This window comes from Nocardiopsis coralliicola, assembly GCF_054779695.1.
On record NZ_BAAGXT010000024.1, the window covers coordinates 1 to 87,791 of the forward strand.

Below are 87,791 nucleotides of genomic sequence, written 5' to 3' on the forward strand. Positions count from 1 at the left end.
GGCCGCGGCGGTCGCCGCCGGGGTCGCCCCGCCGGTGAGCGGCGGCAGCCTCGCAGCGCTGGCGCTGGCCGCGGTGCCGGGCGCGATCGCCGCGCAGACGGCGGCCCCCCTGCTGCTGCTCGCCGCGTCCGGGCTGACGGCGGCGGTGGCACCGGGCCGGTGGAGCGTCGGATCGCTCACTCTGCGCCGACCGGGGCGCAGCGCGGGAGCCCCGGGCAGCAGCTCAGCGCCGCGCTCCGGGGAGTGCGGCCGCGAGCCGAATCCGCGTCGGCCTGAGGAAGCGCCGCCGCTCCCCTATTCTGAGGGGCGGGCCGCCGCACCGCGGCCCCGCAGCACCCTCTGACGCAGCTCCCGGCGGCCCCGGCGGGAGGGGCGTCTCCACACACTCACGGGGAGAATCGCACTCCATGACCGCCTCGGCTCCCACGCCTCCGACGGGCGGCGCCGAACCGGCCCCCGGCGCATCCGCGGACACCGCCGCCGGACAGGACCCGGTCGCCCCGCTTCTGCAGATCGCCCACCGGCCGACACTGACCAGCCGCCTGGTGTCGTGGGCATCGCGCCCGCCGGGACGGCTCTACCTGCCCGCCTGCGCGGCCGTCGGCGCCGTGCTGATGTATGAGGACAGCGTGCCCGGCGGCGACCTGGCCGCGTTCGTCGTCGGAATGGGCGGCGGCGCTCTGCTCGCCGCGATGGGCGCGCTGCGCCTGGGCATCGCGCTGGCGGTGGCCCGCCCGATGGTGCGCCGCAACTGGCTGCGCTGGGCGGGCGCGCCGGTGATCGCGGCACTGGCGATCGCGCTGTCGGTCGCCGACATCCCGCTGCAGGGCCGGGTGGCCGCCTCCGCCGACCAGCTGCTCGAGGTGCGCGACACCGCGAACCGGTCCACCACGATCCCGATGAACGGCGAGATGGCCGGGCTGTACCCGCTCAAGTCGGTCACCGCGCTGGAGGGCACCACGCTCTACACCGTCCAGGGCGCGGGCCTGCTCGACACCTCCGGGCTGGCCTACAGCCCGGAGCCGCTGCAGACCGACGTCTTCATCGCGGGCCACGGCAGCCGCGTCTACGAGCACATCGCCGACAACTGGTACTCCTGGACCGAATACTGATCCGGCGGTACCGGGAGTCCCGGTACCGGGACTCCCGGTACCGGCCGGCCCGCGCCCGGGTCCGTGACGTGGTTCACCCCGCACTTTTCCCCGGGCAGCACCCGCCTCTCACCCTGCTTTTATCCGGCGGCGGTAGAAATGCGTGCGAGAAGCGAACAGCATGCATGTCCTGGGAGGGACGGGCCAGTTCCGATGAACGAATTCATGACCACCCTGCACCTGCGCATCTACGATGCGACTCGGGCGCTCCGCCGCGCGGACGCGCGCGGCGACGAGGCTGTCAGCCAGGCCCAGGCCGGCGAGATCGCCGACCTGGTGGAGATCGCGGCCCGGCACGGCGTGGACATCGGCAGCGGCTACCGGCCGATGGTCGAAGCGGCCTGAGCCCGGAGCGGAGCCGCCGCGGAAAGGCACGGCGCTGCGGGACCACCGGGTCGAACGGCCCGCGGCGCCCCGGCGGCTCAGGCCGGACCGGGCCCGCAGGAGGACCCGGAGGTACAGCGGAGAGGGGCGGGCGGCCGTTCGGCCGCCCGCCCCTTGCGCGTGCACCGGCCCGCCGCTCCGTGCGGGGCGGCGGGCCGGTGCGGCTCAGCGGTCCGCAGGTCAGCGACGGGACTTTCCGCCGCCGTAGCCCTCGCCGCGCTCGTGCTGCTCGCGCATGGCCCGCTGCTGGTCCTGGGCGAACTGCTCGGCCATCTGCTGCTGGCGCTCCGCGGCCGCGGACACGGCGCCCCGGGCGTCGTCGAAGGCCGCGGCGGACGGCGCGCCCGCTGCGGCGGAGCCGCCGGACGGCCGGGACCACCCGCCGCCCTTGGTCAGCTCCGGCAGGACCTGCGCCATCAGCAGGGTGGACAGCGCCGAGGACTCGCCGCCCTCGCCGTCGGTGCGCACCACGATCGGGGTGGGCGCCTGCTCGGCGAGCCGGGCGCCGACGTCGAGCCGGCGGCGCGCCAGCTCATAGCGGAGCACCGCCCGGTTGTCCCGGTAGGACGTGGCGAGCCGGTGCTGCGCCTTCGCCTCGTTCTGCGCGGCGACCAGGTCGGAGCGGCCGCGCGTCTCGATCTCGTAGCGGACCCGCTGGGCCTCGGTCTCCTGCTCCTCCAGCATCTGCGCGACGTCCTTGCGCGCCTTGTTCAGCGCCGCGTTGACCTCGACGATCTTGGCGTCGCGGGTCTTCTTGGACCGCTCGATGTCCATCAGCAGGGTGTCGATCCGCCGCTTGCGGGTGAGCTCCCACTCCTGCTCGTAGGCGACCAGCTCCTTGGCGACCCGCTCCCGGGTGGCCAGGTGCTGCTGGTACTGGTTGGGCAGCTGCACGTCGGGGATGTTGCAGCCGCGGATCTCCACCCCGTACCGGCGCAGCTGCCGGTTGAGCAGCTGCTGCATGTCGGCCACGTCCGAGCCGCGCAGGTCGAGGGCGCTCTCGGTGAGCACCTGCCGGCTGCGCTGCCGGATCGCGTCCTGCACGGCGCTGGACAGCACCAGGTCGAAGTTTGATGCGCCGATCGTGCGGACGAACGCCACCGCGTCGACGATGCGGAACTTGAGGAAGAACTCGATCGACTTGAGCGGCACGTTCTCGTTGGTCGGGCAGGCGAGGACGGGCGCGGTGTAGGGGATCTCGGTGGAGGTGTCGACCACGAAGTCCACCCGCGACCACGGATGCCACAGGTAGTGGCGGCCGGGCGGCAGCTGGCCGACGACGGCGCCGTACTTGGTCAGCAGGCCGACGGTGCCCTGCTCGATCTCCACGATGGAGGAGCGCCACCACCACAGCCCGCCGGCGATCAGCGCGCCGAGGGCGACGGCGAAGAAGGCCCCGGTCATCCAGGCGATCCACGGGTTGCCGGAGAGCGCGACGACGAGCGCGCTGAACAGCAGGTACAGCGCGAGCCAGACGAGCCAGGTCCAGGACAGCCCCCGGCTGTCCCGCGGGATGACGACCGGCACCAGCGCGCCGTTGTCGCCGCCGCGCAGCAGCCGGGCGATGTCGCCCCAGGACGCCAGCGCTTCCTTGATGTGCGAGCCGTCCCGGACCGGGCCGGCGGGTGCGGGCTGGTTCATCTAGCGGCCTCCCTGCTCGAAGCCCGGGCCGGGCGCTGGCGGGGCGTCCTGGTGCGGGTCGGCGACCGAAGCGCGGATCTCCTCCATGCGCTCCTCGCCGGGGATTTCCTGGTCCTCGGGGGCGGGGGCGGAGACGGTCTCCGGCTCCTCGGTGAGCAGCGCCTCGATCTCGGCCTCGCGCTCGGCGATACGGCTGGAGATCTCGGCGAGCCGGGAGCGGATCGCCGCCATGTCCTCCTGGTTGAACAGCTCGGCCTCGGCCTCGCCGATGATGCCCTGGGCCACCCGGAGGAAGTTGACGCTCTCGGCGTCGCCGCCGATGTTGAGCACCCGCGGCAGGCTGCCGGCGACCGCCTCCAGCTTGTCCAGCAGGTCCTGCTGGTAGCGGTAGTTGAGGATCTCCGGTGCCTCGGCCGCGCTGACCGCGCGGATGTCGAGCGCCTGCGCCTCCAGCAGTGCCGCGTTGGCGTTGGCGGTGGACTCGGCCTCAACGAAGCGCTGCCGCGCCTGGGCCCGGGCCTTGTTGGTCTCCCGCTCCAGGGCGGTGTCCATCTGCGCCTGGTACTGGGCGATGTCGGCCTGGATCGCCGAGAGGGTCTCGTTGAGCGAGGCGAGCTCCCGGTTGAGGTCGCCCTCGTTCTGCTCCTTCTTCAGCTGGAGCTCGTACTGGTAGGTGTAGGCCTCCTTGGCGACCCGCACCATCTCGGTCGCCGCCAGGTCCATCCGGTACTCCTGGCTGGACGGCTCGGCGTGGGTGATGTTGGCGTTGGTGAGCCGCACCGCGGGCAGGAACTGGCGGTTGAGCTGCTCCAGCAGCGCGGCCGTGTTCTCACCGACGAGGTCGTAGATGTCGGCGGCCTGCTGCTCGTAGATGAGGCTGCGGGTGGTCTCGCTGATGGCGTTGTTCAGCTTCTCCTGGAAGCCCTGGACCGCGCCGAGCACGAAGATGAACTGCTCGGGGTCTTCGATCCGGAACTGGACGAAGAGGTCGATGGAGGCCTTGACGCCGCTCTTCGTCGGGGCTTCCCGGATGGGCGCGTTGAAGGGGTACTCCCGCGTCGTGTTGACGATGTAGGAGACCCGCTTCCACGGGTTGAACAGGGTCACCCGGCCGGGGCCGACGATCTGCTCGAGCTTGCCGAACTTGGTGATGAGGGCGTGGCTGCCGTCGGGCACCATCACCATGCCCTGGCGCCACCACATGAAGGCGGTGAACAGCACCAGGACGAGCCAGAAGTGCGGCCCGAAGAAGGGGTTGAGGAGGAAGCCGAAGCCGACCGAGGACGCGCCGAGGCCGACCAGTCCGACGACGGCCAGCGCGATCGACGGCAGCATCGCCGTGAAGGTGCGGCCGCGGGGGATGACCATGGGGCAGATGACGTTGACCGGTCCGTCATGGCTGCGTTCGAACGTCGACCGGTTGAGCGCCTCGCCGGCGTTGTTCAGCGACGTGGTCTTCTGCTCGATGCGGGTGCCCGGCGAGGCGCCCTGCTCCCGGGCAGCCAGAAAGTCGCCCGGGTCGAGTCCGAATCCCTCCGCCCCCTCACTCAGCGCGTCGGAGACCGCGGCCCGGGGGTCGCCCGACTGGGCGACCGCCGAGGCGGCCCCGCGCACCGTCTGTGCGAAGGACATACCTGAAGACTCCTCGGTTTTCCGTGGTGTACATGGGTGAACGTGCGGATGAGACGCCCGCGTTGCGGGCGCGGTTCCGCTGCAGTCCGCGCATCGTCCCACTCCACACGCCGAGCGGAGCCGCTCAGGGGGTTTTGGGGGACGCACGGGCCGCCGATGACCGAAACCGGCCGCGTCCCCGGTCCCGCCCCTCTCCCCCGGAGCCCGCGCCGGCGCACCCCCGCGGCCGGGACCGCCGCGGCCGGGACCGCCGCGGGCGCTGCCGGGTGCGGCGCTACGGTTAGAGGCGTCCCCCGCGGCCGGCGGCGCAGGCGCCCGCCCACCCCGCCGGCCGCGGACCGCCGTACTGCGAGGAGCGCCCATGCCTGCCGTCCCGACCCCCGTCCTCACCTCAGCCGGCCTGATCGGCGGCTACGCGGCCGCGCGCGCCACCGGGATCCGCCCCCTGGGCGGCGCCGTGCTGGCCGCGTGCGGGGCCGCCGCGTTCCGGTCCTGGCAGCAGCAGGCGGGCACACCGGCGGCGGCCGCCCTGACCGGCCTCTACACGGCCGCGTTCGGCCTCTCCCACCCGCTGGCCAAGAAGATCGGCGCCTGGCCGTCGGTGCTCGCCGTGACCGCGGCGACCGGCGCGGCCGCTTGGGCGTTCGGCGAGCGCCCCGGCTCCTGAGCGGGCAGCGGAGCGGCGGCTGCGGCGCGCTGGCTGGGGGCCGGCGTGCGGCGGGCGAGGAGGCCGGCCGGGCCCGCCTTTCGGCTCGGCCGCCGGCTGATGGAGAACACCGCGAGAGGCGGACCCCGCCGCAGGGCAGCGGTCCACCAGCCGCGCCCCCAGGGCGTGTCGGGTGGATGGCGTTCACCGCGAGCGGTGTCGGCGGTGCTCCCGCCGCACGGCCGACGAGGGAGTCGGGGCGGGTTCTCCTCTTCGATTGAGGAGAACGCAGCGAGGGGCGTGCCAGGGCGCCGCGCAGCAGGACAGGCGTCCACCCACCACGCCCTAGCCCTGGGTGATGTAGGCCTCGAGCTGTTCGCGGTCGTGTTCGAGCCGGCGGATGCGGCTCTTGACCACGTCGCCGATGCTGACGATGCCCACCAGGGCGCCCGCGGTGAGCACGGGGACGTGCCGCACCCGGTTCTCGGTCATGACGACGGTGAGCGCCTCGACCGTGTCCCGCGGCGAGCAGGTGATGACCGGCGCGGTCATCAGAGCGCTCACCGGCTGGTCCAGCAGGCCGGCGCCGTGCTCGGGCAGGCCGCGGACGACGTCGCGTTCGGAGGCGATGCCCGCCACCGCGCCCCGGTCGACGACCACCGCGGCACCGACGTTGTGCCGCGCGAGCCGCTCGAGCAGGCGGTCGACACGGGTCTCGGGACGAACGGTGACCACGTCAGCGCCCTTGTCGTGCAGCAGGTCAGCGATGCGCACGGTGCCCTCCTCACGCAGCCGGTGACCGAGAGTTACCCTGCGCGCCGCACCGCATAACCGGTTTCCTCCCGATCGGGGGCCCGCGTGGACAATGTCCGGTTCCGCCGGAGCGGGCCGCCGGATTCGGGCTCCGCAGGAACAAGCGGCGGGGGCCGCCCGGAACGGGCGGCCCCCGCCGCTTGTCGCACCGCCGGCTGCGCTGGTGCGCCCTACCGCTGCTCCGGCCGCCGCGGCGGCCGGAGCAGCGGCGCCGGTCAGCTGCAGCCGCTGGTCGAGCCGCAGCCCTCGCAGACGTAGCAGGTGCCGGACGGGCGCATCTTCGTCCCGCAGGTGACGCAGAGCGGGGCGTCGGCGACGAAGCCCGTGGTGGCCTCCAGGGCACCCGAGGTGGGCGCCTGCCCGGAGGCCGGGGCCGGTTCCTCGGCGGCCGGGGCGGCCGGCGCCGCGGGCGCGGCCGGAGCCGCGGACTGGGCGTAGGACTCGACCTCGGCCGCCACCTGCGCCGGGTCCTCGCCTGCGGCCTGGGCGCGCCGCTCCTCTGCGGTGAGCACGCCGAGGTCGGCGCGCTCCTCGAAGGAGAGGTGGTCCAGCGCGAGGCGGCGGAAGATGTAGTCCACCACCGACTGGGCCATCCGGATGTCGGGGTCGTCGGTCATGCCGGCCGGCTCGAACCGCATGTTGGTGAACTTCTCCACGTAGGTCTCCAGCGGGACCCCGTACTGCAGGGCGATGGAGATCGCGATGGAGAAGGCGTCCATGACGCCGGCCAGGGTCGATCCCTGCTTGCCGAGCTTCATGAAGACCTCGCCGAGGCCGTCGTCGGGGTAGGACCCGGCGGTGATGTAGCCCTCGGCGCCGCCCACGGTGAACGACACCGTCTGGCTGGGCCGCTTCTTCGGCAGCCGGCGGCGGACCGGGCGCTCGACGATCTGCACCTCGGGCTGCGGCGCGGCGGCCGCCTCGGCGTCCGCGGCGGAGCCCTTCGACTCGGAGCTGCCGGTGGACAGCGGCTGCCCCACCTTGCAGTTGTCCCGGTAGACCGCGAGCGCCTTCAGGCCGAGCTTCCAGCCCTGGTAGTAGATGTGCTCGAAGTCCTCGACGGTGGCCTCCTCGGGCACGTTCACCGTCTTGGAGATCGCGCCGGAGAGGAACGGCTGCACCGCGGCCATCATCTCCACGTGGCCCATCGGCTTGATGTAGCGCCGGCCCATCGCGCAGTCGAACACCTCGTAGTGCTCGGGGCGCAGGCCGGGCGCGTCGACGACGTGGCCGTTCTCCGAGATGTACTCGACGATCGCCTCGATCTGCTCCTGCTGGTAGCCGAGGGTGTCCAGCGCGCGCGGGATGGCCTGGTTGACGATCTGCATCGAGCCGCCGCCGACCAGCTTCTTGAACTTGACCAGCGAGAAGTCCGGCTCGATGCCGGTGGTGTCGCAGTCCATCATGAAGCCGATGGTGCCGGTGGGCGCCAGCAGGCTGGCCTGGGCGTTGCGCCAGCCCGCCTTCTCGCCCGTCTTGAGGCAGTCCTGCCACGCCTCGGTGGCGGCCGCGGCGATCGCCGTGTCCATCGCGCCGACGGTGCGCAGGTCGTCGTTTGCGGCAGCGTGCTTGCGCATGACCCGCTTGTGCGCCGCGGCGTTCTTGGCGTAGCCCTCGTAGGGGCCGACGACGCCGGCCAGCTCGGCGCTGCGCTTGTAGGCGGTGCCGGTCATCAGCGAGGTGATGGCGGCGGCGACGGCGCGCCCGCCGTCGGAGTCGTAGGCGTGGCCGGTGGCCATCAGCAGGGCGCCGAGGTTGGCGTAGCCGATGCCCAGCTGGCGGAAGGCGCGGGTGGTCTCGCCGATCTTCTCGGTCGGGAAGTCGGCGAAGGTGATGGAGATGTCCATCGCCGTGATCACCAGCTCGGTGAGCTTGGCGAACCGCTCGATGTCGAACGTGCCGTCCTCGCCCAGGAAGCGCAGCAGGTTGATCGAGGCCAGGTTGCACGAGGAGTTGTCCAGGTGGACGTACTCCGAACACGGGTTGCTGGCGGAGATCCGGCCGCTCTCCGGAGCGGTGTGCCAGTCGTTGATCGTGTCGTCGTACTGCACGCCCGGGTCGGCGCACTCCCAGGCGGCGGTGGCCATGGAGCGGAACAGGGACTTCGCGTCGACCGTGTCGACGGTGTCACCGGTGGTGCGCGAGACCAGGCCGAAGTCGGTGGCGCCCTCGACCGAGCGCATGAACGCGTCGGAGACGCGGACCGAGTTGTTGGCGTTCTGGTACTGCACGCTGAACATGTCGGCGCCGCCCAGGTCGACGTCGAAGCCGGAGTCGCGCAGCGCGCGGATCTTGTGCTCCTCGCGCGCCTTGGTCTGGACGAACTCCTCGATGTCGGGGTGGTCGACGTCGAGCACGACCATCTTGGCGGCCCGGCGGGTCGCGCCGCCCGACTTGATGGTGCCGGCCGAGGCGTCGGCGCCGCGCATGAAGGAGACCGGCCCGGAGGCGGTGCCCCCGGAGGACAGCAGCTCCTTGCTGGAGCGGATCCGGGACAGGTTGACCCCGGCGCCGGAGCCGCCCTTGAAGATGATCCCCTCTTCCTTGTACCAGTCGAGGATCGACTCCATGGTGTCGTCCACCGAGAGGATGAAGCAGGCCGAGACCTGCTGCGCCGAGGAGGTGCCGACGTTGAACCACACCGGCGAGTTGAAGCTGAACAGCTGGTGCACGAGCGCGTACTTGAGCTCGTGGTCGAACACCTCGGCGTCGGCGTCGGAGGCGAAGTAGCCCTCGGCGCGGCCGGTCTCGGTGTAGCGTCCGACGACCCGGTCGACCAGCTGCTTGAGGCTCCACTCGCGCTCGGGGGTGCCCACCGCGCCGCGGAAGTACTTGCTCGCCACGATCTGGGTGGCGTTCATCGACCAGTCGGCGGGGAACTCCACACCGCGCTGCTCGAAGTTGACGGTGCCGTCCCGCCAGTTGGTCATGGTGACGTCGCGCCGCTCCCAGGCGACCTCGTCGTAGGGGTGGACCCCCGGCGTGGTGAAGACCCGCTGGACCTTCAGGCCCCTGCGCTTGCCGCCGCCCTTGCGCGCTGTGGCGCCGGTCGTCTCCGTCATGCTCTCCCCCTGCTCTGCTCCTGCTGGTCGGGCGGCCGCCGACCGCCCCGCCCGATGCCCTGACTGTGTTCCTGTTGCGGCCGCTGCCGCGCCGTCTGCTCCGCCGGCGCCGCGCGTCCGCTACCGCGTGTGCTGTGCTGGTCCCGCCGGCCGGCTACTCGCCCAGTTCGGCGGTGCGCCTCTCGGAGCGCAGCCGCTCGATCTCCTGCTCGAAGTCGGCGAGGGACTCGAAACCCCGGTAGACGGAGGCGAACTGCATGTAGGCGACCTCGTCCAGCTCCTGGAGGGGGCCGAGGATCGCCAGGCCGATCTCGTGGGCTCGGATCTCGGCGACCCCGCGGCAGCGGATCTCCTCCTCCACCCGCTGTCCGAGGGCCGCGAGCGCGTCCTCGGTGACGGGGCGGCCCTGGCAGGCCCGCCGCACCCCGGCCACGATCTTGCTCCGGGAGAACGGCTCGGTGACGCCCGACCGCTTCTGCACCATGAGCAGGACCGTCTCCTGCGTGGTGAACCGCCGCTCGCACTCGGGGCACGAGCGCCGGCGCCGGATGGCGGTGCCGTCGTCGGTCGACCGGCTGTCGATCACCCGGCTGTCCGGATGGCGGCAGAACGGGCAGTGCATGCCGGTACGCCTCCCTGCTGACCCTGAACCTGCTCCGGCCCGGACGCATCCGGACCCGCACGGCACTCCTGCGCGCGGAGCCTCTGTGCGCCGCGAACCCCTCACCCACTAAAGCACAACTTCTGGGCGGATTCTTCCGCGAACAGCACTAGATCTAGTGGTCAAACCTAGGGGCGCACGGAGGCGGGTGCAAGCCCGCCGCACCCTCTTCGGCGGGGCCCGGGACGGAGACCGCAGGTCAGCCCCGCGCGCATCGCCTTCCACCCCCGCCCCAGCCGCGGGCGTGTCGCCGAGGCCGCGGGCGGCGGGGTGGCAATCGCCACGGCTCCGGCGCCGGAGCCGGAGCCTCGGGCATGGGGAAGGGATCGCGCTGACGGGCGCCTGAGGAACATACCCCCAGGTGGGGACCTCTGGGAACGGGCCTACTGCGGGCCGCGGGCCCGAACCGGGCAGCATCCGGGGAACCGCCGCAGCACAGCGCCGCCGGCGCGCCCGCGGCCGCCGCTCGCGCGCAGGCCGCATGCGGCCGCACCCTACGCCCGCAGGGGCGCGGGGCGCCGGATGCCCGGAAACCCGGGGGCGTCGCCGGGCCGGCTCCGGGGGCCGCAGCGGCCCGCGGCGGCGGCCTCGGCAGCCGGCGCGGCGGGCGGGGGCGCTCAGTGCCTGGGGACGCGCAGGATCTGGCCGGGCTCGAGCTCGGTGCCGGCCAGGCTGTTGAGTTCGACGATGGAGTGCACGGTACGGCGGGTGTCCTCTGCGGGGGCGACGCGCTCGGCGATGAGCCAGAGGCTGTCGCCCTCCTGGACCACCACGGTCGGGGACACCGAGCCGCTGAAGAACGACGCAACCGGAGCGGCGGAGGCGGAGCCGGCCGAGGCGGACGCCGCAAACAGCAGCGAGACCGCTCCGGTGGCCAGTGCGCAGAGCAGCGCCACGAGGACGGCGCGGCCGCGGAGGGTGAGCCGCATCCGGACGGCCGGGGGCGCACCGAACTCGGGCAGGCCGGATACGGCGGGCGGCGGCGTCCACTCGGGGACGTCGACGGCCCAGTCGTAGGGGGCCGCGGGACGCCGGTGCCCGGGCCGGGATTCGGGGCGGTGCGGCCGCGCCCCGGCGGACGGCTCGGACGCCCCGCGCTGGCGCGGGACGACCGGCGCGGCGCCGGACGGGCCGGGCGGCGCGGAATCGACCATGATCGCTCCCTTCGAACGCCCGTTCGTTGGAACATGCGTTCGACTAATACCGCATCCAGCCGTTTTTTTCATCACCATCTCGAACGTTTGTTTGATCTCACTGTGTGCAGGCACTACCGTTGGACACGCTTGACTTCCGGCTCCGGCGCGCGCGGTTGAACGCGGGGCGCACGGTTCCGGGACCGCCGTGACGCGGGGATCGTCGCCCGACAGAGCCCCGCGCGTCCCGCCGCAGCACTGACCCACCACCCACACGCGACGACCGCGAGATCACCGCCGAGGAGGCCGGCCGTGCCGGAGGAGAACCACGGAGCGCAGGAACCTCGCGCGGCCGGAGCGGGTCCCACCGCGCTCCGGCCCGTTCCCCCGCCGGAGCACGCCCCTGCAGAGGCGGACGGCGAAGCCGCCGCATCGGCGCAGGATGGTGCCCCCCGGCTCACCGCGCGCCAGCAGAGCGTCCTGAACTGCATTCACCGCTATGTGCGGCAGCGCGGCTATCCGCCGTCCATCCGGGAGATCGGGGACGCCGTTGGCCTGTCGAGCCCGTCCAGTGTCGCGCACCAACTGAAGGTCTTGCAACGCAAGGGGTACCTCCGGCGCGACCAGAACCGCCCGCGGGCGGTCGAGATTCGCATTCCGGGCCAAGCGCCGGTGCGCTCCTGGGACGAGCTCGAGGCCGACCCCCAGGGCGACCAGTCCCGAGCTGCGCATGTGCCGGTCGTGGGCCGGATCGCGGCGGGCGGGCCGATCCTCGCGGAGGAGTCGATCGAGGACGTCCTCACGCTGCCCAAGCAGATCGTCGGCGAGGGCCGCCTGTTCATGCTCACCGTGGTCGGCGACTCGATGACCGACGCCGCCATTACCGATGGTGACCTGGTCGTTGTCCGCCAGCAGCCGGAGGCCAACAACGGCGACATCGTGGCCGCACTGCTGGGCGACGAGGCCACCGTGAAGGTGTTCAAGCGGGAGCAGGACCACGTGTGGCTGCTGCCGCGCAACGACGCCTACGCACCGATCAACGGCGACGAGGCCACCATCCTGGGCAAAGTCGTCGCCGTGATGCGCCGGATGTGACCCCCCGCGCCACCCGCGTAACGAATCAGCCTCCTTTCGGATCGGCCCCGTGACCTTCACCTGAAGTCACGGGGCCGTTGCCGATTCGGAACGCATCGGAGACCCCTGGTGGCGGGCTTCCGGCACCCCCGGCCGCCGGGCGTCCGACCGGGGCGGCGGCGCGCCAGGGACCTTCGTCCCGAACCGGGGCGGCCTCCATCACCCGCGCTGCCCGCCCCGACCGGCGGAGGCCGCGGTGCTGCCGGGGCAGCGGGCGGCCGGGCGCCGTACGGTAGGGCCATGCCCGTCTCTCCCCTCCCCCTCCGGCGGCTCCCGCTGTGGCGGCACTGCCTGCGCACCGCCGCGGCCGTCGGCACCGCCGCCGCCCTCGCCGCGGGCTGCTCCCCTGCGGCGCCGCCCACCGCGGAGCTGCCCGGCGCCGATCCGGTCGAGCACGAAGTGGAGTTCGACGGCGGCTCCGGAACCGTGCCCGGCACTCTTGCCCTGCCGGCGGAGGCCGGAGAACCGGTGCCGGCCGCACTGATCGTGTCCGGGAGCGGGCCGACCGACCGGGACGGCAATTCTCCGGGGCGCCCCGACGCCGGGACCAACCTGAACCTGGCGCGGGTGCTCGCCGGCTCCGGCGTGGCGTCGCTGCGCTACGACAAGTACGGCAGCGGGGACCGCCCGGTGCCGGAGTCCGGCGAGGACGGCGCGGAGGCCTCCTACGGGCTGTTCGAAGAGGAGATGGCCGCCGCCTACGCGGAACTCGCGGCGCGGCCCGAGGTCGACCCCGAGCGCATCGCCGTGCTCGGCCACTCCGAGGGCGCCCTGTTCGCGCTGGGTGCCCCGGAGGCCGTCGAGGGCCCGCCGCCGGCCGGCCTGGTGCTGGTGGCCCCGCCGGGCGAGGTGTACCTCGACCTGATCGACCGGCAGATCACCGAGCAGGTGCGCTCGGCGGAGGCCGCCGGCAGCATGGACGCGGCCGGCGCCGCCGACCTGCTGACGGGCACCCGCACCGCGATCGCCCGGGTCCGCGCCGGAGAGCCGCTGCCGCAGGACCTTCCCGAGCAGATCGGGGGCATCTTCGCGCCGGAGACGGCCGGGTTCCTCCGCGAGATCGACGCACTGGACCCGGCGGAACTGGCCGCGGACCTCCCCCCGGGCATGCCGACCCTGGTCCTGCGCGGCACCGAGGACGCACAGGTGACCGCCGGCGAAGTGGACCGCCTGGCTGCGGCCCTCGGCACCGAGCAGATCGGCCTGGACGGCGCCGACCATGTCCTGCGCACCCGCCCCGGCGGCCCGGGCTCGGCGGCCGCCCCCGACGACCAGCGCCCCTTCACCCCGGATGCGGACGGCCCTCTCGCCGCATTCTTCGCCGACCTCCCGCCGGCCCGCGCCTAGGGCCTGCCAGGGCGCCGCGCAGCAGGGCAGGTGTCCACCCAACACACCCCCTGGGCAGCGGCCCGATCCCGCACCGAGGCCGCGCCGGCCTGCCGCCGGCCCGCACCAGGGCGCCCCGGCCAGCCCGGAGGGCCCGGCGGACCCCGCGGCTCCGGCCGATGCCGGTCGCTGCGCGCACCGTTCGGCCCCGGCCAGCGCCGCGGCGCGGTCAGGCGCCGCACGAGTACGCCCGGCCCTCCGCGCCCGTTCCGGGCTACCGGCCTCCCCCGGCCTCTGACCGCCGGCGGACCGCCGGCCGCCCCGCTGCGCCCGCGGTACGCGCGCGCTCCCCCGCCGTCGAGCAGGCGGCGGCCTGCGGGCGGGCTCGGCCCGATCGGGCATCGGCCGCAGGCCCCGGTCGGCGGAGCCAGCAGGACGGGGCGGCGCCGCTCGGCGTGTCCGCCGCAGGCCGAGAGCCTCGGCGGGCAGGAGTCCCCCAGTCAGTTGCGCCTACCGCGCCCGCGAACGCGCGGCGGCCCGGCTTCCGGTGCGGCCGGCGCCCGCCGGGCGCTTCGGGATGCGGACGGACACCGCCGCGGTCGGCCGCCCAGAGCGGGCCCGAGCGGGTTGCTTCTGCCGCTCGCGCCTCTGGCGCGGGAGGAATGCCCCGCCAGACGCGGGCTGCCCCGTTGCCGCTCAGGCGCGGAGCGCACGCGGCGGACCGCCCCGCGCGGCTGGCACTGCTGCGCTGCGGCGGTGCGGCGCCCCCGGTCAGTCGCGGCCTGCTTCGGCGGAGGCGAGAACGGAGTGGGCGAGGCGCTTGGCGCCGTCGACCATGTCGGCGTCGGGGATGGGGCGGGTGCCGGCGAAGTCGCCGGCCGCGGAGTAGCAGGACTCGACGAACAGGTTGGCCGTGGTGAACGCGACGCAGCCCCAGCCCAGCGGCCGGACCTCGCCGTCGTACCAGGAGTAGGCGCTGTCGCCGAGTCCGGAGAGCGCCGTCCGCTCGTGCCGCTGGGATGCTCCGGCGAGCAGCTCGGCCGCGCCGCCGGCACCGCGCCCGGCATCGTCGCCGGTGACCACCATGACGACCCGGGCGGCCGCCGGTGTGCGGCGCGCGTCCTCGGTCGTGGCCCACCGGCACTGGACTCCGGTGCGCCCGCTGCCATTCAGCGAGTCGAGCGGACTGGACACGTCGGCTCGGGCGTCGGGCACGAGCTCGGTGAGGACCTCGCCTTCGGCGGCCGCGCAGCCGGGCGGCTCGCGGTACCCCTCGGGGGCGGCCGCGATCCGGCCGATCGCCCAGACCCCGATGCCCAGTAGAACCACCGCGACCAGCGCGATGGCGACGACGGCCGCCGCTGCGCACCCCCGGCTCGCCCGCGGCCCGTCCCCGGGAGCGCTCTCCTCCCGCGGAGCCCCGCCCGTCTGCCCCGGTCCGCCGGCGGAGGTACCGCCCGCGCCGGGGGCGTGCGCACCGCTTCCGAGCCCGCCGACAGACGCACCGGCCTGCCCTGCCGCTCCGGGAGCGCCCGAGGGCACGCCGGCGCCGGGGCCGGCCGTACCCTGCGGCTGCCCATCGGGGGCGGCGGCGCCGGCCGGCCCGGCCCCGGCCGGACCCGCAGCCCGCTCCGATCCCGGCGCGGAAGCCGCTGACACGCCGTCTCCGGGCGCCGGTGAACGAGGGCCGACCGCGGGCGCGCCGACCTCGGAACCGCCACCGGGCAGGCCCTCTGCTCCCGCTGGGACGCCGCCTCCTCCGCCCTCCAGCGTCCCGCTTCCCGGAACGGGCCCGGGCGCCGGGTTCCCCCTGGGGCCGCCCGCTGCAGAACCGGCCGTCTCAGCGGGGCCGCTGGCGGGTCTGCCGCCTTCCGGCCCTCGACCGCTCGCGGGGGCGTCCGCGGGCGGCACCGGATCGGCGGCGCGGCGGCCGGGAACCGGGTGGTCGGGCGCGGGGCCCTCCGGCGGGTCCGCCGGGGGCTCACCGGGACCGGGCGGGCGGGGCATGGCGGCCTCCTCCGTCTCCCGCTCCGCGTCCTGGGCGGGGCGGCTGGTTCGGGCTGCGTGGACGGCGGTCCGGTCCGTCCGGTCTATCCGGTCCGTGCGGGGCCCAGGCGGTCACAACTCGTCGGCGACGGCGCCGGCGACGTCCAGCGCAGCCGAGCGCGCGTCACCGTAGGAGATCGGCGCGCCGTCCGGACCGTCCGCGCCACCGTAGGCGATCCGCACGATCAGGTTGTCGTGGCGGAAGACCGCCTCGGCTGCCGACCCGTCAGCGGTGGGGCGCCAGGTCTGCCCGGTGCCGCCCAGCTCCGGCGCAGGCGCGGCGCCGCGGTGGGCCTGCTCCAGGGCCGCGAGGTCGCGGGCCGCGGCCTGCGCCCCCGCCACCTCGCCTGCGGAGTCGGTGAACAGGGCCTGGAAGTCGGCGCGCAGGAACCGCGGCTCCGCGTCGCCGCCGGCGGAGCCGATCGATGTCCAGGTGCACACCGACCCGTCGGATTCCTCCAGCGGGCCGCGGTGCGCACCGTCCAGGCGCGGCTCCTCCAGGACCTCCGCGACGGCCTCGGACGGCACTGCGGAGCAATCCGGCGCGGCCTGGTGCAGGTCGGCCTCTGCGGGCGCGTCCGCCGGGCCCGAGCGGTCGATGAGCGCGGCCGTGCCGAGGCCGGCCGCGACCAGCACGGCGGCCGCGCCGCCCGCCGCCGCTGCGCGGCGCGGGTGGCGGCGCACCGCCGAGACGATGCCGAACGGGTCCGGCCGCTGCGCGGGATCAGCGCTGGACACGGCGTCAGCCCGCCACGATGTTGACCAGCTTCGGCGCGCGCACGATGACCTTGCGCACCGCCTTGCCCGCCAGGAACCCCTGGGCCTTCTCCGAGGCCAGCGCACGGCGCTCCAGCTCCGCGTCGCTGATGTCGGGCGGGACCTGGAGCTTGTCCCGGACCTTGCTGTTGACCTGGACCACGGCGGTGACCTCTTCCTCGACGAGCAGTGCCGGATCGGGCGTACGCCAGTTGCCGATCGCGACCGGCCCGGAGTGCCCGAGGCGCTCCCAGCCTTCCGCGGCGACATAGGGCGCGACCAGGGAGAGGGTGACGGCGATGGCCTCGGCCGCCTCGCGCACCGCCGGGTCGGCGGCGCCGGGGCCGGATTCGATCGCCTTGCGGGCTGCGGTGACCAGCTCCATGATGCGCGCGACGCCCACGTTGAACCGGTGGCTCTCCACCGCGGTGGCGATCTTGTCCAGCGCGCGGTGGGTGGCCTTGCGCAGCTCGGGGTCGCCGGCGGCGGGGTCGGTACCGGGGGCGGAGGCCTCGCCGGCCTGCACCATGACGCGGAATGCGCGGCCGAGGAACTTCAGCGACGCGCCGGGCGACACGTCGGCCCAGTCCACGTCGTCCTCCGGGGGGCCGGAGAAGATCATGGTGAGCCGGACCGCGTCCACGCCGTAGGCGTCGATCTCGGTGCCCAGGTCCACGCCGTTGCCGAGCGACTTGGACATGGCCCGGCCCTCGTTGATGACCTGGCCCTGGTTGAGCAGCCGGGCGAAGGGCTCGGTGAAGCCGATCAGGCCCATGTCGTACAGCGCCTTGGTGAAGAAGCGCGCGTACATCAGGTGCAGGGTCGCGTGCTCCTTGCCGCCGATGTACTGGTCGACCTGGCCCCAGCGGGCGATGTCCTCGGGGGCGAACGGCCGGTTCTCGTCGTGCGGCGACAGGTAGCGCAGCGGGTACCAGGACGAGTCGACGAAGGTGTCCATCGTGTCGGTGTCCCGCTTGGCGGGGCCGCCGCAGCCGGGGCACTCGGTGGTGACCCAGTCCTCGGCGGCGGCCAGCGGCGAGATCCCCTTGGGCGCCAGGTCGGTGCCGCGCAGGTCGGGCAGCTGCACGGGCAGCTGGTCCTCGGGGACGCCGACCTCGCCGCAGGAGGGGCAGTGCACGATCGGGATGGGGGTGCCCCAGAAGCGCTGCCGGGACAGCAGCCAGTCGCGCAGCCGGTAGTTGACGGCGCGCTGCCCGGTGCCGCGCTCGGCCATCAGCTCGATGATCCGCGGGATCGCCTCGGACTTGGCCAGGCCGTCCAGCGGCCCGGAGTTGACCAGGGTGCCCTCGCCGGCGGTGGCGGTGCCGGTCTCGGCCGGGTCGGGGTCGCCGGTGTCGACGACGGTGCGCACCGGCAGGTCGAAGGTGCGGGCGAAGTCGAGGTCGCGCTGGTCGTGGGCGGGCACCGCCATGATGGCGCCGTGGCCGTAGTCAGCCAGCACGTAGTCGGCCGCCCAGACCGGGATGCGCTCTCCGTTGACCGGGTTGACGGCGTAGCGCCCGAGGAAGACACCGGTCTTCTCCCGCTCGGTGGACTGCCGCTCGATGTCGGACAGCTTGGCGACCTCGCTGCGGTACGCCTCGAACGCCTCCCGCTGCTCGGGGGCGCACAGCTCCTCGGCGAGGTCGGCATCCGCGGCGACGACGAAGAACGTGGCGCCGTAGAGCGTGTCCGGCCGGGTGGTGTAGACGGTGACCGGCTCGCTGCGGCCCTCGATCGCGAACTGGACGTCGGCACCCTCGGAGCGCCCGATCCAGTTGCGCTGCATGGTGAGGACTTCCTCGGGCCAGCGCCCGCCGTCCAGCTGGTCCATGTCGGACAGCAGCCGGTCGGCGTAGTCGGTGATCCGGAAGTACCACTGGTTGAGGCTGCGCCGCACGACCTCGGTGCCGCACCGCTCGCAGCGCCCGTTGACGACCTGCTCGTTGGCGAGCACCGTCTGGTCCTTGGGGCACCAGTTGACCAGGCCCTCCTTGCGGTAGGCGAGGCCCTGCTCGAAGAACTTCAGGAAGAACCACTGGTTCCACCGGTAGTACTCCGGGTCGCTGGTGTGGATGCGCCGCGACCAGTCGACCGAGATGCCGTACCGGCGGAACGACTCGGCCTGGGTCTCGATGTTGGCGTAGGTCCACTCGGCGGGGTGGGTGCCGTTGCGGATCGCGGCGTTCTCGGCGGGCAGGCCGAAGGAGTCCCAGCCGATCGGGTGGAGGACGTTCTCCCCGCGCTGGAAGTGGTAGCGGGCGATGACGTCGCCGATGGCGTACACCTCGGCGTGGCCCATGTGGAGGTCGCCCGAGGGGTAGGCGAACATGTCCACGACGTAGCGGCGGGGGCGCGTGTCGCCGTCGTCGTCGGACGCGGCGAACGGGTTCTCCTCCGCCCAGCGTGCCCGCCACTTGTCCTGGAGGGCGCGCGCGTCGTAGACGTCGCTCGCGACCTGGTCTCCCTCTACCGCTGTCATCTCTTCTGTCCCTCTACCGGTTCGCACTGGGGGAGCGCCGCCTGGACCGGGCGTGGAGCCGGCGCGCTCTGCGGCTCCCGGACAGGGCGCCGCGCGCCGGCCGTCCGGGGCATATCGAGTCTCCAGGTTAGCGCGGAGCGGGCCCGCGGCGTGCTCGGTCGCCGCGCGCCGCCGGATCGCCTGCCGCGGCAGCCGCCTCCCGGCGCGCCGCGCGGCAGCGCTGCGGGTACCGCCGGCGCCCGGACGGCCCGGCGGGCGCCGCCGCGGACGGCCACGTCACGGCAGCGTCTCGGCTCGGTACCTACGGATCACGCCCGCATCTCGTCCTGCGACACAGATTCCGCCGTTTCCGGGTTGGCGACGCGTCCGCTGCGCGGCGGTGCGAGAATGCACGCCGGGCGGGACCCCCGTGGCCGCCCTTTCCGGCGCTCCGGGGCCTCCGGGCGGCGCCGGCGCTCGACGAACAAGTGGAGAACGCCGCCCATGACGCCCAACCGTGCCGCCCGCGCCCTCATCGCCGCCGCTGCCAGCGCGGCCCTTGCGTTCGGCGCCGGAGCCTGCGGCGGGGACGCCGAGACCGAGACCGCGTCCGCCGACTCCCCCGCCCCCGACTTCGGGCAGCGCCTGGAACGGGTGCGCCTCACCGAGGGCACGGCCTACACGATGGAGCTGTCCACGGGAAGCACCGCGGCGGTGCGGATGACCGGCCACTCCGCGGGCGACGAGCCCTCGGTGGCGATCGACGTCACTCCGGAGGGCGGGGATGCGGCGACGCACACGCTCGGCCTCGGCGAGTCCCTCGACGTGGAGGGCGACCGGTGGCGCGTCTCGGAGATCGGCATGAGCGGCACCGCCGGCCAGCCCAGCAGTGTCACGCTGACCCGCGGCGAGGACGGCAGCGGCTCCCCCAGCCCGTCCGCGGCACCCGGCGCCCCGATGTCCGAGCCGGGCACCGCCTCCGCCGAGCGCGGCGCAGCCGGCGACACGCCGTCCGGAGCCTGATCCGCCCGCACCCCCGACCCCGCGAAGCGCCGCTGCCCCTGGCACGCGGCGCTTTTCCGTCTCCCCTGGCTGCAGCGGCGGCGGCGCGCAGCGTGATCGGGGACACGTGGACCGCCCCCTCGCGTCACATTTTTCCTACTGTGCGGTAGAAAGTGATCACCACCACTCATCCCACCCTGGGGGAGACGCGATGCTGAACCTTTCCGTGCTGCTCGAAGACGGTGCCCGGGCCACTCCGGAGCGCGACTGCGTCGTCTTCGGCGATCTCCGGCTCAATTACGCGCTGGTCGACATGATCGCCAGCCAGGTCGCGAACCTCCTGGTGGAACGGGGGATCGAGCCGGGCGACAAGGTCGCTCTGGCCTCGCCGAACACCCCCTACTTCCCGTTCGTCTACTTCGGCGCGCTGAAGGCCGGCGCCGTCGTGGTGCCGCTGAACGTGCTGCTCACGCCGCGGGAGATCGCCTACCACCTGACCGACTCCGGCGCGAAGGCCCTGTTCGCCTTCACCGGAACACCGGACCTGCCGCTGGGCGAGTCCGCGTTCACCGCGTTCAACGAGGTCGCTACCTGTACGACCTACATCGACCTGCCCGCGTCGCCCGGCGCGACGGAGTCGGCGATCGACGGGGCGGAGACGATCTGGGCTGCGCTCGACGGCAAGCCCGGGACCTTCGAGCCGGCGCGGACCGGCGCCGACGACACCGCGGTGATCATCTACACCAGCGGCACCACCGGAACGCCGAAGGGCGCCGAGCTCAGCCACGCCAACCTGCTGTTCAACGCGGTGGCGTCGTCCGGCCTGTTCGGCGAGGCCGAGCACGACGTGTTCCTCGCGGTACTGCCCCTGTTCCACATCTTCGGCCAGACGACAGCGATGAACGTGGCCCTGTACCGGCACGCGACGATGGTGCTGCAGCCCCGGTTCGACGGCGACGAGGCGCTCTCCCTGATGGAGAAGGAGGGCGTCACCGTGTTCGGCGGCGTGCCGACCATGTACTGGGGGCTGCTCGGCGCCAAGGGCGAGCACGACCTGCCGGCGATCGCGGCGAAGCTGCACACCGCGGTCTCCGGCGGAGCTGCGCTGCCCGGCGAGCTCGCCAAGAACGTCCAGGAGAAGCTCGGGGTGCAGATCCTGGAGGGCTACGGCCTCTCCGAGACCTCGCCGGTGGTCTCCTTCAACAACCCCAAGGTCAAGGCGAAGCAGGGCTCGATCGGCCTGCCGATCTGGGGCGTGGAGATGAAGCTGGTCGACGCGGGGTTCGCCGACGTCGAGGGCGAGGGGCCGGGCGAGATCGCGGTGCGCGGCCACTGCGTGATGAAGGGCTACTACAACCGGCCCGATGCCAACGCGCAGGTGCTCAAGGACGGCTGGTTCCGCACCGGCGACATCGCGCGCCGCGACGAGGAGGGCTTCTACTTCATCGTCGACCGGTCCAAGGACATGATCCTGCGCGGCGGCTACAACGTGTACCCGCGCGAGCTGGAGGAGGTCCTGCTGACCCACCCCGCGGTGAGCCTGGTCGCCGTCGTGGGCGTCCCGCACGAGACGCACGGCGAGGAGGTCAAGGCGTTCGTGGTGCGCGAAGAGGGCGCTGAGCTGTCCGAGCAGGAGCTCATCGGCTGGGCCAAGGAGCGGCTGGCGGCCTACAAGTACCCGCGCCAGGTGGAGTTCCGCGACGCGCTGCCGATGACCGCCACCGGCAAGATCCTCAAGCGCGAACTGCGCTGACCCCTCCCCTCCCCTGCCCGGCCGCTGCGGGCCCTGCCGGGGCCCGCAGCGGCCGGCGGCTGCCGTCGGCGGCATCCGGGGCGGGCGTCAGGGAAGCGGGTGCCAGCGCTCTCCGCACTCGGTGCAGCGGTACTCGATCCGCCGCCCGCACGCGGCGCAGCGCGGCCCCGTTCCGTTGCTGTCCAGGTGGGGGGCGTGCTGGTCGGCGAACCGGCGCGGGACGCCGCACCGGTGGCAGCGGATCTCGACGCCGCTCGGGCTCTTCGGCCACGGCGGCTCGGGCTCGATCGGATGGTTCTCCGGCATGCTCGCTCCCCGCACCGGCGTGCGCGCCACCGCGGCGGCGGCAGCGTTCCGCTCCCCGCGCCGGCCAGCGGCACCGGGCCCGCCAACCGTACCGGCTCGGCGCACACTGCTCGTGCTGATCACTGTGTTCCCTGCTCCGGCGCACGGGCCTGCGGGGCCGCGCGCCGCCCTGCCAGTGTCGCAACCCGCGCTGACGCCTCGCGCAGCCGCGCGGGCCGGATCAGCCCTTCGGCGACGGCAGCGGCGATCCGCTCCACCGAGCGGGTGTAGGCCTCCTCGCCGGTCCCGCCCGCGGTGGCGGGGTTGCCCAGGCACAGCAGGTCGGCGCCTGCTGCGATCGCGGCCGCTGCGCCGCGCGCCACCCCTTCGACCGGGTCTTCGGCGCCGGTGTGCGCGGCCAGGCCGCGCATGTCGAGCGCGTCGGTGACCGCCGCTCCGGTGAAGCCGCGGCGGCGCAGCAGCGCGTACCACGCCGGCGAGACGCTGGCGGGGGCGGCGGAGTCGACGGCCGGCACCAGGATGTGGCCGACCATCACCATGTCGGCGCCGGCCCGCACTGCGGCGTCGAACGGGGCGATGTCGCGCTCGTCGAGCAGCGCGGTGCCGGCGGTCACGACGGGCAGCGCCTCGTGCGAGTCCGTGCGGGTGTCGCCGTGCCCGGGGAAGTGCTTGGCAGCGGCGAGGCGGCCCGCGTCATGCAGCCCGGCGACGAACGCGGCGCCGTGCCGGGCGACTCCGTCGGCGCGGTCGCCGAAGGCGCGCCGCCCGATGACCGGGTTGAGCGGGTCGGAGTTGACGTCGACGACGGGCGCGAGCGCCGCGTCCACACCGACGCCGGCGAGCTCCTCGCCGAGCGCGCGGGCGGTGGCCCTGGTGTGCGCGGGGTCGTCGGCCGCGCCCAGTTCGGCGTGCGTCGGGTAGCGGGGCGGACCGCCGGCGTGCAGCCGGCTGACCGCTCCGCCCTCCTCGTCCGAGGCCGTGACCAGGTCGGGGGCGAGCGCGTGCAGGTCGGCGGAGAGGCGCGCGGCCGCCGCAGGACCGGCGGCGAAGTTCTGGCCGAAGTAGCAGGCGCTGCGCAGCCCGCCGCGGACCGCCGCGGCCAGCCAGTCGGGGACTGCGGTCCCGAGGAAGCCCGGCATGAGCACCGAGGCGGCGAGCCGCCGGACCTCGGGGCCGCTCAGCTCGGCATCCTGTGCCGCGTCGCCCCGCACTGCGCTGCGCTGCCCTGTACCGCCCATGTCTGCGCCGCTCACCCCTTCACTGCGCCCTGGACCAGTCCGGATACCAGGCCGCGCTGCACGATCAGGAAGAAGACCATCACCGGCACGGTGACGATGGTGGAGGCCGCCATCATCGCGCCCCAGTCGGTGGTGTTGAGTCCGGCGAACTGCCGGAGGCCGACCGAGACCGTGTAGAACTGCTCCTGGTCCAGGAAGGCGTAGGCGATGAGGAACTCGTTCCAGGCGGTGATGAAGGAGAAGATGCCGGTGGCGACCAGTCCGGGCGCCACCAGCGGGAACAGCACCGACCAGAACATCCGCCCCCAGGACGCGCCGTCGATATAGGCGGCCTCCTCCACCTCGGCCGGTACCGCTGCGGTGAATCCGCGCAGCATCCAGATCGCGAACGGCAGGCTCAGCGCGATGTAGACGACGGACAGGCCCAGCAGCGAGTTGAGCATGTTCAGCGAGGACGCCTGCAGGAACAGCGGGATGACCAGCGCTTCCAGCGGCACCATCTGCACAGCCAGGATCATCACCAGCACCGTGGTGCGGAACCGGAAGCGGAACCGGGAGACGGCGACCGCGGCGAGCAGCGCCAGCAGTGCGCTGCCGAGCACCGCGATCACGGCGATGAACAGCGAGTTGCCGAGGTAGCGGAGGAACCCGGCCTCGGTCAGCACGTAGCTGAAGTTGTCGAGGGTGACGTCGCTCGGAAAGAGGACTTCGGTGCCGGCGATGCTGCGCGACGGCGCCAGCGCGCTGGCCACCATGTAGTAGGCCGGGAACAGGGTGAACAGCAGCAGTCCGGTCACGGCGAGCGCGCGGCCGGCGGTTCCGCGCAGGGTACGGCGTCCGGTGAGGGTGCTCATCGCAGCTCGTCCTCTCGGAACAGGGCGCGCAGGTAGACGATGGTCACCGCGAGCAGCATCAGGGTGAGCAGGACGGCGATGGCGGCGCCGGTCCCGTAGGCGCTCTGCACGATGCCCTGCCGGTAGGACCAGACGCCGAAGTTGAGCATCTGCGGATTGGAGTCTCCGCCGGGCATCAGGAAGACCTGGGCGAACACCTTGAAGTCCCAGATCGTGGAGAGGATCGTGACGACCGCGAAGACCGGCTTGAGCACCGGAAGCGTCACGTGCCGGAACCGCTGCCAGGCGCCGGCGCCGTCGATGACCGCCGCCTCGTAGAGCTCGCGGGGCACGGTGAGCAGGCCGGCGAGCACGGTGACCGCGACGAATGGGAAGCCGTGGTGCACGATATTGAGGGTGACGATCGCGTAGAACGAGAGCCGCTCGGCGAACCAGTTGAAGCCCTCCGGGCCGAGCAGCCCGATGGTTTCGAGGACCTGGCGGACGATGCCGCGGTCGACGTCGAAGATCCAGATCCACACGTAGGTGCCGGAGACCGCGGGCATCGCCCATGCGACCATGATGCAGCTGACCACGATGGTCCGGGCGATCGGGCGCAGCGCGGCCAGCAGCAGCGCGACGAGGGTGCCGAAGACGACGGTGCCGCCGACCGCCACCACCGCGAACACCACGGTGTTGGGCAGGGCGACCTGCCACAGGTAGGGGTCGGCGAGCAGGTCGGTGTAGTTGTCCAGCCCGACGTAGTTCGACTCGCCGCGGAACAGCTCACCGAGGCCGTAGTCCTGGATGGACAGCCACAGCACGCGGCCGATCGGGTAGAGCAGCAGCCCGCCGACGACGAGCAGTCCGGGCGCGAGCAGCGCCCAGGGCAGCGCCCTGCGGCGCGCCGCGAAGGAGAGGCCGCGCCGGCGTGCCGGGGCGGGCGGCGGGGCGGCCGCTTCCGGCCGCCCCGCGGTCTGGGTGGTGCTCAACGGTCAGGAGCCTTCGTTCAGCGTTTCGTCAAGCTCGGTGTCGGCGGTCTCGGTGGCCTCTTCGAGGGTGGCGTCACCGTTGAGGATCGACTGGACCATGGCCGGGATGGTCTTCTTGCCCTCCACCTCGCCCCAGTTGGGCGAGACCGGCATCGAGGCGCCGGCTTCCAGGGCCTGCTGGGCGAAGGGCTGCACGAGCGGGTCGTCGGACTCGGCGAGCGCCTCGAGCTGCTCCTGGCGGCCGGGGAAGTAGGTGCTCTCCTCGGTCCACCGCTCGGCGTAGGTGTCGCCGGTGAGCATCTCGATGTAGTCCCAGGCGGCGTCCTGCTTCTCCTCGGGGGCGAAGACGCCCAGGTGCGAGCCGCCCATGAAGGACGGGCTGAGGCCGCCGTCGGGGCCGGGGATGGGGAAGGCGCCGAGGTTCTCGGCGAGTTCCGGGTCGGCCTCCTCGATGGCGGCCGGGGTCCAGCTGCCCGAGATGGCCATGGCGACGTTGCCGTCGATGAAGTTGTCCTGGACGTCGACCTCGTTCCAGGTCGCGGCGCCGGTGGTGGAGACGTTGTCCTCCATGGCGAGTCCGGTGTAGAACTCCAGGCCCTCGCGGGCTTCGTCGCTGGAGAGCGCGGGTGTCCAGGAGCCGCCGTCCTGCTCTGCGACGTCGCCGCCGGCGCCCCAGACGAACGGCATGGCGGAGTTGACGGCGTCTCCGGGGACGGGGAAGGCGACCATGCCGTCCTCGCCCTCCTCGCTGATGGTGACGGCCGCTTCGCGCAGTTCGTCCCAGTTCTCCGGGACATCCAGGTCGAGGTCTTCGAACACGTCGGTGCGGTAGATGACCGACCGGACGCCGGCGTACCAGGGCATGCCGTAGACGCTGCCCTCGTACGTGCCGGCCTCGGCCAGCGCCTCGTTGTAGGCGCCGGTGTCGCCGATCCGGTCGGTGAGGTCGACCAGGGCGCCGACCTCGGCGAACTCCGGGGTGAAGGTGGTGCCGAGCTCGGCGACGTCGGGCAGCGTGCCGCCGGCCATGCCCTTGGTGAAGCGGTCGTGGGCATCGGCCCAGGGCACGTACTCGACCTTCACGGACATGCCGTGCTCGTCCTGGAAGTCCTTGCTCAGCGCGTCGAAGTACTCGGTGGCGTCGGGGTTGGTGCCCTCCATGATCCAGACGGTGAGCACGTTGCCGTCCTCACCGCTGCCGCCGCCGCAGGCGGTGGCAGCCAGCACCAGCGCCGCGCCGACCGCTCCGGTGCCGAGCACCCGGCCGCGCGGCGTGCGCCGCCCGCGTTCCCTCGTGTCCATCGCCGTCCTCCCATCCTCCGACCGTCCCCGCGCCTGCGGGGCGTTTCCGGCCCCCGGGGGATCTTGTAGAAAAACTACGCACACCGGGGAAGGCTGTGAAGACAAGTAACGCGGATGTTATGCCGCTCCGCCCAACCGCGCCTGCCGGTGCGCGACAGGTTACCGACGGTGGCTCCGGCGGAGCGCGCCAGGCCCGGCGCGGCGCGCATCCGCCGGGTCCGGGCGGCGGCCCGGGTGCTCCTCCCGGGCCCCGCAGCCCGCCCCGCTAGAAGGCGCAGGGCAGGGCCTTGACGCCGTTCACGAAAGACGAGAGCAGCCGCTCCGGCGGGGCCGTCGCGTGGATGTCGGGCACGCGGTTGCGCAGTTCCCGGAGCATCACCGTGATCTCCCGGCGCGCCAGGTGCGCGCCCAGGCAGAAGTGCGGCCCGGGGCCGCCGAAGCCGACGTGCGGGTTGGGCGAGCGGGTGATGTCGAACGCGTCCGGGGCGTCGAACACCGCGGCGTCCCGGTTGGCGGAGGAGTAGAAGAGCAGCACCTTGTCGCCGGCTGCCAGCGGCGTGCCGTTCAGCTCCGTGGCGCGGGTGACGGTGCGCCGCATCCAGGTGACCGGGCTCGCGTACCGGACCACCTCCTCGACCGCGGTGCCGGCGTAGCCCTCGAAGTCGGACCACCACAGCTCCCGCTGGTCCGGGTGGCGGGTCAGCAGGTCCAGGGCGTGGCTGATGCCGTTGCGGGTGGTCTCGTTGCCGGCGACCGCGAGCAGGATGAAGAACGAGCCGAGTTCGGTGTCGTCGAGCTTCTCGCCGTCCACGTTGGCGTGCACCAGCGCGGAGGTGAGGTCGTCGGTGGGCGCCGCGCGGCGCTCCGCTGCCAGTTCGGCCAGGAGTGCGGACAGCTCCGCCCCGGCGGTGAGCAGCCGGTGCACCGCGGTGTCGGTGTCCTCGCCGAGGTAGTCCGGGTCGTTGCCGGCGAGCACCACGTTGGAGTGGGCGAAGACCTGCTCCCGGCGGTCTTCGGGGATGCCCATCATCGAGCAGATGATGGCCAGCGGCAGCCGGGCTGCGACGCGGGAGACGAAGTCGCCGGGGCCGCCCTCGACGAGCTCGTCGACGATGCGGCCGGCCTCCTCCTGCACGTCGCCGTCGAGCTTGGCGAGCATCCGCGGGGTGAAGCCGCGCGAGACGATGCGGCGCAGCCGGGCGTGGCGCGGGTCGTCCATGTTGATCATGGAGCCGAAGTACTCGGCGAACTCGCGCGGCATGTCCGGGATGGAGATGGCGCTGGGCTCGGAGGCGAACACCGACGGCGTGCGGCTCGCCTCGGCGACGTCGGCGTGGCGCACGAGAGCGTAGTAGCCCGGACCGGCCGGAACGGGCCCGCCCTCGGGCTCGGGGAAGAACACGGGCGGGTGTGCGCGCAGCCGCGCGAAGTCGGCGTGGCGCTCCTCGGGCGGCCGCTTCCAGAACCGCATCCGGGACAGTTCGATGTCGGCCACGTCCGGCGGGGTCGTGAACAGCATTGGGGGGCCTTTCGACGGGCACGTCGCCCTGCCGCCCGCCCCGCCCGCACGGGCGGGAGCGGGCACCCCGGGCAACGGCGGCCGGGTCACTCTCGCCCCCACTCTTTACACGAAGGATCTTCGTGTCAAGTGCAGTGGCGGGGCGGCGCCCGGGTCACGCGCACGGAGGCCTCCGCTGCGGGCGGCGCCCTCCCGCCGGCGGAGGGGAGGCGGCGCCCGCGGCAGACGCCCTAGCCGCCGTCCTCGCCGGGCGGCCCGTCCTCGGCGACCCCCGAAGCGATGCGCAGCGTCGAGATGAGCTCGGCCGGCCGGTAGACGGCGCGGCCGACGGCGGCGCAGAACGCGGCGAACATGTGCACCGGGACCAGCGGGTCCCCGTTGGCCAGGCGCTCGGCCGCTTCGTCTTCGCCGACCGAGTGCGCCTCCCATGCGGTGACCACGGCGAACTCGACTTCGGGGGGCAGCAGGTCGGCGACTGCCGAGGCCACCGCCTCGCGCGAGTCGGACGGCTTGTAGACGACGCCGGTCTCCTGCACCCGCCGGGTGAGGAACGCCGTGAAGACCCGCAGCTCCGAGGCGACCAGTTCGATTTCCGCGGGGCCCTCGGCCTCGATGGCGGCGACCGCGGCGGCCAGGGCCTCCCGGTCGGTGCGGACGTAGGCGTCGATCGTCGCGATGGCGAGCTCTGCGGCGTGCCGCCGCTCGTCGGTCGATTCCTCCATGGCCCCATGATCGCGCACCGCCCGCTCCCGCGGTACGGGGGCGGGCGGTGCGGCGCGGCGCTGTCCGGCGCGGAGGCCGGCCCGGCCCCGCGGCAGGCGTCCGGGCGGCGCCGCCGAGCGGCTCCGTCCGGACGCCGTGCTCAGGCGTAGTCCGGGCGCAGCGGCATGTGCGCGTCGGTGCCGTCCAGCTTGACCCCGAGGATCTGGTGCAGCTGCACGACGTCCATCTCGAAGCCGAGCACGCAGCCGGCCATGTAAACCCGCCACACGCGCGCCGTGCCCTCGCCGACCTCGCGCACCGCGGCGTCCCAGTTGCGTTCGAGGTTGGCGCCCCAGTCGCGCAGAGTCAGCGCGTAGTGCTCGCGCAGGTTCTCCTGGTGCCGGATCTCGAACCCGGCGTCGTTCATCTGCGACTGCAGCCAGCCGGGCCCCTCCAGCTCGCCGTCGGGGAACACGTAGCGGTTGATCACCCCGCCCGGCTTCATCGCCGGCAGGTCGTTGCGCGGCCGGGTGATGCAGTGGTTGAGCAGCCGGCCGCCCGGCACGAGCTTGGCGTGCAGGCCGGCGAAGTAGTCCGGCACGTTCTTCTTGCCGACGTGCTCGGTCAGCCCGATCGAGCTGACCCGGTCGTAGACGCCGTCCGGCAGGTCCCGGTAGTCCATGTGGCGGACTTCGGCGAGACCGCCCAGGCCCTCTTGGGCGATCCGCTTGTTCGCCCACTCCGCCTGCTCCTTGGAGAGGGTGACTCCCAGCGCCCGCACCCCGTACTCCTTGGCGGCGTGCACGACCATGCCGCCCCAGCCGCAGCCGACGTCGAGCAGGCGCTGGCCCGGCTCCAGGCCGAGCTTGCGGGAGACCAGGTCGTACTTGGCGGCCTGGGCCTCCTCCAGGGTCGACTCCGGCGCCGGGTAGACCGCGCAGGTGTAGGTCATCGTCGGCCCGAGCACCAGCTCGTAGAAGGTGTTGGACACGTCGTAGTGGTGGTGGATGGCCTCGGCGTCGCGGCCCCGGCTGTGCCGCGTCCCCAGGCCGGACAGCCGCGAGCTGCGGACCTCCTGGGGCGGCGGCGCCACCCGGTTGACGAACTTGACCCAGCCGATGCTGCGCGCGATCCGCGCCAGGTCCAGCGGCGACACCGGCGGCCGGTCGGCGAACACCACTTCGCTCATCTGCCGCAGCGCGGTGTACATGTCGCCTTCGACGTCGATGTGCCCGGCCACGTAGGCGCGGGTCAGGCCGAGCGCGTTCGGCGACTGGGCCAGGTAGTTGAGCGCCACCGGCGTGCGGACCACGATCGCCGTGTCGCTGCCCTGGTCGCCCGCAGTACTGCCGTCATAGGCGCGGAACGCCACCGGCGCATCGCCGGCGACGCGTTCGAAGATCTCCGCAAGCTGCATGCCCATCGTTCCCTTCGTCCCGCACACGGGCCCCGCCCCGGGCCGGTCCCGCGTGCCAGCTCGCTCGTCCGCACACGGCGCCGCTCCGCACCCCCCGGTGCGGAGCGGCGCCGCGCGCCGGCCGCGGTGCCGCCCGCACGGGCGGGCGGCGCTGCGTCACCGGTTGCCGACGCACTTGTCGTAGAGGTCGAGCAGGCGCCCGCCGGGGTCGTAGGCCTCCTTGAGCTCCCGGTAGGCGTCGCCGTTGTAGAGCCGCCAGAACTCGTCCCGGCCGTAGAAGGCGTCGGAGTAGAGGGACTTGTGCCCCTCCAGCCGGGCGACCTCCTCCTCGACGAGCCGGTTGTGGTGGTCCCGGCGCTGCCCCGGCTCCAGGTCGACCATCCCCCAGAAGCCGAAGTTCACGTAGAGGCGGTCCGCCTCCAGCGGGTAGAGCGGCCAGGTCTGCGCCGCTGGCCCGCCGCGCAGCCGCAGCGGGCACATCCACACCGGGCTCATGCCGACCCGGTCGTGGAAGAAGTCGAGGAACTCCGCGCCGCGCTCCACCGCGACCTCGACGTCCTGGATGAGGGGCTCCTGCTGGGGCCGGCCGCGGTAGTGGTTGAGCAGCCGGGAGAAGTCGGTGCGCCGGTCCAGCGCGATGAGCTTGCGGTACACGTCGGAGCGGCGCAGCGACCGCGGCCAGAGCCGCCGGACGGCCGGGTTCTGCACGCCGAACGCGCGGGAGCACCAGAACCAGTCGGTGTCCCACCGCCACAGGTAGTCCTCGGTGGTGAGGTAGTCGCCGGGCCCGCTGCCGGCGTAGCGCGGAATGGACTGGTAGTAGACCTCCTGGCCGGCGTAGTCGCTGGTCCAGGGCGCCGCGTCGGTGAACGAGCCCAGGGTCAGGTAGAGCTCGTCGGGGCCGAAGGCGACACCGTCGAGGAAGTCGGTGCGCTCACCGCCGTGCTCGCCGTCGGCGGCGATCCGCGCGAACGCCTCCATGGCCTCCTTCGCCGACCCGAACCGCAGGTGGCGCAGGTGGACGAAGGGGGCGACCGGCTCCAGCTCGATGCGCAGCCGCAGGCTGTAGCCGAGCGTGCCGTAGGAGTTGGGGAAGCCGCGGAACAGGGCAGCGTGCTCGTTGTCCGGCCGGGCGGCGACGACGTCCCCGGTGGGGGTGAGGATCTCCATCTCCTGCACCGACTCGTGCGGCAGGCCGTTCCGGAAGGAGCTGGACTCGATACCGAGGCCGGTGACGGCGCCGCCGAGCGTGATGGTGCGCAGCTGCGGCACGACGAGCGGCATCAGGCCGTACGGCAGGGTGGCCGCGACGAGGTCCTCGTAGGTGGTCATGCCGCCGACTTCGGCGGTGCGGCGGTCCGGATCGACCGCGATGACCGAGGAGAAGGCCGAGGCGTCCAGCCGGGGGCCGGCGGCCTGCTCGCGGAACCGGAAGAGGTTGGAGGACGGCTTGGCCAGCCGGATCGGCGCATCCTCGGGGAGCGCGGCGAAGTCGCGGCGGATCCGGTGGACGGCCGCGATGTGGCCGCTCAGGTCCTGCCGGCGGGCCCGCGGCGCTGTGCGGCCCTGCTGCCGAGACTGACGTTGCACCCTGTCTCACCCTCCTCGGCGCTCCTCGGCGCCCTCGGCGACGGACGGCCTCGCTCAGCCTACGCCTACTGGTCGGTAGGTACAGGCCCCCGCGGTGTCGGGCGCGCCACGCCCGCGGCACCGGCCGCGCAGGCGCTGCGCCCGCTGCCGCCCGCAGCGGCGGGCCGTGCCTCCGCCGCGCGGCGGAGCCGCAGCGGCGCCGTCGGACCGATCGTCGTCCGCCCGGCGCCCGAAGTCCAGGACGCGCGGCCGTTGCGGACGGCTGGCCGGTTCCGGTCCGGCCGCCGCCACTCCCGCCCCGTCCGACGCGCCCGGCACGCGGCCTCCCGCGCCCGCCCTCCGGCGCGGGAGGACCGGAGTCCGCCGAAGCGGCCATAAGATCGGATGACGTGCGCATCGCCCTCGTCGACTCCGGTATCGGCATGCTGTCCACCGCCGCCGCGCTCCGCGCGGCCCGGCCGGACGCCGACCTCATCCTGTCCATGGACCCCGACCACATGCCGTGGGGGCCCCGCACGTCCGCGCAGATCATCGAGCGGGCGCTGGCCGGAGCCCGGGCGGCGGCCGGCTACGGCCCGCCGGACGCCGTCGTCGTACCGTGCAACACCGCTTCGGTGCACAGCCTGGAGGCGCTGCGGGCCGAGTGGGAACCGCGGATCCCGGTCATCGGCACGGTGCCGCCGATCAAGCCGGCCGCCGAGCACGGCCCGCCGATCGCGGTGTGGGCCACGCAGGCGACCACGGCCAGCACCTACCAGCGCGACCTGATCTCCCGGTTCGCCGGCGGCGCCGAGGTCGCCGCTGTGGCCTGCACCGGGCTCGCGGAGGCGGTGGAGGGCGCCGATCCGGACGCGATCGCCGCGGCGGTGGCCTACGCGGTGGACCGGACGCCCCGCGGCGTGCGCGGCGTCGTGCTCGGCTGCACCCACTACGACCTGGTCGGCGACGCCATCGCGGCCGCTCTGGGCGGCCCCCCACCCGCGGGCCCGGTGCTGTTCACCGCGGCCCAGGCCGTCGCGGCCCAGGCGCTCCGCCGCATCGGCGCCGAGCCCGCACCGGACGCCCCGCGCACCGGCGCGGTCCGCGTTCTCGCCAGCGGCCGCCCCGCTGACCTTCCCGCCGCCGCACTCACCTACCCGGCAGGCCGCGCCCTGGCCCGCCCGCCGCTCCCCCGCCCGGCCTGACCCGGGCCGCCCGGGCCCCCGCGCAACCGGCGCTCCGGCCTCCGCTCCCTCGGGGCCTCCGTGCCGGACGGGAACGCCGGCGCCGGCTCTCGGCCGGGCTCCCGCGCGGCCGACTCAGAGAACGGCAGCGGGCGTACCAGCCGGGAGCGCGCGGCACAGCGGATGCCGGGCCCCAGTCCGGGAGAGTCCCCGGGACGTGTGCGCCGGCCCGGCGGCGGGCCGCACGGTGACGGGCGCCTACTCCGCTTCCCGCAGCGCCCCGGACGGCTGCGGTGCCGCCTCGCGCCGACCCGCCCGGCGGGCCGGGCCGTCCGTCAGCGGGCTGCGGGCGCGGGCGCTTCTGCGCGCTCCTCGCCGCCGACCGCCGACCGCGGCGTGAGGGCCGTCTCGGTGAGCGTGCTGACCAGCGTGCGGACTCCGGCGGTGTCGTTGTCGTGGAGCAGGGTCTCCAGCAGTGACAGGGCGGTGCGCTGGTCGGTGGGAGCGCGGCCGATGCGCTCCCACTGGGGCGCGGCGGCGCGGTCGCCGAGCTTGAGCAGCCGGCCCACCTGGCCGAGCGCGGCGAGCAGCGCAGGGTCGTCGGGGCGCTCGGTGAGGGCGGCGGAGACCAGGTCGGCCTGGCGCTCGGGGTCGACCTGCTCGCGCGGCTCGGCGCGCAGCGCGGCCAGCAGGCCGTCGGACGGCGCGGGGGCCTGGGGCGGCGGCAGGGCGCGCAGCCGCAGCCGCACCTCGTCCAGGTCACCGGCGAGGTCGTCGCCGCGCCGGATGCGGCCCAGCGCCGACTGCGCGCGGCGCACCGCTGCGGCGCCGACCCAGCGGGCGCCGCGGTCAGCGGCGAGCCGGGCCCCGGACAGCGAGAGCCGCGCGCTGCGGCGGTGCGCACCGAGCCGCTCGGCCTGGCGCGCCCACGAGGTGAGCGCCACCCCGGTCTTCCAGTCGTCGACCAGCGCGCCCTGGGCGGAGAGGTCCTCGACCGCGTCGGCCCAGGCGGTGCGGTGCCGCGGGTGGGCGTCGGCCTCCGCGGTGTCCGGCAGCGCCTGCACCGCCTCCGCGGCCGGCTTCAGGCCGGCGCGGGCAAGCCAGGCGAGCAGCCGGGCACGCTCGAAGCGGAGCCGCCGCGCGGCCGCGGTCCGCGCGATGCCGGGCGGCACGGCGCGCAGCGCGCCCTGCTCCAGGCGGTCGAGGGTGAGCAGCGCGTCGGCGTAGCGCTCCTGGTAGCGGAGCGCCCGCACGTAGGCGAAGCCGTAGTCCATGCCGACCTCCGCGCCGGCCTCGCGGATCTCCGCGGCGCGCCGGTCCAGCTCCCGGACGGCCTCGTCGGGGCGCTCGTCGTCGATGAGGGTGTCGGCGTGCGCGACGACCAGCGCCTCCCAGGCGGGGCGCCCGGGGCAGGAGTGGTCCATGGCTTCGGCGAGCAGTGCGGTGCGGTCGGCGGTGCGGCCCGGGCCGTCGATGTTGGCGTGGCAGGTCAGCAGGTTCAGCGCGGCGCACACCGCGGGGCCGCACGGGGAGAGCGGGCCGTCGTGCTCGTCGGCCTCGCCGTGCGCGGCCTGCAGCGCCGCCTCGGCGTCGCGTTCGGCCGAGGTGCCCTCGGCGCGGTGGCCGACCCGGGAGGCCAGCTCCCAGTGCTCGAGGTAGGCGGTAGTCCACACGGGCAGGTGCCCGGGGTCGTCCCGGACGGCGCGCAGCGCGGTCGGCAGCACGGCGCGGACCCGCTCGGTCTCGCCCTCCAGCGCCAGCAGGGGCAGCCGGACCACCGCGTCGGCCAGCTCTTCGCGCTCCTCATCGCGGAACCTCCGTGCGGTCTCCGCCACCCACGCCCACAGTGTCACGTGCCGCCTCCCTTCCCCCGGTAGGCCACCGAACGTAGCAGCCCGGTCACAGGCGCGCCGGAGAACCGCGAAAAGCCGGCGGCGGCTGCGGCCGATAGACTCGGACCCCCAAGCCCGCTGCGGCGTGGCGGGCGCACCGCGGCGGCGGCCGCGCGGGCCCTCTGCCGCGCGGTCACCGGCACCGCAGCCCCACCCGCAGACCCCGACCGCAGCGAGCACGGCACCCGGCGCGGCGGCCGCCGCGCCCGGACTTCGACCCCCGCGTACGGCGCGGGCGACGGGAGCGCACAGGCAGATGGGATGGCGAGACCGGTTCGGCCTCCGCAAGGCGCGCCGGCGCGGCAAGGCGAAGTTCGACCGACCGGCCGAGAACTCCGACGTGCAGGCGCTGATCGAGTTCGCGAAGTCGCGGACCGGCGTGGAGTTCTTTGTCGAGCCCGAGACGTTCGCGACATCGACCACCGCGGTCGGCGTCGCCCATGACGGCGAGTGGACCCGGCGGCGCGTCGGCTCCCCCGACGTCATCCGCAAGGTGGCGCGCGACCTCGCCGCACCCGTCTACGATGTCCAGATCGTCGGATATCCGAAGCGGATGCGGGACTGGACCGCGAAGAACAAGCGGAGCCTGCCCCTCGACGACGCCTAGCGCCCGCACCCCGCCGCCGCGCGGGCGGAGGGGCCGTCTCAGGCCCGGCGCGCGCGACGAGGAATAGGACCACCACCGGGCGCCCGCCGGCGGCGCCCCGCAGGCCCCGTGCCCGCGCAACCCGGAGAGAAGCGCCCCCAGCCCATGACCGACCCCGCCAAGACCGGCATGCCCCCGTGGCTTCCCCGCGCGATGCTGCTCGCGGTGTGGACGGTGATCGGCTTCGCCGTGGCCGGGTGGCTCTTCTTCCAGCTGCGCGGGCTGCTGGTCCTGCTGCTGATCTCGCTCTTCCTCGCGCTGGCGCTGGAGCCGGCGGTGAACTGGCTGCACCGGTACCGGTGGCCGCGGGGCGCGGCGACCGGCGCAGTGATGCTCGCCGCGGTCGGCGTGCTGGTCATGTTCTTCTCGGTGCTCGGCTCGATGCTGGTCGGCCAGGTGCTGGAGTTCGCCGCGCAGATCCCGGCGATGAGCCGCGCGCTGCTGTCCTGGGTGAACACCACCTTCAACGCCGAGTTCCAGCCGGAGATGCTGCTGGCGGAGATCACCGACGTCTCCGGACAGCTCAACCAGTGGGCGTCCAGCGCCGCGGAGAACGCCTGGGGTGCGGGGACCGCGCTGCTGACGCTGCTCTTCAACGGCCTGGCGATCGCGCTGTTCACCTTCTACCTGACCGCCGACGGCCCCCGGTTCCGCCGCACACTCTGCTCGGTGCTGCCGCCGCGCACGCAGAGCGAGGTGCTGCGCGCCTGGGAGATCGCGATCGGCAAGACCGGCGGCTACATCTACTCCCGCGCGCTGCTGGCGCTGATCTCCACGCTCGCGCACTTCGCGGCGCTGGTCGTGCTGGACGTGGACTACGCGTTCGCGCTGGCGCTGTGGGTGGGCGTGCTCTCGCAGTTCATCCCGACCGTCGGCACCTACATCGGCGGGGCGCTGCCGGTGGTCGTCGCGCTGATGGGCGGCCCGCTGCCGGCGCTGTGGATGCTGATCTTCATCACCGTCTACCAGCAGTTCGAGAACTACGTGCTGCAACCGCGGATCACCGCGCGCACGCTCGACATGCACCCGGCGGTCGCGTTCGGAGCGGTCCTGGCCGGCGCCGCGGTCCTGAACGCGCCGGGCGCGCTGCTGGCGCTTCCGGCGGGGGCGAGCCTGCAGGCGTTCCTCAGCGTCTACATCAAGCGCTACGAGGTGGCCGAGCACCCGCTGCTGGGCGACGGCGACGAGGAGGGCGGCGGGAGCGGCGCCGCGGACGGCTCCGGCGGCGGTTCCGGCGGCGGTTCCGGCGGAGACTCCGGCGACGGCGGCGCCGAGGGGGGCGGCGGGACCGCGGGGCCGCCACCGGCCACCGGCGGCAGCCCCGGCCCGGAGGCGGCCGAACCGGAAACGGCCCCCCGGCACTGAGCGGGCCGGGCGGGCCAGAACACCCGCACCGATGCACGGATCACACTCGCCCGCCAGGGGGGAGAATCAGGTGCACACCAGGACAATACGCCGCGATTTAACCGTTGATCGGCGCAACTTTGACGTAAGTCGTCGACGCGAGCGGTTCCCTAACGCCGTGCTTTCGTCGCATACTCCCCGTGGGAGGGGGACGACGAATGAAACGGGATCTGGCGGCCCTGTGCTGCGAGTGCGGAACGCTGCGGCAGGTGAGTGACCACCAGGCCATCGGCGAGGCGCAGTCGGCCTACGGGCTCGCCCGTTGTGTCGTCTGGCGGCTCTGCCGCACGTGCGGGCAGCGCACCTACCACGCCTACCTGCGCGACGACGGCGAGCGCGACGAGCTCGAGGAGGCGCTCCAGCTCGACGACGCGATGGCCGGGGAGGCGCTGGAGGAGGAGATCGAGCAGCTGCGGCTCTGCGACATCGAGATCGGCCATGCTCCGGTCCCCGCCGTCTGGGACGGCCAGCCCGTCGGCATGGTCACCCAGCGGCTCACCGACCGGGCCTACTCGGTGGTGCTCGACCCGGGCGCCTCGGTGGTGGCCCGGCTCAAGCTCATCGACCTGGTCTGGAACGAGCTGGCCACCGGCGATCACGAGGAGCGCTGGCACATCCAGCCTTCCGAGAACGACTCGCCCGGCTACGCCGTCCGCCTCTTCGGCTACCGCGTGCGCCGCTAGGGCATGTTGGGTGGACAACTGCCCTGCTGCGCGGCGCCCTGGCACGCCCCTCGCAGCGTTCTCCTCAATCGAGGAGGAAACCCCGCCCTGACTCATTCGTCGGCCGTGCGACGGGTGCACGCCGACACCGGTCGCGACGAACGCCACCCACCACACACGCCCTAGAACGCACCGCAGAGCCCGCCGGGGCAGACGGCCCCCTGCCCCGTCCCGGCGTTCCCCGCCGCGCATAACCGGGAGACGCGGCCGGGCGCCGCCCCCGGCACCTCAGCTGCCCAGCCGCGCGCCGCGGACGCCCGCAACGGGCCGCACGGCCCCGGAACGGGTCCGGGCGGCACCTGCCTCAGCCGACCGCCGCCGCAGCCGGCTCGGATCCGGCGGCGAGGGCGTCCAGGCGGCGCAGCGCGGCGCGGGCCACCTCCGGGTCGCCGGTCTCCCAGTACGGCGGCAGCGAGGCCCGCAGGAAGCCGCCGTAGCGGGCGGTGGCCAGCCGCGGGTCGAGCACCGCGACGACACCGCGGTCCTGAGTCGACCGCAGCAGCCGGCCGGTGCCCTGCGCGAGCAGCAGGGCAGCGTGGGTGGCGGCCACCGCCATGAACCCGTTGCCGCCGTCGGCCCCGATCCGGCGCTGGCGCGCCGAGGCGATCGGGTCGTCGGGCCGCGGGAACGGGATGCGGTCGACGATCACGAGCTGGAGCGACGGCCCCGGCACGTCGACGCCCTGCCACAGCGACAGCGTGCCGAACAGGCAGGCCTCCGGGTCGTCGGAGAACTGCTCGACGAGCCGCCCCGTGGTGTCCTCCCCCTGGCAGAGCACCGGCACCGACAGGCGTTCGCGCATCTCTTCGGCGGCCTGGGAGGCGGCGCGCATGGACGAGAACAGGGCGAGGGTGCGGCCGCCGGCGGCGCCGATCAGCTCCTCGATCTCGGCGAGGTAGCGCTCGTCGAGGCCGTCCCGGCCGGGCGGCGGCAGGTGGCGGGCCACGTAGAGGATGCCGGCCCGGCCGTGGTCGAAGGGCGATCCGGCGTCCAGGGCGCGCCAGCGCGGCTCGCCTTCGGCGGTGTCGGGGTCGGGCGCGGTGTCGGGGTCGGGCGCACCGGAGGGCAGCAGCACGGTGCGCCGGCCCAGGCCCCACTGGCCGGCGAGCGCGTCCATCCGCCCGCCGAGGGCGAGCGTGGCCGAGGTGAGCACCGCCGTCCGGTCGCCGAACAGCTTGTCCCGCAGCAGCCCGCCGACCGACAGCGGCGCGACGTGCAGCGCGGTGGGCGAGCGCGCGCCCTTGGCGAGCCAGGCGACCGAGGTGCGCTCGCGCAGCGGCGCCTCGAAGGACTCCAGCAGGCGCACTGCGGCGTCGTGCACCTCCTCCAGCGCGGCAAGGGCGCGGCGGCGCACCGCGGTGGTGTCGGCGTCGCCGTCGGCGTCGACCGCCTTCACCGCGGTGACGCAGTGCTGGGCGGCGTCGCGGACGGCGGCGACCGCGCCGGCGAGGCCGTCGTCGAGGTGGTCGAGGCGGCCGGGCTCGACGTCGGCGAGCATCAGGGCGAGGCCGTCGCCGGCCTCGCCGAGCCGCTCCACCGCGTCCGGCTCGACCAGCCGCGCCGCCCGCTTGCCGGCGGCCGCGACCGCCTTCTCGCCGAGCGAGGCGGTGGCGACCGAGGTGACCCGGTCGACGAGGTCGTGCGCCTCGTCGACGACCAGCAGGCGGTGCTCGGGCAGGATGTGGTAGCCCTGCATGGCGTCGATCGCGAGCAGGGCGTGGTTGGTGACGACGACGTCGGCCTCGCCGGAGCGGAGCCGGGCGAGCTCGGCGAAGCATTCGGCGCCGAACGGGCAGGCCGCGGCGCCGATGCACTCGTTGCCGGCCACCGAGACCTGCCGCCAGGCGAGGTCTCCGACTCCGGTCGGCAGGTCGTCGCGGTCGCCGGTCTCGGTCTCGGCGGCCCACTCGTGCAGCCGCTTGACCTGGCGGCCGAGCGCGGAGACGGCGCGCGGGTCGAACAGCTCGGCCTCGCCGTCGTCGGGCTCGGCGGCACCGTCCAGCTTCTGCCGGCACACGTAGTTGCGCCGGCCCTTGAGGATGGCGAACGTGGGCGTGCGGCCGAGGTGCGGCTCCAGCGCCGCGGCGAGCCGCGGCAGGTCGCGCTCGATCAGCTGGCGCTGCAGGGCGAGGGTGGCGGTGGCCACGACGACGGTGGTGTCCTCGGCGACGGCGTGCCGGATGGCGGGCACCAGGTAGGCGAGCGACTTACCGGTGCCGGTTCCGGCCTGCACGACGAGGTGCTCGTCGGCACCGACGGCGTCGTCGACCGCGCGGGCCATCGCCGCCTGGCCGTCGCGGTGGGACCCGCCCAGGGCGTCCACTGCGGCGGCGAGCAGAGTGGGAACGTCGTCAAGATCGGACACGACTGCGACAGTACCGGCCGCCGACGACGTCCGGGCCCCGTCTGCGGCACCGGTGGACGGCCGACCGGGCGCCGGCGCCCGGATGCCTGCTACCGGGACCGGAGGTGCCGCGGCCGCACTGCAGCGAGCCGCGGATCACGCCGCCCCGCTCACCGCCGCTCCAGGTCGGTCTCGATCGAGTCGTGCCGGAAGCAGACATGGTCGGTGATGTCCCTCCCGTCCGACAGCGGCACCGTGTACGCCCAGGCGGCATCGGTGATCTCGGTTCCGCCGGCGACCACGTTCCAGTACCGCGCCTGCCCCTTGTACGGGCAGTGGTAGACGGTCTCACTGGGCACCAGCACACCGTCCCGCACGTCCTGCAGCGGGAGGTAGTAGCGATTGTGCAGACCCGTCTCGGAGACCACCTTGGCGGCGGTGCTCAGTGCCAGGACCTCGCCGCCGCTGCGGACGCGCACGATGTTGGACGAGGGCCGCGTGTCGACCCGGTGGTAGGGGTCGCGGAAGTGGGCCCGGATCTCCTCTTCCTCGTCGTACCAGGTGTCCGGCGCCTCCATGTAGAGCGCGGACAGGCCGCGGAGCCAGTGCGCCTCGGGGCGCGGGTCGGGATAGGACCAGACGGCGTCGTCGACCGTGGTGTCGCCGATGCTCAGGTGCCAGTAGGACGCATCGCCCTTGTAGGGGCAGTGCGTGGTGGTGGAGCTGGGCGTCAGCGCGGAGGCGCGCAGGGCTTCGGTGGGCACGTAGAGCTGCGGCAGCAGGCTCGTCTCGTGGACGAAGACGGCGTTCTCGGTATCCAGGACGGTCGTGCCGCCCAGCACGGCGCGCACGCGCCGCGGGAAGGGCTGCATGAACAGGGCGTGCGCCGGCCCGTCCAGGGTGTAGTTGACGGTGCCGGGAGCGTTCTTGCTGAGCGGCCCTCCGCCGAACGTCAGGGACATCGGTTCCTCCTCGCACGCGCACTCGCCGGGAAGCTGCAGGCCGCGGCACCGGGCGGCACCCGGTCCGCCCGCGCCCGGCCGTCGGCGGTGGTTATGCCCGCCGCGGTCGCGGTTGTACCGGGTGGGTCCGCGGACGGCGCCCGTGTCCGCGGATGTCAGGACGTGCCGGTGCGCCGCGCGGGACTCGGGGGGCGGCCCCGCCGTAGGATCGGCCCATGGGACCGGCACCGGACCGCCGCGACTTCTCCGAACTGCGCCGCACCAATGCCGAGGCCGTGCTCCTCGGCGGCGCCGCCTACGCGGTGCTGATGCAGGTGAGCCACCCGTCGGTGGCGCGCGGGGTGGCCGAGCACAGCGACTTCGCCGAGCGGCCGCTGGACCGCCTGCGCGCCACGCTGACCTTCCTCTACGCGCTGCCGTTCGGCACCCAGGAGGAGGCCGACCGGGTGGCGCGCGGCGTCCGCGCCGCGCATGCGCGGGTGCGCGGGCCGGGCTACAGCGCCCTCGACCCGGACCTGCAGCTGTGGGTGGCGGCCACCCTGTGCGAGGCGGGCGAGCGCCTCTACCGGATGGGCCTGGGTCCGCTGCCGCACCCCGAGCTCTACCGCTCCCAGTGCGCGGGGCTGGCGACGGCGCTGGGCTGCCCGGCGCGGCTGTGGCCGGCCAGCCGCGCGGAGTTCGCCGCGTTCTGGGAGCGCTCGGTCGCCGACCTGGCGCCGGGCGACGATGCGCGCGCCATCGCCCGCGACCTCTTCGCGCCGCGCAACCCGCTGCTGCGCCCGCTCACCAGGATCCAGCGGCTCATCGCCTCCGGCCTGCTGCCGCCGCACGTCCGCGACGGCCTCGGCCTTCCCTGGGGCCCCGCGTCCCAGCGCCGCTTCGACGCCGCGGCCCGCGCGCTGCGCGCCGCCTACCCGCACCTTCCCGGCGCCGTCCGCCGTGCCCCCGCCGCCGCCACCCTGCGCGCGTTCCGCCGCCGCGCTGCCCGCTGACCGCCCGCCCCGGACGAGCGCGGGACTGCGGGGCGAAGCGGCGGTCCAGTGCGCCTGATCGCGGCTTTCCTCGACGGAGAGTCCGCGGCGGCGCCCGCCAACGACCGACCAGCACCGGGGGCATTCCCGCTGGCCGCCGGCGGGACAGTGCGAGGCCGTACCGGAGAGGTGGGGCCGCGCGGTCGCCGGTGCCGCACCTCGTTCCCTGCGGCGTCCCGGCCTTCCGGCCCGCTGCCCGTGGGAGTGGCTGCCGCCCGGCGGGCGCGGGCGGGTCAGCGGGGACGGCGGTCGCGGGCCAGGTACACGGCCGCGGCTCCGGCGGCGATCGAGAGGGCGGCGGCGGCGGACATGGCGGCGAGGGAGGCGCCGGTGACGGGGAGGCGCCCGCCGCCGCTGACCGCTGACGGGTCGAGGGCCAGGTCCCGGGGGTCGGCGGTGGCACCCGCACCGGAATCCGGGCCGGGGCCGGTGGAGGGCTCCGGTTCCGGCTCGGCCTCCGGGGTGCCGCTCGTTCCGCCGTCCTCGCCACCGCCGCTGCCGTCCCCGGACGGCGGCGCGGATTCACGCTCGGACGGGCGTTCGCCGGAGTCGCGGTCGGCGTCCGGGCCGGGGCTGCTCGGCGCCGCCGGCGGAGCTGCGCGCTCATCGCCGGCGTAGACGCTGGCGCCGGTGAGGTCGACGCGGTACGAGCCGTCCGGTCCGCCGTCCGCTCCGGATCCGGTGTCGACCCGGAATTCCAGCGCGAGCCCGGCCGAGGCCGTCGCGGAACCGTGCTCTCCGTCGGCCAGCTCGTGCTCGGCGACCCGCACGGTGGCCTCGACCGAGACGGGCCCGTGCGGCCCGTTGGCGGTGAAGGTGCGCTCGACCGGCCCGTCCTGCACCTCGACCGGCTCGCCGAGCACCTCCAGGCCGCGTACGTCGACGTCCGCGGCTGCGCCGGCGTCCGGAGTCCACCGCGCGCGGGCGTCGGCCGACTCCACGGCAACCAGCGCGTCGGCGCCGAACACGGCGGCGAGCGGGGTGCTCTCCCCGTCTTCGCCGGGCAGCGCGGCGCACTCGGGGTCGAAGCGCAGCCCCTCGACGGCGGCCCGCGCCTCCAGTCGGCGGTCGGACTGGGCGGCGCTGCTGTCGGCGTGCTCCGGCGCGTCGGGGAAGTGCTGCGGACCGGCGACGCCGTCCCCGCCGCTGTCCCAGCGCGCGGCCGAGGGCGCGGCGGCGCGCCCGGTGCCGTCGCCGACCGCGCCGAGATCGCCCATGCCGCACCAGTCGACGGCGGCGATGCGCGCGGTGGCGAACCGGCCGTCCCCGGGCGCACCGGAGGCGCCCGCGTCAGCGGCGGCCGGTGCGGCGGTGAGCAGCGCGGCGGCGCAGAGGGCTGCGGAGAGCAGTGCGGTAGCGGACCCGAGCGCGGCGCGTGCGCGCACGATGGGACGGAACCGGGTGGGGGAACTCGGTAGCACGGTCGTCCTCGGCTCTATGGATGACGCCATCGAAAATACCCGCTGGCGGGCCCCCGGGGTAGACCGGACCCCCGCCCATCGCCCGCCTCCGGACGGTGCGCGCTCCCCGGACCGGCGGATTCCGCGACCGGGCGGAGGCCCCTGCACCGGCCCGGACCTGCGGCGCGGCCGCTACTGGCCATACACGGCCGGACGCGGAACGTCACTGCTCAGCCCGCAGATCGGCCGCCGGACGCGGCGGTCCGGCTCCGGGATGCTGCGGGGCAGCTCTGCGGCCGCAGGCCTGGAGGGCCGGTGTTTCCGGGGGTGGGCCGCCCCGCGGCGAGCGGAGGCGCCCGGCGCGCCGGCAGGTCCGCGATCAGCCCGCCGGACACCGGCCCAGCCGCCCACCGGGAATTCCCGGTCGCCGCACGGTGCCGGCGAGTCGGGGCGGAGGTGCTGCCGGAGAGCAGTGCTCCGCGCACCCGGTCGGCACCTCGGCCGGCGGCGGGCCTGGGTCTGCGCGCTACCGCGGCACGGGCCCGGACGGTCGACGGGGCGGCTCCGCGGCCGGCTGCGCGCGGTGTCCTGGTGCACCCGCCGCACGCCCGGCGAGGGAGCCGGGGCAGGGCCGCTCTTCCTCCCCGCCCTCCCCGCCTCCTCGGGCCGGGAGAACACCGCGAGGGGCAGTGCGGGACGGGAAGCAGCAGGGCAGGCGCCCCGCCCGACACGCCCTGGATCGTTGATGGGAAACCGGTGGACCAGTTGCGGACACGGAGGTGAGGGTGCTCCCGGGCTGGTTGCGCCGGCGGGTCGGGGCGGTGATCGGGACGTTGAAGAACCACGTCGGGCTGGATCGCCAGGGTGCCCGCACCGCTGAGGGGCTGTGGGCCAGGGCGTGTCAGCGCACCCTGGCGCTCAACGCAGCGATCGGGCACGACGGGCTGGTGGGCGCCCCGGTCAAGCGGCCGCTGCTCGCTTACGGCCACTGGCCAGGGCACATTTTCCGATCAATGATCTAGCCGGAGCCGTCCAGCGTGGGGAGCGGGATCCCGCCGAGGACGCGGCGCACACCCTCCTCGGTGGCGGCGGCCTTCACCGCGCTGTAGACGCACAGCGCGCGCGCTTCGGTCTGCGAGACGTCGGGCCGGCGCGCGTACAGCCATGAGGCATACAGGCCGCTCCAGAGCAGCATGTCGGCCCAGCGCGGCCCGATCCGCGGGTCGAGGGTGCCGTCGGCGTGGCCGCGCTGGACCAGCGGCACCATCACCTCCTCGTCCGGATCGGCCACCTCCTCCTCGGCTTCGGTGCCGTCCCAGGAGACCAGCACCAGGTTGCCGAGGGAGAAGTACTCGCCGGTCAGCCGGGCGTAGGCCTCGGCCCCGGTGCCCTCGCCGATCCGGGCGGCCTGGACGGCCTCGACGATCCGCTCTTCGGCGTAGGCGACGAGCGCCGACTCCAGGTCGGAGCGCTCGGCGAAGTACCGCTGCAGGGTGCTGCGGGAGACGCCGGCTTCGCGGGCCACCTCGGCCAGTGGCGCGCGCCGGTTCTCTCCCAGCACGGCGACTGCGGCGTCGAGGATGGCACGCCGGGTGCGGCTGCGCACGCGGGTCTCGGAGCGCTCTCCGGCTGCGAACGCGGCGGGGGCCTCGGATCGGGAGGATGCCATACCGCACATCGTAGCTCCCTGAATATTGGGTTGACGAAAATAGGTCACCTGCGACCTACTTTCAATCATGAACGATTCATTGCCTCCGGAAGCGGGGCAGGCGGCAGGCAGCACCGCTCAGGCTGCGGATAGTGACGGCGGCGCCGGCCCCGGCGCGCTGCGCATGCTCTGGTCCTTCCTGCACCCGCACCGCCGCACCCTCGGCATCAGCCTGCTGCTGGCCCTCGCCGGATCGGCGGCCGAGCTCGCCACGCCCATGGTGGCCAAGCTGCTGATGGATGGATTCACCGATCCGGGCGGTCCCTCGCTCACCCCGCTGTGGCTCCTCATCGGGCTGATGGCGGCCGGCGGCGCGGTCGGGCTGGTCTATGCGGTACTGATCGGCACCGCGGCCGAGCGCATCGTGCTCGACGCCCGCACCGCACTGGTCAACCGCTTCTTCGGCGCATCCCCGCTCCGGCTGCTGCGCCGCCCGGCCGGCGAGCTCGTCACCCGCGTCACCTCCGACACCGTGCTGCTGCGCGAGGCCGCATCGTCCAGCGTGGTGAGCCTGGTCAACGGCGGTGTGCTGCTGGCCGGAACACTGTTCATGATGGGGCTGCTCGACCTCGTCCTGCTCGGGGTCGCCGCCGCATCCATCACCGTGGTCACCGCCCTCTTCCTGACCCTGATGCCGGCGATCGCCCGCGCCCAGCAGAAGGCGCAGGACTCGCTCGGCCGGATGGGCGGCGTGCTGGACGGGGCGCTGCGGGCGCTGCGCACCGTGAAGGCCGGCGGCGCGGAGCGGCAGCTGAGCGAGCGCATCCTCGCCGACGCCCGGGAGTCCGCGCGGCACGGTATCCGCTCGGTCCGGGTGGAGGCCGTCGGCTGGACCATCGCCGGGACCGGGATCCAGCTCGCCATCATCGCGATTCTCGGCGTGGGTGCACTCCGCGTGGCGGACGGCGCCATCGAAGTCTCGACCCTGGTGGCGTTCCTCCTCTACTCGTTCAACCTGCTCTTCCCGGTCATGGAGATCGCGCAGAGCGTCACCACGCTGCAGTCCGGCATCGCTGCGGCCCGGCGCATCCGCGAGGTCGAGGACATCCCGCTGGAGCCGGAGGGACCCGGCGGCGGAGCTCCGGGCGCGCCGGACTCCCCCGCCGCGCCGGCCGCTCTGCCGGAGGCAGCGTCCGGGCTGCACGTCCGGCGGCTCTCCGCCTCCGGTTCCACCGGGCCTGCGGCAGGCGCCCCGCCGGTGCTGTCGCTGCGCGGCGTCACCGCCCGCTATGCGCCGGGCGCGCCAGAGGTGCTGCGCGGCGTCGATCTGGACATCCCGCGGCGCGGGCACACCGCGCTGGTCGGTCCGTCCGGGGCGGGGAAGACGTCGCTGTTCTCGGTGTTCCTGCGGTTCCTGGAGCCGGAGCAGGGCACCGTCGCACTCGACGGCCGCCGCTACGCCGAGCTGGCGCCCGCGGAGGTCCGGCGGCGGTTCGCCTACGTGGAGCAGGACACGCCGGTGCTGCCCGGGTCGGTGCGCGACAACCTGCTGCTGACCCGGCCGGACGCCGGCGATGCGGAGATCCGCGCCGTGCTGGACGAGGTGCACCTGCTCGACACCGTCGACGCCCTCGACGGCGGTATCGACGCACCGCTCAGCGGGGACGCGGTCTCCGGCGGGCAGCGGCAGCGGCTCGCGGTGGCCCGCGCGCTGCTGGCCGACCCCGACGTGCTGCTGCTGGACGAGGCCACCGCGCAGGTCGACGCGGTCACCGAAGCGGCCATCACCGCCGCGCTGCGGTCCCGGGCCGAGCGGGGCGCCGTGGTCACCATCGCGCACCGGCTGTCCACGGTGATCGGCGCCGACCGGATCGCGGTCCTGGACGGCGGCCGCGTGCGCGCCGAGGGCACCCACGGTGCGCTGCTGGCGACCGACGGCCTCTACCGCCGGTTCGTCCAGGCCCTGCACATCGCCGGCCCCGAGGCCGCCGCGGACCCCGACCCCGCCGGCGCGCGGTGACCCGGGGCGGGGTGTCGTCCGGGCAGGGCCGGGAAGGGCCGGACGGTATCCCCGCGGCCGGGAAGCGCTGCGGAGGGGGTCCGGCGGCGGACTCCTCCGCCCCTGGTCCGGACCCGTGGACTGCCGCGGCCGGGTGGCGCGGATCCCCGGTCCGCAGCGAGCCGGCGGCCACCGGTTGTTCCGTGCCGCAGTCTCCCCCGGCCCTGCACACTGCCAGTCCGGAGGACGCCGACCCGGGACCCCGCCACCGGCTGACGCCGACGGCCAGTCGTCCGGGCAGCGTCGGGACACCGCTGGACGGGGCCTCCCGCCGGGCAAGGGGGCACTGGCCGGGGACACCAGGGCCGACGGCTCCCGCTGCGGTGCCGGATCGGCCCCCCGCCCACCGGTCACGGCGGGGCCGCCTCGCTCCGCAGCAAGCCAATGGGCGCTCTGGCGCCTCGTACCGCCGGATTGTCCGAGCCGTCCGAACGCTCCCAGCCCCAAATGCCACTCCGGCCCCGGCTTCACCGAAGCGCTGGCGCGGACCGGAAGCCGCTCCGGGGAGCTGCGGACGCTCCGGGCGGGGGCACCGGCGAGCGGGATCCGGCGGCGGCTGCCCTGGGCCCGGACCGGACCCGCGGCCCGTCAGCCCAGGCGGGGCCGCCTCGCTCCGCTGCGGACCGACGGCCTCCGGCGACCTGTACCGGCGGTTCGTTCGGGCCCTCCCGCGCGCTGTCCGCGGCAGAACGCGGGCGCCGGCCCCCACGAAACCGGGCGGCTCCCGGCTCCGCGAAAGCGGGCAGCCGCGTTCAGTCCGCACCGAGGATCAGCGCACTGGTGGGCACCCCGGTGCCGGCGGTGGCGACCACGTTGCGCACGCCGTCCGGCTGGTTGGCCGAGGTGCCGCGGACCAGCCGGACGGCTTCGGCGATCCCGTTCATGCCGTGCAGGTACGCCTCGCCGAGCTGGCCTCCGTGGGTGTTGACGGGCAGCCGCCCGCCCAGCTCCAGCGCCCCCGAGCGGACCAGCTCCACCGCCCCGCCGGGACCGCAGAACCCGAGCTCCTCCAGCTGCGGCAGCACCAGCGGCGTGAAGTGGTCGTACAGGATCGCCGCCTGGATGTCGTCCGGGCCCAAGCCGCTCTGCCGCCACAGCTGCCGGGCGGCCACCCCCATCTCCGGCAGCCCGGCGATGTCCGCGCGGTAGTAGCTGGTCATCATGTGCTGGTCCGCGCCCGAGCCCTGCGCCGCGGCGCGCACCACCGCGGGCGGGTGCCGCAGGCCGCGGGCGCGGTCTGCGGAGACGACCACCAGTGCCTGCCCGCCGTCGGTCTCCTGGCAGCAGTCGAGCAGCCGCAGCGGCTCGGCGATCCACCGGGACGCCCGGTGGTCCTCCAGCGTGATCGGCCGGCCGGCGAACCACGCGTTGGGGTTGGCCGCGGCGTGGGCCCGGTCGAGCACGGCGATCCGCCCGAAGTCGTCGGTCGTGGCGCCGTACTCGTGCATGTAGCGCCGCGCGAACATCGCCACCCACTGGGCGGGCGTGCTGAGCCCGAACGGCGTCATCCAGGAGTAGGCGGCCCGGTCGGCGCTGGTGTCCATCGCCCTGCCGGCCTGGCCGAGGCCGTAGCGCTCGCCGGAGCGCTCGTTGAACGCGCGCCAGCACACCACGGCCGACGCCAGCCCGGTCGCGACCGCGGCCGCAGCATGGGCCACCGTCGCGCAGGCCGCGCCGCCGCCGTAGCCGACCCGGGAGAAGTAGGTGAGCTCGCCGATGCCGGCGTTGCGGGCGACGTGGATGTCGGAGCTGGACTCGGCGGTGAACGTCGCCATGCCGTCGATGTCGCCCGGTTCGAGCCCGGCGTCGGCGATGGCGGCGAGCACCGCCTCGGTGGCGAGCTGCAGTTCGCTGCGGCCGGAGTCCTTGGAGAACTCGGTCGCGCCGATCCCGGCGATCGCCGCGGCGCCGGAGAGGGGGACGGCGGGCCCTGGAGCCGCCGCGGCGGCGTCCGCGCGCGTCGCACTGGCCTGGTTCACGGCGCCTCCTCGGGGTCCTGGCCGCTGTCCGCGGCGGGCAGCCGGACCTCGGCGGTCCCCCAGGCGTGCGCTCCGGCCCCGGTGGCGCACCGGACCGCGACGACGACCCGGCCGTCGGCGTCCGCGCTGGCCACCTCGCCGGTGAAGACGAGCGTGTCGCCCGGGTAGGCGGGGGTTCCGAGCCGGATCTTCAGCGCGGTGAGGGCGGCCGCGGGGCCGGCCCATGCGGTGACGAAGCGGTCGACGAGGCCGTTGGTGGTGAGGATGTTGAGGAAGACGTCTCGGGAGCCGCTGGCAACGGCGCGCTCCTGGTCGTGGTGGACGTCCTGGAAGTCCCGGCTCGCAATCGCGGCCGCCACGACGAGGGTGCGGGTCACCGGGATCTCCAGCGGCGGGAGTGCGTCACCCGGCCGCACACCGCCGGCCGTGCGCTGGGCACCGGCCGCGCGGTCCTCTGCGGCGGGGGTGCCTGCGTGGCGGGTCGCGCTCACAAGGCCACCTCCTTTCCGGCGAGGCGGTCACCGAGCCGCGCGAGCGCGGCGGAGGCGCCGCCGAGCGTGCCGGCGAGCTGCCGCCCCCAGAGGAAGTAGCGGTGCGCGGGGTATTCCACGTCGACGCCGATCCCCCCGTGCAGGTGCTGGGTGCGGTGCACCACGTCGAGGCCGGCCTGGTCCGCCCAGTACTTCGCGACCAGCGCGGCGGACGTGGCGTCCCCGCCCGGGCCGGCGCCCTGTCCCGCGGCGCCCGCTCCGCCGGCTGCCGGGCCGCCGTCGAGGGCGGTGACCGCCTGCCAGAGCGTCACCTGCATGGCCTCGGTGTCGATGAAGCAGTCGGCGAGCCGGTGCTGCACGGCCTGGAAGGTGCCGAGCGGCCGGCCGAACTGCTCCCGCTGCGCAAGGTGGCCGACGGCCAGGTCGAGCGCGCCGCGGGCCACCCCGGACTGCACGGCGGCCAGCGCTGCGGCGGTGCACGAGAGCACGTCGGGCAGGCCCGGTCCGCCCGGCGCGCCGATCGCGGTGGCGCGCGCGCCGTCCAGGGTGAGGTGCCCGGACCAGCCGCGGTCGGTGGTCTCGGCGTACTCCCAGGCGGCCCCGGAACTGCCGGCCTCGACCAGGAACAGGCCCGGGCCGGCGTCGGCGGACGCGGAGACCACGATGGCGGCGGCTCCGTCCGGGGCGGGCACGGCCGCCTTGGTTCCGGTAAGCGTCCAGCCGCGCTCGTCCGGGACCGCGGTGCACTCCGGAGCGGCGGGCTCTGCGGGCGCGAACTCCTCCAGGGCCAGAGCGAGCCGTCCGCTCCCGTCCGCGGCGGCCGGCAGGAATCGGTCGCGCTGGCCGGCGTTGCCGTGCCGGGCGAGGGCGAGCGCCGCGATGCCGGCCGACCACAGCGGGACCGGCGCTGCTCGGCGCCCCTGCTCTGCCAGCAGGACGCAGAGCGCTCCGAGGCCGAGCCCCGCTCCCCCGTACCGCTCGGGCAGCGCGATGCCGAGCAGTCCGGCGCGCGCGAGGTCGTCCCAGAGCCGTCCGTCGGTTCGCGGCGGCGACGCCTCGGCCTCCCGGACCTGCTCCGGCCCCGCCCGGTCGGCGAAGATGCCGTCGGCCAGGTCGCGGACGGCGGTCAGCTCCTCGCTGAGGTGGAAGTCCACTCGGCTGCCTCCTGTGTTCTGGTGCGGCGGGTCAGGGTCCGCCGGCGGCGGGGCGGAAGACGGGGAGGATGAGCTCCGGGTCGGCTTCGAACCAGTCGAGCCGGACCCGGAGGCCGATCGCCGCGCCGCCGGGGTCCACGCCCGCCAGGTTGGCGATGAGGCGGGTGCCCTCGTCGAGCTCGACGACCGCGATGAGCAGCGGGTAGTCGAACGCGGGGTGCCTCGGGTGGTGCGCGGTGACGTAGCTGTAGACCGTGCCGCCCCCGGCGGCCTCCACGGTGTCCCAGTCGAAGGAGCGGCAGTGCGGACAGCACGGCCCCGGCGGGTGCCGCAGGGCCGCGCAGCCGCGGCACCGCTGGATCACCAGCCGCTTCTCGCGCGCCGCCGCGAACCAGAACGCGTTGTCCCGGTTGATCGCGGGGCGGGGGCGGAGCGCGGGAACCTCCTGCGCGGACGGGCCACCGGGCAGCGGCTCGGTCTGGGCGCCGCCCTGCCCGCCGGATCCCCCCTGTGGGGTCCTCCCCGGCCCGGGGACCGGCTGTGCCTCCTCTGGCTGCTCGTCCCCCGCCTGCGCTGCACGCATTCGGCCAGGGGCTGCTTGCGATGCGTGTTCCTCGGGCGCCAGCTCGGAGTGGGCTGCGCCCTCCCGGCCAGACGCCTCCCCCGGGCCGGGCCCTTCCGCGGCGGGCGGCCGGAAGCGCAGGGTGCGCCACGTCTGGGTGGCGGCGACGGCGCCGGCGGCGTCGCGGTAGGTGCGCTCGGTGGTGATGAACCGGCCGGCGCCCAGAGCGGTGCGCTTCTCCGCCGAGACCGCGGTGACGACCTCGTCGACCGACATCGCGTCCCCGGGGGCGAGCTCGCGGTGGAAGGCGAACTCCGAGTCGGTGGCCACCACCGACGTGTAGCCGCCCTCGGCGAGCAGCGCGACGAATTCGCCGGCCGCAGCGTCCGCGCGGTCGGCGGGGCCGGCGCTTCCGGCCAGGCCGGGCATGGTCCACGTCTGCATCATCGACGCGGGGGCGACGATGCCGGCGCGGCCGGTATCCCGTGCCGCTTCGGCGGAGGTGTAGACGGGGTTGGCATCCCCCATCGCCTCCGCCCAGTGCCGGATCATCGGTGCGTTGACCGGGTCGAGCCCGTGCCGCCCGGACACCAGGGTGCGGCCCACCCAGGAGCGCAGCTGCTGCTCGTAGCTGTCCGGGGCGGGGCCGCGGCCGGGGGCCGCTGCGCCGTCCGGGCGGTCCGGCTGTGCGGGGCTCATCGGCGCCCCCGTCCGCGCGGAAGGCCGAGGCCCTGGGTGGCGACCAGGTCCCGGAGCACCTCGTTCACTCCCCCGCCGAAGGTGTTGACGATGCCCTGCCGGGACAGCTGCTCGACCTGGCCGCCGAGTGCCGCGGCCGGCGAACCGGGGCGGATCCGTCCCGCTGCGCCGAGCACCCGGGTCAGCGCCCGCTGCACCGCGATGTGGGTCTCGGTGCCGAAGACCTTGACTGCGCCGGCGTCGGCCCCGCTCAGCGTCTCTTCGGCGACCGCGGTGGCCATCTTCCAGTTGAGCAGCCGCATCGCTTCGAGCCGGGCGTGGCAGTGCGCCATCTCCAGGCGCACCCACGGAATGTCCAGCGCGCCGTTGCCGCGCGCCCACTCCAGGACCTGCTCCCAGAGCCCGATCATCCGGCCGCCCAGGGCCGCCAGCCCGATCCGCTCGTGGTTGAGCTGGGAGGTGATCAGCTTCCAGCCGCCGCCGGGCTCGCCCACCACCTGGCTGTCCGGCACGCGGACCCCGCTGTAGTAGGTGGTGGTGACCGCCATTCCGCCCACCGTCCGGATCGGGCTCCAGGAGAAGCCCGGCGCGTCGGTCGGCACGATGAGCAGGGTGATGCCCTGGTGCCGGGGCGCGCCGGGGTCGGTACGCACCGCGAGCCAGACGTAGTCGGCGGTGTTGGCGCCGGAGGTGAAGACCTTCTGGCCGTCGACGGTGAACGTGTCGCCGTCGCGCACCGCCCGGGTCGACAGCGAGGCGAGGTCGGTGCCGGCCTCGGGCTCGGTGTAGCCGATCGCGAAGACGCACTCGCCGCGCAGGATGGCCGGCAGGTAGGTGCGCTTCTGCTCCTCGGTGCCGTGCGCCATCAGGATCGGCCCGACGGTGTTCACCGTGACGAAGGGGAACGGCAGCCCGGCGCGCTGCACCTCGTCGAAGAACACGTACTGCTCCTCCGCGGAGCGCCCCTGGCCGCCGTAGGCGCGCGGCCAGCCGATGCCGAGCCAGCCGTCCCGGCCGAGCATCGCGGTGATCTCCCGGAACCGGGGCCCGCCGACGCCCTCCTCTCCCGCGGCGCGCCGCTCCTCGGGCGGCAGCAGCCCGGCGAAGTAGGCGCGCAGCTCAGCGCGGAGGGCGCGCTGGCCGGGTGTCTCACGCAGATCCATCGTCGGCTCCTCGGGCGGTGTCACTGCCGGTGCTGGTGGCGGTGGTGCCGCCTTCGCCGGCTGCGGCCCGGGGCCCGCCGGTCGCCGCGGGCAGGAAGCGGGTCCGGCCGCTGGCGGCGAACTCCGCGCGCAGCGCCGCCTCTGCTTCGCCGGTGAGCAGGGTGTAGGCGGGTGCACCGCGCCCGCTCCACTGGTAGACGGGGTCCCGGGTGCGCCACCCTTCGGCGCGCATCTCGTTCTTGCGGAGCTTCCCGGAACCGGTGGTGGGCAGCCGGTGGGAGACGCGTACGAACCGCGGCGCGCCCTTGCTGTCCAGGTCGGGCTGGCCGGCGAGGAACCCGCCCAGGTCCAGGTCGGCGAAGCGGGTCCCGGCGGGGACCTCCAGCGCCGCCATGGCCTGGTCGCCGCTGCGCGGGTCGGGGACGGCGAACACGCTGGCCGCGATGATGCGCGGGTGGCGGCGCAGGATCCGCTCGGTGGCGAGCGCGGAGACGTTCTCGCCGCCGACCCGGATCCAGTCGCCGGCGCGCCCGGCGAAGTAGAGGAACCCGTCGGCGTCGAGATAGCCGAGGTCGCCGGTCCAGTACCAGCCGTGCCGGACGCGCTCGGCGTCGGCTTCGGGGTTGTTGTAGTAGCCCTCGAACCGGGCGGCGCCCTCAGTGTCGACGATCTCGCCGACGGCCTCTTCGGCGTTGAGCACCCTGCCGTGCCCGTCGCGGCGGGCCGGCGGGCAGGCGGCGCGGGTCTGCGGATCGACGATGCGCACGCTGCTGCGGCCCGGCACGCCCAGCGCGTCCGGCGGCGTGTCCGGGGCGCGGGTGACCAGGCCGGAGCCCTCGCTGGAGCCGTAGCCCTCGTAGAGTTCGGCGCCGAAGCGCCGCCGGAACTCGGCGCGGTCCTCGGGGGATGCCTCGGTCCCGAACCCGCGGGCCAGGGGGGTGGCGGCGTCGCCGGGCTGCTCGGGCTGCGCCAGCACGTAGGAGAGCGCCGTGCCGACATAGGTGAAGTAGGTGGCGCCGTAGCGGCGCACGTCCGGGAGGAAGCCGGACGCGGTGAACCGCGGTGCGAGGGCGACGCAGGCCCCGGTGAGCAGCGCCGGCGCCCAGAGCGCCATCAGCGCGTTGCCGTGGAACAGCGGCATGCAGCAGTAGCAGACGTCGTCGCGGCCGATCCCGTACCGCGCGGCGCCGCGCCGGGCCAGCCCGAGGAGGCGGCCCTGGGAGCAGATGGCCGCTTTGGAGGCGCCGGTGGTGCCGGAGGTGAACAGCAGCAGCATGCGGGTGTCCGCGGTGACGGCGGGGTCGCGGACGGGCGCGCCGCCCGGGCTGCCGAGGCGCCCGGCGTAGCCCGCGGAGTCGGTGATCAGGAAGCGGTCGTCGGGGACGCCGATGTCGAGGCCGTCCAGGAGCGCGCGGCCCGCCGTGTCGGTCACCGCGAACTGCGGCTCGGTGTGCCGCACCTCGGCTTCGAGCGCCGCGCCGCGCCGGGTGGGGTTGACGCCGACCACCGCGGCACCGCTCAGCGCTGCGGCGCCGAGCCACAGGATGAACTCCGGCACGTTGTCGAGGAGGACCGCGACGTGGAAGGGGCGGTCCGGGATGCGCTCGCGGCGCAGGAGGTCGGCGCGGACCGCGCTCTCGCGGACCACCTCGTCCCAGGTCCACTCGGCGTCGCGGGAGCGCAGTCCGGTCCGGTGGTCGCCGGCGCGGGCGAGCAGCAGGTCGGCAATGGTCGCGGCGCCCTGCGGCGCGGCCGCGTCCGGTCCGGGCGGCCCGTGCGCGGCGGCCGGTGCGGTCGGTTCAGGCATAGCCGGCATCCGTCCCCCAGGTCGCCGAGCGGGTGGTGGTCCGGTCGACGAGGACGCAGCGCACACCGGTGTAGTTGGTCGGCATGCACCGGTTGTTGTGGTTGCACAGCGACCGCACCCGGGAGTCCTTCTGGATCCGGTTGACCAGGTCGGGCTGGCGGAGCAGGGCCCGGGCCATCGCGACGAACTCGAAGCCCTCGTCCATCGCCCGGTCCATCCCGGCCCGGTCGGTGACTCCGCCGAGCAGCACCATCGGCAGCGAGACCGCGTCCCGGATCTGCCGGGCGTCGTCGAGCAGGTAGGTGTCCCGGTAGGGGTAGGCGCGCAGCATCCGGTGCCCGACGAGGTGCACGCCCAGCTTGATCGGCTGCGGCATGACCGCGGCGAACGCGTCCAGCGGCGCGTCGCCCTTGAACAGGTACATCGGGTTGGACAGCGAGCTGCCCGCGGTCATCTCGAGGGCGTCCAGGCTCCCGTCGGCCTCCAGCAGCCGGGCTACCTCGACCGCCTCGTCGAGCCAGAACCCGCCGGGGACGCCGTCGTCCATGTTCATCTTGGCGAGGATGGCGATCTCGCCGCCGACCTCGCCGCGCACCGCGGCCATGATCTCCCGGGCGAGCCGGGCGCGGTTCTCCAGCGGGCCGCCGTAGCGGTCGGTGCGGTGGTTGAGCCGCGGGCTGAGGAAGGAGCTGGCCAGGTAGTTGTGGCCGAGGTGGACCTCGACCGCGTCGAAGCCGGCCTCGATCGCGATGCGCGCGGCGCGTGCGTGGTCGGCGGCGATGCGGGCCAGGTCGGCAGGGGCTGCCGGCTTGGCGAAGCTGAGCGTGGTCTTGTGGAAGTGCCGGCTGGGCGCCAGCGCGGGCGCCCGGTTGGCCTTGGGGTTGGCGACCGGGCCGGCGTGGCCGAGCTGGGCCGAGACCGCGGCGCCCTCGGCGTGCACGGCCTCGGTGAGGCGGCGCAGTCCGGGCAGTGCGTCCGCCGTCATCCGGATCTGGTGCCGGTCGGTGCGGCCTTCCGGCGACACCGCGCAGTAGGCGACCGTCGTCATGCCGACGCCGCCGGCGGCGTGCCGGACGTGGAAGTCGACGAGGTCGCTGGTGACCCGGCCGCGGTGGCTGAGCCCTTCGTAGGTGGCCGCCTTGACGGTGCGGTTCCGCAGGGTCAGCGGGCCGATCCGGGCGGGGCTGAAGACATCCGGTGCGGGCTTGTCGGTGGTGGTCACGGGCGCTCCTGTTCGGCCGGTTCGCGGTGGCGACGCTAGGCGGGCGGCGGGGGGCTGCGCCCGCTCCGGTCCCGCTCATCGGAAGGGATGCGGTGCGGGCTGCGGGGGCGGCGCCCCGGCCGCGCCGCACTCCGGCCGGGACCGCGGTGCCGCCTATCCGAAGAACGCCTGCCCGCCGTCGAGCGGCACGGTGGCGCCGGTCAGATAGCGCAGGTCGGGGCCTGCGAGCGCGACGACGGCGCGGCCGATGTCGGCTTCGCAGTCGCCGACCCGCCCCAGCGGGATGGACCGCACGAACTCCGCCGCCTCCTCCGGGTTGGCCTCGGTCCATGCGGCGAGGCCCGGGGAGAGCGCGTGCGGCGCGATGGCGTTGGCGCGGATCCCGTCCCGCCCCCATTCGGCGGCCGCGGTGCGGGTGAGCGAGCGCAGCGCCTGCTTGGCGGCGGCGTAGGCGCCGAAGGTCGAGGGGTCCCAGCGGACCATCGCGGAGGTGACGACGTTGACGATGGAGCCGCCGCCGCGCGCCTTCAAATGTGGGTGGCACGCCTTCATGAGGGCGAACGCGGCGAACGGCGCGGTGCGGAAGCCGCGCTGGAAGTCGTCGTCGCTCATCGACAGCAGCGGGCCGTAGGCGCCGGTGTAGGCGTTGTTGACGAGGACGTCGATGCCGCCCAGGCGCTCTGCGGCCCGGTCTGCGAGCGCCCCTGCGGCGGCGGTGTCGGCCACGTCGGCGGGGAACGGCTCGGCCGTGCCGCCGCGGGCGCGGATCAGCGCGCAGGTGTCGGTGAGCTTCGCCGCGGTCCGGCCGGCGACCGCCACCGCGGCGCCCTCGGACGCCAGCGCGAGTGCGATACCGCGCCCCACCCCCTGCCCCGCTCCGGTCACCAGCGCGACCGTGCCCGCCATGCTGCCCATGCACCTCTCCCGTCCCCGCTGCCGTCGCGTTCCGCCGGCCCGGCCGGCCCGGCCAGGGTGCGGCGGCGCCCGGCGCGCCGCACGTCCCGTCCCGCTGACCGGAAGCGCGGGCGGCTTCGCATCCCGTTGACCGGAATCCGGTGCCGGTCCGCCGGGAGCGGCGCATCAGGCTGTGATCCAGACGACATCCGGCCACTCGGCAGGAGGACGCCGATCATGAGCACCACCGACCCCCTCTCCGCCGATCCCCTGGCCGCGCTGACCGGTCCCGGCGGCAGGTTCGAACTCGCCGAGGAGGACGCCCGCGGTGTCCGGATGCCGGTCTTCCGCCACCGCGCGCGCTCCCTGCCGGAGCTGCTGGAGGCATCGGCCGGCTACGGCGCGCACGACTACCTGGTGACGGCCGAGCGCCGGATCTCCTTCGCCGAGCACCGCGACCGGGTGGCGGCGCTCGCCGCCGGGCTGCGCACGGAGTACGGGGTCGGCCGCGGCGACCGGATCGGGATCGCCGCGGCCAACTCGCCGGAGTGGATCACCGCGTTCTGGGCGGCGGTGGCGCTCGGCGGCATCGCGGTGGGCTACAACGCGTGGTGGTCCAGGCGCGAGCTGGCGCACGGCACGGAGCTGACCGGGCCGTCGGTGATCGTGGCCGACGCGCGGCGGGCGGAGCTGCTGGCGGACTCCCCCGTCCCGGTGGTCTCCACCGAAGGCGGGATCGCTGCGCTGGCCGCGGCCTATGCGGGGGCGGAGCTGCCGGCGGAGCGGCCGGAGGAGGACGATCCGGCGGTCATCCTCTTCACCAGCGGCACCTCCGGCCGGCCCAAGGGCGCCGTCCACTCGCACCGCAGCCTCTGCTCGGTCGTCGAGTACCACCGGCTGGGCGAGGCGGCCGCGACGGCGATGGGCCACCCGGTCGCGCCGCGCGACCGCCGCTACCTTCTCACCCTGCCGCTGTTCCACATCGCCAGCCTGCACAACCTCGCGGTGCCCCGGCTGGCCACCGGCAGCACGGCCGTGCTGCACGAGGGCGCCTTCGACGTCGACCGGGTGCTCGCGCTGGTGGAGCAGGAAGGCGTGACGAACTGGGGCGCGGTGCCGACGCAGGCGCACCGGCTGCTCGAGCACGGCGGCACCGGGCGGTACGACCTGTCCTCGCTCACCTCGTTCACGCTGGCCTCGGCCCCGTCGTCACCGGCGTTCAAGCAGCGGGTCCGGGAGATGCTGCCGGGCGCCGGTGCTGCCCTGGTGGACAGTTACGGCTCGACCGAGACGGCGACGGCGCTGACCGCGGCCTCGCCGGCCGACCTCGCCGAGGCGCCCGGCACGCTGGGCCGCCCGGTCGCCGGGGTGCAGCTGGAGGTCCGCGGCCCGGACGGGCGCACCCTGCCGGAGGGCGCCGAGGGGGAGGTGTGCGCCCGCAGCGCCTACAACATGCTCGGGTACTGGCGCGATCCGGAGTCGACGCGCGCCGCCGTCGACGCCGACGGCTGGCTGCGCACCGGCGACCTGGGCGTGCTGGAGGGCGGCCGGCTGCGGCTGTCCAGCCGCCGCTCGGACCTGATCATCCGCGGCGGCGAGAACGTCTACCCGGCCGAGGTCGAGGCGGTGCTGGCCGAGCACCCGGACGTGGCCGAATGCGCGGTCTTCGGCGCCGACCACGCCGACCTCGGCCAGCAGGTCGCCGCCGTGGTCGTGGCCCGGCCGCCGGCGGTGCCCGCCGAGGAGGAGCTGCGTGCCTTCGCCGCGGACCGCCTGGCCTACTTCAAGGTCCCCTCCCGGTGGCGGATCACCACCGACCCGCTCCCCCGCAACGCCACCGGCAAGGTCATCCGCACCGCGGTCCGCGCGCTGGGATGACGGCAGGCGGGCCCGGCTGCCCGGGTGGGCCGTGCCGCATACGGCCGGCCTGCACACGTCGGCGGGTACGCACCGGAGCGCCGCGGGACGCCGGCCGCCGGCGGTGCCGCGGCGGCAGCACACCGCCCGGACCACTGCCGCGGGCGGCCCGGCGCGCATGCTCCGGCCGCCCGAGCCGGACCGGGCGCCGGCTCAACTGCCGCGGCACGCCTCTGCGGCGACGCCGGTCCTCGGCTGCGAGGTCCGCTCAAGCGCCGCACCGCTCTCGCGGCCGGCTGCCCCGGACTCGGCGGGGCACCCGCTACTGCACTGCACTGCGCCACCGGGCACCGGTGCGCCCTCCGCGACGCCCGCCGCTGGTAGGAGCCCGCCGTCCCGGCGGCGAGCGCCGCGGCATGCAGATCGACGGATGCGGTCCTGGGCACCGCATCGACTGCCCCGGCGGACGTCCGAGAAGCCGTGCCGCGCCCCGCGCCAGACGGACGCCCCGCGGCTGCCCGGCCCGTTCCCGCGCAGCACGACGCGCGGGCAGGGCATCCGGACGGCTATCCGGTCCCCGGGGGGGGCACCGGAGCCGCCCGCCCCCGCCCCCTCCCTGTCCGCGCCGCAAGGCGGGCAGCAGGCAGTGGGCAGCGGGGACGGGCAGCGCAGCCGTCAGCGCGGGCGCGCGAGATGCTTGGCGATGAAGAGGCCCTCGGCCGAGACGCAGTCTCCGTCCGGACCGGCGATCGTTCCCCGCGTGCGGATCCGGCGGCCGTCGACCGCGGTCTGCTCGGCGGTGATGCGGAGCGGGGTGAACAGCGGCGTCGGGCGGTGGTAGCGGAGCGTGAGCTCGGCGGTCATCCCTGACGTTCCGGCCCAGTGGTTGGCCACACCCAGCGTGTGGTCGAGCAGCAGCGCCGCGATTCCGCCGTGCACGTGGCCGGGCGGCCCCTGGTAGGGCAGGCCGAGCGTGACCGTTCCGGTGACCGGGCCGCCCGGTTCGCCGGTCAGGGCGAGCGGCGGGGCGAGGGCGTTCTCCGGTCCGGTGACCGGGTCGTGGCGGGTGATGCCCGCGCCCGCCCACATGGCGACGAGGCGCTCCTCGCGGCCGGGCGCGCCGGCGTCCAGGCCGTCGGCGAGCGCGTGCAGTTGCGCGGCGGTCCCGTGCAGGTCGGCGCCTGATCCGTCGCCGGCCTGCAGCAGGGAGGCGACCACCCTGCGCGCGGCCGCCACTGCGGCGTCCAGGCCGTCCGGGCGCGGCGCGGCGCTGAGCACCTCGGGCTGCTCCCCGGCGACGGTCACTGCGCCACCTCCGCGGTCGCGCGGGTCAGCACCGGAGCGCCGTCCCGCTCGGGGCAGGAGGCGTGCAGCAGGAGCCGGTCTCCGTCCCGCCACACGTCGGTCCGGATGGTCTCGCCCGGGGCCAGCGTCCCGGAGAACCGCGCGGTGAGCGCGCGGAGCCGGTCCGGATCGCCGTCCAGCAGCCGGTCGACCACGGACTTCGCCACCAGCCCGTAGGAGCACAGGCCGTGCAGGATGGGGCGGTCGAAGCCTGCTGCGCGCGCGAAGCCGGGGTCGGCGTGCAGCGGGTTGAGGTCCCCGTTGAGCCGGTACAGCAGAGCCTGGTCAGGCGATGTCGGGGCCTCCAGCACCGCGTCCGGCGCACGATCCGGCGGACCGGTCTGCGCGCGCGGGCCGGGGGCGCCGCCGAAGCCGCCTTCGCCGCGGGCCCAGATCTGCGAGCGGGCGGTCCACAGCGGCGAGCCGTCCGGGCCGGCGGCGGTGGTCTCCCGGACGATCACCGCCGCCTTGCCGCGGTCCGCCACGTCAACGACGCGGGCGCTGAGCTCGGCGGTTCCGGATGCGGGCAGCGGCCGGTGCACGCGCAGTTCCTGGCCGGCGTGCAGGACGCGGGAGAGGCCGACGTCGATCCCGGGCAGCCGCATGCGGGGCGGACCGGCCTCTGCGCCCCCGCCGGCCGGAGCGCCGGTCCCGTCCCCCGCGGAGGGGCCGCTGCCGGCGACCATGGCGAAGGTCGGGAGCACGCGCAGCCCGGCCTCGTAGGTGTAGTGCAGTTCCGGGCCCGCGGAGCCCGCCCCCGCGCCGAGGGAGAGGTGGTACAGCAGCACGTCGCGGACGGTCCAGGCGATGGTGCTGGTGGCGGGCGGCGCGGCCAGCGCCGCATCGCGGTCGATGGTCATCGCGGTCCTCCGGTGGCGGCGGGTGCGGCGGGGCGGGCCGCCGGCGGCTCCGGGTCCCGGGGCAGGCCGAGCAGCCGCTCGCCGATGATGTTCAGCTGGACCTCAGTGGTGCCGCCGGCGATCGACAGGCAGCGGGTGTTGAGGAACTTCCAGGTCGGCTCGCCCCGCCCGAACCCGGTGTGCAGCGCGGCCGGCCCCAGCCAGGCCACGGCGGTCTCGGCTGCCTCCTGCTGGTGCTCCACGCCGAGGAGTTTGGCGACCGAGGACTCCGCGCCCGGCTGCCCGCCCTGCAGGGAGCGCAGGGTCTGGCGCAGTCCGAGCAGCGCGCACGCCTGCGCGTCGGCGAGGAGCCGGCCGAGTTCGGCGGCGCGTCCGCCGCCGGGGTCCCGGCCGGCCAGCTCCAGCAGGAGTTCGCCGCCCTCCCCGGGTGCGGAGTCGTGGGAGAGGGCCACCCGCTCGTTGGCGAGCGTGGTTCGGGCGAGCTTCCAGCCGTCGCCCGGAGCGCCGACCAGGAGCGCGTCGGGCACCGTGACGCCGTCCAGGAACACCTCGTTGAACAGCGCGTCGCCGGTCAGTTCGCGCAGCGGCCGCACGGTGACGCCGGGGCTGTCCATCGGCAGCAGGAAGCAGGACAGGCCGCGGTGCTTGGGTGCGTCCGGGTCGGTGCGGGCCAGGAGGATGCCGTAGTCGGCCTCGGCTGCCATCGACGTCCACACCTTCTGCCCGGTGATCCGCCAGCCGCCCTCGACCCGCTCGGCGCGGGTGGACAGGGCCGCGAGGTCGGAGCCGGCGCCCGGCTCGGAGAACAGCTGGCACCAGGTGACCTCGCCGCGCAGCGTCGGCGGCAGGAAGCGGTCGCGCTGGGCGGCGTCGCCGTGCGCGATGAGGGCCGGCACCACCCAGTTGCCGATCACCATGTCCGGCGGGTGCACATCCGCGGCGCGCAGGTCGCCGGCGATGGCGAGCTGCTCGGCGGCGTCGGCGCCGCGCCCCCACGGCCGGGGCAGGTGCGGCGCGGCGTAGCCGCGCTCGGCGAGGAAGGCGGCCCGGTCCGGCGCGGGGAGCGCGGCGGCCTCGGCGAGCTCGGCCCGCACCGCAGCGCGGTCCTGGACGGCTCCGGGCGGCAGCTCGACGCCGATCGTCCGGCGCACGCCGTCCAGCGACAGCTGGGCGGTCCGGCGGTGCCAGTCGGCCGCGGGGCCGGTGAGCAGCCGGGCCGACTGCGCCCGGCGCAGGTACAGGCCGGCGTCGTGCTCCCAGGTGAAGCCGATCCCGCCGAGCACCTGGATGCAGTCCTTCGCGGTGCTGAGCGCAGCCTCGACGGCGGTCCCGGCGGCTACGGCAGCGGCCAGCGCCGCCTCGCCCGGCGCACCGGCCAGCACCGCGCCGTCGGCGGCATCGCGGGCGCGCGCGGCGTCCCACGCGCACGCGCGGGCCGCCTCGGCTCGGGCGAGCATCCGCGCGCAGCGGTGCTTCACCCCCTGGAATGCTCCGATCGGGCGGCCGAACTGGACGCGGACCCGCGCGTAGTCGGCGGCGGTCGCGGTGCACCAGTCGGCGATGCCGGACGCTTCGGCGGCGGCGAGCACGGCTGCGACGTCGGCGGGCCGGTCGCCCGGCAGGGCGAGGATGTCGCCGGCCGGCACCCGCGCCTGCGGCACGGCCACCGCGGCGAGCCGCCGGGTCGGATCGAGGCTGGGCAGCTCTTCGGCGATGACGCTCGTTCCCGGAAGCACGGCCCAGACCGCTCCGTCCGGGGTCTGGACGGGCAGCACCAGCACGTCGGCGAGGTGTCCGGCCGGGACCGGCAGCGCCGTGCCGGAGACGCGCAGCCCCCCGTCCGGATCGGGTACCCCGGTGAGTCCGCCGGCGGCGGCGCCGGCGTCCGCGGCCCCGGCACGGCCGAGCGTCGCGAGGGTGCCGACGGAGGTACCCTCCGCCAGCCCCTGCAGATGGGTGCGGTGGCCGGCCTCCTGCAGGACCGCGGAGGCCGCCATCGTCGGCAGCGCGGGCCCGGGGGCCAGGAAGCGGCCGAGGCCTTCGGCGACGACGGCCGCCTCCAGCAGGCCGAACCCGGAGCCGCCGCTGTCCTCGGACAGGTGCAGCCCGAGCAGGCCCTGGCCGGCCAGTGCGGTCCAGAACTCCGGCAGCTGCTCGGCCTCCGCATCCACGGCGGCCCGGACCCGCCCGGCGGTGATGTGCCGCTGGGCGAACGCCGCGACGGAGTCCCGCAGTGCACGGTGCTCGTCGCTCAGTCCGAGGGTCCCGGGGGCCGTCGCGCTGCGGGCGGACGCCGGGCGGTCGGATCCTTCTCGCGTCATCTCACATCCGTTCGATGATGGTGGCGGTGGCGTGCGCCCCGCCGGCGCACATCGTGACCAGCGCGGTCGACAGGTCGGCGCGCTCAAGCTCGTGCACGGCCTGGGTGATCAGCCGGGCCCCCGTGGCGCCCACGGCGTGGCCGAGCGCGATGGCGCCGCCGTTCACGTTGACCCGGTCCATGTCGGCGCCGTGCGCGGACGCCCACGACAGCACCACGGACGCGAACGCCTCGTTGACCTCGACCAGGTCGATGTCGCTGAGCGCCATCCCGGCCCGGTCCAGCACGTGCGCGGTCGCCTCGACGGGCCCGTCGAGGTGGAAGTAGGGGTCGGAGCCGACCATCCCCGAAGCGACGATCCGGGCCCGCGGCCGGAGGCCCTCGGCCGCGGCGCGCTCCCGGCTCATCAGCAGCACGGCCGCCGCTCCATCGCTGATCTGGGAGATCGTGCCCGGGGTGTGCACGCCGTCCGGCACCACGGGTCGGAGCCGGGCGAGCGCGTCCGCGGAGGTGGCGCGGAGTCCCTCGTCCCGGGTGACCTCGGCGGCGGCACCGGTCGGGCCGTGCTCTCCCATGACCGGGGCCGTGACCCCGATGATCTGCGCGTCGAACCGGCCCGCGTCCCACGCAGCGGCGGCCTTGTGCTGGGAGGCGGCGCCGAACGCGTCGGTGTCGGCCCGGGTGATTCCGCGGCGCTGTGCGATCCGCTCGGCCGCGGTGAACTGGTCCGGCAGGTCGATGGTCCAGCCGTCCGGGCGCGGGCTTCCGGTCCCGGGCGCGAGGGCGGCGCCCAGCGGCACCCGGCTCATGGCCTCGACGCCGCAGCCGATGCCGGCGTCGACGGCGCCGGCGGCGATGAGGCCGGCCACCAGGTGCACGGCCTGCTGCGATGAGCCGCACGCGCAGTCCACCGAGGTGCAGGCGGTGGCGGCGGGCAGCCCGGCGTGCAGCCAGGCCGCGCGGGTGACGTTGTTGGACTGCTCACCGGCCTGCGTCACGCAGCCGCCGACCACCTGGCCGACCCGCGCGGGGTCGAGGCCGGCGCGGTCGAGGACGCCGCGCTGGGCGCAGCCGAGCAGCTCGGCCGGGTGCAGGCCGGCGAGGACCCCGCCGCGCTTGCCGACCGGGGTGCGCCCGGCCTCCACGATGACCGCTTCCGACATCGGCGCTCCCAACGTTGCTGCGGGGCGGCCGGCCGGATCCGGGGAACCCGGCGGCGGCCGACCGCGCCCGAACTAGAATTCGTTATCGTCCACCCAACACCGGACGCACCGAGGAGTGCAGCACGGCGCCCGTTGAGTGGGACCCGGGGCCGGCGCGGCGCAAAGAGGCTCCCGGCCGTGCGGCCCCGCCCGGCGGCGCCCCGTGCGCGCTGCGCGCCCTCGGGGAGCGCGCGCCGAGCGCAGGAGCGGAAGGCCGGGGCGCCGGCGGCACTGCACGGACTGGACGCGGCCGGCCCTGCCGCGCGCCCCGGCCTCCGCGGAACTCCGGCGGCGGTGCGGCGCAGCGCGCCCCACCCCGGCTGGCGCCCTCAGCCCTCCGCACCTGCCTGGCCGGATCCGGACGGCGGCGGGAGCAGGCGCTGCGATGCCTCGTGGGCGCGCAGGGCCAGGGCGGCGCGGTCGGGGCCGCTGCGCTTCTCCGCCGCGGGCCCGTTGCCGGCCGCCACCCAGACCGGGCCGTCGGCCAGGTGCTCCAGGCCCTCGCGGGCCACGTCGGCGGGGTCGGCCGCGGACACGCCCGGAGCATCGAAGTCGAGGCCGGCCCGTTCCATGGCCGGCGTCCGGGTGACACCCAGGACCAGCTCGCAGACGTCGACGCCGTGCTCGCGCAGCTCCAGCCAGAGCCCCTCCGCGAAGACCCGGGAGAACGCCTTCGCTGCCGAGTAGACGCTGATCTGCGCCTGCCCGAGGTAGCCGGCCAGCGATCCGACCAGGAGGATGCCGCCCTTGCCGCGCTCCTTCAGCAGCGCGCCGAAGTGGCGGGTGAGCGCCAGTTGCGCGGTGATGGTGAGGTCGACGACGCCGCGCACCCGGTCCATGTCGCCGGAGACGAACTCGTGGCCGTAGGTGTTGGCGCCCGCGTTGAAGATGAGGAGCCCGACGTCGAGGTCGTCCGTCGCGGCGCGGATCTGTGCGAGCGCGTCGTCGGCCAGCAGGTCGAGCTCGAGGGTGCGGACGCTGCCGCCCCGGGCGCGCAGCTCCTCGGCCACCTCGTGCAGCGGGCCGGGTTTGCGGGCGATGAGCACCACCCCGATCCCCGCGTCCGCGAGCAGCCGGGCGAAGGCGGCGCCCACGCCCTCGGAACCGCCCGCAACCACCGCCCACGGACCGTAGTGCGCTCTGTCGACACTGCCAGGCATCGCTGCCACCCTCCCGGATCGGCGGTCCGCCTGCGGGCGCGGCGGACCGCCGCGCCCGCAGGCGGAAGTTGGCGGAAACGGTAGGAGGCGGCCGGCTGCTGCGTCCCGCGCCCGTCCCGCTCACCGGGCCGGGCCGCACCCGCACCGGCCTGGCCCGCCCGGAACCGCCGCGGCGCCGATCCTGGTGAGCGGTACGGTGTGCGGGACGGCGCCGCGGGTGTCCGGCACACTCGGCGGGCACAGCGGATCGATCGAGGGGGGCGCGTGCCCAGAATCGGGGAGGCCCGGCCGGCGGCGGTGCCCGGCTCTCAGGAGCAGCAGGAGCGCCGCAGCCGGATCCTGCGCGCCGCGGCCGGCCTTGCGGCCGAGCGGGGGCTCGACCGGGTGCAGATGCACGACGTGGCCAAGGCGGGCGGCGTCGCGATCGCCACCCTCTACCGCTACTTCCCGTCCAAGACGCACCTGTTCACCGGGGTGATGGCCGACCAGGTCGCCCAGATGGAGGAGCAGGCGCGCCCGCCGCGCTCGGGCGAGGACCCCGTCGCGGCGGTGGATGCGCTGCTGCTGCACTCCACCCGCCGGCTGCTGCGCCGCCCGCTGCTGGCCGCCGCGATGATGCAGTCCAACCTGCACGCCCACGCCGCGACCGTCGACGAGGCCGTGCGGATCGACTCCATGATGCACACTGCGGTGTTCCGCACCCTGGGGCTGGAGGCGCCGACCGCCCGGGACGCCCGGCTGGTGAGCATCCTCATCGAGGCGTGGTACGGCATGCTCAGCTCGGCGCTCAACGGCCGCGTCTCGCTCGCCGACGCCGAGGTGGAGATCCGCCTGGCGTGCGAGCTGCTGCTCGCCGCGCGCTCAAACGCGCCGGGCGGCGCCGACTAGGGCGTGTGTTGGGTGGACACCTGCCCTGCTGCGCGGCGCCCTGGCACCCACCACACACGCCCTAGATCGTTGATGGGAAATTTCTGAAGCTGCTGCGGGCACGACGAAGGGCGTCCAGGATCGGTGTGTGAAGACTGACCTAGACGCCCTTCTGACAGCACTCTACGTCCACCTGGACGATGTTGTGCTCCCTTCAGCGAACCAGCCCCGCCGACCGGGCCGGCCCTGCCTGCTCACCAACGCCGAACTGATCTGCGTCGCCGTGGCACAGGCTCTGCTGCGCCACGACTCCGAGCGGCACTGGATGCGCGCCGCGCCGGCCCGGATCGGCCACCTCTTCCCCCGACTGCCCGGCCAGTCCGAGTACAACCGCCACCTGCGCAGGGCGGCCCCGGACCTACTCAGAGCCATCGTGTGGCTGGCCCGGGCCGTCCCCACCTGGTGGGAGCAGCTGCGATTGATGGACGGAACCCCGCTGCGGTGCGGCGCCTCCCGGGTCACGGCCCACCGCTCCGCCCTGGGCGAGATGGCCGGATACGGCGTGGACAAGTCCCATCACGCCTCTAGCGGGGCCCTGCAGGAAGGCCCTCGCCCGCGCGGAAGCCGGGAGACCCGCGCCCATCGGCCGCGCGAACCCCAGTGCCCCTGCCGGCACCGGGCTGTCCGGAGCAGCGCACGGGGGTCCGGACGCCTGGAACCGCGGCTGCGGCGGTTCGCGCCCCCTGGCCGGCTGCGGAGGGACCGGCGCGAACGCCACCCCGGATCAGCTCACCGGGCGGCCGTCGCAGCGCAAGCACCGGGGATGCCCGCCGCGGCCACCGCTGCGCCCGCCCCCGCCCGCTCAGGCGTAGTTCCGATCGGGTGCGGCGCCCTCCCCGCTCCGGATCGCGGCTCGGGGGACGGTCCCGCCGACGATCGCGGCTCGCTTGCCGCGGCGGCGGCCGCCCGGTTGCGCCTGAGCAGGCGGGCGGAGCGTTGCGCGGGGGCCGCCCTCGCGAACCCGCGGGTCGACCGCCGTTCCGCTGGCATACGGGCCGGGAGAAGGCCGCTGCGGCCCCGCGGCGCGGGCGGGGATGACCCCCGCCCCGTCGGCATCGCACAGCGCGAGCGGTGCGCTGGCCGGGCCGCACCGTGGTGGAGCCGCTACGGAGGACCACTCCTGCGCCGGCGGCGGTGCGGCTGCGCCGCGAATAAACCCGCCGCCTGCGGAAGGAGGCCCCGACCCGCAGGCGGCGGCGATGCATCGGGGCCGGGCCCGGCCCGCCTGGCACGACCGGTTGCGGCTCATGGACGGCCCCCCTGCGCTGCGGCGCTTCCCAAGTAGCGGTGAGCCGCTCCGGGCTGGGCGAGATCGCCGGCTACGGACGCGATGCCTCCCACCACGCCTCCTCCTGGGGGCCACACTCATGCTGGTCACCACCGCCGACGGCGCGGTCTGCGCGCTCTCCCCGGCCCACCGCAGAGAGCTGGGCGAACGCACCACCCAGGCCCTGCACTTGCTCCACGTCCAGCCGTGCGCTCCGGAGCCGCGCGCGATCGGGCGCGGCCAGGGCTGCGCCGGAGCCGGGATCGAGAAGTCTGCGACGGACCGGGGACACCTGCTCATCCGGCCCCCGCGCTCAGAGGAGCCCCGAGAGCCGGTGAAGGTGTTCCCGGGCTGGCTGCGCCAGAGGATCTGCGCGCTCAACGCGGCGATCCGGCACAACTGGCCGGTGGGCGCCCCGGCCGAGCGGCCGCTGCTCGCCTACGACCACTGACCAGGACACCCAGCAACCCCCATCAACGGTCTAGGCCGCGGTCCGGACCCGCCGGCGGGAACGGTGCCGTGCTGCCTGGGGGAACAGCGCGTCCTCGATACGGCGTGCGGCGTCGAAGACGAGCGGCCCCGCCGCCTCGACCGGCCCCCTGGCCGGTCCGGCCGCGGAAACCGCTCCGGCCGGACCGTCCGGGCCGCGCACGGCGGCGGCGACGCAGGCGGTGCCGGGGGCGTACTCGCCCCACTCGAAGGCGAGGCCCCGGCGGCGGATGCGGTGCAGTTCCTGATGGAGGGTGCCCAGGTCGCCGACGGTGCGCGGGGTGGCCCGGGGCAGGCGGTCGCCGAGGACGGCCTCCACCTCCTCCGGTTCGAGCCGCGCCAGGACCGCCTTGCCCAGGGCGGTGGCGTGCGCCGGGGCCCGGCCGCCGACGCGCGACGGGACTGTGCCGGCCCCGCGCCCGCCGATCCGGTCCAGGTAGTGCACCTCTCCGCCGGCCAGCACCGCCAGGTGGACGACCATCCCGGTGGCCACCTGGAGGTCGTGCAGCAGCGGAGCGGCGGCAGCGCGCAGGGCGCCGTCCGCCCGCGCGCGCCCGCCGAGGTCGAAGGCGCGGCTGCCCAGCGTGTACCCGGCACCGGTGGCGCGGAGCCAGCCGACCGCGACGAGCTGGCCGACGATGCGGTGCACCGTCGACCGGGGCAGCCGGGTGCGGCGCGCGATGTCCTCCAGCGGGAGCCGGACGGTGCGGGGTTCGAAGGCGTCGAGGATCAGCGTCATCCGCTCGACCATCGACGGCGGCGCGGCAGGGCACGGGGCGGGGGCTCGGCCAGGGGCGGTGGACACGGTCACGGGCTCTCCCTCGGTCCGCGGACGGCGGCCTTGCGCGGCGCGGCGGCTCGGCAGGGCCGCCGCACCGCCGCGGCTCCAGTGGAGCACAGCGGGGCCGTACTGAAATGAATTTCAGTGTGTCGGACAAGGTAGCAACCGCCCCCGATCCGCGAAAGCCCCCTTCTGCCCATCGGTTTCTCTGATCATGGAATCCCGGGCGCCCCCGCACCCCTGTCCCGACTGAACATCCGTTCCACCGCCGTTCCACCCACCGGGACCACCGCACGCCGGCCACCGCTGCCGGGTTAGACGTGGGGGATCCGCCCGACCGGGCGGGACCGCCGGCGGAAGGGCGAGGCATGAGAGTCGGAATCGCGAGCCCGGTGGTGACCCGGGTCCCCGGGGCGCACTCGGAATGGGAGCACGCCGCCGGGATCGAGGAGCTCGGCGCGATCGCCGAAGCAGCGGACCGGCTGGGATTGCACCACCTGACCTGCAGCGAGCACGTGGCCGTGCCAGAGGGCGAAGCCGAGCGGCGCGGCGCCGTCTACTGGGATCCGCTGGCCGTGTTCGGCTACCTTGCGGCGCGGACCAGCCGGATCCGGCTGGCCACCCAGGTCCTCGTGCTGGGCTACCACCACCCGCTGGAGATCGCCAAGCGCTACGGGACCTTGGACCGCGTCTCCGGCGGCCGGCTGGTGCTCGGCCTGGGCGTGGGCAGCCTGGAGGAGGAGTTCACGCTGCTCGGCGCCGAGTTCGCCGGCCGCGGAGCGCGGGCGGACGACGCGCTCGCCGCGCTGCGCTCCGGCCTGTCCGAGCGCACACCGGAGCACCACGGCCCGCACTACGACTACGCCGGAATGGTGGTGGAGCCGCACGCCGTGCAGGAGCGGGTGCCGCTGTGGATCGGCGGGCGGACCCGCCGGTCGCTGCGGCGCGCGCTGGAGCACGGCGACGGCTGGGTGCCGTTCGGGCTCTCTGCGGCAGAGCTCTCGGAGATGCTCGGCGGCATTGAACCGCCGCCGGGTTTCGAGGTCGTCCTCGCCCCCGGGCGCCCACTGGACCCGGGCGGCGACCCCTCGGGCGCGGAGTCGGCCCTCGGAAGGCTGCGGGAGGCGGGCGCGACGCTGGCCGGCGTCCGGATCGACTCCCGCTCGGCGGAGCACTTCTGCGACCAGCTCGGCGCCCTCGCCGAGGTCGCGGACAAGGTCGGCTGAGTCCGCCGCCCTTCTCTCCTTGCTCACCCCCTCACCCACGCCGAACGAGACAGCTGCGAGGAACCATGACGCCTGACACCGACGCACGGCTCGCCGCGCTGGAAGAGCGCGTGCGGGACCTGGAGGACCGGCAGGAGATCGCCCGGCTGATCGCCGGCTACGGCCCGCTCGTCGACGGCGGGCACGCCGCGGCCGCCGCGGAGTGCTGGGAACCGGACGGGGTCTACCAGGTCGAGGACTGGGAGATGGCGGGCCGCGGCGCGATCGGGGCGATGGTCGCCGGAGATGCCCACCAGGGGTGGATCCGCGGCGGCTGCGCCCACGTCCTCGGCCCGCCGCACATCACGCTGGCCGGCGACGAGGCGGTGGCGGTCGGCCATTCGCTCATGCTGCTGCACTCCGGCGGCGGGTTCACCGTGCGCCGCGCGACGGCCAACCGCTGGCTGCTCCGGCGCGGCTCTGCCGGCTGGCGGGTGGTCCGCCGGACCGGCCGGATTCTGGACGGCGCGGCGGCGGCCCGCGCCCTCCTCATCCTGCCGGAGCCCGCTGCCGGATCCGCAGCTCGCACCGGCACCGACGCCGACGGCGGCTGACCAGTCCGCCCCTCCCGCCGCCCGGATCGCTTCCGCCCGGGGCTGCCGACCGCTCCGGCCCTGTCCGGCACCCGTGCACACCCCGCCCCTGCCCGGTCGGCGTGCCCGCTGCATGCCGCCGCCGTCCCCGCAGTTCCCAGCAACCCGAGGAGCCCGCCATGGCCCGCCCCCCGACACCGTCCCCACCCCCCGAACCGGCGGCCTCCGGCGCACCGGAGGCACCGGCCCGCAGCGGCGCGCAGAACGCCCTGATCATCGTTCTCCTGGTCGGCCTGGTGGAGATCACCGGGCTCACCTACACCATGGTGTCGCCGGCCCTGGCCGACATCGGCTCCGCGTTCGGCTCCCCCGACATCTCGTGGGTGGTCACCGTGGTGACCCTGGTCGGCGCGATCGCGTTCGCGGTCGGCGGGAAGCTGGGCGATGTCTACGGCAAGAAGCGGGTGGCGCTGGCCTGCACGGCGCTGTTCGCGGCCGGTGCCGCGGTCTGCGCGCTGGCTCCGTCGATGGCGGTACTGGTGGCCGGCAGGGCACTGCAGGGCGCCGGCCTGGCGGTGCTGGCGCTGACCTACGGCATGGTGCGCGACGCGCTCCCGGCCCGGCTGGTCCCGGTCGCGCTGGGCTTCATCGGCACCGGTATGGGCGCGAGCACCATCATCGGCCCGGTCATCAGCAGCCTGCTCATGGAGCCGTTCTCGTTCGCGGGGATCTTCTGGTTCCAGTGCGGCTACGCGGCGGTGCTGGGCCTGCTGGTGCTGCGGCTGGTGCCGGAGTGCGGGATGCGCTCGCCGGTCCGGGTCGGCTGGACGGGTGCGGCGCTGCTGGGCCTGGGCGCGCTCGCCGTGCTCAACGGCGCCGGACTGGCGAAGAGCGCGGGCACCGGGGTGGTGCTGGCGTGGGTCGCGGCGGGCGCGGTGCTGATCGCGGCGTGGCTGGCCCACGAGCGGCGGGCCAGGGATCCGCTGGTGGACGTGCGGCTGCTGGCGCGGCGGGGGGTGGGGATGCCGCTGCTGGCGAACGCGGGCGTGCAGTTCGCCCTGGTGGGCAACTCGATGCTGCTGCCGATGTTCGTCATGTCGGCTCCCGAGGGCGGCTTCGGGTTCGGTGCCTCGCACGGCGCGGTTGCGGTCTTCCTGGGCGCGTCGGGGGCGTCGGCGATGGTGGCGGGGCCGTTGAGCGGGCTGCTGTCGCGCCGGTTCGGCCCGCGCGCGGGGTGGGTGCTGGGTGCGTCGGCCCTGACGGCCGGGGCGCTGATGATCGCGTTCGCCCACGGCACGGAGGCCGCGGTGCTGGCGTCGCAGCTGGTCTTCGGCGTGGGCATCGGCGCGGCGTCGGCGTCGCTGCCCAACGCCATCGTCCGGGGCGTCCCGGCCGACGTCCAGGGCGTCAGCGGCGGCATGCTGAACCTGGTGGGCAGCCTGGGCAGCTCGCTGGGCTCACAGGTCCTGGTGGTCCTGCTCCTGCTCCCGGGCGCCAACGCACTGTCCGGCGGCGTCCAGTATGCCCGCGAGGGCTTCGTCCTGGCCTTCCTCGCCACCGCGGCCTGCGGCGCCGTGGCCCTCCTCGCCGCAGCCGCCGCGGGCCCGCTGTCCCCGGCCCGAGACCGCTGACGCCCGGCAGGCACAGAAGCCTTCCCCGGACAACGAAAGGGCGGCCCTGCCGGAGTGCACCGGCAGGGCCGCCCTGATTCGAGTGGAGCTATGGGGATTCGAACCCCAGACCTCCTCCATGCCATGGAGGCGCGCTACCAACTGCGCCATAGCCCCGAATCGCTGCCGCCTTGCGGCGACGCCTCGACTCTACCGGATGTGCGGGGGTGGTCGTGCACAGGGCGCGGCTGCGCGGCGGCGGGGCGCGGGGGCGAGACGGAATAGGCTTGCCGGGTATCCGAATCGAAGTATGAGATCCAAATGCTGCACGACCGCCTTCTGGTCCGCGAACTTCCGGAGAAGGGAGAGCGCCGCAGCAGCGGCGGTCTGGTCATCCCGGACACCGTGAAGATGGCGACCCGCCTGGAGTGGGGCGAGGTGTGCGGCGCGGGAACGAACGCACGCCACGTGGCGACCGGCGACCGGGTGCTGTACAACCCGGAGGACGCGATGGCGGTGGAGCTGCAGACCGAGCGCTTCCTGGTGCTGCGCGAGCGCGATGTGCACGCCGTCGCCAACGAGCAGACCCAGCAGGGCACCGGCCTGTACCTGTAAGTCCCTGCGCGCCGGCCGGAACACAGGGCCGCGCAGCGGCGGCGCGGAATGGCAGCGGGCACCGCCGCGGGAGTGATCACCACCGCGTCGTTCTCTTTTATGTGGCCCGGGACGCGGCGTCCGAGGGCTGGCTGACCATGCTCACTGCTGCGGTGTGCGCGATCGCCGCGGCGCTGCTCGGCTTCGGCCGGCCGCCGGCTGATCAGGCGCGGGAACCAGCACAGTAGGCGCCCCGCAGGCCCGCGGGAAGGTCGCTACGCGACCGACCACACGGGTCCAACACCCATCCCGGAGACACCCCGGACCCCCAGCGAACGCCCGGCCCACCGGGGGGGGGATCGGGGGGTATCCCCCCGGAAAAAGACGAGGCGACCCGGCGAGGAATCCGAAGGATTCCGAGCAGAACCGCCCTCAAACCCGGACGCAACCCCAGCCCCAGCAGACACCCGGCCCACCGGGGGGATCGGGGGGTATCCCCCCGAAAAGCAACAGGCCCGCGGGAAGGTCGCTACGCGACCGACCACACAGGCCCAACCCCCACCCCGGAGACACCCCGGACCCCGGCAAACGCCCGGCCTACCGGGGCGTTCGGGGGTATCCCCCCCGGAAAAAGACGAAGCGACCCGGCGAGGAATCCGAAGGATTCCGAGCAGAACCGCCCTCAAGCCCGGAGATACCCCGGACCCCAGCAGACGCCCGGCCCACCGGGGGGATCGGGGGGTATCCCCCCGAAAAGCAACAGGCCCGCGGGGAAGTCCGTTCCACGGACGACCACACGGGCCCTTCGAGTGGAGCTATGGGGATTCGAACCCCAGACCTCCTCCATGCCATGGAGGCGCGCTACCAACTGCGCCATAGCCCCGAAGTACTGCTGCCTTGCGGCAACGTCTCGACTCTACCGGATGTGCGGGGGTGGTTGCGCGCGATTTCCGGGTGGGGCGGCCGCGCTGGGGGCGGGGGCGGGGGTGTATACGGTCGGGGTCGAGTCTGAGGGGGTTGCTGTGGCGGATCTGGTGGTGCGGGCGGCGCGGATCGCGGGGCGGGCCGGGCTCGCGGACGTGGTGGTGCGGGACGGCCGGGTGGCGGCGGTGGTCGGTGCCGGGGAGGCTGAGGCGGGCGCGGCCCCCGTGGAGGAGGCCGGCGGGCGGCTGCTCATCGCGGGGCTGACGGATGCGCACGCGCATCTGGACAAGACGATGTGGGGCGGCCCCTGGGTGCCCAACGAGGCCGCCGAGGGGCTGGCCGGGCGGATCGCGCACGGGCGCGACCGGCGCGGCGAGGTGGGGGTGCCGGATGCGGACCGGATCGCCGCGCTGCTGCGGCACATGGTGTCGGTAGGCACGGTGCACGTGCGCAGCTACGTGGATGTGGACCCGGACCTGGGGCTGGACGGGGTGGCCGCAGTCCGGGAGGCCCTGGACCGGCTGCGGGGGGCGGTGACGGCCGACCTGGTGGCGTTTCCGCAGACGGGGCTGGTGCAGAGCCCGGGCACCTACGCCCTGTTGGACCGCGCTCTGGCCGAGGGCGTGGAGACGGTCGGCGGCCTCGATCCGGCGGGCCTGGACGGGGACCCGGTGCGCCATCTCGATGCGGTGTTCGGGTTGGCGGAGCGGCACGGGGCGGGCGTGGACATCCACTTGCACGACCGGGGCACGCTGGGCCTGTGGGAGCTGGGCCTGATCGTGGAGCGGACGCGCGCGACGGGTCTCGGCGGCCGCGTCGCGGTGGGCCACGCGTTCGCGCTGGCGGACGCGGATGCACCGGAGCGGGCGCGGATGGCTGATGCGCTGGCGGACGCGGGCGTGGCGCTGTCGACGATCGCCCCGGCGGGGCGGCTGCTGCCGCTGGCGGAGCTGCAGGACGCGGGAGTCCGGGTGGGCCTGGGCAATGACGGGGTGCGCGACCTGTGGAGTCCGTTCGCGTCCGGGGACGTGCTGGACCGGGCGCGGCGGCAGGCGGAGCATTCGGGCGCGCGGCGGGACGCGGACATCGTGCGGGCGCTCGCGGCGGCGTCGGAGGGCGGAGCGCAGCTGTGCGGCCGCCCTGTTCCGGGACCGGTGGTGGGAGCCCCGGCCGACCTGGTTCTGGTTGCGGCGTCGGGGCCGGCCGAGGCGGTGGCCTACTGTCCGCCCCGCGATCTGGTGGTGAAGTCGGGCCGCGTGGTGGCGCGCGGCGGCGCCTTCACGGGCTGACGGTTCAGTGGCGGGCGGGCGACGGGTCGGGCGCCTCCCTGCCGGCGCTGGTGCTTCCGTCCACAGGGACGGGCCGGCGCCGCCCGGCAGGCCCCTGGGCCCCTTTCCGACCTGGGCGGTTCCTTCGGCCGCGCCCGGCCCTGTGGTGCGCGCGGGCGGCGCGTGTCCGGTGAGCGGGACGCCCGGCCGACACAGCCGGGCGGGCTGCGGTTGCGTGGGAGGGACGTGGATTCCCGTGCGCGGGAGAGCCCGCTTCGGCCGTGAGGAGCCGCCATGAGATCCGTCCGGCAGCCGTCCCGCACCCTCTGCCTCCTCGCGCTCGGCCTCGCCGCCGCGGTGGCGGCGGGCTCCCCGGCCGCGGCGGGCACCGGACCCGCAGCAGGGGGGTCGGCAGAGCGCGGAACGCTGCTGTCGGACGGGCCCATCGAGGGCACCGCCGGCCTGCCGAGCGCCGGGGTGAACCGGCTGGTGGCCTACGTGTCGCAGGGGGCCGGCGGCGGGCCGGTGGCGGTGTCCGGCACGGTGTCCCTGCCCGCAGGTCCCCCGCCGCCGGGCGGATGGCCGGTCGTCAGCTGGGCGCACGGCACCACCGGCACTGCGGACGTGTGCGCGCCGTCCGCCGACAGCGCGGACGGACCGGCGCACGAGTACCTGTCCCTGATGGACCAGACGCTCGACCGCTGGGTGTCCCAGGGGTTCGCGGTCGTACAGACGGATTACGAGGGGCTCGGCATGCCGGGCGGGCACCCCTATCTCAACGGGCCCAGCGCCGCGGCCAGCGTGTCCGACATCGTGCGCGCGGCCCGCGAGCTGGATCCCCGGGTGGGGCGCGACTGGGTGGCGGTCGGGCACAGCCAGGGCGGGCACGCGGCGCTCTCCGCTGCGGCCCAGCAGGGGCAGCAGCGAGAGCTGAACCTGCTGGGAGCGGTGTCGATCGCGCCGGGCGGGATCGATGTGAGCCAGGTGGCGGCGTATATCCGGGGCGGCGGTCCGGGTGTCGAGGAGGCCCTGCCGTTCCTGTCCCCGCTCCTGCTGGGTGCGGAGGCGGCCGATCCGGGCATCTCCCCCGAGGAGCTGCTGACCGAGGAGGCGCAGCCGCTGCTCGACGCGGGGCGCACCGGCTGCATGGGCGATGTCGAGGAAGCGGCCGCCGAAGTGCCGGCGGACGACGTGATCGAGCCGGGTGCGGAGCTGGAGCCCCTGGAAACGTACTTGCGGGCGCAGGAGCCTTCGGGTCTCACGGTGCAGGTGCCGACCCTGGTGGCCCAGGGGGCCGAGGACACCCTGGTTCCCCGGCCGGACACCGACCGCCTGGTCGGCGACTTGTGCGAGCGCTCCGACCAGGTCGGGTACCGGGTCTATGCGGGCGACGGCCACCGGGAGGCGGTCGCGTCCTCGTACGCGGACGCCGTGGAGTTCACCACCGCGCTCCGGAAGGGCCAGGACCCGCCGCCGCACTGGTCCGGCTGCTGATCGCCGGCGGCCCGCTCTGCCCGGTGTGCCGGGCAGATGAGTTCTCGCGGAATACAACAGGCCCGCGGGAAGGTCGCGACGCGACCGACCACACGGGCCCAACCCCCACCCCGGAGACACCCCGGACCCCGGCAGACGCCCGGCCCACCGGGGGGGGATCGGGGGGGTATCCCCCCGGAAAGCAACAGGCCCGCGGGAAGGTCGCTACACGACCGACCACACGGGTCCAACCCCCACCCCGGAGACACCCCGGACCCCGGCAGACGCCCGGCCTACCGGGGGGGGATCGGGGGGGTATCCCCCCGGAAAGCAACAGGCCCGCGGGAAGGTCGCTACGCGACCGACCACACGGGCCCTTCGAGTGGAGCTATGGGGATTCGAACCCCAGACCTCCTCCATGCCATGGAGGCGCGCTACCAACTGCGCCATAGCCCCGAAGTGCCGGGACAACGTCCCTGACAGGGGTTAACGATAGCGGATGCGGGGCGCTGCGTCGAAACGGCGGTCAGCGGTCGTCGCCGATGACGTCGGCGGGGAGGCTGGAGGCGTTGTGTTCGAGGAGGCGCCAGTTGCCGTCGTAGAGGGGTCCGAGGAGGGACCAGGAGCAGTTGCCGAGGGGGCCGAGCGCTTGGCGCATGCCGGCGGGCAGGCCGAGGAGGGTGTTGATGCCGGCGCGGATGGCGGCGCCGTGGCCGACGGCGACGAGCAGGCCGCCCTCTCCGACGCGGTCGAGGTGGCGGAGCACGGCGTCGCGGACGCGGGCGCCGACCTCGGTGATGTCTTCACCGTCGGGGATGTCCATCCGGGCGTTCTGCTCGGGCCAGCGGTCGCGGATCTCGTCGCGGGTGAGCCCTTCCCAGGAGCCGCCGTGGCGCTCGCGGAGGCCCTTGTCGGCTTCGGGGGTGAGCCCGGTGGCTTCGCCGAGGTAGCCGGCGGTTTCGGCGGCGCGCTGGAGGTCGGAGGCGGCGATCGCGTCGGGGCGGAGGGCGGCGAGGAGCCGGGCGGCGCGCTGCGCTTGGGCGCGGCCGGTGTCGTCGAGGGGGATGTCGGTCTGCCCTTGGAAGCGCTTCTCGAGGTTCCAGCGGGTCTGCCCGTGGCGGAGGAAGAGGACGCGGCGCGCTTCGGCCAAGGCGGTTCTCCGGTGGTGCTGGGCGGCGGCGGGTCTGCGGCCGCGGGTCGGGCGGTGCGGTGGCCGGCCTCGGCGCCGGGTGCGGCGCGGCAGCGGCTGTCCAGCAGTGTCGCAATAGGCTGCGAGGGGACATCCGGCGGGGGGCGGCCGGGGCGGGCGCGGGGCCCGCCCCGGGTGCTGCTGCGGGCCGGTTCAGGCGGTGGGGTCGGCGGGGCTTCGGTCGCGGCCCTGTGCGGTGTCGGGAAGGTCGATGGCGGGGCAGTCCTTCCAGAGGCGTTCGAGGCTGTAGTGGCCGCGCTCCTCTTCGTGCTGGACGTGCACGACGATCTCGGCGTAGTCGAGCAGGATCCAGCGGCCGTCGCGTTCGCCCTCGCGGCGGACGGGCTTGGCGCCGATGCCCCGGAGGCGCTCCTCGATCTCATCGACGATGGCGCGTACCTGGCGGTCGTTGGGCGCGGAGCAGAGGACGAAGGCGTCGGTGATGACGAGCTGGTCGCTGACGTCGAAGGCGACGACCTCTTCGGCCAGTTTGTCCGACGCCGCTGCTGCGGCGGTGTTGACGAGCTCGAGGGCCCGGTCCGTGGCGGTCACGATGTAGAAGCTGCCTCCCGTGGGCGCCGCCCCGGCGTCGCGTCGAGGTAGAGCCCGGTCTTGTTGATGTAGCGGACGATGCCGTCGGGTACGAGGTACCAGATGGGCTCGCCTTTGCCGACGCGGTCGCGGCATTCGGTGGAGGAGATCGCCAGGGCGGGGATCTCCACGAGGCTGACGGCGGCGGCGGGCAGTCCGGTGTCGGACAGCCGGTGGCCGGGCCGGTTGCACCCCACGAAATGCGCGAGTTCGAAGAGTTCGTCCACGTTCTGCCAGCTCAGGATAGCGCCCAGGGCGTCGGCTCCGGTGATGAAGAAGAGTTCGACGTCGGGCCCGAGGATGCGGCGGAGCTCGCGGAGCGTGTCGATGGTGTAGGTCGGCCCGTCGCGGTCGACCTCGATGCGGCTCACGGTGAACTGCGGGTTCTCCGCTGTGGCGATGACCGTCATGAGGTAGCGGTCCTCGGCGGGCGCGACCTTGGCGAGGTCCTTCTGGTAGGGCCGCCCGGCGGGTACGAAGAGGACTTCGTCGAGCTGGTAGAGGTGGGCGACTTCACTGGCGGCGACGAGGTGGCCGTGGTGGATGGGGTCGAACGTCCCGCCCATCACGCCGACCCGCCGCCGCGCCGGCCGTTCCGGGCGGCTGCGGGACGTGTTGCGGTTCGGCACGGAGCCGTCCCCTCCCTGGTCGTTCGGGCCGGCGGCGCACTGCTCCGCACCGGCTGGAGCCGAGGGTAGTCGACGGCGGGGACACCCGGTCCGCGCGACCCGGCGCGGCGGCGCACCGGCAGCGGCAGACTCGCGTCATATCTCGTTCGCCGAAACCATGGCGCCGCGGGAGGGAGCGCGCATAGCATGCCGCTATGGCCACCAACACACCCGACCGCGCCCGCGTCCGACTGACCGAGATCTCCTCGCGCGCCTACGAGCATCCCGCCGACCGCGGAGCCCTGGTGGCGCTGCGGTCGCTGCGCGGCTTCGACGAGGTCTTCAAGCGACTCTCCGGCCTGTTCAACGAGCGTGCGCTCCGGCTGATGTTCCTCTCCGGCTCGGTGCGCGTCAGTGAGCGGCAGTTCCCCGAGGTCTACGACTACGTGCGGGACGCCGCCTACGTCCTCGACCTGGATGAGGTCCCCGAGCTCTACATCCAGATGAACCCGAAGCCGAACGCGATGGCGATCGGCAGCCAGCGCCCGTTCATCGTGATGACCACGGGCCTGTTCGACCTGCTCGACCCGGAGGAGCAGCGGTTCGTGGTCGGCCACGAGGTGGGCCACATCCTGTCCGGGCACGCCGTGTACCGCACGATGCTGCTGGCGCTGATCCAGTTGGCGGCACGGGTCGCGTGGATCCCGCTGGGCTACATCGGCCTGCGTGCGATCGTCGCGGCGCTGGAGGAGTGGTACCGCAAGTCGGAGCTGTCCTGCGACCGGGCCGGCGTGCTGGCGGTGCAGAACCCGGAGGCCGGCAAGCGCGCGCTGATGAAGATCGCGGGCGGTTCGCGGCTGGCGGAGATGAACCCGGACGCGTTCCTGGAGCAGGCGCGCGAGTACGAGGAGGGCGGCGACGCGCGGGACGGCGTGCTGAAGCTGCTCAGCCTGCTGGGCACGACGCACCCGTTCGCGGTAGTGCGCCTGGCGGAGCTGCACCGCTGGGTGGAGGACGGCTCCTACGCCCGCATCGTCGGCGGCGACTACCCGCGCCGCTCGGAGGACGCGAACGCCTCGGTGGGCGCGGAGGCGCGCAGCGCCGCGGACTCCTACAAGAAGTCCTGGGAGCGCTCGTCGGACCCGCTGATCGGCACGCTGCGCGACGTGGCCGGCAGCGCGGCGGACGCCGGCGGCAAGCTGTTCGACACGGTCGCCGACCGGTGGAAGAGCGCGGGCCGCCCGCGCGAGTCGTCGGGTTCCTCGGCCGGCTCCTCCGGTCCTTCGGACGGCGGCGCCTCCTCCTGACGGCGCCCGCCGCCGCACTGCGCCCGGCCCTGCTTCCCGCCGATACGGCGACTGCCCCTGCCCGTGCCCCCGGCCAGGGCCGCCGGCCCTGCGCCCGCCCGGCCGCTCCCCTGCACCTGCGCGGTTCCCGCCCCGGGCGGCATCCACCGCGAGCGGTGTCGGCGGTGCACCCGGTGCGCGGCCGGAGAACGAGCCGGGGCCGGCCCGCTTCTCCACCTCGCCTCCCCGGCCGGGGAGAGGGGCGCGAGGGGCGTGCCAGGGCGGTGCGCAGCAGCGCAGTGGTCCACCCGACACGCCCCGGAGCGGAGCCCCTGCCGCGTCCGCGCGGCGGCACCCGCCTACCCGATGCGGGCCACGCCGCCCGTCATGAACCGCGCGGCGATCGACGTGCTGTCGGCCACGATGCCGTCCGGACGCCACAGCGGCAGCGGCACCAGACCGGGCGCCAGCAGCTCCATGCCGTCGAAGTACGCCATCAGCTCCTCCGGCGTCCGCACGCGCCCGGTGCCGAGCTGCTCCAGCAGGACCCGCTCCAGCTCCTTGCTCTCCGGTGCGTCGCCGAGCCGGGTGAAGTTGGTGATGAAGAAGTAGGAGCCCGGGGCGACGGCGTCCCGCAGTGCGGCGACGATCCCGTTGGGGTCCTCCTCGTCGAGGATGTGGTGGAGGATGCCGCAGAGCATCACGCAGACCGGGCGGCCCAGGTCGATGCGCTCGCGCACCTCGGGGTGGTTGAGGACGGCCTGCGGGTCGCGGAGGTCGGCGGTGACGACGTGCGTCTTGGGGTTGTCGGCGAGGATGGCGTGCCCGTGCGCCGACACGAGCGGGTCGATGTCGACGTAGACGACCGACGCGTCCGGGTTGGTCTCGTGCACCACCTCGTGGGTGTTGCGCGCGGTCGGCAGGCCGGAGCCGAGGTCGAGGAACTGGTCGATCCCCTCCTGGGCGAGCGAGCGCACCACGCGGTGCAGGATCGCGCGGTTGTGCAGCGCGATCTCCTTGAGCTCCGGCATGACACCGAGACTGGCCTGCGCCACCTCGCGGTCGATCGCGTAGTTGTCCTTGCCGTTCAGCATGACGTCGTACACGCGGGCGGCCGTGGGCACGCCGTGGTCGAATGCGGCGCTGTCGCCGCTGGTGGGGTGATCGCTCACGAGGGGCTCCAAAAACGTGAAATCGCCTACTAATGCGGCAGTGTAGCGCTCCTGGGCCCCCTGGGGCAGACGCGGAGCGATCATCCCGCTGCCCTGGGGAGCCGCGCGCGGGAGCGGCACGCGTGCGCGGCAGCCCCGCCCGGTGCCGACCTGCAGGTGCGGCCCCGGGGCGGGCGTTCCGGTTCCCCGCCTCGGTGGAGCCGCCGGTGCAGAAGAACGGCCGGGAGCTCCCGCGTTCCCCGGACTGCCGGACCGGCGGCGGGCCCGCGGCACCGGTCTGGACGCACGGGAAGCCGCGGAGTGGAGTGCCGGCCGGCCACCGCGCGGGGCGCCTGTGTCCCCCCGACGGAGCGGGCCGAGCACCCGGCGCCGCCGGCAGCGCGGAGCCGGCGGCGCGGCGGCCCTTCCGCGGAGCAGCACGCCGCAGCCGCGGGAGGGGGCGGGCACGTCCCCGTCAGCGCCGGACGGCGGCCCCGGTGCACGCGCGCTGCACCGCACGGGCCGCCGCAGGCAGTCCGGCGGTTCGGGCGCGAACGGAAACCGCCGCACCGCCCGAAGCGGTGCGGCGGCCTGCGGAAGCACCCGGGGCCCGGCTCGCTACCGCGCCGCCGGCCCGCTGCCGCCGTCCGGGCTCAGCGCACGTGGCCGTCGCCGGTCACGACGTACTTGGTGGAGGTCATCTCGCGCAGCCCCATCGGGCCGCGCGCGTGCAGCTTCTGGGTGGAGATCCCGATCTCGGCGCCGAAGCCGAACTCGCCGCCGTCGGTGAACCGGGTGGAGGCGTTGACCATGACGGCCGCGGAGTCCACTCGCGCGGTGAAGTACCGGATGGCGCTCTGGGAGTCGGCGACGATGGCCTCGGTGTGCTGCGTCGAGTAGGTGCGGATATGCTCGAGCGCCTCGTCCGCCGAGCCGACGACCTTCACCGCGAGGTCCATCGAGAGGTACTCGGTGGCCCAGTCGTCCTCGGTGGCCGGCACCACCCGGTCGTCGTAGGAGAGCACGCGGTCGTCGCCGTGCACGGTCACACCGAGCTCGGCGAACCGGCTGAGCAGCCGCGGCAGGAACCGGTCGGCGACCGCCTCGTGCACCAGCAGCGTCTCCGCGGCGTTGCAGACCGACGTGCGCTGCGCCTTGGCATTGGCGGCGATCGCGGCGGCCTTGCCGAGGTCGGCGGAGGCGTCCACGTAGACGTGGCAGTTGCCCTCACCGGTCTCGATCACCGGCACGGTGGACTCGCGCACCACGGTCTGGATGAGCGCGCCGCCGCCGCGCGGGATGAGCACGTCGACGAGGCCGCGGGCGCGCATCAGCGCACGGGCCGAGTCGCGGCCGGCACCGGGCACCAGCTGCACCGCGTCAGCGGGGACGGCGCTCTTCTCCAGGGCCCCGCGGATCACCTCGACGATGCGCGTGTTGGAGGAGTAGGCCGAGGCGGAGCCGCGCAGCAGCGCCGCGTTGCCGCTCTTGAGGCAGAGCGCGGCCGCCTCCGCGGTGACGTTGGGCCGGCCCTCGTAGATGATGCCGATGACGCCGAGCGGCACCCGGATCTGGGTGAGTTCGAGGCCGTTGGGCAGCAGCTCGCCGCGGACCACCTCGCCGACCGGGTCGGCGAGCTCGGCGATGTCGCGGACCGCGGCGGCGATCCCGGCGACCTTCTCCTCGGTCAGCGCGAGCCGGTCGACGACGTAGTCCGGCTCGCCGGCGGCGCGGGCCCGCGCCAGGTCCTCGGTGTTGGCGGCGACGATGGCGGCCGCCTCGCGCTCCAGCGCATCGGCGACGTCGGCGAGCGCGGCGTTCTTCTGCTCGGCGGTGAGCGGCGCCTGCGCCGCGGCGGCCGCCTTGGCGTGCCGGGCCGCGGCGAGCACGTCGCGTTCGACGTCGGGTGCGATGTCCGTCATCGTTGGGGGTCCGTTCTTCCCGATCCGCTCCAGTGGGCGGATGCTGCGTCCGAAGTGGTGCCTCAAATGGTGCGGGTGCGGCGGTCGGGGCGGGCGGCGCCCGCTGCGGCATGCCGCCAGCCTACTGCCGCCCGCCCCGACCTGTGGGTTCGCTGCGCCACCGCGCCGGGAACCGGGGCACCGCGGCGGCGGGCGGCGCCCGCGGTCAGGCCGGGCCGGCGTCGAGCAGGACGAGGTCGTCGCGGTGCACGACCTCCCGCTCGTACTCCGGGCCCATCTCGCGGGCGAGCCAGCGGGTAGACCGGCCCATGAGGGCCGGCACCTCGGCGGCGTCGTAGTTGACCAGGCCGCGCGCGACGACCCGGCCGTCCTCGGCGCACAGGTCGACGGGGTCGCCGGCGTGGAAGTCGCCGTGCACCTTCACCACGCCGGCCGGCAGGAGCGATGCCTGCCGCGCGGTGACGGCGCGCACCGCGCCCGGGTCGAGAACGACGCTGCCGCGGGCAGCGGTGGCGTGCGCGAGCCACAGCTGGCGGGCGGACGGGCGGCGCCCGCCGTCCGCGGTGAACAACGTGCCCACCCGCTCACCCGCGATCGCCGCACCGGCGTCGGCGGCCGAGGCGAGCACGGCCGGGACGCCCGCCTCGGTGGCGATCCGCGCGGACGCGAGCTTGGTGGCCATACCGCCGGTGCCGACACCGCGGCTGCCGGTACCGGCGACGTCCACTCCGGTGAGCGCGCGCACCGACGGCACCCAGGGGATGCGCCGGGCGCCGGGCCGGGACGGGTCGCCGTCGTAGAGCGCGTCGACGTCGGAGAGCAGGACCAGCGCGTCCGCACGGAGCAGGTGCGCGACCAGCGCGGCGAGCCGGTCGTTGTCGCCGAACCGGATCTCGTGCGTGGCGACGGTGTCGTTCTCGTTGACGATGGGCACCGCACCCATGTCGAGCAGGCGGCGCAGGGTGCGCTGCGCGTTGCGGTACTGCACCCGGCGCATCATGTCCTCGACGGTGAGCAGGACCTGCGCGGCGGTGAGACCGTGGCGGGCGAAGGCCGCCGTGTAGTGGGCCACCAGCAGGCCCTGGCCGACGCTCGCGGCGGCCTGCTGGGTGGCGAGGTCCTTGGGGCGCGACGGCAGCGACAGCGGCGTCATCCCGGCGGCCACCGCGCCGGAGGAGACGAGCACCAGCTCGGTCCCTGCCTCGCGGCGCTTGCTGAGCACGTCGGTGAGGTCGGCGATGCGGCCCCCGTCGATGTGCCCGTCCGGGGTGGTCAGCGAAGACGACCCGACCTTGACCACGACGCGGCGGGCGCGGCCGACCGCGGCGCGCTCCTGCACCTCCGCCTCCGCGGCCTCCGGCTGCGCCCCCGCCGGGCAGCCGGTCAGCGGCTGCTGCTCAGACTGCGACGAACGGTCCGGCGTTGACTCGTGCACGGTGCACGACTTCCCCTCTGCATCGGACGTTGCCCGCAGATGCGGGCCGCTGCGCCCTAGGGCGTGTTAGGTGAACAACTGTCCTGCTGCGCGGAGCCCTGGCACGCCCCTCGCGGCGTTCTCCTCAGTCGACAGGAAAACCCACCCTGACTCCCTCGTCGGCCTTGCGATGAACGCACCAGGGCACCGCTCGCGACAAACGCCATCCACCAAACACGCCCTGACGGCCGCTCCGATCGGGAGCGGCGCGGTCCCCGCGCGGTGTCAGGCGAGCCTGTTGTCAGTGCCGCGCGGGCCGGCCGGGATGTGGCCCGCGTCGACGCCCGGCGCCCAGTCGAACACCACGGAGTCCTCCTCGGTTCCGATGTAGACCTCGGCGCCCTCCTCGGCGCCGGCCTTGCGCAGCGCCTCTTCCACCCCGAGCCGGTCGAGGCGCTCGGCGAGGTAGCCGACGGCCTCTTCGTTGGAGAAGTCGGTCTGGCGCACCCAGCGGGCCGGCTTGCCGCCGGCGATGCGGAAGGTGTTGTCGCCGAGCGGGACCACCGAGAACGGGGTCTCGCCGAGCGCGCGCGGCTGCAGGACGACGCGGGTGGGCTCGGGCGCGGGGCGCGCGGCACGGGTCCGGGCCACTTCCTCGCCCATGGCGAAGGAGAGCGCGCGCAGGCCCTCGCGGCTGGCGGCGGAGATCTCGAAGACGCGGTAGCCGCGCTCTTCCAGCAGCGGCCGGACCATGTCGGCGAGGTCGCGCGCTTCGGGCACGTCGACCTTGTTGAGCGCGACCAGCCGCGGCCGGTCGGACAGGTCGACGCCGGTCAGCTCGCCGTAGGAGGAGAGCTCGGCCTCGAGCGCCTCAAGGTCGCTGACCGGGTCCCGGTTGGGCTCGTAGGTGGCGCAGTCCAGCACGTGCAGCAGCATGCTGCAGCGCTCGATGTGGCGAAGGAAGGAGAGCCCCAGGCCCTTGCCGGAGCTGGCCCCCGGGATGAGGCCGGGCACGTCGGCGACGACGTACTGGGTCTCGCCGGCCTCGACGACGCCGAGGTGCGGGATGAGTGTGGTGAAGGGGTAGTCGGCGACCTTCGGCTTGGCGGCCGACACCGCTGCCACCAGTGAGGACTTGCCTGCGCTGGGGAAGCCGAGCAGGCCGACGTCGGCGATGGTCTTGATCTCGAGCCGGACGTCAACCGCCTCGCCCTCCTCCCCCTTCAGGGCGAAGCCGGGCGCCTTGCGCTTGGGCGTGGCCAGCGACGCGTTGCCGAGGCCGCCGGAGCCGCCGCGGGCGAGGACCAGGCGGGTGCCTGCGCCGACCAGGTCGGCGATGACCTCGCCGTCGCTGCCGGTGACGACCGTCCCGTCGGGTACCGGCAGAACGAGCGTGTCGCCGTTGGCACCGGACCGGTTGCCGCCCTTGCCGGGCGTGCCGTTGCCGGCCTTGCGGTGCGGGCGGCGCTGGTAGTCCAGCAGGGTTGCGGCGTTGGGGTCGACCTCGAGGACGATGTCGCCGCCGCGGCCGCCGTCGGCGCCGTCCGGGCCGCCCAGCGGCTTGAACTTCTCCCGGTGGATGGATGCGCAGCCGTGCCCGCCGTCGCCGGCCTTGACGTGCAGCGCGGCCTCGTCGACGAAATCGGGCATCGGTTCTCTACTCCCCTGTCGGGTGGCTCGGCGGCCGGATGCCGCAGAGCACGCAGGGCGGGCCAGTCGGACCTGGCCCGCCCTGTGCTGCAACGTTGTCCGGGCCCGCGTTACTCCGCGGCGGCCGGGACGATGTTGATGGCCTTGCGGCCGCGCCGGTTGCCGAACTCGACGGTGCCGGCGACCAGCGCGAACAGCGTGTCGTCGCCGCCGCGGCCGACGTTGTCGCCCGGGTGCGTGCTGGTGCCGCGCTGGCGGATCAGGATCTCGCCGGCCTTGACGCTCTGGCCGCCGAAGCGCTTCACGCCGAGCCGCTTCGCATTGGAGTCGCGGCCGTTACGGCTGGACGATGCGCCCTTCTTGTGTGCCATTTCGGCGTCCTCCTACTTCGCGGCGATACCGGTGACGCGGACCCGGGTGTACTTCTGCCGGTGGCCCATGCGCTTCTTGTAGCCGGTCTTGTTCTTGTACTTCATGATGTTGATCTTGGGGCCCGTGGCGCCGCCGATGACCTCGGCGGTGACCTGGTAGCCGCTCAGGTCGCTGGCCTCGCTGATGACCTTGCCGTCGTTGACGACAAGCAGCGGCTCCCACGTGAGCGTGGCACCGGCCTCGCCAGGGACCTTGTCGATGTTCAAGACGTCATCGACAGACACCTTCTCCTGTCGGCCGCCCGCTCGCACGATCGCGTACACCGGGGAACTCTCTTCCTGCTCGTAGTCCATCCCCCACCGGGGCGGGGAGTCCATCCCCACCGGGGGCGGGAGTGATATGCGCTGCTGTTGACCGCAGTGGCACCCAACGGCCGTAGCGGGGGCGTGGGAAAGCCAAGTCGGGTCTCGGGCGCGCGAGTGTTCGGGGCGCGCCGACGCACCGACGCCAAGATTACCATCCGCTGGTCGGCGGAGAGCACGTGCTCCCGAGCACGCCCGCCCGGCCCCGCTGCCGCAACAGCACTGACCGGTCGGCAGGGGCGCCGCGCTGCGCTGCGCGGACGCCGCTGCCCCTGCTGCTCCGCGGAGCGCGGACCGGAAGGCCCTGCGCTGCGCGGTGCAGCACCGCGCTGCGGCGGGGGCCCGCCCGGACCCCCGCCGCAGCGCACGTCTCAGCCCGCGTCGACCGCGGCGGGGCCGGCCGTCTCTGCCGCCGCCTTGGTGCGGCGGGTGCGGCGGCGGCGCGGGCGCTCCGCACCGTCGTCCTCGGCCGCGTCCCCTTCGGCGGCGGTTCCGGGCTCGGCACCGGCGTCGGCTTCGGGCTCCGGCTCGGCCGGGGCCGCCGCCGGGCGGGTGGCGCGGCGGCTGCGCTTCGCGCGCGGTGCGGCGGCCTCCTCCGGAGCGTCACCGGCGGCGCCGCCGGTGACGCTC

69 protein-coding genes, 3 tRNA genes and 3 pseudogenes are annotated in these 87,791 nt (G+C 74.8%); 25 read left to right on the forward strand and 50 right to left on the reverse strand.

The genetic code is table 11. The annotated features are described in order from the left end of the window. The 3 genes and pseudogenes from ACYVGT_RS17030 to ACYVGT_RS17040 all read left to right on the forward strand — a co-directional run. A pseudogene (locus ACYVGT_RS17030) lies at nucleotides 1–343 on the forward strand (histidine kinase); the annotation flags it as partial. 64 nt (nucleotides 344–407) lie between these two features. Then, nucleotides 408–1,112: a hypothetical protein gene (locus ACYVGT_RS17035; RefSeq protein WP_460859422.1), complete on the forward strand. Its 705-nt coding sequence runs from the start codon at nucleotides 408–410 to the stop codon at nucleotides 1,110–1,112. A gap of 192 nt (nucleotides 1,113–1,304) precedes the next feature. Continuing rightward, nucleotides 1,305–1,496, forward strand: a complete 192-nt coding sequence (locus tag ACYVGT_RS17040) for a hypothetical protein (protein WP_460859425.1) — start codon at nucleotides 1,305–1,307, stop codon at nucleotides 1,494–1,496. A gap of 219 nt (nucleotides 1,497–1,715) precedes the next feature. On the opposite strand, the gene ACYVGT_RS17045 is transcribed toward ACYVGT_RS17040, so the two are convergent. Both ACYVGT_RS17045 and ACYVGT_RS17050 read right to left on the reverse strand, forming a co-directional pair. Continuing rightward, nucleotides 1,716–3,176, reverse strand: a complete 1,461-nt coding sequence (locus ACYVGT_RS17045) for an SPFH domain-containing protein (RefSeq protein WP_460859427.1) — start codon at nucleotides 3,174–3,176, stop codon at nucleotides 1,716–1,718. Next, a complete protein-coding gene (locus ACYVGT_RS17050) occupies nucleotides 3,177–4,808 on the reverse strand; it encodes an SPFH domain-containing protein (protein ID WP_460859429.1) in 1,632 nt (543 codons plus the stop codon). Nucleotides 4,809–5,169: 361 nt separating this feature from the next. On the opposite strand from ACYVGT_RS17050, the gene ACYVGT_RS17055 reads away from it, so the two are divergent. Continuing rightward, complete coding sequence (locus tag ACYVGT_RS17055) at nucleotides 5,170–5,475, forward strand: hypothetical protein (RefSeq protein WP_460859432.1); 306 nt, start codon at nucleotides 5,170–5,172, stop codon at nucleotides 5,473–5,475. Between the two features lie 324 nt (nucleotides 5,476–5,799). Here the strand turns inward: ACYVGT_RS17055 and ACYVGT_RS17060 are convergent, their stop codons facing one another. The 4 genes from ACYVGT_RS17060 to ACYVGT_RS17075 form a co-directional block, all read right to left on the reverse strand. Beyond that, nucleotides 5,800–6,228, reverse strand: coding sequence for a CBS domain-containing protein (locus tag ACYVGT_RS17060; RefSeq protein WP_460859434.1), 429 nt, complete (start codon nucleotides 6,226–6,228; stop codon nucleotides 5,800–5,802). Nucleotides 6,229–6,482: 254 nt separating this feature from the next. Continuing rightward, on the reverse strand, nucleotides 6,483–9,329 hold the full coding sequence (locus ACYVGT_RS17065) for a vitamin B12-dependent ribonucleotide reductase (RefSeq protein ID WP_460859436.1): 2,847 nt from the start codon (nucleotides 9,327–9,329) through the stop codon (nucleotides 6,483–6,485). A 154-nt stretch (nucleotides 9,330–9,483) separates the two neighbouring features. Next, a complete protein-coding gene (nrdR, locus tag ACYVGT_RS17070) occupies nucleotides 9,484–9,951 on the reverse strand; it encodes a transcriptional regulator NrdR (RefSeq protein WP_460859438.1) in 468 nt (155 codons plus the stop codon). Nucleotides 9,952–10,607: 656 nt separating this feature from the next. Next, nucleotides 10,608–11,144: a LysM peptidoglycan-binding domain-containing protein gene (locus ACYVGT_RS17075; RefSeq protein WP_460859440.1), complete on the reverse strand. Its 537-nt coding sequence runs from the start codon at nucleotides 11,142–11,144 to the stop codon at nucleotides 10,608–10,610. A 291-nt stretch (nucleotides 11,145–11,435) separates the two neighbouring features. Here ACYVGT_RS17075 and lexA point away from each other — a divergent pair, with 291 nt between their 5' ends. Together lexA and ACYVGT_RS17085 are read left to right on the forward strand one after the other, a co-directional pair. Next, on the forward strand, nucleotides 11,436–12,218 hold the full coding sequence (gene lexA / locus ACYVGT_RS17080; protein ID WP_460859444.1) for a transcriptional repressor LexA: 783 nt from the start codon (nucleotides 11,436–11,438) through the stop codon (nucleotides 12,216–12,218). A 279-nt stretch (nucleotides 12,219–12,497) separates the two neighbouring features. Beyond that, the gene (locus ACYVGT_RS17085; protein WP_460859446.1) at nucleotides 12,498–13,604 is read left to right on the forward strand and encodes an alpha/beta hydrolase family protein; all 1,107 of its coding nucleotides are present in this window, start codon (nucleotides 12,498–12,500) and stop codon (nucleotides 13,602–13,604) included. 750 nt (nucleotides 13,605–14,354) lie between these two features. Here the strand turns inward: ACYVGT_RS17085 and ACYVGT_RS17090 are convergent. The 3 genes from ACYVGT_RS17090 to leuS all read right to left on the reverse strand — a co-directional run bounded on the left by ACYVGT_RS17090 (nucleotide 14,355) and on the right by leuS (nucleotide 18,867). Next, nucleotides 14,355–14,912 (reverse strand): hypothetical protein, encoded by a 558-nt coding sequence (locus tag ACYVGT_RS17090; RefSeq protein WP_460859450.1) that lies wholly within the window; start codon nucleotides 14,910–14,912, stop codon nucleotides 14,355–14,357. Between the two features lie 789 nt (nucleotides 14,913–15,701). Continuing rightward, the gene (locus ACYVGT_RS17095) at nucleotides 15,702–16,367 is read right to left on the reverse strand and encodes a hypothetical protein (protein WP_460859452.1); all 666 of its coding nucleotides are present in this window, start codon (nucleotides 16,365–16,367) and stop codon (nucleotides 15,702–15,704) included. 4 nt (nucleotides 16,368–16,371) lie between these two features. Beyond that, entirely contained in the window at nucleotides 16,372–18,867 is a 2,496-nt protein-coding gene (leuS, locus tag ACYVGT_RS17100; RefSeq protein WP_460859453.1) for a leucine--tRNA ligase, read from the reverse strand. Nucleotides 18,868–19,350: 483 nt separating this feature from the next. Here leuS and ACYVGT_RS17105 point away from each other — a divergent pair, with 483 nt between their 5' ends. Together ACYVGT_RS17105 and ACYVGT_RS17110 are read left to right on the forward strand one after the other, a co-directional pair. Further along, nucleotides 19,351–19,869, forward strand: a complete 519-nt coding sequence (locus tag ACYVGT_RS17105; RefSeq protein WP_460859457.1) for a DUF6406 domain-containing protein — start codon at nucleotides 19,351–19,353, stop codon at nucleotides 19,867–19,869. A 190-nt stretch (nucleotides 19,870–20,059) separates the two neighbouring features. Beyond that, nucleotides 20,060–21,601 (forward strand): long-chain-fatty-acid--CoA ligase, encoded by a 1,542-nt coding sequence (locus ACYVGT_RS17110; protein ID WP_460859459.1) that lies wholly within the window; start codon nucleotides 20,060–20,062, stop codon nucleotides 21,599–21,601. An 87-nt stretch (nucleotides 21,602–21,688) separates the two neighbouring features. On the opposite strand, the gene ACYVGT_RS17115 is transcribed toward ACYVGT_RS17110, so the two are convergent. The 9 genes from ACYVGT_RS17115 to ACYVGT_RS17155 form a co-directional block, all read right to left on the reverse strand. Continuing rightward, nucleotides 21,689–21,907, reverse strand: a complete 219-nt coding sequence (locus ACYVGT_RS17115; protein ID WP_460859460.1) for a hypothetical protein — start codon at nucleotides 21,905–21,907, stop codon at nucleotides 21,689–21,691. A gap of 119 nt (nucleotides 21,908–22,026) precedes the next feature. After that, nucleotides 22,027–23,160 (reverse strand): glycoside hydrolase family 3 N-terminal domain-containing protein, encoded by a 1,134-nt coding sequence (locus ACYVGT_RS17120; RefSeq protein ID WP_460859461.1) that lies wholly within the window; start codon nucleotides 23,158–23,160, stop codon nucleotides 22,027–22,029. Next, nucleotides 23,157–23,999 carry a carbohydrate ABC transporter permease gene (locus tag ACYVGT_RS17125; RefSeq protein ID WP_460859464.1) on the reverse strand — a complete coding sequence of 281 codons (843 nt, stop codon included), beginning with the start codon at nucleotides 23,997–23,999 and terminating at the stop codon, nucleotides 23,157–23,159. Before ACYVGT_RS17125 ends, ACYVGT_RS17120 begins: the two co-directional genes overlap by 4 nt. Next, entirely contained in the window at nucleotides 23,996–24,970 is a 975-nt protein-coding gene (locus ACYVGT_RS17130) for a carbohydrate ABC transporter permease (protein WP_460859466.1), read from the reverse strand. The genes ACYVGT_RS17125 and ACYVGT_RS17130 overlap by 4 nt, the downstream gene beginning before the upstream one ends. Nucleotides 24,971–24,973: 3 nt before the next feature. Next, nucleotides 24,974–26,272: a sugar ABC transporter substrate-binding protein gene (locus ACYVGT_RS17135; protein ID WP_460859468.1), complete on the reverse strand. Its 1,299-nt coding sequence runs from the start codon at nucleotides 26,270–26,272 to the stop codon at nucleotides 24,974–24,976. 265 nt (nucleotides 26,273–26,537) lie between these two features. Further along, entirely contained in the window at nucleotides 26,538–27,791 is a 1,254-nt protein-coding gene (locus ACYVGT_RS17140; protein ID WP_460859470.1) for a cytochrome P450, read from the reverse strand. Between the two features lie 230 nt (nucleotides 27,792–28,021). After that, the gene (locus ACYVGT_RS17145) at nucleotides 28,022–28,513 is read right to left on the reverse strand and encodes a hypothetical protein (RefSeq protein WP_460859472.1); all 492 of its coding nucleotides are present in this window, start codon (nucleotides 28,511–28,513) and stop codon (nucleotides 28,022–28,024) included. A gap of 140 nt (nucleotides 28,514–28,653) precedes the next feature. Then, nucleotides 28,654–29,910, reverse strand: a complete 1,257-nt coding sequence (locus ACYVGT_RS17150; protein WP_460859567.1) for a class I SAM-dependent methyltransferase — start codon at nucleotides 29,908–29,910, stop codon at nucleotides 28,654–28,656. Nucleotides 29,911–30,066: 156 nt separating this feature from the next. Beyond that, nucleotides 30,067–31,443, reverse strand: a complete 1,377-nt coding sequence (locus tag ACYVGT_RS17155) for an FAD-binding oxidoreductase (protein ID WP_460859569.1) — start codon at nucleotides 31,441–31,443, stop codon at nucleotides 30,067–30,069. A 446-nt stretch (nucleotides 31,444–31,889) separates the two neighbouring features. Between ACYVGT_RS17155 and ACYVGT_RS17160 the strand changes: the two genes are divergently transcribed. After that, on the forward strand, nucleotides 31,890–32,684 hold the full coding sequence (locus ACYVGT_RS17160) for a glutamate racemase (RefSeq protein ID WP_460859473.1): 795 nt from the start codon (nucleotides 31,890–31,892) through the stop codon (nucleotides 32,682–32,684). A gap of 314 nt (nucleotides 32,685–32,998) precedes the next feature. Here ACYVGT_RS17160 and ACYVGT_RS17165 read toward each other — a convergent pair whose 3' ends face one another. Further along, the gene (locus tag ACYVGT_RS17165) at nucleotides 32,999–34,516 is read right to left on the reverse strand and encodes a hypothetical protein (RefSeq protein ID WP_460859477.1); all 1,518 of its coding nucleotides are present in this window, start codon (nucleotides 34,514–34,516) and stop codon (nucleotides 32,999–33,001) included. A 295-nt stretch (nucleotides 34,517–34,811) separates the two neighbouring features. On the opposite strand from ACYVGT_RS17165, the gene ACYVGT_RS17170 reads away from it, so the two are divergent. The 3 genes from ACYVGT_RS17170 to ACYVGT_RS17180 all read left to right on the forward strand — a co-directional run bounded on the left by ACYVGT_RS17170 (nucleotide 34,812) and on the right by ACYVGT_RS17180 (nucleotide 37,288). Continuing rightward, nucleotides 34,812–35,162: a hypothetical protein gene (locus tag ACYVGT_RS17170; RefSeq protein ID WP_460859479.1), complete on the forward strand. Its 351-nt coding sequence runs from the start codon at nucleotides 34,812–34,814 to the stop codon at nucleotides 35,160–35,162. A gap of 144 nt (nucleotides 35,163–35,306) precedes the next feature. Then, a complete protein-coding gene (locus ACYVGT_RS17175; RefSeq protein WP_460859482.1) occupies nucleotides 35,307–36,566 on the forward strand; it encodes an AI-2E family transporter in 1,260 nt (419 codons plus the stop codon). Nucleotides 36,567–36,763: 197 nt separating this feature from the next. Further along, nucleotides 36,764–37,288, forward strand: a complete 525-nt coding sequence (locus ACYVGT_RS17180; RefSeq protein WP_460859486.1) for a DUF6315 family protein — start codon at nucleotides 36,764–36,766, stop codon at nucleotides 37,286–37,288. Nucleotides 37,289–37,631: 343 nt separating this feature from the next. Here the strand turns inward: ACYVGT_RS17180 and ACYVGT_RS17185 are convergent, their stop codons facing one another. Next, nucleotides 37,632–39,692 (reverse strand): ATP-dependent DNA helicase, encoded by a 2,061-nt coding sequence (locus tag ACYVGT_RS17185; RefSeq protein ID WP_460859488.1) that lies wholly within the window; start codon nucleotides 39,690–39,692, stop codon nucleotides 37,632–37,634. 149 nt (nucleotides 39,693–39,841) lie between these two features. Then, nucleotides 39,842–40,633 carry a DUF427 domain-containing protein gene (locus ACYVGT_RS17190; RefSeq protein WP_460859490.1) on the reverse strand — a complete coding sequence of 264 codons (792 nt, stop codon included), beginning with the start codon at nucleotides 40,631–40,633 and terminating at the stop codon, nucleotides 39,842–39,844. A 215-nt stretch (nucleotides 40,634–40,848) separates the two neighbouring features. On the opposite strand from ACYVGT_RS17190, the gene ACYVGT_RS17195 reads away from it, so the two are divergent. Continuing rightward, nucleotides 40,849–41,625, forward strand: coding sequence for an oxygenase MpaB family protein (locus ACYVGT_RS17195; RefSeq protein WP_460859492.1), 777 nt, complete (start codon nucleotides 40,849–40,851; stop codon nucleotides 41,623–41,625). Between the two features lie 272 nt (nucleotides 41,626–41,897). Here ACYVGT_RS17195 and ACYVGT_RS17200 read toward each other — a convergent pair whose 3' ends face one another. Then, a complete protein-coding gene (locus ACYVGT_RS17200; protein ID WP_460859494.1) occupies nucleotides 41,898–43,049 on the reverse strand; it encodes a hypothetical protein in 1,152 nt (383 codons plus the stop codon). A 1,033-nt stretch (nucleotides 43,050–44,082) separates the two neighbouring features. Next, on the reverse strand, nucleotides 44,083–44,733 hold the full coding sequence (locus tag ACYVGT_RS17205) for a TetR/AcrR family transcriptional regulator (RefSeq protein WP_460859495.1): 651 nt from the start codon (nucleotides 44,731–44,733) through the stop codon (nucleotides 44,083–44,085). 163 nt (nucleotides 44,734–44,896) lie between these two features. Between ACYVGT_RS17205 and ACYVGT_RS17210 the strand changes: the two genes are divergently transcribed. After that, nucleotides 44,897–46,732 (forward strand): ABC transporter ATP-binding protein, encoded by a 1,836-nt coding sequence (locus ACYVGT_RS17210; protein WP_460859571.1) that lies wholly within the window; start codon nucleotides 44,897–44,899, stop codon nucleotides 46,730–46,732. Nucleotides 46,733–47,523: 791 nt separating this feature from the next. Here the strand turns inward: ACYVGT_RS17210 and ACYVGT_RS17215 are convergent. From ACYVGT_RS17215 to ACYVGT_RS17250, 8 genes are all read right to left on the reverse strand, one after another. Then, nucleotides 47,524–48,750, reverse strand: a complete 1,227-nt coding sequence (locus tag ACYVGT_RS17215) for a lipid-transfer protein (RefSeq protein ID WP_460859497.1) — start codon at nucleotides 48,748–48,750, stop codon at nucleotides 47,524–47,526. After that, nucleotides 48,747–49,241, reverse strand: coding sequence for a MaoC/PaaZ C-terminal domain-containing protein (locus ACYVGT_RS17220; protein ID WP_460859498.1), 495 nt, complete (start codon nucleotides 49,239–49,241; stop codon nucleotides 48,747–48,749). Before ACYVGT_RS17220 ends, ACYVGT_RS17215 begins: the two co-directional genes overlap by 4 nt. Then, entirely contained in the window at nucleotides 49,238–50,395 is a 1,158-nt protein-coding gene (locus ACYVGT_RS17225) for an acyl-CoA dehydrogenase family protein (RefSeq protein WP_460859501.1), read from the reverse strand. The genes ACYVGT_RS17220 and ACYVGT_RS17225 overlap by 4 nt, the downstream gene beginning before the upstream one ends. Before the next feature lie 31 nt (nucleotides 50,396–50,426). Beyond that, nucleotides 50,427–51,656: a bifunctional MaoC family dehydratase N-terminal/OB-fold nucleic acid binding domain-containing protein gene (locus ACYVGT_RS17230; RefSeq protein ID WP_460859503.1), complete on the reverse strand. Its 1,230-nt coding sequence runs from the start codon at nucleotides 51,654–51,656 to the stop codon at nucleotides 50,427–50,429. Continuing rightward, nucleotides 51,653–52,819, reverse strand: coding sequence for an acyl-CoA dehydrogenase family protein (locus tag ACYVGT_RS17235; RefSeq protein ID WP_460859505.1), 1,167 nt, complete (start codon nucleotides 52,817–52,819; stop codon nucleotides 51,653–51,655). Before ACYVGT_RS17235 ends, ACYVGT_RS17230 begins: the two co-directional genes overlap by 4 nt. Further along, nucleotides 52,806–54,626: a steroid-22-oyl-CoA synthetase gene (casI, locus tag ACYVGT_RS17240; protein ID WP_460859506.1), complete on the reverse strand. Its 1,821-nt coding sequence runs from the start codon at nucleotides 54,624–54,626 to the stop codon at nucleotides 52,806–52,808. The genes ACYVGT_RS17235 and casI overlap by 14 nt, the downstream gene beginning before the upstream one ends. Then, a complete protein-coding gene (locus ACYVGT_RS17245) occupies nucleotides 54,619–55,848 on the reverse strand; it encodes an NADH:flavin oxidoreductase (RefSeq protein WP_460859507.1) in 1,230 nt (409 codons plus the stop codon). Before ACYVGT_RS17245 ends, casI begins: the two co-directional genes overlap by 8 nt. Nucleotides 55,849–56,001: 153 nt before the next feature. Continuing rightward, entirely contained in the window at nucleotides 56,002–56,763 is a 762-nt protein-coding gene (locus tag ACYVGT_RS17250) for an SDR family NAD(P)-dependent oxidoreductase (protein WP_460859509.1), read from the reverse strand. A 216-nt stretch (nucleotides 56,764–56,979) separates the two neighbouring features. Between ACYVGT_RS17250 and casG the strand changes: the two genes are divergently transcribed. Further along, a complete protein-coding gene (gene casG / locus ACYVGT_RS17255; RefSeq protein WP_460859511.1) occupies nucleotides 56,980–58,620 on the forward strand; it encodes a steroid-24-oyl-CoA synthetase in 1,641 nt (546 codons plus the stop codon). A 654-nt stretch (nucleotides 58,621–59,274) separates the two neighbouring features. Here casG and ACYVGT_RS17260 read toward each other — a convergent pair. The 5 genes from ACYVGT_RS17260 to ACYVGT_RS17280 form a co-directional block, all read right to left on the reverse strand. After that, nucleotides 59,275–59,904: a PaaI family thioesterase gene (locus ACYVGT_RS17260; protein WP_460859513.1), complete on the reverse strand. Its 630-nt coding sequence runs from the start codon at nucleotides 59,902–59,904 to the stop codon at nucleotides 59,275–59,277. After that, a complete protein-coding gene (locus ACYVGT_RS17265) occupies nucleotides 59,901–60,803 on the reverse strand; it encodes a MaoC/PaaZ C-terminal domain-containing protein (protein WP_460859516.1) in 903 nt (300 codons plus the stop codon). The genes ACYVGT_RS17260 and ACYVGT_RS17265 overlap by 4 nt, the downstream gene beginning before the upstream one ends. Then, nucleotides 60,800–63,124: an acyl-CoA dehydrogenase family protein gene (locus ACYVGT_RS17270; protein WP_460859518.1), complete on the reverse strand. Its 2,325-nt coding sequence runs from the start codon at nucleotides 63,122–63,124 to the stop codon at nucleotides 60,800–60,802. Before ACYVGT_RS17270 ends, ACYVGT_RS17265 begins: the two co-directional genes overlap by 4 nt. A 1-nt stretch (nucleotide 63,125) precedes the next feature. Further along, complete coding sequence (locus ACYVGT_RS17275) at nucleotides 63,126–64,286, reverse strand: steroid 3-ketoacyl-CoA thiolase (RefSeq protein ID WP_460859520.1); 1,161 nt, start codon at nucleotides 64,284–64,286, stop codon at nucleotides 63,126–63,128. A gap of 368 nt (nucleotides 64,287–64,654) precedes the next feature. Further along, the gene (locus ACYVGT_RS17280; protein ID WP_460859523.1) at nucleotides 64,655–65,485 is read right to left on the reverse strand and encodes an SDR family NAD(P)-dependent oxidoreductase; all 831 of its coding nucleotides are present in this window, start codon (nucleotides 65,483–65,485) and stop codon (nucleotides 64,655–64,657) included. Nucleotides 65,486–65,749: 264 nt separating this feature from the next. Between ACYVGT_RS17280 and ACYVGT_RS17285 the strand changes: the two genes are divergently transcribed. From ACYVGT_RS17285 to ACYVGT_RS17295, 3 genes and pseudogenes are all read left to right on the forward strand, one after another. After that, complete coding sequence (locus tag ACYVGT_RS17285; RefSeq protein ID WP_460859527.1) at nucleotides 65,750–66,373, forward strand: TetR family transcriptional regulator; 624 nt, start codon at nucleotides 65,750–65,752, stop codon at nucleotides 66,371–66,373. Between the two features lie 127 nt (nucleotides 66,374–66,500). Further along, nucleotides 66,501–66,935 (forward strand): annotated as a pseudogene (locus tag ACYVGT_RS17290) (transposase family protein); the annotation flags it as partial. Between the two features lie 667 nt (nucleotides 66,936–67,602). After that, nucleotides 67,603–68,130: pseudogene (locus ACYVGT_RS17295) on the forward strand (IS982 family transposase); the annotation flags it as partial. Nucleotides 68,131–68,160: 30 nt separating this feature from the next. Here ACYVGT_RS17295 and ACYVGT_RS17300 read toward each other — a convergent pair. Beyond that, nucleotides 68,161–68,979 carry an IclR family transcriptional regulator gene (locus ACYVGT_RS17300; RefSeq protein WP_460859529.1) on the reverse strand — a complete coding sequence of 273 codons (819 nt, stop codon included), beginning with the start codon at nucleotides 68,977–68,979 and terminating at the stop codon, nucleotides 68,161–68,163. Nucleotides 68,980–69,317: 338 nt separating this feature from the next. On the opposite strand from ACYVGT_RS17300, the gene ACYVGT_RS17305 reads away from it, so the two are divergent. The 3 genes from ACYVGT_RS17305 to ACYVGT_RS17315 all read left to right on the forward strand — a co-directional run bounded on the left by ACYVGT_RS17305 (nucleotide 69,318) and on the right by ACYVGT_RS17315 (nucleotide 72,378). Then, complete coding sequence (locus ACYVGT_RS17305; protein WP_460859531.1) at nucleotides 69,318–70,175, forward strand: TIGR03619 family F420-dependent LLM class oxidoreductase; 858 nt, start codon at nucleotides 69,318–69,320, stop codon at nucleotides 70,173–70,175. A gap of 65 nt (nucleotides 70,176–70,240) precedes the next feature. After that, complete coding sequence (locus ACYVGT_RS17310; protein ID WP_460859534.1) at nucleotides 70,241–70,768, forward strand: nuclear transport factor 2 family protein; 528 nt, start codon at nucleotides 70,241–70,243, stop codon at nucleotides 70,766–70,768. A gap of 158 nt (nucleotides 70,769–70,926) precedes the next feature. Further along, nucleotides 70,927–72,378 (forward strand): MFS transporter, encoded by a 1,452-nt coding sequence (locus tag ACYVGT_RS17315; protein ID WP_460859536.1) that lies wholly within the window; start codon nucleotides 70,927–70,929, stop codon nucleotides 72,376–72,378. An 83-nt stretch (nucleotides 72,379–72,461) separates the two neighbouring features. Here ACYVGT_RS17315 and ACYVGT_RS17320 read toward each other — a convergent pair. Then, nucleotides 72,462–72,534 (reverse strand) — tRNA-Ala (locus ACYVGT_RS17320). Nucleotides 72,535–72,678: 144 nt separating this feature from the next. On the opposite strand from ACYVGT_RS17320, the gene ACYVGT_RS17325 reads away from it, so the two are divergent. Continuing rightward, nucleotides 72,679–72,972 carry a GroES family chaperonin gene (locus ACYVGT_RS17325; RefSeq protein ID WP_460859538.1) on the forward strand — a complete coding sequence of 98 codons (294 nt, stop codon included), beginning with the start codon at nucleotides 72,679–72,681 and terminating at the stop codon, nucleotides 72,970–72,972. Nucleotides 72,973–73,761: 789 nt separating this feature from the next. On the opposite strand, the gene ACYVGT_RS17330 is transcribed toward ACYVGT_RS17325, so the two are convergent. Continuing rightward, nucleotides 73,762–73,834: transfer RNA gene (locus tag ACYVGT_RS17330), tRNA-Ala, on the reverse strand. Nucleotides 73,835–73,973: 139 nt separating this feature from the next. On the opposite strand from ACYVGT_RS17330, the gene ACYVGT_RS17335 reads away from it, so the two are divergent. Together ACYVGT_RS17335 and ACYVGT_RS17340 are read left to right on the forward strand one after the other, a co-directional pair. Next, complete coding sequence (locus tag ACYVGT_RS17335) at nucleotides 73,974–75,164, forward strand: amidohydrolase (protein WP_460859540.1); 1,191 nt, start codon at nucleotides 73,974–73,976, stop codon at nucleotides 75,162–75,164. A gap of 273 nt (nucleotides 75,165–75,437) precedes the next feature. Then, nucleotides 75,438–76,637, forward strand: a complete 1,200-nt coding sequence (locus ACYVGT_RS17340; protein WP_460859543.1) for a serine aminopeptidase domain-containing protein — start codon at nucleotides 75,438–75,440, stop codon at nucleotides 76,635–76,637. 362 nt (nucleotides 76,638–76,999) lie between these two features. On the opposite strand, the gene ACYVGT_RS17345 is transcribed toward ACYVGT_RS17340, so the two are convergent. The 4 genes from ACYVGT_RS17345 to nadD all read right to left on the reverse strand — a co-directional run bounded on the left by ACYVGT_RS17345 (nucleotide 77,000) and on the right by nadD (nucleotide 79,025). Next, nucleotides 77,000–77,072: transfer RNA gene (locus ACYVGT_RS17345), tRNA-Ala, on the reverse strand. A gap of 70 nt (nucleotides 77,073–77,142) precedes the next feature. After that, on the reverse strand, nucleotides 77,143–77,766 hold the full coding sequence (locus tag ACYVGT_RS17350; RefSeq protein WP_460859546.1) for a histidine phosphatase family protein: 624 nt from the start codon (nucleotides 77,764–77,766) through the stop codon (nucleotides 77,143–77,145). 192 nt (nucleotides 77,767–77,958) lie between these two features. Next, complete coding sequence (gene rsfS / locus ACYVGT_RS17355; RefSeq protein WP_460859548.1) at nucleotides 77,959–78,357, reverse strand: ribosome silencing factor; 399 nt, start codon at nucleotides 78,355–78,357, stop codon at nucleotides 77,959–77,961. Beyond that, nucleotides 78,354–79,025, reverse strand: a complete 672-nt coding sequence (gene nadD / locus ACYVGT_RS17360) for a nicotinate-nucleotide adenylyltransferase (protein ID WP_460859551.1) — start codon at nucleotides 79,023–79,025, stop codon at nucleotides 78,354–78,356. Before nadD ends, rsfS begins: the two co-directional genes overlap by 4 nt. 194 nt (nucleotides 79,026–79,219) lie before the next feature. Between nadD and ACYVGT_RS17365 the strand changes: the two genes are divergently transcribed. Further along, nucleotides 79,220–80,311: a M48 family metallopeptidase gene (locus ACYVGT_RS17365; RefSeq protein ID WP_460859553.1), complete on the forward strand. Its 1,092-nt coding sequence runs from the start codon at nucleotides 79,220–79,222 to the stop codon at nucleotides 80,309–80,311. 338 nt (nucleotides 80,312–80,649) lie between these two features. Here the strand turns inward: ACYVGT_RS17365 and ACYVGT_RS17370 are convergent, their stop codons facing one another. From ACYVGT_RS17370 to ACYVGT_RS17400, 7 genes are all read right to left on the reverse strand, one after another. Then, the gene (locus ACYVGT_RS17370) at nucleotides 80,650–81,462 is read right to left on the reverse strand and encodes an SAM-dependent methyltransferase (RefSeq protein ID WP_460859555.1); all 813 of its coding nucleotides are present in this window, start codon (nucleotides 81,460–81,462) and stop codon (nucleotides 80,650–80,652) included. A 632-nt stretch (nucleotides 81,463–82,094) separates the two neighbouring features. Next, nucleotides 82,095–83,363, reverse strand: coding sequence for a glutamate-5-semialdehyde dehydrogenase (locus tag ACYVGT_RS17375; protein ID WP_460859557.1), 1,269 nt, complete (start codon nucleotides 83,361–83,363; stop codon nucleotides 82,095–82,097). Nucleotides 83,364–83,568: 205 nt separating this feature from the next. After that, nucleotides 83,569–84,702 (reverse strand): glutamate 5-kinase, encoded by a 1,134-nt coding sequence (gene proB / locus ACYVGT_RS17380; protein WP_460859575.1) that lies wholly within the window; start codon nucleotides 84,700–84,702, stop codon nucleotides 83,569–83,571. A 360-nt stretch (nucleotides 84,703–85,062) separates the two neighbouring features. Next, on the reverse strand, nucleotides 85,063–86,427 hold the full coding sequence (gene obgE / locus ACYVGT_RS17385) for a GTPase ObgE (protein ID WP_460859559.1): 1,365 nt from the start codon (nucleotides 86,425–86,427) through the stop codon (nucleotides 85,063–85,065). A gap of 110 nt (nucleotides 86,428–86,537) precedes the next feature. Next, the gene (gene rpmA, locus ACYVGT_RS17390; protein ID WP_460859561.1) at nucleotides 86,538–86,798 is read right to left on the reverse strand and encodes a 50S ribosomal protein L27; all 261 of its coding nucleotides are present in this window, start codon (nucleotides 86,796–86,798) and stop codon (nucleotides 86,538–86,540) included. Between the two features lie 12 nt (nucleotides 86,799–86,810). After that, on the reverse strand, nucleotides 86,811–87,122 hold the full coding sequence (rplU, locus tag ACYVGT_RS17395; protein ID WP_460859577.1) for a 50S ribosomal protein L21: 312 nt from the start codon (nucleotides 87,120–87,122) through the stop codon (nucleotides 86,811–86,813). A 410-nt stretch (nucleotides 87,123–87,532) separates the two neighbouring features. Continuing rightward, nucleotides 87,533–87,791: hypothetical protein (locus tag ACYVGT_RS17400; protein WP_460859564.1), on the reverse strand; the 259-nt coding region annotated here is incomplete at its 5' end.

Bases quoted from the DNA above. Each gene is read 5' to 3' on its own strand.
- ACYVGT_RS17065 (WP_460859436.1), bottom strand. From the start codon at position 9,329: ATGACGGAGACGACCGGCGCCACAGCGCGCAAGGGCGGCGGCAAGCGC.
- ACYVGT_RS17340 (WP_460859543.1), top strand. From the start codon at position 75,438: ATGAGATCCGTCCGGCAGCCGTCCCGCACCCTCTGCCTCCTCGCGCTC.
- ACYVGT_RS17230 (WP_460859503.1), bottom strand. From the start codon at position 51,656: ATGAGCCCCGCACAGCCGGACCGCCCGGACGGCGCAGCGGCCCCCGGC.
- ACYVGT_RS17275 (WP_460859520.1), bottom strand. From the start codon at position 64,286: ATGTCGGAAGCGGTCATCGTGGAGGCCGGGCGCACCCCGGTCGGCAAG.
- ACYVGT_RS17190 (WP_460859490.1), bottom strand. From the start codon at position 40,633: ATGTCCCTGACGTTCGGCGGAGGGCCGCTCAGCAAGAACGCTCCCGGC.
- ACYVGT_RS17105 (WP_460859457.1), top strand. From the start codon at position 19,351: ATGACGCCCAACCGTGCCGCCCGCGCCCTCATCGCCGCCGCTGCCAGC.
- ACYVGT_RS17265 (WP_460859516.1), bottom strand. From the start codon at position 60,803: ATGACCATCGACCGCGATGCGGCGCTGGCCGCGCCGCCCGCCACCAGC.
- ACYVGT_RS17365 (WP_460859553.1), top strand. From the start codon at position 79,220: ATGGCCACCAACACACCCGACCGCGCCCGCGTCCGACTGACCGAGATC.
- ACYVGT_RS17050 (WP_460859429.1), bottom strand. From the start codon at position 4,808: ATGTCCTTCGCACAGACGGTGCGCGGGGCCGCCTCGGCGGTCGCCCAG.
- ACYVGT_RS17310 (WP_460859534.1), top strand. From the start codon at position 70,241: ATGACGCCTGACACCGACGCACGGCTCGCCGCGCTGGAAGAGCGCGTG.
- nrdR (WP_460859438.1), bottom strand. From the start codon at position 9,951: ATGCACTGCCCGTTCTGCCGCCATCCGGACAGCCGGGTGATCGACAGC.
- ACYVGT_RS17250 (WP_460859509.1), bottom strand. From the start codon at position 56,763: ATGGGCAGCATGGCGGGCACGGTCGCGCTGGTGACCGGAGCGGGGCAG.
- ACYVGT_RS17195 (WP_460859492.1), top strand. From the start codon at position 40,849: ATGGGACCGGCACCGGACCGCCGCGACTTCTCCGAACTGCGCCGCACC.
- ACYVGT_RS17110 (WP_460859459.1), top strand. From the start codon at position 20,060: ATGCTGAACCTTTCCGTGCTGCTCGAAGACGGTGCCCGGGCCACTCCG.
- ACYVGT_RS17205 (WP_460859495.1), bottom strand. From the start codon at position 44,733: ATGGCATCCTCCCGATCCGAGGCCCCCGCCGCGTTCGCAGCCGGAGAG.
- ACYVGT_RS17040 (WP_460859425.1), top strand. From the start codon at position 1,305: ATGAACGAATTCATGACCACCCTGCACCTGCGCATCTACGATGCGACT.
- ACYVGT_RS17325 (WP_460859538.1), top strand. From the start codon at position 72,679: ATGCTGCACGACCGCCTTCTGGTCCGCGAACTTCCGGAGAAGGGAGAG.
- casI (WP_460859506.1), bottom strand. From the start codon at position 54,626: ATGCCTGAACCGACCGCACCGGCCGCCGCGCACGGGCCGCCCGGACCG.
- ACYVGT_RS17305 (WP_460859531.1), top strand. From the start codon at position 69,318: ATGAGAGTCGGAATCGCGAGCCCGGTGGTGACCCGGGTCCCCGGGGCG.
- ACYVGT_RS17175 (WP_460859482.1), top strand. From the start codon at position 35,307: ATGACCGACCCCGCCAAGACCGGCATGCCCCCGTGGCTTCCCCGCGCG.
- ACYVGT_RS17055 (WP_460859432.1), top strand. From the start codon at position 5,170: ATGCCTGCCGTCCCGACCCCCGTCCTCACCTCAGCCGGCCTGATCGGC.
- rpmA (WP_460859561.1), bottom strand. From the start codon at position 86,798: ATGGCACACAAGAAGGGCGCATCGTCCAGCCGTAACGGCCGCGACTCC.
- ACYVGT_RS17235 (WP_460859505.1), bottom strand. From the start codon at position 52,819: ATGGATCTGCGTGAGACACCCGGCCAGCGCGCCCTCCGCGCTGAGCTG.
- casG (WP_460859511.1), top strand. From the start codon at position 56,980: ATGAGCACCACCGACCCCCTCTCCGCCGATCCCCTGGCCGCGCTGACC.
- ACYVGT_RS17075 (WP_460859440.1), bottom strand. From the start codon at position 11,144: ATGGTCGATTCCGCGCCGCCCGGCCCGTCCGGCGCCGCGCCGGTCGTC.
- ACYVGT_RS17145 (WP_460859472.1), bottom strand. From the start codon at position 28,513: ATGGAGGAATCGACCGACGAGCGGCGGCACGCCGCAGAGCTCGCCATC.
- ACYVGT_RS17210 (WP_460859571.1), top strand. From the start codon at position 44,897: ATGCTCTGGTCCTTCCTGCACCCGCACCGCCGCACCCTCGGCATCAGC.
- ACYVGT_RS17375 (WP_460859557.1), bottom strand. From the start codon at position 83,363: ATGACGGACATCGCACCCGACGTCGAACGCGACGTGCTCGCCGCGGCC.
- ACYVGT_RS17270 (WP_460859518.1), bottom strand. From the start codon at position 63,124: ATGACGCGAGAAGGATCCGACCGCCCGGCGTCCGCCCGCAGCGCGACG.
- ACYVGT_RS17140 (WP_460859470.1), bottom strand. From the start codon at position 27,791: ATGCTGTTCACGACCCCGCCGGACGTGGCCGACATCGAACTGTCCCGG.
- ACYVGT_RS17180 (WP_460859486.1), top strand. From the start codon at position 36,764: ATGAAACGGGATCTGGCGGCCCTGTGCTGCGAGTGCGGAACGCTGCGG.
- ACYVGT_RS17170 (WP_460859479.1), top strand. From the start codon at position 34,812: ATGGGATGGCGAGACCGGTTCGGCCTCCGCAAGGCGCGCCGGCGCGGC.
- ACYVGT_RS17135 (WP_460859468.1), bottom strand. From the start codon at position 26,272: ATGGACACGAGGGAACGCGGGCGGCGCACGCCGCGCGGCCGGGTGCTC.
- ACYVGT_RS17125 (WP_460859464.1), bottom strand. From the start codon at position 23,999: ATGAGCACCCTCACCGGACGCCGTACCCTGCGCGGAACCGCCGGCCGC.
- obgE (WP_460859559.1), bottom strand. From the start codon at position 86,427: ATGCCCGATTTCGTCGACGAGGCCGCGCTGCACGTCAAGGCCGGCGAC.
- leuS (WP_460859453.1), bottom strand. From the start codon at position 18,867: ATGACAGCGGTAGAGGGAGACCAGGTCGCGAGCGACGTCTACGACGCG.
- ACYVGT_RS17035 (WP_460859422.1), top strand. From the start codon at position 408: ATGACCGCCTCGGCTCCCACGCCTCCGACGGGCGGCGCCGAACCGGCC.
- ACYVGT_RS17150 (WP_460859567.1), bottom strand. From the start codon at position 29,910: ATGCAGCTTGCGGAGATCTTCGAACGCGTCGCCGGCGATGCGCCGGTG.
- ACYVGT_RS17115 (WP_460859460.1), bottom strand. From the start codon at position 21,907: ATGCCGGAGAACCATCCGATCGAGCCCGAGCCGCCGTGGCCGAAGAGC.
- ACYVGT_RS17315 (WP_460859536.1), top strand. From the start codon at position 70,927: ATGGCCCGCCCCCCGACACCGTCCCCACCCCCCGAACCGGCGGCCTCC.
- ACYVGT_RS17085 (WP_460859446.1), top strand. From the start codon at position 12,498: ATGCCCGTCTCTCCCCTCCCCCTCCGGCGGCTCCCGCTGTGGCGGCAC.
- ACYVGT_RS17280 (WP_460859523.1), bottom strand. From the start codon at position 65,485: ATGCCTGGCAGTGTCGACAGAGCGCACTACGGTCCGTGGGCGGTGGTT.
- ACYVGT_RS17045 (WP_460859427.1), bottom strand. From the start codon at position 3,176: ATGAACCAGCCCGCACCCGCCGGCCCGGTCCGGGACGGCTCGCACATC.